Origin of the sequence: Nocardia brasiliensis, from assembly GCF_011801125.1 — a bacterium.
Classification (GTDB): Bacteria; Actinomycetota; Actinomycetes; order Mycobacteriales; family Mycobacteriaceae; genus Nocardia; species Nocardia brasiliensis_C.
Genome location: NZ_CP046171.1, coordinates 5,616,686 through 5,730,469 on the forward strand (window position 1 = coordinate 5,616,686; position 113,784 = coordinate 5,730,469).

Genomic DNA, 113,784 nt, shown 5'->3' on the forward strand with positions numbered 1-113,784 from the left:
GGAGCAGACGACCAGGATCATGAAGGTCAGCACCCGCAGGTTGCCGTCCTCCTCGAGCAGCAGCAGGGTGGCGAACGAGGCGAGCAGCGGGATCCAGGCCAGCGTGAAGATCGTGATAGCGGTGTCGCGCAAGAAGTTTCGCGGCGCGGTCTGCAGGCCGTGATCGAACAGTCGCCACACCATGCAGGTCAGCGTGGTCGCGGCGAAGGCGCCCGCGACGCCGCTCGCCCCGTACGGCCAGCCCAGCCAGAACACCGCCTGCCCGCCGACGATGAGCGGGATGCGCGGCACCAGCACGTCGGCCTCGCGGAGCCGTTTGGCGACCTCCCAGGTGGCGACGCCGACCGCGACGCCGACCACGCCGATGAACACCTTCGGCACGAACAGCAGGATCGCGATGAGCGAGAGACCGAGCCCGAAGCCGACCGCCAGCGCGGCGGGCAGATTGCGACCCGCCCGGGAACCGGACGCGGGCGCGGCGACGACGTCCTGCGGGCCGGGCGTCTCGGGATCGTGCGCGTCGCCGGGAACCGCGGCGGCCACGGACGGTTCCGTCCTGGGGACGGCCGAGCCGACCGACGCGTCGGCTAGAGCCTCGTGGTCAGATGCTCCCGCATCGCGCACGTGCTCCTGCCTCGCTTCAGCTGTGCCGTCCACCGGCGTCGGCTCCTCGGCCGCACCGGTCGCGGCGGCGTTCTCGGCCACGATTGTCCCGTCGCTCAACTCGTCGTTCCGTTCGTCCTCCGCCCGAGCGGGCCTTCGACTGCGTTCGAACCCCGCGGCGCCTGCCTCGGTACGCACGCCGTGGCGTCAGACCTCGAGCAGTTCCGTTTCCTTGTGCTTGACCAGGTCGTCGATCTGGCCCACGTACTTGGCGGTGGTCTTGTCGAGATCCTTCTCCGCGCGCCCGACCTCGTCCTCGCCCGCCTCGCCATCCTTCTGGATGCGCGAGAGTTCGTCCATGGCTTTGCGGCGGACATTGCGGATAGACACCTTCGCGTCCTCGCCCTTGCCCTTGGCCTGCTTGACCAGCTCGCGGCGACGTTCCTCGGTCAGCTGCGGCACCGAAATCCGAATGATGTCACCGTTGTTCGTGGGGTTGACGCCGAGATCCGAGTTGCGGATTGCGGTTTCGATCGCGCCGAGCTGAGCCTGCTCGTACGGCTTGATCACGACCATGCGCGGCTCGGGCACGGTGATGCTGGATATCTGGGTGATAGGCGTCGGAGAACCGTAGTAGTCGACCACGATCCGGGAGAACATGCCCGGATTGGCCCGTCCGGTGCGAATGGATCCGAGATCGTCCTTCGCCACCGTGACGGCCTTTTCCATCTTCTCCTCGGCGTCGAAGAGCGCTTCTTCAATCACGACCGTTCCCTCCACAGCGTCGTCATCGTCATGATCCGCGGGTCGCGGGGTCAGGACCGAACCAATGTGCCGATCTTCTCACCGGCGACCGCTCGGGCGATATTGCCCTTGGTCAACAAATTGAACACCAGCATCGGCATCTGGTTGTCCATACAGAGGCTGAAGGCCGTCGCGTCGGCCACCTTGAGACCTTGCTCGATGACCTCTTTGTGGGTGATCTCGGAGAACATGGTGGCGTTCTCGTCCACCTTGGGGTCGGCGGTGAAAACCCCGTCGACCGCCTTCGCCATCAGCACCACCTCGGCGCCGATCTCCAGCGCGCGCTGGGCGGCGGTGGTGTCGGTGGAGAAGTACGGCATGCCCATGCCGGCACCGAAGATCACCACGCGCCCCTTCTCCAGGTGCCGCTTGGCGCGCAACGGGAGGTAGGGCTCGGCGACCTGACCCATGGTGATCGCGGTCTGCACCCGGGTCTCGATCCCCTGCTTCTGCAGAAAGTCTTGCAGCGCAAGGCTGTTCATCACGGTACCGAGCATGCCCATGTAGTCCGAGCGGGCCCGCTCCATGCCACGCTCCTCGAGCTCGGCGCCGCGGAAGAAGTTGCCGCCGCCGATCACCACGGCCACCTGCACGCCGGTCGCGACGACCTCGGCGATCTGCTCGGCGACCGCCTCCACGACGTCCGGGTCCAGTCCGACCCGGCCACCGCCGAACATCTCGCCACCCAATTTCAGAAGCACCCGGCGATATCCTGGGCGGTCGTTCCCCGGGTCCGTCATGGGTGTTGTTCTCCTTCGGCGGTCAACGTTGTTCTCGGCAGGGCAAGTGCGTCAAAGAATTCGGCAGCTCGGAAAGGCTCCTCGACAAGGAGCGGTTCCTATCCTGCCTCATGCGGGTTCGGCGGCATGAGAAGACCCCCCGTCAACCGGCGAAACGGTCGACGAGGGGTCTGCTCGATGTAGCCAGATGGCGGTTGTCAGACCAGGTCGGGCTGACCGTGCGAGGCACGATCAGTTGGCGCCGACCTCGAAGCGGGCGAAGCGGGTCACGGTGACACCGGCCTCGTCCAGCAGGGCCTTGACGGTCTTCTTCGAATCGGTGACCGACGACTGCTCGAGCAGCACGACGTCCTTGAAGAAGCCGTTGACGCGGCCTTCGGTGATCTTCGGGAGGGCGGCCTCGGGCTTGCCCTCTTCGCGCGCGGTCTGCTCGGCGATGCGACGCTCGTTCTCCACGACGTCGGCCGGAACCTCGTCGCGGGTCACGTACTTCGCCTTGAGCGCGGCGACCTGCATGGCGGCGGCACGGGCGGCCTCGGCCGCGGCGTCACCCTCGCCCTGGTACTCGATCAGCACGCCGACGGCCGGCGGCAGATCGGAGGCACGCTTGTGCAGGTAGGTGGCGACCGGACCGTCCAGCGAGATCACGCGACGCAGCTCGAGCTTCTCACCGATCTTCGCGGCGAGCGCCTGCACGGCCTCGTCGGCGGTCTTGCCACCGAGGTCGAGGGCCTTCAGCGCGTCCAGGTCGGCGGGCTTGGCGGCCGCGGCGGCGGCCACGATCTGCTCGGCCAGCTCCTGGAACTCCGCGTTCTTGGCGACGAAGTCGGTCTCGGAGTTGAGCTCGACCATCACGCCGCCCTTGGCGGCGACCAGGCCTTCGGCGGTGGTCCGCTCGGCACGCTTGCCGACGTCCTTCGCGCCCTTGATGCGCAGGATCTCGACGGCCTTGTCGAAGTCGCCGTCGGTCTCGGCCAGCGCGTTCTTACAATCCATCATTCCGGAGCCGGTGAGCTCGCGGAGCCGCTTCACATCGGCAGCGGTGTAGTTCGCCATCGGGGGCGAGCCTCCTTCGGAGAAAGTTCTTCGAGTACTGGGCAGCGGTGATCACCATCGCACGCGTCGGTGATCACCGCTGGAACAGCGAGTTACGAGACTCAGGCCTCGGCCGGGGTCTCCACGGCGGCAGCCTCGGCCGGAGCTTCGGCAGGGGCCTCGGCGGCCGGTGCGGCCGACGCGAGCAGCTCCTGCTCCCACTCGGCGAGCGGCTCGCCCGCGCCGGCTTCCGGCTTGTCGTCACCGGAGGACAGACCGGCCCGCGCCTGCACGCCCTCGGCCACCGCGGAGGCGACGACCTTGGTCAGCAGCGCGGCCGAACGGATCGCGTCGTCGTTACCCGGGATCGGGTAGTCGACCAGGTCGGGGTCGCAGTTGGTGTCCAGGATCGCGATGACCGGGATGTTCAGCTTGCGCGCCTCGCCGACGGCGATGTGCTCCTTGTTGGTGTCGACGACCCAGATGGCCGAGGGCACCTTGGCCATGTCGCGGATACCGCCGAGGGTGCGCTCCAGCTTGTTCATCTCACGCGTGAGCATGAGGATTTCCTTCTTGGTGCGACCCTCGAAACCACCGGTCTGCTCCATCGCCTCGAGCTCCTTGAGGCGCTGCAGACGCTTGTGCACGGTGGAGAAGTTGGTGAGCATGCCACCCAGCCAGCGCTGGTTGACGTAGGGCATCCCGACGCGAGTCGCCTCGGCCGCGATCGACTCCTGGGCCTGCTTCTTCGTGCCGACGAAGAGGACGGTGCCACCGTGGGCGACGGTCTCCTTGACGAACTCGTAGGCCTTGTCGATGTAGGTCAGCGTCTGCTGCAGGTCGATGATGTAGATGCCGTTGCGGTCGGTGAAGATGAACCGCTTCATCTTCGGGTTCCAGCGCCGAGTCTGGTGCCCGAAGTGCGCGCCGCTGTCGAGCAGCTGCTTCATTGTTACGACAGCCATGGCTCTCGTATCTCTCTTTCGTTGCCGGTTGACGCAGCGAATCGGTGATTCGTTGCCCTGGCGCCTCCGAATCGTCGGACCCGACCGCGAGGGCGGGACCAGCCGACGATTCCCTGCTCCGCACAGGAGCTGCCGCGAACCCGAGGATGTGACTGGTTCGAACAGCGCCGTTGCGAACAAGCACGGGGTGGCGCGCGAAGTCGGTCCATGCAGGCACAGACCGCACGACCAGTCTATCGGGTCCGCCGCCAGCCACTAAATCGCCCTGTCAACGGGCTGAATCGCGGGTGCACATGGTGCACCGATCTTGCGACTCGAACGTCGTGCGCGCTGCCGCCAATTGGCAGCTGGCGACTGCACGAGAATTTTGTAGCCCGATACAACCTTGCGAACCCCGCCCTCTATACGCCTTTGCACTACTGCTGTCCGACCACGGCCCGCTGTACCTCCGACCTGAGCCGCCGAAAACTCCGAAAGGCGTGGTGTCCACAAGTCGGAAAGTTGTGCACATTCGCGGGAGTGGGGGTACCGGGGAGCGGGTCGAACGATGAGGCTTTTCCTATGCCTCCGTATCCGATCTCGACGCTGACGACGCTGGTCATTCCGCTGTTTTTCGTGCTCGGGCTGGTGAGCGCGCCGCCCGGGGTGGCCGGGCCGCTCCGGGCGAACACCGCGGCGATCGCACCCGCCGATATGGACCGGCCGCCCGATCGGATTGGGGCGTGTTCGGGGTCGGCGTGTGCGTTGCGGCGGGTGGCGCCGCGCGTGGTGGACGAGGGGTTTGCCGGGAGCCTGCCCGCGGGGCGAGGGGGTGTGGATCTGGCGGATCCGTGTGCGCCGGTGGGCATCCGCACGGTGATTCCGGCGGGTTGCGGTGGGGTGTTCGAGCGCACGCCGTTGGATCTTGAGCATTGCGAATATGTCGGTCCCGCACCGTTTTTCATGTCGCCGAGCGATTCCGAGTTCTGCGGGCTGGTGACTCCTGCGCCGTTGTCGTTGCCGCCCGTAGGCGCAGGAGAATGACGTGGCCGCGTGTGTCTCGGTTCGTGCCCGCGGCGGGGATGATCGTTGCGCTGGTCGTCGGAGCCGAATCGCTCGCGGCCGCGGCACCCGCCGGACCGTTCGGCTGGCCGCTGCAACCGCCGCCCGCCGTGCTCCGGAAGTTCGACAAACCCGCGCGGGATTGGTTGCCCGGACACCGCGGCGTCGATCTGTCGGGTGCGGCCGGGCAACCGGTCCTGGCCGCGGGCGACGGGATCGTGGTGTTCGCGGGCACCGTCGCCGACAAACCCGTGGTGTCGATCGATCATCCCGGCGGGCTGCGCACCACGTACGAGCCGGTCCGCGCCGAGGTTCCGGTGGGCCGGCGCGTGACGCGCGGTATGCCGATCGGCACCCTCGAACCCGGACACGAAGGCTGCGGAACCTGCCTGCACTGGGGTCTGCGCAGCGAGGGCGGCGGCAGGCGCACCCGCGAATACCTCGACCCCCTCGGTCTCCTCCACCTCACGCCGCTCCGCCTGAAGCCCAGCTCTAGGACGGAGCACGCCGCCCGTACAACGAGTTGAGTGCTCCCCCGCGCTTGGCACGCACCTCGCGGACCCGCACCCGACGAATCAGCCCCTCGGTCGGCGAACCCTACCGGCGACCCGCTGCCGCCCACTTCTGCAGCATCCGCCGCTCGGCGAGTCCGACCTGACGTCTGTCACGGCGCGTCCGGGGCGCGGCATCGTCGGATTCTGGGGATCAGGATTCGCGGGCGGGCGAGGCGCGGCAGACGAGGCGGGTTGGAACGGTTCCGAGATCAGGGACGCCAAGTGGGTGAGGTGTGGTCGAGGAGACGGGGCGGAATGGTTCCGGGATCGGGGTCGGCGGGTGAAGATCAGAGTATGGAGAATGTGCCGGGCGGTCCTTCGTTCACCTATCCGGAGGTCGGTGCCACCGGCGGTGAACTGCCGCAGGGGTATCACCATTTCCAGTTGCGGCGGCGGATCGGGCAAGGGCGGGCACTGTTCGAGCGCGCGGGGGCAGAGATCCTCGAGTATCGAATGCAGAAGGGGACGCACGTCTTTCACTCCGCGTCCACGCCGACCGCCGAGCCGGGCACCCGGATCACGGTGCGACTCGGGGTCGGACCGCTGAGCATCATCGCCCCGTGCCGGGTGGTGTACGTGCTGTCCGCACCGAACCAGCGCGGCTTCGCCTACGGCACCCTGCCCGGGCACCCCGAGATCGGCGAGGAACTGTTCGCCGTGGAATACGACCCCGCCGACGACGGCGTCTACGGGGTGGTCACCGCATTCTCCCGCCCCGGCGCCTGGTACACCCGCCTCGGCGGTCCATTGGTACGCGGCATCCAAAAGTTCGTTGCGGGACAGTACATCCGAGCCCTCTCCACCACCGCGTGAGGACGCCTCGCCTGAATCGCGATAGCGCCCAACGGCCACAGGACAGCATCGCGAAACACACTGCGATGGCCGGATGACCACCGCCGCACGCACCGGACCAAACGGAGGCTCCCGCACCCCTAGAGATGAGCCTCCAGCGCCTCGGCTTGGGCTCGCAGGTCGGCGGCCTGCTCGGGGCGACCGTGGCCCTCGTATTGCGTTGCGACCGTGTGGCGTTCGGTGATCTCGGCACGGACGATCTGTTCGATGTCGGATTCGGTGAGGTCGCGGCGCGCGACCTCGGCGACGCCTAGGCCGACCGGGGAGTTCTCCACGGAGCCGGCGCGGCGGGCGCCGATGTCGACGGCTTCCGCGTTGTCGATGGCGGCGAGGGTGGCGCGCAGGGCGGAGATCGCCTGCCGGTCACGGGCCTTCATCGCCACGGACAGGGCGTCGCGCAGGCGCGCGCGCAGTGGAGAGCGCTCAGTTGACATATGCACCACCGTAAGGAGACGGGTTGTGGACGTCGAACGGTTTACGCGGTGCGGGCTGGGCGCTGTCTCACGAGTCCGACCGGATGCCTCCGCGATTCGGCTCGTCGCCCGGTAAGGCGGAGCAGGAGCCGATACCGGGATTCGTCTCGGTGACGACGACAACACGGCCGAGCGAGTTGGACTGTGGAGGCGCCGGATGGGACGTATGAGACGAGCCCTAGACGGTGCCCCGCGGGGTGACGATGGCGAAGTCCGGGTCGGGCGCGTCGAACACGCCGACGAGTTCGGCCAGCTTGGTGACGTCACCCTCGATCAGAATGTCGCCCGCGGCGGCCGCGACGCCGAAGTCCTCCCCTAGCAAAAGAACGCGGACGAGGGTCGCCTTCGTCAACGTGAAGGTCGCGTCGGGCTCGGGCAAGCCCACGCCGTCCGGGCGCTCGTAGTGGGTCAGGCGCCCGTTGCGCAGCTCGAGCCGGTGCGTCCGCTTCTCGTCACTGAATTCCCAATCCGTGACGACCCGCTGACTCCAGGCCTTCGGCCCGTCGACCCGCACCGCCATCGCGTCGAATATCTGCCCGACGGTCATCGCGGCGAGCATCGTGGGCGAGCCGGGTTTGGTCGGCGTCCCGAAGCAGCCGTAGCGCAGCTCGTAGGCGCCGCTGAGATAGAAGTTGCGCCAGGTGGCGTTCTCCGCGCCGTAGCCGAGCTGTTCGAAGGTACTGGCCTGCAACGCTTTAGCGGCGTCGTTGGCCGGATCGGCGTAGATCACGTAGTTGACCACCTGGGCGACCCACCGATAGTCCCCCGCCTCGTAGGACTTACGCGCCTTGCGCAGGACTTCGTCGGCCCCGCCCATGAATTCCACGTGCCGCCTGGCGGATTCGACCGGTGGATGCTCCCATAGGTGGGCCGGGTTGCCGTCGAACCACCCCAGATACCGCTGATAGATGGCTTTGACGTTGTGGCTGACCGAACCGTAGTACCCGCGGGTGTGCCAGGCGTTCTCGATCGCCGGTGGCAGCGTGAGCATTTCGGCGATCTCGGTGCCGACGTAGCCCTGGTTCAGCAACCGTAAGGTCTGGTCGTTGAGATATCCGTATAGATCCCGTTGCAGGGCCAGGTATTCCACGATCCGCTCGGTGCCCCAGGTGGGCCAGTGGTGCGAGGCGAACACGACATCCGACTCACGCGCGAACAGGTTGATCGCCTCGGTCAGGTATTTCGCCCAGACGTACGGGTCGCGGACCAGCGCCCCGCGCAGCGTGAGCAGATTGTGCAGTGTGTGCGTGGCGTTTTCGGCCATGCACAGCGCGCGCCGGTCCGGGAAGTAGAAGTTCATCTCCGCGGGCGCCTCGGTGCCGGGCGTGATCTGGAAGACGATCCGGATTCCGTCGACGGTCTCCTCCTGGCCGGTCGCGGTGATGTCGCGGGTCGGCGGGAGCAGGGTGACGGTGCCGACCGAGGTGGTCTGGCCGAGCCCGGCCCCGACGGCGCCGAGCGGTCCGCGCGGCAGCACCGCACCGTACATATAGCCGGCTCGGCGAGCCATTGCCGTTCCGGCATAAACGTTCTCGGCCACCGCGTGTTCCATGAACCCCGCGGGCGCGAGTACCGGGCAACGTCCCGCCGCGACCGCTTCCGCGGTGGTCACCCCGAGCGCACCGCCGAAGTGGTCGACATGCGAATGGGTGTAGATCAGTCCGGTCACCGGCCGGTCACCGCGCTGTGAGCGATACAGCGCGAGTCCGGCGGCCGCGGTTTCCGCGGAGATCAGCGGATCGATCACGAGCACCCCGGTCTCGCCCTCGACCAGCGTCATGTTGGACAGGTCGAGTCCCCGAATCTGATAGATCCCGGCAGCGACCTCGAACAATCCCTGCTTCGTCACCAGCCCGGACTGCCGCCACAGACTCGGATTCACCGAGGCAGGGCACGGTTCGCGCAGAAACTCGTAGGAGTCGTTGTCCCACAGCACGGTCCCGTCGGCCGCGGTCACCACGCCGGGTTCCAGTGCCACGAGGAAGCCGCGGTCGGCGTCGGCGAGGTCGGCGGTGTCGGCGAACGGCATCGCGGCGGCCGCTCGCTGCTGCTCGGCGACGATGAAGTCGCTCGGCTCGGTCGCTGTGCTCATGTCATCCTCCTGGAATTCGGTGCCGAAAGATGCTGGGCTCGTGGCTGTCACGGCCACGGGTCGGTGATCGCGACGACCGCGGCGAGCACCGCGACGGCGACCACCACCGTGGTCGCCACGGCGACAACGGATCCGCCGCGGCCGACCCGACCGAGGCGCAGGCTGCGGTTGCGGAAATAGCAGGTGCCCGCCAGCACCACCATGGCGAGCGCGGCGCCGATCGGCGCCACCACCGCGGGACGCCACTGGTTGGCGACGGCGTGATTCAGAAACAACGCGCCGGTGATCATGGCGGCCACGGCGGTGCGCCGCCAGGCGAGGGCGGTCCGTTCCGCGGCGAGCCCGGCGCGGCTCATCGCAGCAACACCGCGACGGCCGCCAGCACCGAAACCAGGGCGATGCCGGCCGAAAGGACCGGCACCAGCACGGTTTCGGGCAGCGGCCGCCCCTGCCGCATCGCCACACCGACCCGCCGCCAGTGCGCGTAGGCGCCCACCGCGACGGACACCGCGAGCACCAGACAGCTCAGTGCCAGGGCACGCCGCGCCCCGCCCAACCGGATCGGCTGCACCAGGGTATGCACCGCGACGCCCCCGGCGAGCAGGCCGAGCGCGGTGCGCATCCACGCCAGAAAGGTGCGTTCGTTGGCGAGGGTGAATCGGTAGTCGAGGTACTCCTCGCCGTCCTCGGATTCGGCGTCAGGGGTAGGTAGCGTCATACCTTCACCCTTACCCGGCCACCGCGCGAAGTCCCCGGAATATCGCCGACGCCCACCCGTTCCCCGACCGCGCGGCGCGTGTCTCCCGTGACGCAGGCAGGGTGTCGAACACCCCGTGCTGGTCGTCGGAATCCACTGGGCACCTTCCCACGCAGGCAAACGCTCGGCTACGTCACCCTAACCGGGCACGCGTAGGGACGCTACGAACCGCGCGACGCCGTGACCATGCGGTTATTCGTGATTCAGACGGGGACGGCGTCCTCGAAGGTCATGGCCAGTCTGGCGATGGTCGAGGTCGTGATCGCGCGACGAGGTAGATCCAGTGCGCGCAGTTCCGCTGCGATGGGGTGCTCGCCGAGGGTCAGCGTGGCGCCGCCGGGCCTGGCGCGCATGCCGGACGGCGCCATCCGCCAAGGCGTGCACCGGGTTACGCCGTCGAGGTGGGAGTAGGCGTCGAACGAGGTGGCCGCGCCGGTGCGGCGCGGCATGGCGAGGCCCTGTCGCACAGTCAGATCGACGATGAGATCACCGTCGCGATGGAGGGTGCCGTGCCGCGGCGAGGCATCGTGATGCACGTCGAAGTCGGCCAGTTGCTTGGGAAATCCCCAGATACCGCGCCCGGCCGCCAGGGTGAAGTCGCCGTCGACCGGCAGTTGGTGGATGAACACACCGGCCTGGTTCGTCGCGAGCGCGCGCAGGTCGGCGCGGCCGCGATCGGCGCGATGATGGCGCACCATGAACGACACGCCGAACTCGTTGTAGGGACCGAGATCACCGTCGACGTATTCGACGAACACGAGCGAGCACATCGCTCGAGCCGCGGGCAACCGCAGCACGCGCAGACCCGAATAGTCGATGAGTCGTTGCGCGGCGTCGGCAGGCACCAGATAGGTCGCCATGAACGCGTGCGCCAGCCGAATCCGCACGGGCATGCGAACTTCCCGGCCGAGAACCGTATGGGTGCTCACTCGAATGCCTTCCCGCAATGCCCGAAGGACGCGCCAATACTAGAACGCGTTCTAATTTACCAACCTGGAACGCCACGGAGAAGGAGTAATCAACATGGGAACAGGTATCAACGCTCCCTGGGCGCGTCCGATTGCGGCAATAGTGGAGCAAACACGATCCGCGGCGTATCCCGACCGCCGCCGCTGCCGAAGGGTTGCCCGAACCATGCCGACGCGCTCGCTGTCCGCACTCCTCGCCCTCATCACCGCGCTCACCATCGGCGCGAGCGCGACAGCGCACGCGGCCGAGCCGAGCCGCGTCGTCTTGATCGTGCCCGGCCAGTACATCGGCGCGCTCCCCTACGGACCGATGGCCGACTCGCTGCGCACCGACGGCACCGAGGTGCAGGTCTTGGACCTGAACGGCTTCGACCTCACCGCCGACGCCGCCGCCATCGACCGCACCGTCGCCGAGACCCGCGCCCGGCGACCGGACGCGAAGATCGATCTGGTGACCCACAGCATCGGCGCGCTCAGCGCCCGGCTCTATCTGAAGTCGCTCGGCGGCGCGCGCGAGATCGGCACGTACGTCTCGATCGGCGCGGCGCAATACGGATCGCCGGGCGCGTGCGGGCAGCCCGCCGCCCCCGAAGCCTGTCCCGGGACCGACTTCATGACCGCGCTGAACGCGGGCGACGACACTCCCGGACCGACGAAGTACTACTCGATCCGCAGCGCACGCGAGTGGGCCGACGGCAGACTCGACGGCGGCCAGTGCCGGATGACCCCGTTCCCCTCGCTGGGCAACGGCGGGCTGGACCACGCCCTCGAACCGGCCAACCCGGCCGTCTGGCAACAGGTTGGGCAGGCCCTGACCGGCGACTGCGACGGCGATTACGTCGACGAGCCGGACGGCGCGATCACCGTCGAGGCCGGCCTCTACCCGGGCGGGGTGTAGCTCTGCTCGAATTCCCGGTCGCTGCGCAGCCGCGCTTCGAGGCCGTCGAGGACGCAGAGCAGACCGAAGTCGAACGCCATCGCACGAGCGAACTCGGGGTTGTCCGGGGTGGTCTTGCGGAAGTCGGCCCGCAGCTCGGGGTAGTCGCGGGCGGCGTGTTCCATCATCTCCACCACGGACGCGCGGTCGAGTTCATGGCTGCCGTAGGAATTTCGCCAGGCGATTTCGGGTAGCACCACGCCGAGCACATACGACATCACCGCCCCGCTGGCAAGGTAGACGTCCGTGCCGCGGAATCCGGCACCGGTGTACCCGCGGCGCAGGCGATCGGTGACCCGCAGCGCCTTCGGTCCCATACTCGGCAACCGACCGATCAGCGCCGCACCCCAGGGGTGCGCGCGCAGCAGCGACCGGAAGTTGTAGGCGAAGGTCGACAGCAGCTCTCGCCACGGCACCTCGTCCGGTTCCGGCGTCTCGACCATCCCCCAGAACTCGTCCAGCGCCAGCTCCAGCAGTTCGTTCTTGTTGGCGACATACCAGTACAGGCTGGTCGCGCCCGCACCGAGTTTCGCGCCGAGCTTGCGCATACTCAACGCCTCTAGGCCCTCGGCGTCGAGGAGTTCCACCGCGGCGGCGACGATCTGCTCGCGCTGCAGGCCCGACGCCTTGGGGCGGCGTGGCTCGCGGAGCCACACCGAATCGAACTGCTTGGTCACGTAGTCGATCTTATATTGACTCGCACACTGTTCGAGTTAATCGTACGCTGTGCGAGTGGAATCGAACGTTGTACGAGATCCTCGCCGTTGGTGGATTCTGGGGGTCCTTTGTCTGTCCTTGCTGGTGCTGATGCTCGACGGCACTGTGCTCAATCTCGCTATCCCGTCACTGATTCGGGAACTGAATGCCACGCCCGCGGACATCCAGTGGATCCTGGACGCCTACGTCCTGGTCTTCGCCGGGCTCCTGCTCACCGCGGGCAGCCTGTCCGACCGGTTCGGCCGACGGCGGATGCTGATCGTCGGTTTGGCCGTCTTCGGGGTCGCGTCGCTGGCCGCGGTGCTCGCGACCGAACCGTGGCAGGTCGTCGGCGCGCGCGTGGCCATGGGCATCGGCGGCTCGCTGTTGATGCCGTCGACCCTGTCCATCCTGATGACCACGTTCGCCGAGGACGAACGGCGCAAGGCGATGGCGGCGTGGTCGACCGTCTCGATGGTCGGCATCGTGGCCGGGCCCACGCTGGGCGGCTTTCTGCTGCAGCACTATTGGTGGGGCTCGGTGTTCCTGCTCAACATCCCGGTCGCGGTGCTTGCGATCGGCGCCGCGGTGGTGCTGATGCCCGAAACCACCGGTGAGCAGCGGCCGGTCGACCTCGTCGGGGTGCTGCTGTCGATCGTCGCGCTCGTCTCGACGGTCTACGTGATCATCGAGCGGGAGTGGAACATCGCGATAATCGCGCTCGCCGTGCTCGCCGCGGTCGGATTCGTGGTGTGGGAGAGCCGATCCGAGCACCCGATGCTGCCGCTGGCGGTGTTTCGCAAACGCGACTTCACCGGCACCTGCCTCACCCTGCTGCTGATGGTGTTCGGAATGGGCGCGGTCATGCTGATGCTGACCCAGTACCTCCAGTTCGTGCTCGGGTACGGGCCGATGAAAGCCGGGCTGGCACTACTGCCCTACGCGGTGGCCGCGGCCGTGTGCAACGGACTCGGTGCGACACTGGGCAAGTCGCTCAGCAACAAGACGCTGATCGTTTCCGGGCTGCTGGTGATGAGCGGTGCGTTCACGATCCTCGCGCTCGGCGAGGGCTATCTATGGGTGCTGGTCAGCATGCTGGTCATGGGCGTCGGCGGCGGCCTGGCCGGACCCGCCGCCTATGCCGCGATCATGAGCGCCATCCCGCTCGAACACGCGGGCGTCGGCTCGGCCATGAACGACACACTGCAGCAGGTCGGCATGGCGATCAGCATCGCCATGCTGGGTAGCGTGCTGGCGGGCGTGTTCACCGAGCACATGCCCGCGGACGCACCCGAGGCAGCGCGCGAATCCATCGGCGCCGCTTTCCAACTCGGCCTCGCCGAACCGGCGAAGGCGGCGTTCACCGCCGCGATGTCCACCGGGGCCTGGATCAGCGCGGGCTTCAGTCTCGCGGCCGCACTGCTCGGCCTGGTGCTGCTGCGCAAGCCGAGCAAGCCGGTCGAACAGCCGCAGACCGATCCGGTCGACGTCGGCTAGGACTGCGACACAGGGCCGGTCAGCGACAGCCGCGCGCCCGGACCCACCTCGTTGTGGGTCCGGGCGTGCGGCTCACCTGACGGGCGGCTCACCAGTAGTAATGCCACCAGCTCCAGGTCCAGCCATCGTCGGCCCAGTCGTCGCCGGACCAGTCGTCGTCCGACCATTCGTCGTCGGTTTGGTCCTGCTGGTCGTCGGTCTGGTCCGGCGGATCGCCGGACTGGTCCTGCTCGCCGTCCGTGCCCGGTTCCGGTCCGGGGCGGGCGGGTGGCGCGGGCGCGTCGCAGGCGGGGGCGACGGGGCCGTTGCTGCCGGTGTAGAGGAAGCCGTCGCTGATCCACTGGCCGGTGTCGAGCTTGTTCCACAGATCGGTCGGGCCCCATTTGCCGGACAGCCGGTCACCGCGAGCGGTGCAGACGATCGTCACGGAGTCACCGTCACGGACCGTGCCGACGATCCCGTTGCGGGTGCCGGGGCCGGAGCGCAGGTTGACCTTTCGATTGCGGTCCGGGTAGGGGCGCACGATGCCGTTGGCCAGGCTGGGATCGGGCGCGGGGGCAGGCTGTTTGGGTGTCGTGGGCGCCGGTGTCGGCGGCTTCGGCGTGGTCGGCTCCCGCGGTTCGGGAGTGGTCGGCGGAGCCGGGTTCGAATTGTCACCGCCGCCGTAGTTCATCAAGCGCCCACCGGCGCGGACCTGCTTGCCCTCGCGTTCGGCGTAGCCGCCGTAAGCATCCGGACCTTCCCGAAATGTCCAGCCGCCCATGGTCGTACCGTTCAAGGCGATCGGCTGGTTGCCGCGGTAGAGCGACATGTGCACGTGCGGACCACTGGCGAAACCGCCGCACGGCAATTGGGTTCCGATGCGCCCCAAGTAGGTGCCTGCCGCGATCTCGGCCCCGTTCGCGGCGTCGATCACGTTGGTCATGTGGTAGTACGTGGTGGTCAAGCCGTTGTTGTGCACGATTTTCACCTCGGCACTGCCATTGCGCACACACGTCTTGTAAACCCGCCCGGACGCGGGAGCCAGCACTCGTCCATCGCCGCCGTTGAAATCCACGGAATTGTAGGGACGACTCGAACCGGAAACTCCGTGCGGACCGCCGCCCATATACCAAGCCTGTCCCTGCGGCCACGGCAGCGAAAGCGCGGTGTTCGCCGAACGCGGTTGCGGCGCGGTCAATGCCGCCTTCTCGCCGTGACTCACCACCGATTCCGGTGCCGAACTCACCAGATGACCGAACTCCGGGGTTCCTTCCAGCGCGACGGTCCAATCATCGTCATCGTCGAGTTTCGCGACATATAGCGTCGATTTCGGCGCGTCCTCGCTGTCGCTGTCCTGCGGAACGGTCGCGGCGCCGAACACCCACTCACCGTCGCTGCGCATGCGATCGATCACCGGTTCCTTTTCGGTGGCCTCCGGAACCTGTTCGCGCACAAGGGTATCGCTGATCGCGTCGTCGAGTCCGTCGGGGGTGGGCTCGGCGCCGACCGGACCGGCCGCCACCGCCAAGACGATGATGGTGATGCTGACCACTATTGTGATGGCACTCGATATTATCCATCCGCTGGAGTGCCGCGGATCGGTCGATCTCAAGATTAGACAACTTCCTACGTCGGTCAGTGATTTATCGGCGCGCAATACCGTTGCGCGAGTTCTCTTTTCCCGACAGCGAGCGTAGAACGACAGACCGCGTAAGCCCAGCAGAGCTGGTGATTCTATAGGAAGGATTAAGCCCGTCTAATCACGATTGGATCACGTTCGGCGAATGCCCGGTCCGCGCGACGGGTATCGAGGTCAGGCGCGCGGATGCGCCTGGTCGTGCACCTTCTTGAGGCGCTCGATGGACACGTGTGTGTAGAGCTGAGTGGTCGCCATACTGGCGTGCCCGAGCAATTCCTGGACGACGCGCAGGTCGGCGCCGCCCTCCAGCAGATGGGTGGCGGCGGTGTGCCGCAGTCCGTGCGGGCCCATGTCCGGTGCGCCGGGTATGGCCGAAACCACATCGTGCACAACGGTTCTGGCTTGCCGCTGATCGAGACGCTTGCCCCGGCGGCCGAGCAGCAGGGCGCGGCCGGACTCGGCGGTCGCGAAGTCCGGGCGACCGTGCCGGAGCCAGGCGCCGATCGCCTCGTCGGCCGGCACCCCGAACGGCACCGAGCGTTCCTTGTTGCCCTTACCGAGCACGCGCACCACGCGGCGCTCCCGATCTACGTCCTCGATGTCGAGGCCGCACAGCTCGCTCACTCGAATTCCGGTGGAGTACAACAACTCTACTATCAGCCGGTCGCGCAGGGACATCGGATCATGCTGGGCGGCACCCGATTCCGCCGCATCCATGGCGCCGACCGCCTGCTGGCGGCCGAGCACGGCGGGCAGCACGCGGTGCGCTTTGGGCGAACCGAGCCGCAGTCCCGGATCGACGCTCAGGCGTCCGGTCTGGGTGAGCCATGCGGTGAACGTGCGCGCCGAGGAGGCGCGCCGGGCCATCGTTGTCCGGGCCACGCCCGCCGCGGCCTGCTGCGCGAGCCAGGAGCGAAGCAGCGCCAGATCGAGTTCGCGCACCGCGGAATCCGCGGACCGGGCGTACAGGTGCCCCAGCAGTGCGCGCGCGTCACCGAGGTAGGCGCGCACCGTGTGCGCCGAACGATTGCGCCCGAGACTCAGATGCCTGCCGTACTCCGTCAGCAGCGCTTCCAGGTCTTCGGGTAGTTCCTCCATCCCACCACAGTCCTCACCGGCTCGCGGATTGGCAAGCCACCGCGCCGCTTCGGGCGGTGGCGATGCGGCTCGTCCATCACAGATCTTCCGGCAGGATGCGGAAGGCCTCGGCGCCGGTCAACGGTCGAATAGCCCGGAAGTCTCGATGGTCGAGGGTCAGGATCACGTCGGTCTCGAATTCGGCGGCCAGTACGACGTTCACGGCGTCGGTGAGGTCCAGTCGCAGGTCGGCGTACCGGTTCTGCACCGCCCGCGCCTTGCGCAGATAGTCGCTGTGCAGGGCGGGCACGGCGACGCGGCCGGTCGGCTCGTGTTCGAGCAGCCAGTCATTGATCACGCCCGCCGTCGAGGTGTCGAAGTCCCGTTTCACGAGGTATTCGAGCTCCAGGAACACCAGCGGGCAGACCACCGTCAGCGCCGCGGCGGCCAAGGCGGCGCGCGCCCGGTCGTGCTCGGGGGTGGCCGCGTCGAACGCGGCGAACAGCCCCGAGGTGTCGGCGATGACGATCACGTGTTCCGCCGGATGATCTCCTCCTGCACTATTTGCTTGAGATCGTCGTGGGTCCAGCTGCGGCCGGAACGCAGCGTGGGAATGTCCCAGTCTTCGCTCCATCGCTTCGTGCGCAGTGCGGCGATGTGGAATGCCTCGCGGAAAATCTCCGATTCCGGCCGGCCCTCCCGCGCCGCGGCCGCCTTGATCAGGGCCAGGTCCTCCTCGTCGACCATGACCGTCGTCTTCTTCAACATGGTGGTTATGGTACCAGTGCCATACATGGTGACCTGCCTCTTTTAGTGGTGTCGTGTACATGTCGATCAGGCTTTCTCTGTGGTCGGGCGGTCGCTGGTGCGGAACCAGCCGCCCTGATCGGTGCCGACGAGCCCGGCGAGTTCCAGGGCGGGCAGCGCGGCCCGCACCACGGCCAGGGACAAACCCGAGGCATCGGCGATCTCGCGCGGCAGCCGGGCGCCGCCGGGCGGCAGCGCGGCGAAGACGACGGCCTCGTCGCCGGACAGGATTTCGGCGGTGGTCGAGTTCGCCGCCGCGGTCGGCGACAGCCGCAGCGGGCCCGCCTCGTCGATCACCTCTTCGGCACGGGTGACGAGCCGCGCCTCGCCGTCGCGGATCATGCGGTGACAGCCGAGAGAGGCGGCCGAGGTGACCGGGCCGGGGACCGCCAACGCCGGACGCCCCAGGCGCCGAGCCCATTTCGCCGTGTTGCGGGCACCGCTGCGCGCACCCGCCTCGACCACCAGCACGCCGTCCGCCAGGGCGGCGATCACCCGGTTCCTGGCCAAGAATCGATGTTTGTGCGCGGGGGTGCCTGGCGGGTATTCACTGACCACCACACCGGTTTCGGCGATCTCGGCCAGCAAACGATCATGCTGGGCCGGATACGGACGATCGACGCCGCAGGCGAGTACCGCGATGGTGACACCGCCGACCGCCAGGGCCGCCCGGTGCGCCATCGCGTCTATCCCGAAGGCGGCGCCGGACACGATCGTCCATCCTTGCGTCGCAAGCTCACCCGCGATCTCACCGGTGACGTGGTTGCCATATCCAGTACTGCATCGAGCGCCGACCACCGCGACGGCCCGCTCGCTCGCCTGCTGCAACGAGCGGGGGCCACGCACCCAGAGCACCAGCGGCACCGCGCTGTCCCGGTCCCGCGCGGCATCGAGTTGCGCGAGGCCGAGCAGCCGCCAGGACGGCCACTCCGCGTCGTCGGGCGTGACGACCCGGCCACCGATCCGCGCCATCCACTCCAGATCCCTTGCCGCCGAGTCGATTCCGCGCCGCTGCTCGGTCGGCCCGCGCAGCGACTCCGGCAGCGCGCACTCACGCACCGCCCGCGCCGCCTCCACCACGCCCACCGACTCGATCAGCGCCGACAGCGCCGCACACGGCCCGCCGACCACCCGCGACAGATACACCCAAGCCAACCGTCGCGCGTCATCCGCATCCGTCGATCCCACGGCCCGTTCCTCCGCTACCGCTCCCCCGGTCACGGCGCGCCTCGCTGGCGGAAATTCAGGGCTGCCAGGACATCTTGGGCGGTGGGGAGATCGGCGGCACGGAGGTCGGCGATGGTCCAGGCGACCCGGATGGCTCGATCCGCGCCGCGGGCGGACATGCGGCCGAGGCGGAGCGCGGCTTCGACCGGGGCGATCGACTCGGGCGGCAGGTGGAAGCGTTGGCGCAGGATATGGCCTGGCACTTCGGCATTCGTGAGCCAGCCGTATTCGCGCCAGCGGTGGGCGGCGGCCTGCCGGGCGGCCGCGACCCGCTCACGCACCACCGCACTGCTCTCGGACCGGTCCGTGCTGAACGCGGCCCCGGACTGACCGCGCATCTGCACCCAGATGTCGATCCGGTCCATCAGCGGGCCCGAGAGCTTGCCGAGATACCGGCGGCGGGCCAGCGGCGCACAGATGCAGTCGATATCGCGGGCGGGTGCGCACGGGCAGGGATTCGCCGCCAGCACCAGTTGGAAGCGCGCCGGATAGCGGGCGACGCCGTCACGGCGGGCGATACGAACCTCGCCCTCCTCCAACGGCGTTCGCATCGCCTCCAGCACCTTGGTACCGATCTCGGCGCACTCGTCGAGAAAGAGCACGCCACGGTGTGCCCGGCTCACCGCGCCGGGGCGCGCGGTGCCCGATCCACCGCCGATCATCGCGGTCACCGAGGTGGAGTGGTGTGGCGCGACGAACGGGGCCGTGGTGACCAGCGGATGGTCGCCGGACAGCACGCCTGCCATCGAATGGATGGCGGTCACCTCCAGCGACTCGGCTTCCGAGAGCGGCGGCAGCAACCCGGGAAGCCGTTGCGCGAGCATGGTTTTGCCGATGCCGGGCGGTCCGGTGAGCAGCAGGTGGTGCCCGCCTGCCGCGGCCACCTCCAGCGCCCACCGTGCCTCGTCCTGCCCGACCACTTCGCTCAGGTCGCCGCCCGGACGCCGCGGGGCGGGCACGGCACCGTCCGGCTCAGGCAGCGTGTTCTCCCCGCGCAACCAGGCGACCACCGCGCGCAAGCTCGCCGCACCCAAAACCGTTATACCGTCGACGAGTCCGGCCTCGGCCAGCGCGGACTCCGGCACCACGACCGCGGGCCATCCGGCGTTGCGCGCGGCGATCACCGCGGGCAGGATGCCGCGCACCCGACGCACCCGGCCGTCCAATGCGAGTTCGCCGAGCAGCACCGTCTTCGCGAGCGGCTCCGAGGGCACCGCGCCGGCCGCGTCCAGCACCGAGACGGCGAGGGCGAGGTCGTAGACGCTGCCGATCTTCGGCAACGTCGCGGGCGAGAGCGCCAGGATGACCCGGCCGTCGGGCCACTTCTCCCCCGAATTCGCCACCGCGGAGCGCACCCGGTTGCGTGACTCCTGCAGTGCGGTATCGGGCAACCCGACCAGATGTACCGACGGCAATCCCTGCCCGATATCCGCCTCGATCTCGACCAGCAGTCCGTCGACCCCGGTGACGGCGACCGAATGGGCGCGGCCGAGCGCCATCAGAACACCGCCTCGAGGTGGTCGATCACCGGTCTGTGGCCGCGGGTCAGCAGCACCGAGACGACGTCGAAGCGGATCCGCCGCCACGGACCCTGTTGTTCGGCCAGCCACAGCAGCGCGAGGCGCCGGATGCGTTGCCGTTTGGCGAAGGTGACCGATTCGGCGGGTACCCCGAAGCCGAGCCCGGAGCGGGTCTTCACCTCGACGAACGCGGTGACCTCGGCGTCCTGCGCGATCAGGTCGAGTTCGCCGTAGCGGCAACGCCAATTCCTGGCGACGATCTCCATGCCCGCCGTGCGCAGGAATTGCGCGGCCAGTTCTTCTCCGTGCGCACCGAGTGTCTGTTTGTCTGTCACCAGGTCAGCGTGCTCGGTGCCGCACGGCGCCCCTGGGCGCTGACCTGGGGAAATAACGCGGCTGTGGATAACCGGCGCCCTGTGCACAACTCGCCGGGCACCGGCGGGCGACTACTCCGGCAGGCGCAGGTCCGGCTTCTCGAGCTCTTCGATGTTCACGTCCTTGAAGGTGATCACACGGACGTGCTTGACGAAGCGGGCGGGACGGTACATGTCCCAGACCCAGGCATCGCTCATCCGAACCTCGAAATACACTTCACCGTCGGCGTTCTGCGGGCGCAACTCCACGGAGTTGGCCAGGTAGAAGCGGCGTTCGGTCTCCACCACGTACGAGAACTGACCGACGATGTCCTTGTACTCGCGATACAGCGAGAGCTCCATCTCGGTTTCGTACTTCTCGAGGTCCTCGGCACTCATCGGGTGGGACGTCCTCCTTCTCGCCGCGTTGCGTCAGTTGCTGACATCATCGCGCATGGGTCGCGCCGGTAGCCACTCGGCTATCCGTACGCACGGCTTCTGAATCATCGGACAGCATGGTGTCGACCTCGCCGGCGAGCACCTGGTCGGCCGCGTCGGCCACCGTGGCGACCGGCCGCAGACCGGCCATCTCACGGACATTGCGCCATGAGCGCCGGTGCTCATCGCTCGGGCCGAGGGTGCGCAGTGCGGCGATATGCTCGGGCGTGTTGTAGCCCTTGTGCGCCGCGAACCCGTAGCCGGGAAATTGCTCGTCCAGCTCGACCATCATCCGATCTCGGGTGACCTTGGCCAGAATGCTGGCGGCGGCGATGCAGGCCGCGGCGGCGTCACCGCCGATCACCGGCAGCGACGGCACCGGAATGCCGGGCACCCGGAATCCGTCGGTCAGCACGTAGCCGGGCCGCTGTCCGAGCCCGGCCACCGCACGGCGCATACCTTCGATATTGGCGACGTGGATGCCGATCGAATCGATCTCCCAGGCCGGGATGACCACCACGTTCCAGGCCAGCGACAGCCGCAGGATCACCGGGTAGAGCTCCTCGCGGACCGCCTCGGTCAGCTTCTTGGAGTCGTCCAGCCCGGACAGCTTGTCGTACGCCTTCGGCGCGAGCAGGCACGCCGCCACCACGAGCGGACCAGCACACGGCCCGCGGCCCGCCTCGTCGACACCCGCGACGGGACCTAGGCCGCTGCGGATCAGCGCTGCTTCGAGCGTGCGCAATCCACCGGCCCTGCGCATCACCACGCGCGGCGGCCACCCACTGCTGTGTACCACTCGGCTTTGCCCCACCGTCCAATTATGCTGCGGCCGCTGATGATCAGTTCGTCTGGGCGTTCTGCGAGCGCACCGGACCGATCCGGTTCGGCGGCCAGATCTTGAACACCGCCTTGCCTCGGACATTGTCCACCGGAACGGTGCCCTGCAGTTCGTCGCTGATGTGCGCGCGCGAATCGGCGGACTCGTTGCGGTTGTCGCCCATCACCCACAGGTGCCCCTCCGGCACCTTCACCGGCTTGAACTCCCGGCCGCCGCCCGGGCCGTACGGCTGGCCGGGAACGTACGGGAAGATGTAGCGCGCGTACGGCTCGTCCAGCGGCTTGCCGTCCACCTTGACCCGGCCCTGCGCGTCACAGCATTCGACGGTCTGACCACCGACCGCGATGACCCGCTTCACCAGATCGTTCTCGTCCGGCGGCACCAGGCCGAAGAACGAGAAGAAGTTCTGCACACCGCGCACCGCGGCGTTGTCCGAGCGGATCGACTGGTAGTGCGTGTTCCACGACGGCGGGCCGACGAAGACGACCACGTCGCCGGGTTGCGGGTCGCCCCAGTAATAGCTCAGCTTCTGCACGTAGATCCGGTCGCCCGTGCAGCCCGCACAACCGTGCAGCGTGGTCTCCATCGACTGCGACGGAATGACGTACGGCCGCCCGACAAAGGTGACCATCAGCGCGGCGATCACCGCGGCGATCACGATGAGGATGGGCAGCTCCTGCCAGAACGGTCGCTGCTTCTTCTCCCGTCGCCGCTTGCCGCGACGGCGCGAGACCCCTTCGTCGCCCGAATCGGACACCGACACCGACCCACTTTCGTCTGCCACGCCGAACAGATTAGCCCGGCATGCTGTGACGCGTCCGACGCCGGGCTACGACCCCACCCCACTTGTCTGCGGATTCCGCGCCCCCACCACTCCGATCCGCCCCGGCGGCCAGATCTTGAACCCCGCCTTACCCACGTACTTCGCGGCGGCGGACCCTCCTCGACCGCCGCAAACAAATAGCCCGGCCTCGGAACGGGGTTCCGGGGCCGGGCTACGAAAAGCTTGGGTGCTGCTTCAGGAGCTCAGCGCTTTTCCTTGATCTTGGCGGCCTTGCCGCGCAGATCGCGCAGGTAGTAGAGCTTGGCACGACGGACGTCACCGCGGGTGACGACCTCGATGTGGTCGATGTTGGGGGTGTGCACCGGGAAGGTGCGCTCCACGCCGACACCGAACGACACCTTGCGGACCGTGAAGGTCTCGCGGATGCCACCGCCCTGGCGCCGGATGACGACGCCCTTGAAGACCTGGATGCGCTCCTTCGAGCCTTCGATGACCTTCACGTGCACATTGAGGGTGTCGCCCGGCCGGAAGTCGGGGACGTCGCTGCGCAGCGACTTCTCGTCGACGAAGTCAAGGGTGTTCATTTCCATCCTTCTGGGTTCGCGCGAACAGAGGACCCTGGCGGCACTGGACGTGCTCGACCGGTTCATGCTCCGATTAAGGGGGTGCGCCGGGCCGATACTCACCCAGGGCAACCTGAGCATTGTGCCAGATCGGCAGGTCGGGAGAAAAATCGCCCCCGCCCGAGGGGCTCCGCGTGGCCCAGATCCCCATCGCGGGGGCCGGTGGCGAACGCACCGTTCTCGCCCGGCCCGCCGCAGGGCATGGGCTTGCCGGTGTCACCGCCGGTCGGACCGCGGGTGGGCGCAACCGTCGAGCGGCCGCGGCGGTATGGCCGCAGCCGTTCTGCCGAGGCGCGCCGCACCGCCACCGTGTTCGCGGGAACCAACGGATCCCGGCGCGGCAACCCACGCACGAAATCGCAAGGCGCGCAGGAAAAAGTCGCACTGCACGACCAACCGTGCGCGATACACCCCAACTCGCGCGGCACGTGATTTCGCACGCGAGGGTCAGGGCTCGGGGGTGGCGGGTTCCGGGTCGGGCTCGTGGTCGTGGGAGAAGAGGGAGAGGTGGTGGCGGTGGGGGGCGGGTGGAGCGGGGACGACAGTTCTGCTCAGTTCGGCTTCGGCGGCGGTGCGGACGTGCTCGACGTCCGGTTTGCCGGCGACCAGGTCTTGGACGAAGATCTTGGCGCGGATCACCGGGCGCCGATAGCGCCGTTCGCGCACGATCGCGCGATACATCAGCCTGCGGCGCTCGCCGTAGCGCCAGCGCGCCCACGGCGCACCGGGCCTGCTCAACCGCAACGCGCCGACGACGAGCAGCGGTAGAAAGAACATGCCGAACAGGCCGGTCCAGATCTTGCCCTTCGCGATCACGATGGCCGCGAGCCCGAGGTTCACCACGGCGAAGGCGACGACGAAGACGCGGACCTCGATGTCGGGGTCGCTGCGAAAGTCGTTGATGTCCAGCATCCACAGCGGATGGAAGCCGAGCAGCAGCAAGCCGGTGACCGCGAGCGCGACGAACACCGCGTCCACCGAGGTGCGGCCCTGCTCCTCCCAGTACACGTCGCGCAGGTAGTAGATCAGCGCGAACTCGTCGAGCACCAGGGCCGCACCGACGCCGAAGGCGGCGGCCAGCGCGGACGCCGTTGCCGTGTCGGCACTTTGGTAGAGGGTGACCATGCCGATGCCGGAGGCCAGCACCAGGATCACCCCGAACACCATGTGGTGGATGTGCACGCCGCCGGAGCGCAGGTTGCCCGGCCACCACCGCACCTGTTTGCGGATCAGCCGGACGCTGAGCCGGATGAGCAGGAAGCCGACGATGAACCCGAGCAGGAAGCACAGCAGCGGGAGCCTGCCCTGCGCGATCACATCATCGTCGAGCCACCGTCGCATGGCTTCCCGCATCCTCCATCCGCGATAAGCGTCCTACTGCCCGAAACCGGCCCGCCGCAACGCGTCGGCCATCGCACCGCTGGGCGCGGGCGCGTTGCGGCGTTGATTGCCGCCGCCGCGCGACTGACCCTGGCCTTGGTTGCGACCCTGGCCCTGGTTGCGACCCTGCTGGCTCCTACCCTGACCATTCTGCCGCTCCGGGCCGCCCCTGCGGTCGCCACCCTGACCGCGCTGCCGGTTCTCGCCCTTGGCCGGGGCGCCCGGCTCGTCGTCCAGGCGCAGCGACAGCCCGATGCGCTGCCGGGCGACGTCGACCTCGAGCACCTTCACCTTGACCACGTCGCCGGATTTCACGACCTCGCGCGGATCCTTGACGAAGTTGTGCGACATCGCCGAGACGTGCACGAGGCCGTCCTGGTGCACGCCGATATCGACGAACGCGCCGAACGCGGCGACGTTGGTGACCACTCCCTCGAGCACCATGCCGGGCTCCAGGTCGGCCACTTTCTCTACGCCCGCGGCGAATTCGGCGGTCTTGAACTCCGGGCGCGGGTCGCGGCCCGGCTTCTCGAGTTCGGTGATGATGTCGGTGACGGTCGGCACACCGAAGCGTTCGTCGGTGAAATCGTCGGCGCGCAGGGCGCGCAGCACGGTGGTGTTGCCGATGACCTCGGTGATGTCGCGGCCGGTCGACTCCATGATGCGGCGCACCACGGGGTATGCCTCCGGGTGCACCGCGGAGGTGTCGAGCGGGTCGTCACCGCCGCGGATGCGCAGGAAGCCCGCGCACTGCTCGAACGCCTTCGGGCCGAGGCGGGGGACGTCGAGCAGCGCGGTCCGGCTGCGGAACGGCCCGTGCTGATCCCGGTGCGCGACAATGCTTTCCGCGACCGACCCGGCGATGCCCGAGACCCGCGACAGCAGCGGCACCGAGGCCGTGTTCACGTCGACGCCGACCGCGTTCACCGCGTCCTCGACCACCGCGCCCAGCGAGCGGGCGAGCAGCGTCTCGGACACGTCGTGCTGATACTGGCCGACACCGATCGACTTCGGATCGATCTTCACCAGCTCGGCGAGCGGATCCTGCAGCCTGCGCGCGATGGACACCGCGCCGCGCAGCGACACGTCCATGTCGGGCAGTTCCTGGGTGGCGTAGGCCGATGCGGAGTACACCGAGGCGCCCGCCTCGGACACCACGATCTTGGTCGGCTTGTTCTCCGGGATCCGCGAGATCAGCTCGGCGGCAAGGGCATCGGTCTCGCGCGAGGCGGTGCCGTTGCCGATGGCGATGAGCTCGACACCGAACCGGGCGACCAGCGCGCCGAGCACGGCGAGCGACTTCTCGGTCTGTCCCTGCGGCTTGTGCGGGTAGATCACCTCGGTGGCGACCACCTTGCCGGTGGCATCGACGACGGCCACCTTCACGCCGGTGCGGTAGCCCGGGTCCAGGCCCATGGTGGTGCGGGTGCCCGCGGGCGCGGCGAGCAGCAGGTCGCGCAGGTTCGCCGCGAACACGTCCACCGCGTCCTTCTCGGCGGCCTGACGCAGCCGCATGCGGGTGTCAATACCAAGGCTCACTTGCAGTTTGGTCCGCCAGGCCCAGCGCACGGTGTCCAGCAGCCAGGAGTCGGCGGGCCTGCCCTTGTCGGCGATGCCGAACTTCACGGCGATGCGGCCCTCGTAGATGGTCCGCTCGCCGGGTTCCCCGTGCGCGGAGCGACCAGACGAGTCCGCGTCGGTATCGGGCTCGAGGTGCAGGGTCAGCACCTCTTCCTTCTCGCCGCGCAGCAGCGCAAGGATGCGGTGGGAGGGCAGCTTGGTGAACGGCTCGCTGAACTCGAAGTAGTCGGCGAACTTGGCGCCCGCCTCTTCCTTGCCCGCGCGCACCGTCGAGGTGATCTGGCCGCGGTTCCACATCAGCTCGCGCAGCTCGCCGACCAGGTCCGCGTCCTCGGCGAAGCGCTCGACCAGGATCGCACGCGCGCCGTCGAGCTGCTCGGCGCTGTACTGCGCGGGATCGGTGGTCGGATCGCAGATCAGCGCGTCGGCGACGGGCTCGTGTCCCGCCTCGCGGGCGATCTGCGCCTTGGTGCGCCGCTTCGGCTTGTACGGCAGGTAGATGTCCTCGAGCCGGGCCTTGGTCTCGGCGAGCATGATCTGCTGGTGCAGGGCGTCGTCGAGTTTGCCCTGGCCACGAATCGATTCGAGGATCGCGCCGCGGCGCTCGTCGAGTTCGCGCAGGTAGTGCAGACGCTCGTCCAACTGCCGCAGCTGCGCGTCGTCGAGACCGCCGGTGATCTCCTTGCGGTACCGCGCGATGAACGGCACGGTCGAGCCCGCGTCGAGCAGCTCGACGGCGGCACGCACCTGGGTCTCGCGCACCGCGAGTTCGTCGGCGATGCGGCGATTCACGCTGGCCTGACTCACGATCGTCGCGGGGGCGGACACGGGCTGGGACTCTGCACTGGTGGTCTCGGGCGCTGTCGTCACGCCGGAGACACTACCTCCGTCGGCCGACACGGGGTCCACACCCAGGGGCACCGGCCTGCCCGATACACCCCGGCGCAAGCGCCCTGCCTGCACTCGGACGCCCCGAACCCGGTCGGGGATACCGAGCCGGGTTCGGCGATTTCCGTGCGGACACGCGAATCGTCTACTCCAGGACCAGTTCCGGACTGTAGATCCGGGCGATGCCCTTACCGTCCAACGTCACCTCGGTGAAGCTGACATAGTGATGCCCCGGCTTCGACAGCGCCGCGTCGACGGTCAACGGGGGCGAGGGATACCGGCCGTCCAGGCAGGGGAACGTGCCGCTGGTCGCGACCTGTTCGTTGCTGCCGTCGAGATAGGCGTCCTTGTCGACGACGGTGACGACCATCGTGCAGTTGTCGCGGGTGATGGGCCCGCCCTTGGTGATGTCCAGCCCGCCGAAGGCCCGCGGTACTCCGTTCTCCGGATAGATGCACGACTCGACGTGGGCGGAACCGTCGTTGGACAGGAACTGCCCGGAACACAGATACGGGCTTCCCGGCTGCGCCGCGGCCGCCGGAGCGAACAGCAGCAGCGGTGCGGCGGCGGCGACAACGCCGGGCAGGACACGAGACAGCGAACCGATGGACATGTGAGACCTCTCGATGTCGGATGTAGTCAGGTCCCCCCGACCGACGAACTCATCCCACCTTATGGGTGCCGCCCCGAGGCCACATGACCGTAGTAATCGGGGCGCTCGCGCTCAGGCCTGGTCCGCCGCACCGAGCAGTGCCCGCGACAATTCCCGCATTTCGGCCTTGCGGATCTTGCCGGTGACGGTCATCGGGAACTCCTCGACCACGTGCACGTAGCGCGGAATCTTGAAGTGCGCCAGCTTGCCGGTGCAGAACTCGCGGACCGCCGTCGCGTCCAGGGGCGCCACACCCTCGCGCATCCGGATCCAGGCCATGAGCTCCTCGCCGTACTTCGGGTCGGGCACGCCGATGACCTGCGCGTCCAGGATGTCGGGGTGGGTGTAGAGGAACTCCTCGATCTCACGCGGATAGACGTTCTCGCCGCCGCGGATCACCATGTCCTTGATCCGGCCGGTGATGGCCAGATAGCCGTCGTCGTCCATCACGCCGATGTCGCCGGTGTGCATCCAGCGGGCGGCGTCGATGGCCTCGGCGGTCTTGTCCGGCTCGCCCCAGTAGCCGAGCATCACCGAGTAACCGCGGGTGCACAGTTCGCCGGGCTCGCCGCGCGGCACCGTGAGACCCGTTGCGGGATCGACGATCTTGACCTCGAGGTGCGGGCCGACCCGGCCGACGGTGGCGGTGCGCCGGTCGATGCCGTCGTCGCGGCGGGTCTGGGTGGAGACCGGCGAGGTCTCGGTCATGCCGTAGCAGATGCACACCTCGTGCATGCCCATGCGATCGATCACCCGCTTCATCACCTCCACTGGGCACGGCGAACCCGCCATGATGCCGGTGCGCAGGCTGGACAGATCCGGTGTGGCGGAATCGAGTTCGGTGAGCATCGCGATGAACATGGTCGGCACGCCGTACAGCGAGGTACAGCGTTCGGACTCGACCGCGGCCAGCGTCGCCACCGGATCGAACGCGGGCGCCGGAATCACCACCGCCGCAGCGTGACTGGTGCTCGCAAGGTTCCCCATGACCATGCCGAAGCAGTGGTAGAACGGCACCGGAACACAGATCCGATCCTGTTCGGTGTAACCGCACAGTTCGCCCACGAAGTAGCCGTTGTTCAGGATGTTGTGATGGCTCAAGGTCGCCCCCTTGGGGAAACCCGTTGTGCCCGAGGTGTACTGGATGTTGATCGGGTCGTCGATGGACAGCTGGGCGGCACACGCCGCCAGCCGATCCTGATCGATCGCGGTCCGCGCCAGCTCGTCCCACTCCGGCGTGCCGAGAATCAGCACCTGCTCGAGGTCAGGACAGCTCGGCCGCACCTGTTCGATCATCGCGACGTAGTCCGAGGTCTTGAACTGCGCGGCCGCGATCAGCACCCGCACGCCCGCCTGCCGCAGCACGTATTCCAGCTCGCTGGTGCGGTAGGCCGGGTTGATGTTCACCAGGATCGCGCCGATCTTCGCCGTCGCATACTGCGCGAAGAACCATTCCGCGCAGTTGGGCGCCCAGACACCGACCCGGTCGCCCTTCTCGATACCGCGCGCGGCCAGTCCGGTGGCCAGTGCGTCGATCGCCGCGCCCAGTTCGCGATAGCTCCAGCGCCGATCGGAAGGCTTGTCCACCAACGCTTCCCGATCCGGATGCGCCGCGATGGCACGGTCGAGGTTGGCGCCGATGGTGTCGCCGAGCAGCGGGGTCTGCGAGATCCCCGACGCGTAACTCAGCCGCGACATCACTTGTTCCCCTTCTGCCGCAGCACGAATCGCTGTACCTTGCCGCTGGGCGTCTTGGGCAGCTCCGCGACGAAATGCACAGCGCGCGGGTAGGCGTGCGCGGCGAACTTCTTCTTCACCAGATCCTGCAACTGCGCCACGAGCTCCTCGCTGCCCGCGACACCCTCGCGCAACACCACGAAGGCCTCGAGCACCTCGCCGCGCAGTTCGTCGGGCATGCCGACCACGGCGGCCTCGGCGACCTGATCGTGCAGCACCAGCACGCTTTCCACCTCGAACGGGCCGATCCGGTAGCCGGCCATGATGATCACGTCGTCGTCGCGGGCGGAGAAGCGGAAGCAGCCGTTCTCGTCCTGCGAGCCCGCGTCTCCGGTGATGTACCAGCGACCGTCCGGCGTGAACCGCTGCGCCGTGCGCTCGGGTGCGTCGAGATAGCCGAGGAACCACAGCAGCGGACTGTTCGCCGTGTCGATCGCGACGCGGCCCAGCTCGCCGACGGGTGCCACGGTGTCGGCGTTGTCGGCCAGCACCGCACAGCTCCAGCCCGGCAGCGTGCGTCCCATCGAACCGGCCGGGACCTCCGCGTCGAGCGCCTCGTGCCAGGCGTTGCAGATGAGCATGCCGTGCTCGGTCTGACCGTAGTGATCGCGCACCGCGACGCCCAGATGCTCGAGCGACCAGGCGACCACCTCCGGCGTGAGCGGTTCGCCCGCCGAGGACGCGCGGCGCAGCCGGATCCGCGGCGGGGTGCCGCCCGCTGCCCGCAGCGCGCGGTAGACGGTCGGGGCCGCGGTGAAATTCGTGACGCCGAACTGTTCGAGCACCTGCCAGGTGAGCGGCGCGGAGAAGCCCGCGTGCAGCAGCAGGCTGCGGATGCCGCTGGACAGCGGCGACAGGATCGCCCAGTACAGGCCGTAGGCCCAGCCGGGATCGGCGGCGTTCCAGTAGACGTCGTCGGCGCGGACGTCGAGTGCGAACTCCTGATACGCCTGGAAGGAAGCCAAGGCACGCAACGGAATCGGCACCCCTTTGGGCGTGCCGGTGGTGCCGCTGGTGAACAGCTGGATCAGCAGTCCGTCCCCGCCGACCGCGACCGCGGCGGCGTTCGGATCGGTCGCGGACTGGGCCGCGAGCAGCTCCGCCATGCTCGCCGTGCCCGCCGGCGCCGCACCGCTGACGATCACCCGCCACGGCGGGTCGGCGGGCATGTCCGGCCCCGGCGCGAGCTTGCCCGCCTGGTCGGCGTCGGCGACGACGATCGTGGTGCCGCTCGCCTCTAGCCGGAACGCGATGGCGGGCGGCGCGAACGCGGTGAACAGCGGGACGTGCACCGCCCCGCGCCGCCAGATGGCCAATAGGGCGACCACCAGATCCGCGGACTTCGACATCAGCGTCGCGACCCGATCGCCCGGCCCGATCCCGAGGTCGGCCAGCGCCGCGGCGAAGCGGGACGAGCGTTCGCGCAGTTCGCCGTAGGTGAGGTCGGTGGCGGAGAGGTCGCTCTCGACGATGGTGAACGCGATCCCGTTCGCGGGGTGCCGATCGCACAGCAGCTCGGCGGCCGAGGCGTCCGGCCGGTCGTACATGTCCAGCAACTCCCGCACCCGCGGATTCAGGTCGATACTCATCTCGTCACTCCTCGAACTGTCCGGGTCACCCGCCTGGCGCGTCCCCGCCTCGCGCCAGGCATGACCCGAACCCGCACTCCGTCCCGTTGGTCCTAATAGGATGTGGGTCACACCCAGTTCGCCACTACCCCCGAAAAGGGGTGAGTCCCATGACCCACACCGCGCTGCTGCGCCCGCGCGACTCCGACGCGTTGCGTGCCGAAATCCGCTGGGTAGCGGGTACGGCAGGGGTTCCGGTGGCCTTCGGCGGCGAGGTACACGGCGATGCGCTACTGCTATCGGAATTCGTCGGAACCCTGACCAACGGACTGCGCGGTCTGTCGGTGTTGCGCACCTCGGGCCTGGGCGGGCGGGTGATGGACTCCGGTCGTCCCGCCTCGGTCACCGACTACGTGAACACCTCGACGATCACCCATCACTACGACGGCCCGGTCTCCGGCGAGGGGTTGCGATCGATCGTGGCCGTGCCGGTGGTGGTCGGCCAGTGTGCGCGAGCCGTGCTCTACGCCGCCACCCGCGGCGGCAGTCCGCTCGGCGATCGCACCGCGGATCTAGTCGTGCAGGCGGGACGCAGGCTGGCCACCGAGATCAGCATCCGGGACGAAGTGGACCGCAGGCTGCGCCTGCTGGAGATGACCAGGCCCGCACCCGACGCCGCGCCCGCCATCGCCGAGGAACTGCGCGATATCCATGCCGAGCTGCGCGGCATGGCCCGTTCGGCCGGCGACGACGACGTGCGCGGCAGGCTGCACGCGCTGTGCGAACGGCTCACCCGCGCCATGGTGGGAGCCCCCGGCACCGACGCGCCGCAGCTGTCGAGGCGGGAGCTGGACGTGCTGTCGCAGGTCGCCCTGGGGTGCACGAATCAAGAAGCGGCACAACGGCTCTCGCTCGCACCGGAGACGGTCAAGAGTTATCTGCGCAACGCGATGACGAAGCTGGACGCGCACTCACGGCACGAGGCGGTCGTCGCGGCGCGGCGACACGGGCTGCTGCCCTAGTGCCGGGGCACTAACCCGCTCGTCCGCGCCCCGACGCACGCCCGGGGTCAGGGCAACAGATCCGGGCGACGCGCACGGGTGCGCGCGAGCGACTGCTCGTGCCGCCAGGCCGCCACCTTGGCGTGGTCACCGGAGAGCAGAATCGGCGGCACCTCGAGCTCGCGCCAGGTGACGGGGCGGGTATAGCTCGGTCCCTCGAGCAGGCCGTCGGAGAACGAATCCTCTTGATGGGATTGCTGATTGCCGAGCACACCGGGAATCAGGCGCACCACCGCCTCGGTCATCACGAGCACGGCGGCCTCGCCGCCGATCAGCACATAGTCGCCGATGCTCACCTCTTCAACGCGCACGCGGCGGGCCGCGTCGTCGAAGACACGCTGGTCGATGCCCTCGTACCGACCGCAGGCGAATACCAGGTGCCGCTCCTCGGCCCAGCGCTGCGCGGTCGCCTGGGTGAACGGGACGCCGGCGGGCGTCGGCACCACCAGCAACGCGTCGTCGGGGCAGACCGCGTCGAGCGCGTCACCCCACACGGTCGGCTTCATGACCATGCCGGGTCCGCCGCCGTACGGGGCATCGTCGACGGACTTGTGCACGTCGCGCGTCCAGTCGCGCAGATCGTGCACGTCCAGCGAGATCAGGCCCTTGTCGATGGCCTTGCCGAGCAGCGCGGTCCGCAGCGGCGCGAGATACTCCGGGAAGATCGTGACGACGTCGAGTTTCATGCGCTCATCCCCTATTCCGGATCGAGCAGTCCCTCGGGCGGATCGATGACGATCAGCCGATCCGCCAGCGAGACCGTGGGCACGATCGCGGTGACGAACGGGATCAGGATCTCCCGGCCGTCCGCGGCGGCGCGCACCGAAAGCAGTTCTCCCGCAGCCGAATGCAGCACCTCGCGCACGGTGCCGACCACGGTGTCGTCGGTGAGCCGGACGGTCAGCCCCTCGAGCTCATGGTCGTAGTACTCGTCCGGATCGGCCGAGGGCGGCAGGTCCGCGCTGTCCACCACGAACAGCATGCCGCGCAACGCGTCGGCCGCCTCGCGCCCGGTGACACCGGCGAGAAACACCAGAAGCCGGCCCGAGTGCTCTCGGGCCGACTCCACGGTGAACTCACGGATGTCCTTGGACCGTGCCAGCCGTCCGCGCAGCGTGCTGCCCGGCGCGAACCTGGCCTCCGGCTCGTCGGTGCGAATCTCGACGACCAACTCGCCACGCACGCCGTGCGACTTGGCGACCCGTCCTACGACAAGTTCCATCTACTGGTCGGTGTCGACCACGTCGACCCGGATGCCCCGGCCGCCGATGCCGGCGACGAGGGTGCGCAGCGCGGTCGCGGTACGACCGCCACGACCGATCACCTTGCCCAGATCCTCGGGGTGAACATGAACCTCGACGGTGCGCCCGCGGCGGCCGGTGATCAACTCGACCCGGACATCATCGGGATTGGCGACGATGCCGCGAACCAGATGTTCCACGGCGTCGGCGACGACAGCACTCACGACTGCACCTCGCTGCGCTCGGTCACGATTACTCGGCAGCCTCGGTCTCGGCCTCGGCGGCCTCGTCCTTCTTGGCGGCCTTCTTCTTCGGGGTGACGGCCTCGGTGGTCGGGGCGTTGTCGGCGGCGGCCAGCGCGGCGTTGAACAGGTCCAGCTTGGACGGCTTGGCGGCCTTGACCTTCAGCGTGCCCTCGGCGCCCGGCAGGCCCTTGAACTTCTGCCAGTCACCGGTGATCTCCAGCAGGCGCTGGACGGGCTCGGTCGGCTGCGCGCCGACACCCAGCCAGTACTGAGCGCGCTCGGAATCGATCTCGATGAGCGACGGCTCTTCCTTCGGGTGGTACTTGCCGATGGACTCGATGGCCCGGCCGTCCCGGCGGGTGCGGGCATCCGCGACGATGATGCGGTACTGCGGGTTGCGGATCTTGCCCATACGGGTGAGCTTGATGCGAACAGCCATGCTTGTTCTGCCTCTTTCAATAGGTTGGTCACGGCGCAATTCAGCGACCCGCACGGTCTGCGAGCCCGGTTTAGCGCTTGGAGTGTGTGACCGCCGCGCGGTACGTAACCGGAGACGGGCTGACACTTGTCCGGAAGGACGGTGGTTCATTGTGCCAGATGGACCGCGAGCACCTGAAATCGCCTGCGCCTGCCACACCGGCCCGGTTCAGGCGGCGGTGGGCGGTGCGGTGGCACTGAGCGTGCGGGTCGGCAGCCACGGACCACCCCACCAGACCTGCCAGCCGAGGGTCTGGGCCCGCAGGGCCTGGGCGCCGTTGGCCACCAGGGTGGTCTCGTATTCGCCGGTCCGGCCGATGTCGACGAGGACGAGGTGCCCGCCCGGCCGCAGCACGCGCAGTGCCTCGCGCACGGCGGCGGCGCGGCCCGCCGCGGATTTGATGTTGTGGATGACCAGGCTGGACACCACGACATCGAACTCGCCGGTCCGGAACGGCAGCGAGGTGATGTCGCCGGTGTGCAGCTCGACCCGGTCGGCGACCTGCTCGGCCACCGCATTCTGCTCGGTGGTCGCCGAACTGTTGCCCGACTGGTCGACCGAGCGCCACAGATCGATGCCGACGGCCTTGCCCTCCGGCAGCCGCTTGGCCGCGGCGAGCAGCACCGCACCGCGCCCGCAGCCGAGGTCGAGCAGGCGTTCGTCACCACGCAACCGCAGCTCGTCGAGCAGCCCGTCCCAGGCACGGAACTTGCCCCGCCGGGTGGCGTGCAGGAACAGGCCGAACTGCGCGGCCATCGCCAATCCGATCAGCACCAGCACACCGGCCGCCGCGAGGTCGCCGACCAGCGCGTCGGCCACCGCGCCTGCCAGGAAGCCGAGCGCGAGCCCGCCTAACAGGACCATGACCGGTGGTGCGTCGAATCCGTAGGAACCCCGCCGCTGCGATGTGGGCGCTGTCACGCCGCCGATTCTAACGACCGCAAAAGCTCGCGTACTACCAACGGTTTTCGGAGCACGGTCGATCAACGCACCAGCGGCGCAATGGCACGTCCGGCCAGCTCGACCGCTCCTGGTTCGTGGCCGTTGGTGAGCAGGTTGACCACGAGGCCCCGCACACCGTGGTCGAGTACGCGCCGTTGCAATTGCTCGGCGACCTCGTCGGGGTCACCGGCGAACTGCCGATCCGCGATGGACTGCGCCAGCTCTGCTTCGGACATCCCGGACAGATCGATACCGTTGCCCCGCAGGAACTCTCGCTGCTGCGCGCGGGCCCGGTCGCCGTCCTCGTCGAGGAACAGGACGGCCAGATAGCTGACGTCCAGAGTGGCCGGGTCACGGTCGATCTCGGCGCAGCGCTTGTGCAGGGCCGCGAGCTTGCGCGGCAATTCCGAAGCGTTGCACACGATGTTGAGATGGTCGGCGTAGCGCGCGGCCAGCGCGAAGGTCTTCTTCTCCCCCGAACCGCCGAGCATGATCGGCAGGTCGTCGCGCAGCCGCGGCTCGTTCATGGCGTTGTCGGCGCGATACCACTTACCATCGAAGGTGGCGTACTCGCCGCGCAGCATCGGCCGGATGATCCGCAGCGCCTCGTCGAGCCGCTCGAAACGCTCGGTGAACGTGCCGAATTCGAAACCGTAGGAACGGTGTTCGAGTTCGTACCAGCCCGCGCCGATACCGAGCACCGCGCGGCCACCGCTGACCAGGTCGAGCGTGGTGACGGTCTTGGCGAGCAACGCGGGATTGCGGTAGGTGTTGCCGGTTACCAACGCCGACAACTGGATTCGCTCGGTCGAGGCGGCGAGTCCGGCGAGCGCGGTGTAGGACTCCAGCATGGGATCGTCCGGCGCGCCGAGTCCAGGCAGCTGATAGAAGTGGTCCATCACGAACGCGGTGTCGAAACCGGCCAGCTCGGCGGCCCTGGCCTGGGCGACCACCGTCGCGAACAGCTCACGCACCGGGCGACCGTAGGTGAAGTTGGGCATTTGATAGCCGAGGCGAATGCGCATGATCGTCGACCCTATGCGCGCCCGGCGAACACCGGCGCGGGCGAACCGGCGGCAGCGCACCACCGGTCCGCATACGCGCTCAGTCGGCCGCGCGCCCGAAGCGGATGGCCAGCGCGGAGCCGCCCTCGGCGTCGGGACGCTCGATCTGCCGCTGCGCGAGGTCGACCGCCCAGGCGTAGCGCGGGTCCGGGCACAACGCGTGCTCGCGCAGACAGGCCTCGGTGAACTTGATGACGTGCTCGTCGCCGTGGTCGACGGCACGCCCGACCAACTCGTCCCAGGCGGGCACCTCGGCCTGTTGCGCCCGAGCCAGCGCGGTGTCCTCCCCGTCGCGATCGGTGGTGACCATCATCAGCAACGTCACCTGCGCCTGCCACAGCGCGGCCAGGGTCGGCTCGTGCAGTTCCCGCGGCAACTGCGGCAGCACGAGCCGGGCCGCGGCGGGTGCGGTGACGCCGTGCAGCAGCGGGACCGGAAACCCCGCGCCGGAGTGCGCGACGCACACCCCCGCATAGTTCGCGGTCATCTCAGAGATCATCCGGTCGGTGTGGTCGGCCGCGAGCACTTCGAGCGCGTCGGTGTAACCCGGCATCGAGTGCGGGGCACGCATCCGCGCCAAACCGTCCTGCGGGCCGCGCACGGGCTCGGACAGGCGCGGCACCGCGGCCAGTGCGGCGGGCACCGGCAAGCGGCCGATCAACCGGGCGGGCCGTGCGGCATCCACGAACCGGGCGGCCCAGTAGCCCAGCCCGCGGGACAGCTCACGCAGCTGCACCGGGGTGGGTTGCGCGGCGGCCGCCAAGCCGCGCACGGCATGCGCGGTGCGGATCAACCCGTGCGTCAGCCCGGTCATCGGGCCCGGCAGCAGCCGCGGCCACCAGCGGACCAGCACCGCCCGCCAGCCCTCGTCGGCGATCTCGCGCAGGAACAGTTCCTCGAAATCGCCCGCGCGACCGATATCGCCGAGCGCGGCCCGCCAATCCGCCTCGTCGGTGCCGTCGATCCGCTGGTACGGCACCGGCGGTTCGTGGTGCGGCGCGGCCTTGCGATAGGTGGCGACCCAGGCAGGGACCGCGTCGCCGTGCCCGAGCACCGCCAGCGCCTCCGCGCCCATCGGACCGTGATTGGCGAGATCGCCGCCGCCGATACTGCGTTCGTAGCCGAGGTCGTCGAGGCGCTCGAGTGCGTCGACGATCGCGTCCTGATAGATGGACACCCCAACCCCCAATGGTTTGGATATACGAATAGTTCGTGAATCCGAATATATATGCTGTACCCATGCCCGACAAGCCAAGCGCTCCCCGGCTGCCGAACCGCGCGGAGATCACCGAGATGATCGGTTACCTGCCGCTGATCGCGAACTTCTTCGACAAGGCGCGCGCCGATATGCCTGCCGCATACCAGGATTCGTTCGCCACACACGGGCTCACCGCACGCCACGGCGCGGTCTGCGTGCAGCTGGTACCCGAGCAGGCGCTGAGCGTCAGCGAGCTTGCCGGACGAATGGGGCTGGCCCTGTCGACGGTCAGCGAACTGGTCGGCGACCTCGACCGGGCGGGCTGGGTGAGCAGGCAACCCGATCCGGCCAACCGCCGCCGCACCCTCGTCGCGCTGCTGCCGCAGTGGCGCGAGCACATGGAGACCTTCGTCGCCCGCCGCGCCGAACCGCTACTGGCCGCGATCGCGACCCTCACCGCCGAGCAGCGCGCGGGTTTCGCGGCGGGCCTTCAGGCGTGGGCGCACGAGATCCGCCACTGGCGGGCGTGATTCATGATCAAGGGGAACTCCTGGCGGCGAATCGCGAGAGGCCGCCGCCGCCAGTTCCCCCTGATCTTGGTCAGCGATGACCCGTGACCGGGTCGCGACGGCCGTACACGCGGCCGCGGAGTACGACCGCGTACGGCGCGGTGAGGGTTTCCGGGTGCGTGCGCGGGTCTTCCTGGTAGACAACGAAATCCGCGGGTGCCCCTGGCTCGACGCTCGGCCGGCCGAGCCAGGTCCTTGCGTTCCAGGACGCCGCGCCCAGTGCGTCGTGCGCGGACAGGCCCGCACCGCCGAGCGCGGCGATCTCGTCGGCGATGCGGCCGTGCCGGATCGAGCCGCCCGCGTCGGTGCCCGCGAAGATCGGCACGCCCGCGTCGTGCGCGTTGGCGACGGTGTCGCGCACCCGACGGTGCAGCTCGCGCATGTGCGCGGCGTAGACAGGGAATTTGCCCGCGCTGTCGGCGATTTCGGGGAAGGTGTCGATATTGACCAGGGTCGGCACCAGCGCGGTGCCGTGCGCCACCATCAGCTCGATGGTATCGTCGGTGAGGCCGGTGCCGTGTTCGAGGCAGTCGATGCCGGCGTTGATCAGGCCGGGCAGCGCGTCCTCGCCGAACACGTGCGCGGTCACCCTGGCCCCGTTGGCGTGTGCCGCGTCGATCGCCTCCTTCAAGATCGCGTCGCTCCACAGCGGACGCAGATCCCCCACCGAACGATCGATCCAATCACCGACGATCTTCACCCAGCCGTCGCCGAAACGCGCCTGCTCGGCCACGATCTCCGGCAGGTCCCGCTCGTCGTCGAGCTCGAGGCCGAGCTCGCGGATGTAGCGGCGCGGCCGCGCGATATGCCGACCGGCCCGGATGATCTTCGGCAGTTCTTCGTGGTCGTCGATGAACCGTGTGTCGATCGGTGAACCGGCGTCGCGCAGCAGCAGCGCGCCCGCCTCCCGCTCGGTCTCGGCCTGGGCGATCGCGCCCGCCCGATCCTCGTCACCGCCGCCGTAGCGAATTCCGACATGGCAGTGCGCGTCCACCAGTCCCGGCACGATCCACCCTGCGCGACACAGCGTTTCGGCGCCGGGTACCGGCTCGAACGACACCACGCCGTCGCGCACCCACAGGTCGCGGACCTCGTCACCGGGCAGAACCACACCACGCAGATGCACAGCAACCTCCTGAGACGTCGTCGGCTGCCTCCAACCTACTGGCAGCGTCGCGCCGCAGCGACCGATCGCGCCCCGCGCACGACAACGCCCCGCACCGAGGATCGGGGCGGGGCGTCGGGCAGCCGCTAGTTCTTCGGGAACTTCAGCTTCGAGAGGTCGAAACCTTCCAGGCCGGGGGGCAGCTGATCCAGGCCGGGCGGCATATTGGACAGGTCAGGCATGCCCGGCATTCCGGCGGGCATGCCGGGGAAGCCGCCGCGCGCCTTCGGCGGCGTCGGCCCGCGACCGCCCTTCTTACCCTTCTTGCCCTTCTTGTTGTTGCCGCGACGGCCACCGGGCATCCCCATCTGCCTGCCCATCATCGCCATCATCTTCTTGGCCTCGAAGAAGCGGTCGACGAGCTGGTTGACGTCGGAGACCTGCACACCGGAGCCGTTGGCGATGCGCAGCCTGCGGGAGGCGTTGATGATCTTCGGGTTCTCCCGTTCGGCGGGGGTCATGCCGCGGATGATCGCCTGCACCCGGTCGAGCTGCTTGTCGTCGACGGCGGCCAGCGCGTCCTTCATCTGGCCCGCGCCGGGCAGCATACCGAGCAGGTTGCCGATGGGACCCATCTTGCGGATCGCCAGCATCTGCTCGAGGAAGTCCTCCAGCGTGAGCTCACCGCTGCCGATCTTGCGGGCGGCCTCCTCGGCCTGCTCCGCGTCGTAGATCTGCTCGGCCTGCTCGATCAGGCTGAGCACATCGCCCATGCCGAGGATGCGGCTGGCCATCCGGTCGGGATGGAAGACGTCGAAGTCCTCGAGCTTCTCACCGGTGGACGCGAACATGATCGGCGCGCCCGTCACGTTGCGCACCGACAGCGCGGCACCACCGCGGGCATCGCCGTCGAGCTTGGTCAGCACCACGCCGGTGAACCCGACGCCGTCGCGGAACGCCTCGGCGGTGTTGACCGCGTCCTGACCGATCATGGCGTCGAGCACGAACAGGGTCTCGTCCGGCTGCACCGCGTCGCGGATGCCTGCGGCCTGCCGCATCAGCTCCTCGTCGATGCCGAGGCGACCCGCGGTGTCGACGATGACCACGTCGTACTGCTTGGCCTTGGCCTCGGCGATGCCGCCGCGGGCCACCTCGACCGGGTCGGCGGCCGAGACGCCGAGCGCGTTCTCGCCACCGCCGGTGGAGGTGCCGGGATGCGGCGCGAAGACGGGCACGCCTGCCCGCTCGCCGACCACCTGCAGCTGCGTGACGGCGCCGGGGCGCTGCAGGTCGCAGGCGACCAGCAGGGGCTGATGCCCCTGACCCTTCAGCCATTTCGCGAGCTTGCCCGCGAGCGTGGTCTTACCGGCACCCTGCAGACCGGCCAGCATGACCACGGTCGGCGGGTTCTTCGCCAGGGTGAGCCGACGGGTCTCGCCGCCGAGGATCGCCACAAGTTCCTCGTTGACGATCTTGACGACCTGCTGCGCGGGATTCAGCGCGGCGGAGACCTCGGCGCCCTTGGCGCGCTCCTTGATTCGGGCAATGAAGCCGCGCACCACCGGCAACGCGACGTCTGCTTCGAGCAGGGCCAACCTGATCTCACGACAGGTGGCGTCGATGTCGGCCGGTGACAGACGCCCCTTACCGCGCAGATCCTTGAGGGCACCGGTAAGCCGGTCGGACAGGGATTCGAACACCGATCGCGCTCCTGATCTCGGGGGACGTCAATTGCCTCCCAGGGTAATGGGATAGCCGACCCACCCGCGCAGGCGGTGCGTCCTTCGAGGTCGGAACGGGTCGATCAGTCCAGCGAGCGGCGACGCGGTTTGGTGGTCTTGCGGTAGTCGTGGTTCTCCTTGGCGACCATGAAGACCGCCTCACGGGCGGTCAATCCCAGCTCCAGGGCCAGATCGTCGAGAATGGCCCATTCCGTCGTGGTGGGAATCCGCGAATCGGCCACCGTCGAGGCGATGGTCATCGCGGTCACGGCCTGTTGTCCGGTCAATGTGCGACCGGGAAGCCAGGACACAACCCAGCGGTCCCCGCCGACGCACCGCGCCATATGCGTGGTCTCGTCGCTCGTCATCATCGATGCCGAAACAACTTCAATTGCCAACGACGTGCTCCCCTCATGCAGCGATAGCCGAATGCTCTGATCCTAAGACGAGCGGAGGCGCCGACATATGGGTTACAGCAAATGATGTGCAACGGATTGGTTACTTCGTGGCGTGTCAGGTCCCGCTGATCTCCGCACCGGGCGTACCCGCCTGCGGCTTCGCGGGCGCGGGCCGCGGGACGACCGCCAGCAACGCCTGCTCGATCTCGGCTCTGCGCTGCGGACCGTCCGCGCTGCCGAGGTCGAGGCAGAAGGTGTCGACCACGGCCGAACCCATGGTCACCACCTTGGCCCAGCGCACGTCCGCGCCGCAGGCCTCCAGCGCGGCGGCGAGCCTGCTGAGCACCCCGACCCGATCCTCGGCCCGCAATTCGAGCACCACCTGGCCCGGCACCGAGGTATCGGACCACAGCACGCGCGGCTGGGCCTGCGCGTACTCGTTCGGCTTGATGCCGCCAGCCTCTCGCTCCCGCTTGGCGAGCACGGCGGCGACGTCGAGGTCGCCGCCGATGGCCCGGATCAACTCCTGGCGCAACAGTCCGGCATCCGGCGGATCGCCGAACTTGGGCGAGACCACGAAGGTGTCGATGGCCGACTCGCCTTCGCTGCCGAGCGCGGCCGAGAGCACCCGCAACGAATGCAACGCGAGCACTCCCGCGGCATCGGAGAGCAACCCGGCGCCGTCCGGCGCGATCACCGTCACCACGTAGGTGTATTTGCTCTCCCCCGGTTTCAGCTCGACGTGCACGCCGCCCGCCTTGGCCTTCGCGATCAGCTCCGGTGCGATCGGTTCCGGTTGCGGCAGTTCGCCTCCCGCCATGACCAGCCGGCAGCGGCGGACGAGATCGCCGATGAGCGAGGCCTTCCAGTCGCCCCACACGCCGGGCCCGGTGGCCAGCGAGTCCGCCTCGGCCAGGGTGTGCAGCAGCTCCAGCAGTTCCGGATCGCCGCCGAGCGCATCGACCACGTGCCGCACCGTGGCGGGGTCGGCCAAATCGCGGCGCGTCGCGGTGTCGGGCAGCAACAGGTGGTGGCGCACGACCGCGCTGAGGGTGCGCACGTCTGAGGGCCACAACCCGAGGCGGCGGCCGATGTGGGTGGCCAGCTCCGCACCGACCACGCTGTGATCACCCGCGCGGCCCTTGCCGATGTCGTGCAGCAGCGCGCCGAGCGCCAGCAGATCGGGGCGGGCCACCCTGGTGCTCATCGCGCTCGCGTAGGACACCGTCTCCATCAGGTGCCGATCAACCGTCCAGGTGTGCAGCGCGTCGCGGGGCGGCAGGTCTCGCACGGCGCCCCACTCCGGAAGCAGCCTGCCCCACAAGCCCGTTCGGTCGAGCGCCTCGATCGCGTCGATCACGCCGCGGCCCGCGCCGAGCAGCACGAGCAGGTCGTTGAGCGCGTCCTTGGGCCAGGGCTCCCGCAATTCGGGCGCGTCCTCGGAGAGCCGATTGAGCGTGGTCGCCGACATCGGCAGCCCGGTCTGCGCCGACGCGGCGGCCACCCGCAGGATCAGGCCCGGATCGCGTTGCGGCCGTGCGTCTCTGGCCAGCACGACCTCACCGCCGTGTTCGACCACCCCCTCATCGAGTGGTCGGCGCACCGGCATGCGCCGCAGCCGGGCCAGCCCGCGTCGCGGCAAAGCGTTTGCCGCGGTACGCAATCCGACGTCGACGGAGTAGCTCACGGTGCGCGCGGAGTCGCTCAGCGTGCGTGCCAGATCGAAGCGGTCGCCGATGCGCAGTGCCGCGCCGATCTCGTCGGCGTCCTGGGCCCGCAACTGATCTCGGGCCCGGCCAGCCACCCGATGCAGTTCGGTGCGCACGTCCAGCAGTCGTCGATGGGCGTGCTTGAGCCCGCCGCCGGGCACCTCCGGACCGAGCCCCGGCATGGCGTCGGTCAATTGGGCGACGGCGAGCGCGTCGAGCAGTTGGATATCGCGCAGGCCGCCGCGCCCGTTCTTCAGATCCGGCTCGGCCCGGTGCGCGATCTCGCCGCTGCGCTCCCATCGGGCCTGCGCCTGTGCGATCAATTCGTCGAAGCGGGAACGGATTCCGTTGCGCCATTCCCGGCGCACGCCGCCGATCAGGAGATTGCTCAGCTCTTGATCACCGACGATGTGCCTGGCCTCCAGCATGCCGAGCGCGGCGATGAGATCGTCGGAGGCCACGCGCAGCGCCTGCGGGACGGTCCGCACGCTGTGATCGAGCTTGATGTGGGCGTCCCACAGCGGATACCAGAGCTGGTCGGCCACCTCGGCGACCCGGGCCGGGTCGACATCGTCGTGCAGCAGGACCAGGTCGAGATCGGAATACGGCAGCATCTCGCCGCGGCCGAGCCCGCCGACCGCGACCACGGCGAGACCACTGTCACGGGTGATGCCGAGCTCGGCGCCCTTGCTGGTCAGCCACAACTCGAACAGGTCGACCAGGGCCTGCCGCAGGGACTCGGCGTCGAGGCGGGGATTGCGCGGCACCCCGCCGTCGAGCAGTTGGCCGCGCGCACGGACCAGATCCGCCGCCCCGTTGGACACCTTGCCGTCTTGTTCGTGCTGACCTGCCACAACCACCACCCGTCCCTAACAGTCGCGGCCCCGCCCCGACCGGAGCTCCGGTGGGAGCGGGGCCGCCGCTCAGCTCAGATATTCGCGATCTACAGCGCGTCGGTACCGCGTTCGCCGGTACGGACTCGGATGATCGTCTCCACCGGCGTCACCCAGACCTTGCCGTCGCCGATCTTGCCGGTGCGCGAGGCCTCGACGATCACCTCGACGACCTTGTCCACGGACGCGTCGTCGACGACCACCTCGACCCGGACCTTCGGCACGAAATCCACGGAGTACTCGGCACCTCGATAGACCTCGGTGTGCCCCTTCTGGCGCCCATATCCCTGCACCTCGCTGACAGTCATGCCGAGCACACCCGCCTGCTCGAGACCGGTCTTGACGTCCTCGAGGGTGAACGGTTTGACGATTGCGGTGATCAGTTTCATGTTCGTCATGCCTCCTTGACGGCCGAACGTGCCGTGCTGCCCACGGCGGCGAAGTCGTAAGCGGATTCGGCATGCTCGGACTCGTCCAAGCCGACCGCCTCCCCTTCTTCGCTCGCGCGCAGCCCAATGGTGAACTTCACGATATAGGCAATGATCAGGCTGGCGACGAAGGAGAAGGCAAGTACCACAGCGGCACCCACCGTCTGACGCCACAGTTGATCGATGCCGCCGCCGTAGAACAGGCCCGCCTTCGCGGCACCCATCTCGGGCGCGGCGACGAAACCGACCATCAGGGTGCCGACGATGCCGCCGACCAGATGCACGCCGACCACGTCGAGCGAGTCGTCGAAGCCGAACTTGAACTTCAGGCCGACCGCGAGTGCGCACAGGGCACCAGCGACCGCGCCGACCGCCAGCGCGCCGAGCACGTTCACCGACGAGCAGGACGGGGTGATCGCGACCAGACCGGCCACGATGCCCGACGCCGCGCCGAGCGAGGTGGCGTGTCCGTCACGCAGCTTCTCCACCAGCAGCCAGGCCAGCATGGCGGCGGCCGTGGCCACGGCGGTGGTCACGAAGGTGGTGCCCGCGAGCCCACCGGAGCTCAGTGCGGAACCGGCGTTGAAGCCGAACCAGCCGAACCACAGCAGGCCGGCGCCGAGCATGACGAAGGGCAGGTTGTGCGGGCGGAACGCGGTCGCGGGCCAGCCCTTGCGCTTGCCGAGCACCAGCACCAGGGCGAGCGCGGCCGCACCGGCGTTGATGTGCACCGCGGTGCCGCCGGCGAAGTCGACCGCGAGCAGCTTGTTGGCGATCCAGCCGCCCTCGTGCACGAGGTTGCCCTCGGCGTCCTTGACATCGAAGTCGAACACCCAGTGCGCGACCGGGAAGTAGACGACCGTGACCCAGATGCCGGCGAAGAGGAGCCAGGCACCGAACTTCATGCGGTCGGCAACCGCGCCCGAGATGAGGGCAACCGTGATGATGGCGAACATCAGCTGGAATCCGACGAACACGCTCATCGGGATCGTGCCCGCGAGCGGAATGTCGGTGGCGGCGGTGGTGACGGCACCGGTGGCGTCCTTCACCTCGGCCACCGCGTTACCACCGAGCAGCCCCTTCAGCCCGAAGAACTGAGACGGGTCGCCGATCAGTCCGAATGTGTTGTCACCGAAGGCGGTCGAGAAACCGTAGAGCGACCAGAGCACGCCGACGAGGCCCATGGCGCTGATGCTCATCATGATCATGTTCAGCACGTTCTTCGAACGGACCATGCCGCCGTAGAAGAACGCCAGACCGGGCGTCATCAACAACACGAGCGCGGCGCTCGCGAGCATCCATGCGGTGTCACCGGTATCCGGTGCTCCGGTAAGGGGAAAAGCCACCTTAATGTCCTCCTCATCTCGGGCCCTGCCGACTCCGGCAAATGGACCTGACCAGAAGGGTGCTCACTCGGTGTTTCATCTAACGAGCTGCGGTGTTTCACCTGCGTGAACGGATGAGCCAGTTGTGTTGCGACCACGTTTCGTGGTTTACACCGGGAGTTTTCGGGCTGCGGTGAGACGCGGACTCGATTCGGCGGGGGCCGGGACATCGACCCGCTAGAAGCAGCAAACGTTCGGTTTTCGGCGTGTTTCGTCGCAAACACTGCCGTGCCGGTCGCTGTCGTACGTCAAGTTGTCGGGGCGAGCCGGACAATTCGGTCAGTGGCGGGGTTTGCCGAGACGATGCTGGTTTGAGCGGACGTCGGGGGCTCTTACCCCCTATGAGCCCGCCCGTCAGTCGGGTCGTGCGTCAATTTGAGCGGTCCCGCGGACAGCCCCGGAGAACACCGGCCGAGCAGCGCGTCAGCGGAGCGCGGCCCGTCAGCCGACCAGTACGCCAGCCGAGCGCGGCCCGTCAGCCGAGCAGTACGCCAGCCGAGCGCGGCCCGACAGCCGAGCAGTACACCAGCCGAGCACGGCCCCCTCAGCCGAGCAGTGCGTCCACGAAGGCGGCCGGTTCGAACGGAGCCAGATCGTCGGCCCCTTCGCCGAGACCGACCAGCTTCACCGGCACACCCAGTTCGTGCTGCACCTGGAAGACGATGCCACCCTTGGCCGTGCCGTCCAGCTTGGTCAGCACCACGCCGCTGATATCGACCACCTCGGCGAACACGCGGGCCTGCATCAGTCCGTTCTGGCCGACCGTGGCGTCGAGCACCAGCAGGACCTCGTCGACCGCGGCCTTTTTCTCTACGACGCGCTTGACCTTGCCGAGTTCGTCCATCAGACCGGTCTTGGTGTGCAGCCGGCCCGCGGTATCGATCAGCACCACGTCGACGCCGCGATCGATACCGGCGCTCACCGCGTCGAACGCGACGGCGGCCGGGTCGGCGGCCTCCTTGCCGCGCACGGTGTCCGCGCCGACCCGCTCGCCCCACGTCTGCAACTGATCGGCGGCGGCGGCACGGAAGGTGTCGGCCGCGCCGAGTAACACGCGGCGGCCGTCCGCGACCAGCACGCGCGCGAGTTTGCCGGTGGTGGTGGTCTTTCCGGTGCCGTTGACGCCGACGACCAGCAGGATCGACGGATGGTCGGCGTGCGGCAGCGCGCGGATCGAGCGGTCGAGTTCGGGGCGCAGCGCCTCGATCAGCACGTCACGCAGGACGGCGCGGGCCGCGTCGGTGGTCCGGACGCTGCGCGCGGCCATCTCCTCGCGCAGCCGGGCCACCACCGCCGTGGTGCTCGCGGTGCCCAGGTCGGCGAGCACCAGGGTGTCCTCGACCTCTTCCCACGAGTCGTCGTCCAGGTCGCCGCCGCCGAGCAGGCCGAGCAGGCTCTTGCCGACCGCGTTCTGCGAACGGGACAGGCGACCGCGCAGGCGGACCAGGCGGCCCGCGGTGGGATCGATCTCCTCGAGCGGGGCGGGGGCTTCGGCGCCCGCCGCGGTGTCGGGGAGGGTGCTGGGCTCGGGCGCGGAGGTTTCGGCTTCGGTGGGGGCCGCGGCGGTTTCCGGGGCTGTCGCGTCAGCGGCGTCGGTGGCTTCCCGCGCGGTCGCGCCTGTCACGTCCGGCGCGGTCGTGCCAGCGACCTCCGGCGCGGTGGTGTCGATGGCCTTCGGCGCGGTCGTACCGGCGGCCCCTGGCGCGGTGTCGACGGCTTCCGGCGCGGTGGAGTCAGTGACTTCCGGTGCGCTCGTGTCGACGTCGCTCGACACGGCGGTGTCGGCTGCGGCGACATCGCCCTCGGGCAGCTGGACGTTGGTGATGCCGCGCTTCGGCGCGTCCCTCGGGATGGCCGCGTCGTCGCCGACGTGCGGCTGGCCGTCGGTATCGGTCCGCTCGACCAGCTGCGGCTCGGGCGCGGTCGCCGTGCCGCCTTGACTGAAACTGAATCCGCCGGACGCGGTGTAACCGCCGGACCGGTCGGTCAGTTGCTTGTCCTCGGGCTGCGTCAATGACACCCGAGAGCGCTTGTACCGGACAAAACCGACAACAAGCACCACCAGCAGCAGAGCAGCGGCAACGGCGACAATGATCCAGGCTTCGGAACTCACGCGCCCCATCCTTGCAGAACGAACCGGCCCGCTTTACCACGCCGCCCCGGTGCCGACACACAACCCCCGAGATTTCTTGTCCTGCGGAACTTCTCGCGACGTGCCAATAGGATCGGCGACGTGACCGATCGAAACGTGCTTGGGGGGCCGCTGGAAGAGTGCGGCGCCGATCCTCTCACCGGCTTCTACCGGGACGGCTGCTGCAGCACCGGGCCGGAGGATCTCGGTAGCCACACCGTGTGCACCGTCGTCACGGCCGAGTTCCTGGAGCATCAGGCCTCCATCGGCAACGATCTGAGTACGCCGCGGCCGGAGAACAACTTCCCCGGATTACAGCCGGGCGACCGGTGGTGTGTGGTGGCGGTGCGCTGGCTACACGCGCACGAGGACGGCGTCGCCGCACCCGTGGTGCTGGCCGCCACCCACGAGAACGCGCTGGAAGTGATCTCGATGGACATCCTGCGCAAATACGCCGTCGACGTGCCCGACGACGTCAGCGACCTGCTCTGATCCGCATGCCGCACACGGCAGCCCGGCTCGGTGCCGGCTGCCGTCGGGCCGCGCCCGCCCGGTTCGACCGTGACCACGGTTCGACAGGTGTCTCCTATGCGCCACGGATTCGCGTCCTCGCGGTGCGGCGGCGGTGTGCACCGGCACATGTTCCCATCGACCGACCGATGAAGGTCATCGCGGTCGCCGAGATCGCCACCCTTGCCTTCGCCGACCCCGACCGATTCCACGGCCGCACCCTCGAATTGGCCGACAACGACCGCACTCCGCCCGAATACGCCGCAGCCACCGACCATCCCGTCCGCTACCAAGAACCCGACGAGACCTACGCGGCATCCCTCGGCGAATCGATCGCATACACCTGGCGTCTCACGCGCGAAACCGGCGGGCGCGCCGACGTCGAAACCACCCGCCGCATCCACCCCACCCGCCGCACCTTCGACACCTGACTCACCGAATCCCACACCCCCAACTCCACCTCCTCCTCGGCAATGCCGAAGCCACCCCGCTGACACCCGAGAACCAACAACGGCTTTCGTCACCACGCCGAAGTCTCGGATCTACCCGGACACGCGGACCTCGACCGCAGGCGCACCGTTGTCGTGGAACCATTCCCGCAGCTCCAGGCCGTCCACCAGTTCTGACGTGTCGATCCCGACGTCGACCGGTCCGGTAACCCGCCCGGACGCTCCGGCCACCCGGCAGCCACCCATTCGAGCTCGCGACAGTCTGGTCCGTTCGAGAACGGCATCGCCGAGGTCTGCCTCACGAAGGTCGGCTCCGGAAAACGTGACTCGATGCAGTCGCGTGCTGCGAAGGACCGCACCGCGGAAATCCGCCTGGGCGAAATCTGCTCGCTGCAGGTCGGCACCGGAGAGGTCGGCCTTTCGCGCTCGGCAGCCACGACCTTGGACCTTCCGCAGATCCGCACCGCTGAGATCCGCACCGTCCAAACAGGCTTCGCTGAGCGAGGCGGTGTACAGATCCGCACCGGCGAGCACCACCCGACTCAGATTCGCACCCCCCAACTCCGCCCCGAGCAGATCCAACCCGGCCAAATCCGCTCCCGTGAAATCCAATCCCCACCCATTGAGCACTGACCTCACCGTCCGCTCCGCGGTGGGGTCGGCGGGGAGTGCCCTCAGATACTCGACCAACGCTCGGTGTGCGCCCGAATCCGTAGGCCACCGACCAACACTGCTCGAGCTAGGCCCCTCACCCGTGGTCATCTCTACCAAAGCACCTTTCCTTGCCACTCGGGATGACTCTCAACCAGCTGCTTCAGACGCGCTATCCGTGCAGGGGTCATACCACTCTGGTCGATCATGACACCCTCACCGTCCGCAATCGAATCCTCGATCATTTCAGTGAATTCTTGATCGGTTTGCGGATTGGGTATCGGTTTGCCCGCCACTTCAGCCGGCCTGTAGTCCGGAATGACATCTGGCGAGCTTTTCACGTCCCAACGCTTCCCCGAGGCGTCTATGAACTCCCCCTGGTCCTCACCGTTGGCGCCCAACGGCGCCCGGGTCAGCGGCCCCTCCACCGCGCCGGAGTTCTCCAGGCCCAGGCCCACCTCGGCCTCGCGCCTCGACTGGGGGTTCACCTTGCCGTTCTTCGACGGGTCTTGCGCAAGTTCCTCGACCCGCTTCTGGTACTCAGTGGTTCCTGGCGTATTGGAGGCGTTCGAGGAACCAGGCCGCGCCTCGTCTACGCCGTCGATGAACACACGCATGCCGATTATCGCCGTCAGTTTCGCGCTGAGGTCGAGGAGTGCTTCGCTGGGCACCTTGTCGAAGTGTGTGAGAACGACCGCGGCCGTTGCAGTGGCAGCTGTCAGGCCGACGATTCGATAAAGCCTACTTGCGGTATAGGCCGTGCGGATGGCGTTGATAGTGTTGGCAACGAGCCCGACGACGGCGCCACCGCTGACCGCTAGGCTGCCCCCAAAGCTGAATGCGGCTGCCACAACTCCTAGAGCGACTGCGATTCCGGCCCCGATAACGAGGGTGTTGATCTCGGCCTCGAAGGTTTTGCGAGCGTCCACAGTGCCGGTATGGAATTCGGCCACCGAAGTTGCTAAATTCTGCGCGGCCAGCGCAACTTGCCCCGCGCTATCGCGGAGCGTCGTGAGATTCCCGAGGACCAGCTCCAGGTTCTTCTTGTCTACAACATCGTCGAACAGGCCGATGATACTGGTGAGTTGGCCTGCGGCACCGGTGATGGTGGCATGGTCGGCGAATGTACGCCACGCGGTGGATGCTTTGCTGAGCTTGTCCGTATCACCGTTGGGAAGTTTGCCGAACTCCTCCCCGATCTTATCGACCAGCTTGTCGTAGAACTCTTTTATGCCCGCGCCGTCCTTCTCGTGCACACCGGGCCCGTTATCCCCGACCGACGAAGGGATAGCGACTTTGTACTCCGGCAACGGGTTGACGGTTGGACGTTCCGGCATCGGATTACTGTTGTTCGCGACGGCGTAGTTGTAGCCCATCGCGGAGAGGACGTAGCCGTAGTTGGTAAGCGCGTCAGCAAGATTGGTGCAGGTTTGCATGGTCTGCTGGGCTACCTGGTTGTATTTGGTGCCCCACTGCCTGCAACCGTTGGCGTCCCCAGCCATGCCCGCGCAGTCGTTTTTGATGACACCGTGCAGCGGCTTGTCGGCAGCGCGCAGATTGTTCGCCAACTCATGGCATTTTGCGGCGGCTTCGTAGTATAACTGCCAATCCATCTTCAGGTCGTCGCCCACCGCGTCAGCCCCCGGACAACATTTTGTGGTTCAGGTCGACCGCGCGGGTATAGCGACTGTGGGCGTCGCGCGCGGCGCGGCCCATATCAGCGACACCCTCCGCGAACTCACGCGCGCCCCGAGCCCATTGGGTGTGCGCGTCGTTGTATGCCTGCGCGGCAGCGCTTTCCCAGCCGGTACCGACGAGCCCGGCCACCTTCTCGTCGAGGCCGTCGAGATTTTCGTGGATGAACCCGGACAACCCCGTCAACCGAGCCACGAGTTGATCAAGACGCTCCAGATCGACCGAGAAATGCGAACTCACGGCAGATCCAGACTCGAGCCGCCCATGGCCGACGCAGTGGACTGGTCCTGGGACGTGTATGTCTCCGCGGTGACGCCGAGTCTCTCGGCCATCGCCGTGAGCGCCCGCATGATCGTCATGCCACCGTCTCGGACATCGGTCCAGCCCTCGGCGAACTCAGCCGCTGAGCTACCGGTCCAACCATCGGTCAGCACCGCGTCCACGTCAACACCAGCCGACTCCAATGCCGACCTCAACGCTTCTGCCAGCTCGTACACATGGTTTCCGACCGCACGTACTTGCTCCGGGACGACAGCGAGACCCTGGGCGTTTGGTGCCGATCCCCCACCCTCGACCATGCGTGGCAGCTTAACGAGAACCGCGATCGACTGTCGATCCCGATTCGATGATTACGAGGCGCCGGCGGGGGTGAGGTTTTCGCCGCGGAGGCGTTGGGAGATCACCTGGGTTATGCCGTCGCCGCGCATGCTGACGCCGTAGAGGGCGTCGGCTATTTCCATGGTGGGTTTCTGGTGGGTGATGACGATGAGCTGGCTCTTTTCGCGCAGTTGCTCGAAGAGGCCGATGAGGCGGCGCAGGTTGGTGTCGTCCAGGGCGGCCTCGACCTCGTCCATCACGTAGAACGGGGACGGGCGGGCGCGGAAGATGGCGACCAGCAGCGCGACGGCGGTGAGCGACTTCTCGCCGCCGGAGAGCAGCGAGAGCCGCTTCACCTTCTTGCCGGGCGGGCGCGCCTCCACCTCGATACCGGTGGTGAGCATGTCGGACGGGTCGGTGAGCAGCAGCCTGCCCTCGCCGCCGGGGAACAGTTTCGCGAACACGCCGACGAACTCGCGTTCCACGTCCTCCCACGCCTCGGTGAACACCTGCAGGATGCGGGCATCCACCTCGGCGACCACGTCGAGCAGGTCCTTGCGCGCGCTCTTGACGTCCTCGAGCTGGGTGGCGAGGAAGTTGTAGCGTTCCTCGAGCGCGGCGAACTCTTCCAGCGCAAGGGGATTCACCTTGCCGAGGGTGGTGAGGTCCTTTTCGGCGCGTTTGGCGCGCCGCTCCTGGGTCTGCCGGTCGTACGGCATCGGCGCGGGCGCGGTGACCTGTTCGCCGCGCTCCTTGGCCTGCTCGTATTCCTGCCATTCCAGGTCGGTCGGCGGCAGCGGCACGTCGGGTCCGTACTCGGCGATCAAGTCGTTGAGCGCGATGCCGAACTGTTCGGAGATGGTCGCCTCGAGCTGTTCGATGCGCAGCGCCGCTTGGGCTTTCGCGACTTCGTCGCGGTGCACCGCGTCGGTGAGCTGGGCCAGCTGGGTGGACAGCGCGCGCACCCGCTCCTTGACCTGCTCGACCTGGGCGGCGACCTCACCGCGGCGCCGGACCAGTTCGTCGCGCCGGGCGCCTGCCTCGGCCACCACCTTCTCCAGTTCGGCGGCGACCCTGGCCCCCGATTCGGCGACCGCGGCCGCGACCTCGGCGGCCTTCTTCCTGGAGGCCTGGGCGCGTTCGGCCCTGGCTCGGGTCTCGCGTTCGGCGCGGGCCGCGCGGCGCAGCGAATCCGCCTTGCCGCGTACCGATTCCGCGCGTTCCTCGGCGGTGCGCACCGCCAGGCGCGCCTCCACCTCCATGGACCTGGCCTCGGCCAGCGCGGCGGCGGCTTCCTCGCGTTCCCGGCCCGCGGTCTCGGTGCCCGCCGCGGTGCCGTCGGAGTCGATCTCGGTCTGTTCCAGTTCGGCGTTGCGCAACCGGTCTTCGAGCTCGGCGAGCGCGGTGAGCGATTCCTCCCTGCTCGCTTCGGTTTCCGCGCGCTGGGCGAGCAGCCGGTCGTTGTCGGCCTGAGCCGTGCGGGCCGCGTGGCCGAGCCTGCCGAGCCGGTCGTAGATGGCGACCAGCGACTGATCGGATTCGTGCAATGCCAGCAGCGCCTGGTCGACGGCGTCCTTGCGGTCGGCCTGCTCGGCCAGCGCGCCGGAAAGCGCCGCCTCCAGTTCCTCGGCCCGGCGCTGCGCGGCGACCAGGTCGGCTTTGGCGGTGTCGATATCGGCCTGGATCTCCAGTTGGCTCGGCGCCCGATCGGATCCGCCGAGCAGCCAGCCGGTTCCGGTGAGGTCGCCGTCGCGGGTGACCACGCGCACGTCGGGCCGGGCCGCGACCACCGCGCGGGCGGCGGCCAGATCGTCGGCGACGGCGATGCCCGCGGTGAGCGCCATGATCGCCGCGCGCACGCTGTCGGGGCACTCGACCACGTCGGCGAGCCAGCGGACCCCGCCGGGCAGTGGGCCGGGGTGCGGGCGCTGTCCGGCGTCGGCACTGAAGACCAGCGCGGCCCGGCCACCGTCGGCCTCTTTCAGCGCGCGAATGGCGGCGTGCGCGGATTCCCCGGTGTCGGCGGCGACCGCGTCGGCGAGCGGGCCGAGCGCGGTGGCGACCGCGGCCTCGAAACCGCCGTGCACCCGCAGCAGCCCGGACAGCGGGCCGAGCAGGCCCTGGGAGCGATGCTCAACCAGCCAGGCGGCTCCGTCGCGACGGGCCAGGTTCATGCCGAGCGCCTCGATCCGCGCGGAGAGTGACGCGACCCGCTTGCTCGCCTCGCGGTCCTGTTCGCGCAGTTCGGTCACCCGCTGATCGGCCAGGGCGAGCGCCTGCACCGCGTGTTCGTGCTGCGCGTCCAGACCGGCCTCGCCTGCGTCCAGTTCGGTGAGTTCGGCCTGCACCGTGTCGAATTCGGCCTGCGCGGCCTCGCCGCGGTGCCGGGCGTCGGCGATCGCGGTGGTCAGGCGAGCGATCTCGGCGTCCACCGATTGCGCCCTGGTGCGCAGTGTGTCGACCTTGCCCGCGAGCCGGGCGACGCCCTCGCGCCGGTCCGCGATCGCGCGCACGGCCGCCAGGTGTGCCTGCTCGGCGGCCTTGGCGGAGTGCTCGCGTTCGGCGAGCGCGTCCCTGGCCGCCTCGAGCGTCTCGGTCGCGATCTCGACCGCCTCGCGCAGTTCGGCCTCTTCGGCCTCCACGCGTTCGGCTTCGGCTTCCAACTGTTCGGGATCGCGTCCCGTGCCGACCGGCGCCTCGGTGTCGAGGTGGCGGGCCCGGTCCTGCGCGATGCGGATGGTCGCGTTGACCCGCTCGGCCAGCGCCGAGAGCTGGAACCAGGTCTGCGCGGCGGCTTCCGCGCTCGGGGTCAGCCGCGAGAGCTGGAACTCCTGTTGCGCGAGCGCGGCATTGGCGGCGTCGAGCTCGCTCTGCACGTTGATGTGCTGTTCGCGGGCGTAGGCTTCCTTGCTCTGCTGGCTCTCCAGTTCGCGGCGCCGGGTCACCAGGTCGTCGGCGGCCAGGCGCATCCGGGCGTCGCGCAGGTCGGCCTGCACGGTCTGGGCGCGGCGCGCCACCTCGGCCTGTCTGCCGAGCGGTTTGAGTTGACGGCGCAACTCGGTGGTGAGGTCGGTGAGCCGGGCCAGGTTGGCCTGCATCGCCTCGAGCTTGCGGACCGCCTTCTCTTTCCGCTTGCGGTGCTTGAGCACACCGGCGGCCTCTTCGATGAACGCGCGCCGATCCTCCGGGCGCGATTCCAGGATGGCCGAGAGCTGGCCCTGCCCGACGATGACGTGCATTTCCCGGCCGATGCCGGAGTCACTGAGCAGCTCCTGCACGTCCATCAGCCGGCAGGTGCTGCCGTTGATCTCGTACTCGCCCGCGCCGTCGCGGAACATCCGCCGGGTGATGGAGACCTCGGCGTAGTCGATCGGCAGCGCGCCGTCGGAATTGTCGATGGTGAGGGTCACCTCGGCGCGCCCCAGCGGTGCCCGGCCCGCGGTGCCCGCGAAGATCACGTCCTGCATCTTGCCGCCGCGTAGCGCCTTGGCTCCCTGCTCACCCATCACCCAGGTGAGCGCGTCGACCACGTTGGACTTGCCGGATCCGTTCGGACCGACCACACACGTGATGCCGGGTTCCAGGCGCAACGTCGTCGCGGACGCGAAGGATTTGAAGCCCTTCAGCGTCAGGCTCTTCAGATGCAAGTCCGACGACCTTTCGTTATTCGTTGCCGGTGTGCACGCCGCCGAGTTCGGCCTGCTCATCGGAGGCAGGCGACCCGTCATGGTATCCGCCGGGTGCCCGGTACCGCGGACGCGGGACAGGCCGCGTCGCCGGACGGCGGCTCGGCGGTACCCGTAGGTTATCGAGTAGGGCCACGATATCCCGTATTTCGATGCGCTCGGAGTTAGCCGGATGTCGTGTTCGGTGGTGCATTCGCCCGCCGCGGCGCACCGGCGACCCGCACCTGGCACGAGCGTTCGGGCGCGCGACGGAGTATCCACGGTAGGTGACGAATACGGGTCCGTCGATCGACCACGGCGCGACCTTTACACCAAAAGACGAACCGACTTGTCCGACGCTCTGCCACGCGGCGACGCCGCCGCATACGATCCAGTCGATCCGCCAGCGGGAATATTTGGAGCACCACGCCGATGCCAGCTCGAACCGGGACCCCGACGGTGTTCCGGCTTGTCCGAATCGCGGCTCTGGTGCTCGGCAGCCTGCTGTTTCTCTACGCGTGCGAGTACAGCAGGAGCGCGGTGCTCGCCGATCGGTGGATCGAGGTCGCCTGCGCGGGCCTGCTGATGGCCGCCGGACTCGGCGCGGCGTGGTTCGAGATCAAACTGACGAATTTCCGCGAGTTCGCCGACGACGAAACCGGCATTCCCGCCGAAACGGTCAGCGCGCGCGGCCCGGTTCGCCACAGCGCCAGCGGGATTCGCCGGAAGTATGCCGAAGACCGCGCGCCGCGATCGGCAACGCACATGGGGCGCCGGGGAACTCGGCACGACGACCGTGCCGACGACGTCGAATCACCTACGGTCGCCGCCCGGATGCGCACGGCGGGGTACCGCGGCGCGGGCACCGAGTCCGAGAAGTGGTGGAAGCCGGGCAGATCCGGCGCCGAGCAGGACCAGCCGCGGACCGCACGCGCCGAAACCAAGGAGTTCCTGGTCGAATCCGGAGGCTGGTCGATGCGCGCCAAGATCGGGCGTTCCGGCGATCTCCTCTTCCACGGGCACGACCGCGGCGGGACCTATCCAGCCTACGAGTGGATGTGGATCTTCCACCCTGACACCTTCCCGGCGATCCGCGACGCGCTCGGCGACCCCGAGGGCGACATTCTCGAACTACTCGAAGAGGTTGTGCCGCAGCTGGATCGGCACGGCCGCCACGACCCCGGCGCCTGGCTGCGCGCGCACAGCATCCCGGCGGCCTACCGCGAGAAGGGCGTCAGCGCCACCCAGGACACCAGGGAGATCCCGCTGCTCGTCCCGGGGCTCCCCCGCCTCGTTCCGCCCGAGCGGCACCACGACCCCGCACCGCACTGGCCGCAACGCGACCCGCGGGATTTCACCGAGCCCCACCAACCCCCGCCCCGCCCCGAAGTGCCACGGCGTGAGCCGATTTCGGGGCGACGACCGCCACCCGGCGCAGACGCGCTCGGCCGCGGGCCCGCACCGATATGGCAGGAGCGCCCGGTTCGGCAGCGCGAGACGGCAGCCGAGCCGTGGTCCGAGCGGCCCGCGCCGGAATACCGCCCCGCCTCGCGCCGCCGCCGCTACGCCGCGCCCCCGAATTCGACCGAGGCGCCGCGTCGCGGTTCCACCTACGGCGCGACACCGCCGCGGCCATAACCCCTTTCACGCACAACGGGGCTGTCCGTGCGACATGCGCGGACAGCCCCGAGGCGGCCGACTAGCTGGTATGCCGGGAGTACTTGTACTTGCCGGACTCGAAGCCGGTGAGCATGCGGAAGACGAGCACCGCACCCCACGGGCCGATCACCCAGATCGGCCAGGGGTAGGTGAACTCGCCGACGCTCAGCGAGATCGCGGCCCAGATGAACAGCACGAGCACGCTCACCCCGAGCCAGCTCGCGCCCTCGATCCTCTGCCAGATCGGGATGCGGGCGGCGGCGTTCCCCGCCGGCTCTTTCGCGAGCTTGGGCAGGTCCGACAGCACGAGCTGCAGATCGTCCCTGGTGGTCGTGGCGTACACCTGGGCGGTGCGCTGGTCGTATTCGGCCAGGTCGATCCGCCCGTCTTCCAGATGCCTGGCGAGCAGCCGGACCACCTTGTCACGTTCGGCGTTCGAGGCGCGCGTTCCGGTCGAGATGTCCATGAGAAGTCCTTGTCGGCGGTTCCACCCTCCATAGTGGAATATTCCTCGAATCATGCTCCTTCCATAGTGGAATGTCAACCCCTTCGGCTCCGCCGCTGGTGTCCGTATCGCGAGCGCGGCAGTATGGACGGCAAGGTCAACTCGCGGCCGCAGCGGTCCGCGTCCACGAAATCGCCAAGGAGGCATAGGTGTCCGAAACCGTGCGCGGTGTCATCGCCCGTAGCAAGGGCGCGCCGGTCGAGCTCGTGGACGTGGTGATTCCGAACCCCGGACCGCACGACGTGGTCGTGCGCGTGCAGGCCTGCGGCGTCTGCCACACCGACCTGCACTACCGCGAGGGCGGCATCAACGACGAGTTCCCGTTCCTGCTCGGCCACGAGGCCGCCGGCATCGTGGAGACCGTCGGCGACCAGGTCACCCACGTGACGCCGGGCGACTTCGTGGTCCTGAACTGGCGCGCCGTCTGCGGCGAATGCCGGGCATGTCGCCGCGGCAGGCCCTGGTACTGCTTCGCCAGCAGCAACGCGAGCAAGAAGATGACCCTCACCGACGGCACCGAACTGAGCCCGGCCCTCGGCATCGGCGCCTTCGTCGACAAGACGCTCGTGCACGAACGTCAGTGCACCAAGGTCGATCCCGCCGCCGACCCGGCGGTGGCCGGGCTGCTCGGCTGCGGCGTGATGGCGGGCATCGGCGCGGCGATGAACACCGGCAACATCTCGCGCGGTGACACCGTCGCGGTGCTCGGCTGCGGCGGCGTCGGCGACGCGGCCATCGCCGGGGCCAGGCTGGCCGGCGCGAAGACCATCATCGCGGTGGACCGCGACCCGCGAAAGCTCACCTGGGCCAAAGACTTCGGCGCCACCCACACCATCGATGCGAGCTCCGAGGACGTGGTCGCGAAGATCCAGGAGTACACCGACGAATTCGGCGCCGACGTCGTCATCGAGGCGGTCGGCAGGCCGGAAACCTGGAAGCAGGCCTTCTACGCCCGCGATCTGGCGGGCACCGTGGTCCTCGTCGGCGTCCCCACCCCGGAGATGACCATCGAGATGCCGCTGATCGATCTGTTCTCCCGGGGCGGTGCGCTCAAGTCCTCCTGGTACGGCGACTGCCTGCCCGAGCGGGACTTCCCGATGCTGGTCGACCTGCACCTGCAGGGTCGCCTGCCACTGGAACGCTTTGTCACCGAAAGGATCTCGCTCGGCCAGGTGGAAGCGGCGTTCACCGCGATGCACGCAGGCGACGTGCTGCGCTCGGTGGTGGTCCAGTGATCGAGCGCGTCGTCACCTCCGGCACCTTCTCCCTCGACGGCGGCACCTGGGACGTCGACAACAACGTCTGGCTCATCGGCGACGACCGAGACGTGCTCGTCGTCGACGCCGCGCACGACGCGGACGCGATCGCCGCGGCGGTCGGCGGACGCAACGTCGTCGCCGTCCTCTGCACGCACGGCCACAACGACCACGTCACTGTCGCACCGGAATTGAGCGCCCGCCTCGACGCACCGATCCTGCTGCACCCCGGCGACGACCCGCTGTGGCGGATGACCCACCCCGACGTCGACTACCGTTCGCTGGCCGACACACCGCGAATCACGGTGGCGGGCATCGACATCGACATCCTGCACACCCCCGGCCACTCCCCCGGCTCGGTGTCCCTGCATCTGCCCGCCGCGGCCGCCCTCTGCACCGGCGACACCCTCTTCTCCGGCGGCCCCGGCGCTACCGGCCGCTCCTACTCCGATTTCGACACCATCATCGATTCCATCCGCGACCGCCTGCTCACCCTCCCCGAAGAAACCACCGTCCACACCGGCCACGGCGACACCACCACCATAGGCACCGAAAAACCCGCCCTGGCCGACTGGATCGCCCGCGGACATTAGACCCTCGGCCCTCAACCCACCCGCAGTTGCTCGTCACCGAAATCGGCGACGAGCGTCAATACCTGTGCATGGAGGTCCTGCATCAGCTCGATTTCGCCTACTCCGACCTCGAGCCGGTCTACGAGGAGTGCCTGCGCGACATCACCGGGATTCTCGGCCTCGCACCCGCCGACGAGCCGACCGGGAGAGGAACACCCGGCGGGTCAGAGGATGGCGAAGGCGACGACCAAGCCGAGGGCGAAGTGGGCGGCGGCGACCACGAGGACCTCGGTGGTGTAGGTGTCCGAGTGCAGCGCCGCGCCGATGTCGATGCCGATCGCCTTCTCGATCACGCGCACCGAAACGACCTGCGCGACAATGCCGACCAGGCCGAAGACCAGCGAGGCGATCAGACCCTCGGACAGCTTGCCGCCGCCGCCGACCGCGAGGATGGCGAGCACCACGATGAACGCCATGCTGATCATGCCCGCGGCGGTGACGATGATCGCGTTCGGCTTACCCGCGACGACCAGCTCGCGCAGCCTGCCCGGCGTGGTCAGGTCGATGGCGTAGAAGCCGACGAGCATCAGCGCCAGACCGATGAGGGCGTAGAGGATGATCGCTCCGACACCCTCGCCGAGCGCGCTCCAGTACCCCGATTCGAGGGCGACAGCGGTCATCATGATCCTTCCGAGTGTGTTGACTACCGGGTGTATTCGGTTACGAGCCGACGATGCGGTGCGGGACGAAGGCGGAGCCGTCGTCGGTGATCAGTCCGGCGGTCTCCCTGATGCCGAGGCCCGCCGCGGTGTCGCCGACGATCCAGGCGCCGAGCACCGGGCGCATGTCGTCGAATTCCGGTAGCGGATCGAGCAATTGGTAGACGAAGCCTTCTTCGCCGTAGACACCGCCGGTGGCGGTCTGCAATCCGGCGCCGACGATGGTCATGTTGGCGCCTTCTCGACCGAGCTTCGGTTTGCGAATGTACTCGGTGAGTTCGTTGGGCTGATCGAGGTAGGCGGGCAACAGGTTCGGGTGGCCCGGGTACATCTCCCACAGCACCGCGAGGATCGCCTTGTTGCTCAGCAACGTCTTCCACAGCGGCTCGATCCACATCGTCTGCGGCAGACTGTCGACCACACGCTTTCCGAAGTCGTCGTCGAGCGCCCACTCCCACGGGTACAGCTTGAAGATCGCCTCGATCGGCGCCTCGGCCAGATCGACGAAACGCTCCAGCTCAGTGTCGAATCCGAGCTCCTCGATGGGCAGCGCGATGGTGTCGAACCCGGCCTCGGCCGCGGTCTCCTGCATGTAGGCGGTGGTGACGTTGTCCTCGCCGGTGGCGTCGGCACCGGACCAGCTGAAGTGCAGCTGCGCCGTCGGCAGCGTGTCACGCAGTTCGGCCCAGCGCTCGACGAGCTTCTCGTGCAACGAGTTCCACTGATCGCCGTCGGGATACAACGCGGTCAGCCAGTGCCACTGCACGATCGCCGCCTCCAGCAGCGAGGTCGGCGTATCGGCGTTGTATTCGAGCAGTTTCGCGGGACGGCGCGCGTCGTAGCGCAGGTCGAAGCGGCCGTACACGTGCGGGTCGCCGCGCCGCCAGGATTCGGCGATCGGCCCCCAGCTCCATTCGGGCAGGCCGAAATCCTTGAATCGTTCGGTGAGCACGATGTGCTCCACCGCGTTCAGGCACATCGAGTGCAGCAGTTCGACATCGGCCTCCAACGCGAGGATTTCCGACATCTCGAATTCGTAGTGCACCGACTCGTCCCAGTACGGCCGCGGCTGACCGCTGGCATCGCGGCCCGGCGAACCATAGACCAGCCCTTGGCCTTCGGTGATCTGCTGCCACCCCGGCCGGGGTGTACCGCGCACGCGCCGCATCAGGACCCGCTGCCTGTGCTCTTGCTGCCGAGCCCGCCACGCTGAATGGTGGTGCCGCTCTTGGTCTTTATCTCGGCGCTGCGCGGCTTGACCGTGGTACCGCCGGTCGGCGGCTTGCCGATGGTCGGCGTGCCGCCGTAGTAGTAGCGGTACTGCGGCCCGCCACCGAGCACGATCAGGCCAGGCCCGGCATGGGGTCCGCCGTCGCCGACGAAACCTGGCCGCCCCTCGCCGCAGTAGCGGTCCTCGACCACGATCTCCTGGCCGTTCTCGATCTTCACGCAGGACGCGGTGACCTTGTCCGGGGCGGCGACGGCGCGATAGGCGAGATACCCGCCGCCGACCAGCGCGGCGACGCCGACGATCGCGGCGCCACCGATCATCACCCGTTTGCGGCCGCGCTTCTTGGCCTCTTCCGCGGCGGCCGCGGCTCGCTGGGCCGCTTGGGCTTGTTTGCGCGCCTTGTCCCTGGCGCGGGCTTCGGCCACGGTCGGCGGTCGCGGCTGGGTGACGCCGGGCTCCTGCCGTTGCACGCTGCCCTGCCGCGGCGGCTGCGCCGCGGCACCGGCGCTGGACTCGGACGACGACTCGGGCTGTGCCGACGACTCGGGCTGCCCGGACGGGTCGGCGCTCGATGGCGGCTGCGCGCCTGGCTGAGCGGGGTTCGACGGCTGCTGCGCCGAGCCGACGGGCTCGTTCGGCCCGGTGCCAGAACCGTCCGCACCCGGATTCTGTGTGCTCACTGTCGAGTCCCCGTCCTAGCCCGAGCTACCACTAACGCTCCTCGAATCCGGTCAAATCGCCCCGCGCGGGCTCCCAGCTTTCCACAACCAGTGTCACCCGACCAGGAGTATCGCCGGAGCGAAGCAGTTCGAGCAACCGGGCGCAGTCCGCGCGCGGGCCCTGCGCCACCACGTGCACCCGCCCGTCGCGGGCGTTGGTCGCGTGCCCGACCAGCCCGAGTTCCAGCGCCCGCGACCGCGTCCACCAGCGAAATCCCACGCCCTGGACGCGGCCGTGCACCCACGCGCTCAACCGGACGGACTCGACCGCCTCCCCCATCAGGCCTCGATGTCGAAGGACAGGGTCACCTTCGTCCCGGCCTGCAGCGTCCGGCCCACCGTGCACGCCTTGTCGATGGCGCGTTGCACGGTCACCAGCAACCGCTCGCGTTCCTGCTCGTCCAGCTCGCTGAGGTCGAGCTCGAACGACTCGTCCAGCTGGGGATACACCTCGTTCTCCCGGTCGGCGTCGCCCGAGACGCGGATGGTCGCGTCGAAGGAGTCACCGAGCTTGCGCGCGAGCGAGAAGTCCGCGCTCAGCCCGGAGCAGCCGGCGAGCGCGATCTTCAGCAGCTCGCCCGGGGTGAAGGCGCCGGGCACGCCCTGCGAGGCGATCAGCACCTCGGCGCCGCGGGAGCTGCGGCCGGTGTACGCCCGCGTTCCCGTGCGCTCGACCCAGAGTTCGGTGGGTTGGACAGCGGTGCTCGCGGTTGCGGCGGTTGGTTCAGCCATGGGTCCGATCCTGCCATTCTCGTCGGAATCAACTCACGCCTGGCAACGCCACCTGGTCGGTCGCCCATTCCACGCCGTGCTCGAGCTCTCGTCCGGCTACTCCTGGAAGCGGTAGCCCATGCCCGCCTCGGTGAGCAGATGCTTGGGATGGGACGGATCGTCCTCGAGCTTGCGCCGCAGCTGAGCCAGATACACCCGCAGGTAATGGGTTTCGGTCGCGTACGACGGCCCCCACACCTCGCGGAGCAGTTCCTTGCGCCCGACCAGCTTGCCCCGGTTGCGGACCAGCATCTCGAGCATGCCCCACTCGGTCGGCGTCAGGTGCACCGTCTGGTCGTTCTTGGTGACCTTCTTGGCCGCGAGGTCGACGGTGAACGACGAGGTCACCACCACCGGATCGGCGGCGTCGGCGTCGCCGGCGCCGCGGCGGACCGCGGCGCGCAGCCGGGCGAGCAGCTCGTCCATGCCGAACGGCTTGGTGACGTAGTCGTCGGCGCCCGCGTCGAGCGCCTCGACCTTGTCCGCGGAGTCGGTCCGCGCGGAGAGCACGATCACCGGCGCGGTGGTCCAGCCGCGCAACCCGGCGAGCACCTCGATGCCGTCGATATCGGGCAGCCCGAGATCGAGGATCACCACATCGGGGTGCTTGTCGGCGGCCGCGCGCAACGCGGCGCCGCCGGTGCCCGCCGTGATCACCTCGTAGCCGCGGACCGACAGGTTGATCCGCAACGCCCGCACGATCTGCGGCTCGTCGTCGACCACCAGCACCTTGACCGCCGGGGCGTCCTGCTTCTTCTCGGTCATCGCGACTTCCTGTGTGGTCGTTGACTCCACTGTGGTCATGCGCTGCTCGCTCCGTTCTCGGCGGCGGGCAGATCGACGATCATGGTCAATCCGCCGCCCGGTGTCGGTTCGGCGTGCACGGTGCCGCCCATCGCCTCGACGAAACCGCGCACCACCGAAAGGCCGAGCCCGACCCCGGTGGTGTTGTCCCGGTCGCCGAGCCGCTGGAACGGTTCGAACAGTTGCTCCTCGGTACCCGGCGGGACGCCGGGCCCGGTGTCCACCACCGCGATGAACACCCGATCACCCTCGCGTTCGGCGGTAACGCGTACCGGCGGGGGATGGTAGTCGCCGGAACCGGCGGGTGGGGTGAAGGCCATGTCGCGGGTGGCGTGCCGCAGCGCGTTGTCGATCAGGTTGGCCAGCACGCGTTCGAGCAACCCGCTGTCCGCGCGCACCGAGACGTCGCCGACCTCGACCTTCACCAGGTCCATCGCCGCGCGCCGCACGCCGCGCGCGCCCATGCCGACGCTCAGCAGCGCCCGGTGCACCACCTCGTCCATATACACCTGCCGCAGTTGCGGTTTCACCACGCCGACCGCGAGCCGGGACGAGTCGAGCAGGTTACCGACCAGCGCGGTCAGCTGATCCACCGATTCCTCGATCGTCTCCAGCAGCTCGCCGGTGTCCTCGGCGGAGAACTCGATGTCATCGCTGCGCAGACTGGACACGGCCGCCTTCGCCCCCGCCAGCGGGGTGCGCAGATCGTGACTCACCGCCGACAGCAGCGCCCTGCGCAATCGGTCCGCCTCCAGCAGCGCCGCCGCCGCGCTCGCCTCCTCCGCGAGCCTGGCCTGCCGCACCAGCCCGGCCGCCTGATTGGCCACGGCGTTGAGCACCGGCCGATCGCCCGCGGCCAGCGGCCGCCCGGCGAGCAACAGCAGGCTCGTCGCGTCGCCCGCCTGAATGGTGGTGTCGGCGTCGGCGGCGCGCCGCGGCGGGTCTGTGCCCACCTCGGCGACCACCTGTTCGCCGCACAGCATGCTCACCGCGCGCTGCCCGTAGGTCTCGCGCACCTGCTCGAGCAGTTTGGGCAGATCGGCGCCGTGCAGCACGGCACCGGCGAACATCGTCAGCAGCTCCGCCTCCTGGGAGGCACGGCGGGCCTGCAACGTCTGTTTCGCGGCCACGTCCACCAACGCCGCCACCGCCACCGCGACGAACAGCAGCACCACCACGGTGACGAAATTGTCCGGCTCGGAAATGGTCAGGCTGTAGCGCGGGTCGGCGAAGAACCAGTTCAGCAGCATGCCCGACAGCAGTGCCGAAAACGCCGCGGGCACAACACCGCCCAGCAGCGCGACCGCGACGACGCCGATGAAGAACACCGCGCTCAGGCCACCGAGCTGCAGGAAACCGTCCAGGAACACGACGCCGATCCCGCACACCGCCGAGGGCACGAGCACCGCGGCCAACCAGGCCCGGATCGGCTGGCGCGGCATGAGCGAGGACCGGCGCAGGCCGCGATGGGCTTCCTCGTGCGTCACCATGTGCACATCGATCTTTCCCGACCGCTGCACCACCGTGGCGCCGATGCCCTCGTCGAACATCCGCGCCCACCGGGAGCGGCGCGAGGTGCCGAGCACCAACTGCGTCGCGTTCGCCTCGCGCGCGAACTCCAGCAGCGCACTTGGCACGTCGTCACCGGTCACCGTGTGCAACGAGGCGTCCAGACTCGCGGCGAGCTCACGCAGCCTGGCCAGTCGAGCGGTGGAGACCCCGGCCAGCCCGTCGCCCCGAACCACATGCACCAGAACGAGTTCCGCGCTGGCCTTGCTCGCGATGCGGCTCGCCCGGCGCACCACGGTCTCCGACTCCGGGCCGCCGGTCACCGCGACGACCACCCGCTCGCGCGCCTCCCACGGTTCGGTGATCCGGTGGTCGGCCCGGTAGGCGGCCAGTGCGGCGTCGACCTGATCGGCCAGCCACAGCAGCGCCAATTCCCGCAGCGCGGTGAGGTTTCCGGGACGGAAGTAGTTGCGCAGCGCGGCGTCCACCTTGTCGGCGGAGTACACGTTGCCGTGGGAGAGCCTGCGCCGCAACGCCTCCGGTGTGAGATCGACCAGCTCGACCTGGTCGGCGCCGCGCACCACCGCGTCCGGCACGGTTTCCTGCTGCCGGACCCCGGTGATCCGCTCGACCACGTCGTTGAGGCTCTCCAGGTGCTGCACGTTGACCGTCGAGATCACGTCGATGCCCGCGTCCAGCAGTTCTTCGACGTCCTGCCAACGCTTTTCGTGCTTGCTGCCCGGCGCGTTGGTGTGCGCGAGCTCGTCGACCAGCGCGACCGCGGGATGACGCCGCAGCACCGCGTCGAGATCGAGCTCCGGCAGCTGCGCGCCGCGATAGCCCACCATGCGCGGTGGTATCCGCTCGATGCCGTTTAGCAGAGTCGCTGTCTTGGCCCGGCCATGCGTTTCCACTACCGCCGCCACCACGTCGCGGCCGCGCTCGAGCCGCCGGTGGGCCTCGCCGAGCATGGCGTAGGTCTTACCGACTCCCGGCGCTGCGCCGAGGTAGATCCGCAGTCGGCCGCGTTTCACCGGTCCATCATCGCGCGCCGCGATCCCGGAACCGAGTACCCCTCGGACCTATCGGCGTGCTGCGCCCGATCCTCACGCATCCAGCGGCCCGGCCTGCGCGCCTTGCAGGCTCCGCACCCGGTCGCGCTCCGCGGCGTGGCCCGGTTCCGCCTCGTCGCCCTGGCTGCGCAGCGCACGGATGAGCAGCGCACAGCACACGAACCCGACGAGCAGGGCCACGGTGACAGCCGACATGACAACATTTCCTTTCTCCGACCGATCGAAACAACCGGTCGCGCTGGAGAGATCCGCCTGGCCGGCCCTCAACTACTACCCGCCTCCACGCGGTTGAGCGGGATCTTTACGGCATGTTGACGGGATCGCCGCCGCTCTTGACGTTCTGCTTGCGACGCGCGGAAGCCGAGATGTAAACGAAGCGCAAAGGCGGCGCCCGCACCCGCAAAGGAGTCGTAAGGAACCTCGGATGCGCCTGTGACGACGACTTGACTCCCCTGGTGCGCTCGACATCACGAGCGCTGATGGAGGTTGGTCGAACATGTCTGTCGTGGTGTTCACGGTGCTGACCGTGGCGATCTTCGCCCTGTTGGGCCTGATCCAGCGGGGGGTGGAAAAGCTGTGACCGCGAACCTGATCGGTGTGCTGTTCGCCATCGCGGTCGCGATCTATCTGGTCGCCGCGCTGCTTTTCCCCGAGAGGTTCTAGGTGAACACGACTACAGCGGGGATCGCGTTCGTCGCCTCCCTGATCATCGCGCTCGCCCTGGTACACGTCCCGCTCGGCGACTACATGTACCGGGTCTACAACGGCCGAAAGCATTATCGCGCGGAGCGGGTCGTCTATCGGGCCATCGGCGTGCAACCGGAGGTGGAGCAGACCTGGGGCGTCTATGCCCGCAGCGTGCTTGCCTTCGCCGCGGTCGGGATCATCTTCCTCTTCTTCTTCCAGTTGCTGCAGGGCAAGCTGCCGCTGCGCCTGAACGACCCGGCGACCGAGATGACGCCCGCGCTGGCCTGGAACACCGCGGTCAGCTTCGTGACGAACACGAACTGGCAGAACTACTCCGGGGAGTCGACCCAGAGCCACCTGGTGCAGATGGCCGGGCTCGCGGTGCAGAACTTCGTCTCCGCCGCCGTCGGCATGGCCGTCGCGGTCGCGTTGGTGCGCGGCTTCGCGCGCAGGCACACCGGCGAACTCGGCAACTTCTGGGTGGACCTGATCCGCGGCACCCTGCGCATCCTGCTGCCGATCGCGTTCGTGTTCGCGATCGTGCTGGTCGCCGGCGGTGCGGTGCAGAACTTCCACCTGCACGATCAGCTCGCTCAGGCGCTCAACGGCACCGAGCAGACCATTCCCGGTGGTCCGGTGGCCAGCCAGGAGGTCATCAAGGAACTCGGCACCAACGGCGGCGGCTTCTACAACGCCAACTCCGCGCACCCGTTCGAGAACCCGACCGCCTGGACCAACTGGCTGGAGATCTTCCTCATCCTGATGATCAGCTTCTCGTTGCCGCGCACCTTCGGCCGGATGGTCGGCAGCACGAAGCAGGGCTACGCCATCGTCGCCGTGATGGGCATCATCGCGTTGCTCAGCACCGTGCTGCAGAACGCCTTCCAGCTCGCCCACCACGGCACGGTGCCGACCGCCGTCGGCGCGTCCCTCGAGGGCGTCGAAACCCGTTTCGGGGTAGCCGATTCCGCGACCTTCGCGACCGCGACGACGCTCACCTCGACCGGCGCGGTCGACTCGTTCCACGACTCCTACACCAGCCTCGGCGGCCTGATGACGATGTTCAACATGCAGCTCGGCGAAGTAGCGCCCGGCGGAACGGGTTCCGGACTCTACGGCATGCTCGTCCTCGCGGTGCTCACCGTGTTCGTCGCCGGCCTGATGGTCGGCCGGACTCCGGAGTATCTCGGCAAGAAGATCACGCCGCGCGAGATCAAGCTCGCCGCTTCGTATTTCCTGGTCAGCCCGTTGCTCGCATTGGTGGGCACCGCGCTGGCGATGGCCATGCCGGGCCAGCGCGCGAGCATGCTGAACTCCGGCCCGCACGGTCTCTCGGAAGTGTTGTACGCCTTCACTTCCGCGACCAACAACAACGGCTCGGCGTTCGCGGGATTGTCCGGCAACACCGAGTGGTACAACACCGCGCTCGGCCTGGCGATGGTGTTCGGCCGGTTCCTGCCGATCATCTTCGTGCTCGCGCTGGCAGGCGCTTTGGCCGAACAGGGCAGCACCCCCGAGTCGATCGGCACGCTGCCGACGCACCGGCCGCAGTTCGTCGGGATGGTCGTCGGCGTGACGGTGATCCTGGTCGCGCTCACATTTCTGCCCGCACTCGCGCTCGGGCCGCTCGCTGAAGGAATCCACCCATGACCACTGCCCCGAGAATGCTGCTGAGCTCGCTGCCCGATGCGGTGCGCAAGCTCGACCCGCGCACCATGTGGCGCAATCCGGTGATGTTCATCGTCGAGCTCGGCGCCGCATGGGCCACCGTGCTTGCGAGCGCCGAGCCCGGCTTCTTCGCCTGGACGATTGTCGGATGGCTCTGGCTCACCGTTATTTTCGCCAATCTCGCCGAAGCGGTCGCCGAGGGCCGCGGTAAGGCGCAGGCGGACACGCTGCGAAAAGCCAAGACCGACACCGTGGCTCGGCGGCTGATCGACTGGAGCCCGGGTGGGCAGATCGTCGAGGAGGCCGTCGCGGCTCCCGAGCTGCGGCGCGGCGACCACGTCGTGGTCGAGGCCGGTCAGTTGGTCCCCGGCGACGGCGATGTCGTGGAAGGCATTGCCTCGGTGGACGAATCGGCGATCACCGGTGAATCCGCACCGGTGATCCGGGAATCCGGCGGCGACCGTTCGGCGGTCACCGGCGGCACCACCGTGCTGTCGGATCGGATCGTCGTCCGGATCACCCAGGAACCCGGCAAGAGCTTCATCGACAAGATGATCGCCCTGGTCGAGGGCGCGAGCAGGCAGAAGACACCGAACGAGATCGCGCTGAACATCCTGCTCGCCTCGCTGACCGTCATCTTCGTGTTCGCGGTGGTCACCCTGCAGCCGCTGGCGATCTACTCGAAGGCGAACAACCCGGGCGTGCCCGACACGGCCGCGCTGAACGGCAACGGGATCACCGGTATCGTGCTGGTCTCGCTGCTGGTGTGTCTCATTCCGACCACCATCGGCGCGCTGCTGTCGGCCATCGGCATCGCGGGCATGGACCGCCTCGTGCAGCGCAATGTGCTTGCCATGTCCGGTCGTGCGGTCGAAGCCGCGGGCGATGTGAACACCCTGCTGCTCGACAAGACCGGCACCATCACCCTCGGCAACCGCCAGGCCACGGATTTCGTTCCGCTGCCCGATATCTCGGCCGACGAGCTCGCCGACGCGGCGCAGCTGTCCAGCCTCGCCGACGAAACCCCCGAGGGCCGTTCCATTGTCGTGTACGCGAAACAGGCGTTCGGCAAGCGCGAGCGCACGCCGGGCGAGCTGGCGGGCGCCATCTGGGTGGAATTCACCGCCCAGACCCGCATGTCGGGCGTCGACCTCGCCGATGGACATCGGCTGCGCAAGGGTGCCGCGAGCGCGGTCGTCGAATGGGTGCGCGCCCAAGGCGGCGCGGTGCCCGCCGAGGTCGGCGTGACCGTGGACGGTGTGTCCGCCGCCGGCGGCACGCCGCTGGTGGTCGGCGAATCGAAAGCCGGCGCGGCCCGGCTGCTCGGCGTCATCTACCTCAAGGACGTCGTCAAGCATGGCATGCGTGAGCGGTTCGACGAGATGCGCAGGATGGGCATCCGCACCGTCATGATCACCGGCGACAATCCGTTGACCGCCAAGGCGATTGCCGACGAGGCCGGTGTCGACGACTTCCTCGCCGAGGCGACGCCCGAGGACAAGCTGGCGCTGATCAAACAGGAACAGGCGGGCGGCAGGCTGGTCGCGATGACCGGCGACGGCACCAACGACGCGCCCGCGCTCGCGCAGGCCGACGTCGGCGTCGCGATGAACACCGGCACCTCGGCCGCCAAAGAGGCGGGCAACATGGTCGATCTGGACTCCGACCCGACCAAGCTGATCGAGATCGTGGAGATCGGCAAGCAATTGCTCATCACCCGCGGCGCGCTGACCACCTTCTCGATCGCCAACGACATCGCCAAGTACTTCGCGATCCTGCCCGCGCTGTTCATCGCGCTGTTCCCCGGCCTGGACAGGCTCAACATCATGCGATTGGCCAGCCCGCAGTCGGCGATCCTGGCCGCGGTGATCTTCAACGCGATCGTCATCGTCGCGCTGATCCCACTGTCGCTGCGCGGCGTGCGCTACACGCCGACCAATGCCTCGAAGTTGTTGAGCCGCAACCTGACCATCTACGGACTTGGCGGCATCATCGCGCCGTTCCTCGGCATCAAACTCATCGACCTCGTCGTCCAACTCCTCCCCGGGATGTCCTGACATGCGTACCTCGACCTGGATGCGGCAGCACCTCGCCGCGCTGCGCGCGCTGCTCGTGCTCACCGCGATCACCGGAATCGCCTATCCGCTGGCGGTTTTCGCGGTGGCTCACCTGCCCGGCCTGCATGACAGGGCCGACGGTTCGCTGCTGCGATCCGGCGGCACCGTCGTCGGCTCCCGCCTGATCGGCCAGTCCTTCACCGATTCCGACGGCAACGCGCTGGCGTGGTACTTCCAGAGCAGACCCGCCGCCGCCCGGACCGACGGCTACGACCCGATGGCCACCGCCGCGTCCAATCTCGGCCCGGAGAGCATCGTGGACATCCGCACCGCCGATCCGGCCGAGACGAAGCCGAGCCTGCTGTCGACGGTGTGCGCACGGAGCAAGACGATCGGCGACCGCGAGGGGGTCGACGGCGCACGGCCGTTCTGCACGAAAACGGGTGTCGGCGCGGTCCTCTCGGTGCTCGGGCCGCGCGATGGGCGCGGCGAGGTCACCCACCCGGTTCGGGTGGTGAGCGTCAACGAGGCCTGCCCGGCCGCGCCGTTCCTGTCGGTGTACCGCGGCGTTCGGGTCGAATGCGCCGAGCCCGGCGCCGACTACTCGGCGGGCCGGATCGTGCCGATCTTCGGCGACGCCCCGATCGACACCCCGGTGCCCGCCGACGCCGTCACCGCAGGCGGCAGCGGCCTCGACCCGCACATCTCCCCGCGGTACGCCGAGCTCCAGATCACCCGGGTAGCCAAGGCGCGCAACGTCGCCGCGGACCAGATCCGGCAGCTGGTGGCCGCGCACACCGACGGCCGCACGCTCGGCTTCCTCGGCGAACCCCGGGTCAACGTGGTCGAGTTGAATCTCGACCTCGACCAGCGGTATCCGGTGCGCGGCTGAGCCGCGCCGTCGCCCATCCGCTCGTGTCCGAAGCTGCCCCGGTGATCAGCGGTACTCGGGGTTCTCGAAGTCGAAGCGGCAACCGGCGTCCCATTCCGAGCGCTGGTTGCCGTGGGCCGGAATCCCGTTGGCGTCCTTGAGCATCCGGGCCAGGTGCAGCAGATTCCAGGTCATGAACGTGGTATTGCGGTTGGTGAAGTCGTTGTCCGGACCGCCCGAGCCCGGATCGAGGTAGGAGGGCCCGGGGCCCGCTTCGCCGATCCACCCCGCGTCGGCCTGCGGCGGGATGGTGTAGCCGAGGTGCTGAAGGCTGTAGAGGATGTTCATGGCGCAGTGTTTGACACCGTCCTCGTTGCCGGTGATGAGGCACCCGCCCACCCGACCGTAGTAGGCGTACTGGCCGTGCTGGTTGAGGATCGACGAGTTGGCGTAGAGCCGCTCGATCACCTGCTTGGTGACAGAGCTGTTGTCGCCCAACCAGATCGGGCCGGCTAGCACCAGGATGTCGGCGTCCATCACCTGCCGCTGCAGTGCGGGCCACTCGTCGGTGGGCCAGCCGTGCTCGGTCATATCCGGCCAGACCCCGAAGGCGATGTCGTGGTCGACCGCCCTGATGTGGGAGACCCGCACGCCGTTCTTGGCCATGATGCGGGCGCTGATGTCGATCAGCCCGCCGGTGTTGCTCACTTCCGGCGAACGCTTGAGGGTGCAGTTGATGAACAGGGCCCGCAGGTCGTCGTACGTGGTCACGAGGTCCTCCTTGGTGTCGTGAGTTCCGGCCTGCGCGTTTTACGCCGGTCGGCGCGTCTTGCCGCCACCGCGACACCCACCAGCGCCCAGACCACGACCACCGCGGCCGCGAGGCCTAGCGGATAGTTCCGGTCCAGCACGGTGGGGTTGTCGGGCATGGCGTGGCCGCGGTCGAGCACGGGCGCGGCGATCGAGAGCAGCGCCACGGTGCAGGCCGCACCGCAGGCTGCCGGGCCCCACCAGATGCCGGGCAGGAACCGGCGAGCGGTGACGCCGACCGCGGCGCACAGCGGCGCGAAAAGCGCGTCGTGTACCAGGATTCCGCCGACGAACCACAGCGCGATGGACATCAGATCCGCCCGCGGCACCTCGAGCAGCAGGCTGATCCCGTACCAGCCGAGCCCGCCGCCCGCCAGCAGCAAGAGCACCCGAACGGCGGTCATGACCGGGCCTCGATCGTCGAGAGCCATTTCGTTTGCAGCACTCCTGGGCGATTGGGCGCGATCAGACGGCACGGATAGCCGTGGTCGAGCTCGAGCGGCGCACCGTTCAGCGACAGCGCGACCAGGGTGTCCGTGTCGACGACATGGCGTTGCGGCAGTGTCGAGTTCGCGTAGATGCCATTGGTCTCCAACGAGCGGAAGTGCACGTCACCGCCAGGATAGGCGCCCACTGCGGCAAGGAGATCGCGCAACCGCACCCCGGACCAGTCCGCCGTGGCACTCCAGCCCTCCACGCAGGCGATCGGCAACCTGGCGTGCGTCTGCGGCATGGCGAGTAGCTCGTTCCTGGTGAAACCGCGCTCCCGGTCGCCGACCCGCACGGCCAGCCGATAGTCGGCGGCCCGTGCGAGCGCCGCGACACCCGCCGCGGCGGCGGAGCGGTTGACCGGAAGGCCTTGCGGCCCTTCGCCGCTCCGTGGCGCGAGCACCGACGCCCAGCGGAGGAACGGCACCGTCTGACCGGCGACGGCCAAGGTGGCCGCCCCGGTGGCGACCCACGCCGCGGTCAATACCGTCCGTCGCGAGACATGGCGCGCCTCGACCGGCTCGCCGCCGCCGTGCGACTCCGCCGGACGGCTCAGCGCCTCCCGGATCACCGGCAGCTTCACCGCGAGATGCACGGCCAGCGCGCCGACCGCGACGTAGGCGATCGCGTAATGCGCGGTGGGAAAGAAGAACTTCCAGGGGTAGTACTGCGCGATGTTCAACAGTCCCGTCGACAGTTCGAATACGATCGCCCCGACCAGCAGCGCGATCGATCCGCGTTCCAGCACCCGCAGCGGCGAGCCGAAAAGGGGGCGCTGGAACAACTTCGGGTACACCGCCCACAGCTTCACCAGCAGCAGCGGAATCGCCGCGACACCGGTAACGACATGCAGCCCCTGGGTGAACCGGTACAGCCACACCGGGTGCGCGGGCCACCAGAACCAGCTGGGCGGATGCTGGATCCAATGGCTCAGCAGCCCGGTCACGAAGCAGGTCAGGATCGCCGCCCCGAGCGCGCTGCCCACCCGGCTGGCCACTTCGGGCCCCCGCGCGCCGGACACCCGATACCGCCGGTCGCCCGATGTGCCGGTGCGCTCGACGGATTCGTGCACTGTCATCGCACACCACCGAGACGGCGCGCCGAGATTCCAGCGTGCCCATACGATCCGGCGTGCTCCCGGTTCCTCACGAGAACTCTCCTGTCCTCGGGCGTTCCGCTCGCGCGGTCGCCGCGGCGAGATACCCGCGAGCCACCCGGTGGCGGCGCAACCACGCGATGTGCCTGCCGTTCACTTCCGCGGTGTCGAGCACCTGGAATCCGGTGCCGCAGGCCAGATCCGCAGCATGATCAATGCTCACCGTCGACCAAGGGAACCAGGAACCCACGCGCGTGCGTGACTCCACCCTGATCTGCCGAGTGACCGAACCCGTACCGGGACGGCCGAACTCGACGACGGCGACGCCGTTCGGCGCGAGCAGCGCCGCGGTGCGCGCGAGCAGGCGCCGCGGGTCACCGCCGATCCCGATATTGCCGTCGGCGAGCAGTGCGTAGTCCCAGCGCCCCATACCGGGCAGCGGACCGAACAGATCACGCCGCAGCGCGGGCGCACCACGAAACCTGGTGATGGCCACGGCCGTCGGAGAGATATCCACCCCGAGCGCCAGCACGCCCCGCCGCAGCAGCGCCGCCACCAACCGGCCGGGACCGCAACCGAGATCTACCGTCGGGCCGTCACAGCAGCTGGTCAGCGCGATATCGGCACGGCGGTCCGCGCCGGAGAGGCCGAGCCACCGCGCCATCGGCAGCCGCCGCCGACTGCCGTCCGCGGCACGCACCCAGCACTTCTCGCCCGCCAGCGCGCGATCGAACACGTCGAGTTCGGCGCCGTTCACAACGGCACCAACCCGCGCTCGCGCGCCCGGCGGATCGCCGCGGCGAACCGACCGTGCGATGCCGAGGCGGCGACCCGCTGCGCGTCGGCAAAGGTATCGACGTCGCTGAACAGCGACAAGGAGTTCACCCGGTATCCGCACTGCTGCAACGCTTTACGCGTCAGCTCGCCGGTCTGATCGGTGGACATCGGGACGTGCTGGAGCACCCGGGCAGGCTGCGGCGACGGCAGCCCGAGGCCCCACCAACCACCGTCCTCGGCGGGTCCGAGCAGCGCGCTGTCGCCCGCGACGAGCTCGCGAGCGGCCCCGGTCAGAACGTCCGGGCCGATCTGCGGGGTGTCCATGCCGATCTGGAACACCGGCAGGCCGAAGCGCGCGGCATCGGCGTGCGCGTTCGCCAGGCGGGCGCCGAAACCGTCACCGCGCTGCGGTATCACCTCGAACCGGCTTAGTACTCTTGATAATTCGTCGCTGCACTCGGCCGCCGCCAGCTCGCCGGTGAACGCGACGACGCGCCGCGCGACCGCGCTGCGCAGCACCGCGTCGAGGGTGTCGAGCAGCGCCGCGGCGGCCACCGTGGCCGCCGCACGCGGCGTGAGCGGCGGTGTGAGCCTGGTCTTGGCGAAGCCGGCGATCGGCGCCTTCGCGATCACCAACAGCGTTGCCGGACAACAGCTCATCGCAGCACCGCCAGGAAATCCTTGGTGGCACGCAGCGTGCCGAGCCACGAGCCCGATACCTTCGACACACCACCGGCACGCGGCCGATAGGCGATGTCGCGTTCGACCACCCGCCAGCCCGCGCGCGCCGCACCGACCAGCAGCTCGAGCGGATATCCGGACCGCTGGTGCAGCGGGCCGAGCGCGAGCATCCCGGCCCGCCGCGCCACCCGCATCGCGCCGATATCGTGTACCGGCAGCCCGTATTTGCGCCGCAACCTGCGCGCGATCAGCAGATTGCCGAGCCTGGCGTGCCACGGCCAGACGCCGGCGTGCGTCGGCCGTCGCCGACCGACCGCGAGATCGGCTCCGCCACACACCAATTCGACAAGGCCGGGCAGCTCGGCCGGATCCATCGATCCGTCACCGTCGAGCACCGCGACCAGCTCGGTGCGGGCCGCCGCGATACCCGCCTGCACGGCCGCGCCGTAGCCCGCCCTGGCCTCGTGCACCACCGTGGCGCCGTGGCCGAGCGCGACGGCGCCGGTGCCGTCGGTGGAGCCGTTGTCGACCACGAGGGCGTGGTATCCGGCGGGCAACGCGGCGAGCACCTCGGGCAACGCGTCAGCTTCGTCCCGGCACGGAATCACCACGGTCACTCCGGCGGGATCAACCTGGTTTCGAGTCACGCTGCCGACGCTAGGCCGTCGCGGGCCCGAATCGGCTCGAAAACCTGTGACGAAACAGTGACATCATCGCAAAAACGGCCGGGATCAGCGCAGACGCCCCGCTCACCGCCCTATCGTGATAGCCGTGCCCGAGACCTCTGTCCTCGAATCCGCGCCGCGTACCCGCCCGCGTGGCGAACTGGTCGGCGCGGGTATCGCCGCCGCGCTCGTCGCTGCGGCCTTCCTCGTCCCGCGAATCGCCAGCGAACACTGGCGCAGCAGGTTGTACGCGGGCGCGGCGCCGATCTTCGGCAACTGGCTGCCGCACATCGGGTGGGGCACCGTGCCCGCCGTCGCGCTCGCGACTCTCGTTGTGGCACAGGGCCCGACGCTGGCGCGCCGGCTGTCCTGGCGACCGTTGCTCGCCGCGTCCTGGGCCGGCGCGCTCGCGTGGGCGTTCGCCCTGGCCATGGTGGACGGCTGGCAGCGCGGCTTCGCCGATCGGCTCACCGACCCCAACGAGTATCTGCACGAGGTCGGCGGGGTCACCGACATCGGCGCGATGCTGCGCGGATTCGCCGGCCGCATCCTCGATTTCGAGCCGGACTCGTGGACCACCCACGTCTCGGGGCATCCGCCGGGGGCGTTGCTGTTCTTCGTGCTGCTCGACCGCGTCGGCCTCGGCGGCGGTGCGTGGGCGGGGGTGGCCTGCCTGTTGATCGGCACCAGCGCGGTGCTCGCCGTCGCGGTCGCGCTGCGGGCGCTCGGCGCCGAGGATCGGGCCCGCGCGGCGCTGCCGTTTCTGGTGCTCGCCCCCGCCGCGCTCTGGATCGCGGTCTCCGCGGACGCGATGTTCGCCGGTGTCACGGCCTGGGCCGTGGCGCTGCTGGCGCTGGCCACCCGCCCCGGTGCCAAGGCCGGTATCGCGATCGCGGCGGGCGTGCTCTTCGCGCTCGGCATCTACCTGAGCTACGGCTTGGTCCTGATGGCGTTTCCCGCCGTGGCGGTGCTGATCGCGGCGAAGACCGCCCGCCCGCTGCTCCCGGCGCTGGCCGGCGCGCTGCTGGTCGTCGCGGCGTTCACCGTGGCCGGATTCTGGTGGCTGGACGGCTATCACCTGGTGGTGCAGCGGTACTACCAGGGCATCGCCAGTGAGCGGTCCTACGCGTACTGGTGGTGGGGCAATCTGGCCGCGACGGTCTGTGCGGTCGGCCTCGCGACGGCCGCGGCCCTGTCCCGCGCGCTCGCGCCACGCACGCTGCGCGCCCTCGATCCGACGGCGCTGCTGGTCGCCGCGGCCCTGTGCGCGATACTCGCCGCGGACCTCAGCGGGCTGAGCAAGGCGGAGACCGAACGGATCTGGTTGCCGTTCGATCTGTGGCTGCTCGCCGCGACCGCCTTCCTGCCGCGCACCGCCGCCCGGTGGTGGCTGGCGGTGCAGGCCGCCGCGACGCTGCTGCTGGTCCACACGATCCTGACGAACTGGTGAGGGTATGACGATTCTGATCGCCGACGACGACCCCGTCGTGCGCGACGTGGTCCGCCGCTATCTCGAGCGCGACGGCCACGCGGTACGCGAAACCTCCGACGGCACAACCACACTGGCGGCGCTGGCGAACCAGGACGAGGTCATCGAGCTGGCCGTGCTCGACGTGATGATGCCCGCGCCCGACGGCATCGAGATCTGCCGCAGCATCCGCTCTGGGCCGCGACCGGACCTGCCCGTCATCCTGCTCACCGCGCTCGGCGACGAGGACGACCGGGTGCTCGGCCTGGAGGCGGGCGCCGACGACTACGTCACCAAGCCGTTCAGCCCGCGCGAGCTCGCACTGCGGGTGGCCTCGGTGCTGCGCCGTACGCAGGTGGTGCGCGACGCCGACGCGCCGGTGCTGTGCGACGGCGCCGTCGAGGTGCGTCCGGCCCTGCGGCTCGCCTACGTCGACGGCAGGCCGGTGGAACTCACCCCGCGCGAATTCGACCTGCTCGTCTTCCTGCTGCAACACCCGCAGCAGGTCTACAGCCGCGAGGCGCTGCTCGCCAAGGTGTGGGGCTGGGACTTCGGCGACCTGTCCACGGTCACCGTGCACATCAAACGGTTGCGCGCCAAACTCGGCGACGGCCACCGCATCGAAACCGTGTGGGGCCGCGGGTACGCGTGGGCACGCACCGGGAACGGAGCCGTCGATGCCTGAGGACACCACCCAGCTCATCGTCTATTCGCTGGCCTGCTCGCTGCCGGTCGTGCTGATCGGCGCGATCATCCTGCGCGCCACCAGGAATCGCTCGGTGACCACGAGCATGGCCGTGCTGGTGCTGATTCCGACGCTGGCCACCCTCGCGGGCGTGATCGGCGTCAGCGGATTGATGTTCACGCAGGAATTGCGGCGCACCGCCGTGGTACTCGGCATCGTCGCGGCGGTGACCGTGCCCGCCGCGATCGTGCTCGGCCGCGAGCAGGCGCGAAAGATGGTCTGGGAGAAGCAGGTCCTCGAGCAGGAACGCGCCGCGGAGCAGTCGCGGCGCGAGCTGGTCGCCTGGGTGAGCCATGATCTGCGGACACCGCTGGCGGGGATTCGCGCGATGGCCGAGGCGCTCTCCGACGGGGTCGTCACCGGCAAGGCCGATGTCGCCTCCTATGCCGAGCAGATCGGGCTGGAGACCAACCGGCTCTCCCGCATGGTCGACGACCTGTTCGAGATGTCGAAGATCAACGCGGGCGCGCTGCGCCTGGAGCTGGAGCCGGTGGATCTGCGCGAGCTGATCGACGAGGTGCTCGCGGCGAACCGGCCGACCGCCGCCCGCGCGCAGGTCGAACTCCGTGCGGAGCAACCGGATTCGCGCATCGTCGTCATAGCGAACGATCAGGCGCTCGGCCGTGTGCTGACCAATCTGGTGTCCAACGCCATCGCGCACACCCCGCCCGGCGGCGAGGTGGCCATCTCGGCTGGCGCGTCCGATGGTCAGGCGTGGGCCCGGGTCGACGACACCGGACCCGGCATCGCCGAGGCGGACCTGCCCCGCATCTTCGAGGTCGCCTATCGCGGTACCGCCGCCCGCTCCCCGGTCGCCGCCGACGGCGTCCCCACCGGCAGCGGCATGGGTTTGGCGATCGCCGCCGGTCTGGTCGAGGCGCATCAGGGCCGCATCACCGCCGAGAACCGGCCGACCGGAAGCCGTTTCGAGGTTCGGTTGCCGCTGTCGGACAACTGAGCGCCCTCACAGGGTCGGCGCACACACTCCCGTGCTGTCGCGTAACGGCGCGAACGCGAACTCAGTGAGCCCGGCCACCGGATCCACCTGAGCGACGAAACCCAGGACGCGCCTGGCCTGTTCGGGATCGGCGACGATATGCCGCACGTCCCCCGGGCGGTACCGTCCGGTCACCACCGGATCCGGGCCGCCGCGCGCCGCGGCCAGCGTCGAGGCCACCTCCACGATGGTGATCGGGCGGCCGGAGGAGACGTTGATCGGAACGAACCCGGGCAGCGGCTGCTCGACGGCCGCGAGGTTCGCCGCGGCGATATCGGTGACGTGCACGAAATCCCTTGCCTGCCCGCCGTCCTCGAACACCTGCGGCGGCTGTCCCGCCTCCAGCGCCGAACGGAAGATCGCGGCCACCCCGGAATAGGGTGTGTCCCTTGGCATATCGCTGCCGTAGACATTGTGATAGCGCAGCGCGGTCACCGCGGACCCGGTTACAGCCGCCCACGCGGCGGCGTAATTCTCCTGCGCCAGTTTGCTTGCCGCGTACAGGCTGCGCGGCCGTAACGGCGCGTCCTCGCGGACCGAGGTCCAGCCGAGCACCTCCCCCGTCTCCGGACAGCGGTGTTCGAACATCCCGGCGTCGAGATCGGCGCGCCGGCGCAGGCCGACCCGCACCGGACCGCAGCGCTCGCCGCGGTAGTGCCCCTCGCCGTACACCACCATCGACGACGCGAGCACCAGCCTGCGGCAGCCTGCCCGATCCATCGCCGCCAGCAGCACCGCCGTGCCGAAGTCGTTGTGGCTGGCATAGGCGGGCGCGTCCTGTGCGCTCACGCCCGCGCCGACCACCGCGGCCTGATGGCAGACGACATCGACGCCGCGCAGCAGCGCGTCGAGCGCGTCCGCGTCCCGCACGTCCACCCGCCGGATACCGTCGGGCACCGGGGCGGCGGGCCCGTGCGCCGCGGAAATCATCAGGTCGATCCCGATCACCTCGTGCCCCGCGGCGACCAGCGCCCGGCCGATATGGGCGCCGATGAACCCGGCGGCACCGGTCAACAGCACCCGCGACATTCGTGTCATGAATCCGATCGTGCCTGGTCGGTGCGGCGCGGACACCGCCACACGCCGCACCGTCAGACTTTCGTCACGCCTCGCTCGACCCGAAACAGTGTCGGCGGGTGTTGATACCGTGCCGCTGTCCGAGGAGCGCACGAGTGCACGGGAGGCCATGATGGCGGAGCAGACACCGGCGACGGAGTTTCCGACGCGGATCGGCAAGGTCGCCACGCGCGAGCTGATCGCGCACGGGTACACCCGCTACGACCACCTCGCCGAGGTGAGCGCGAAGGAGCTGCTGCGCATCCATGGCGTCGGCCCGAAGGCGATCCGCATCCTCGAAGCGGAGCTGGCGCTGCGCGGCAAGTGCTTCGCCGATCAGGCCACGTCCGAGTAGTCGCGCCCCGCACGGCCGGACTCGACCGGCTCGGATCAGCCCTCGATGATGATCTTCCCGTCCTGCCCGGAGGCGACGAACCCGAGCAGCCGTTCGGCCTCGCCGCGCAGTGCGGACTCGTCGGCCGCGCTGAGCGGATGCCACGGCGTGACGCGAATGGTGCTGTCCTCCAACGCCCATCGGCCGTGCACGAAACCGTCGACCAGATACATCGGCACCCCGCCCGAGGCCTCCTTGGCGATCCGCTGCCGATCCTCCTCGCTGATGATCCGGCGGCGATCCTTGTGCCCGAGCAGCGCGTTGTCGAAGGCGGGCAGGAAGCGCACCGGCACCACCAGATTCGGGTCGGCCAGCGGCGCGTCCGGCAGATCGAACAGCACCCGGTGCTGGTCGTCGGTGAAAACCCGCAGCTCCGAACGCATGTCGTCGACCACCTCGGCGAGCTTGGCCACCCCGGCCCACGCCTGCATGTCGGCGACGGTGGCGGGACCGAACGCCGCCAAGTAACGCAGGATCAGGGTCCGTGCGTCCGGCTCGGTCCGCATCGGCACGCCGAGCCATTCGTCGGCGAGCGCGACCGTCACCGACCGGTTACCCCATTTGCCCCACGCCCCGGTCACCGGGCTGTGCGCCATCGGCACCAGCAGTTCGGCCGCCTCGGCGAGTCTGCGCGCGTGCCGATCCGGGAAACGCTCGGCGAGCAACCGGCCCAGCTCGGTGCGCGTCAGGATCTGGCCGGACAGCAATTCCCTTCCCGCGGCGGCGAGTTCGACCGGGTCGATGCCCTCGATCTCGTCGCGGTAGTAGGCCGCCTGCAACGCGGCGTGCACGATCGGGCGCACCGTCGGGCGCAGCCAGCGGAAATCGTCCACGTCGGCCAGGTGCACGGTGCGGCGGATCATGGTGGAGCGCACCAGTTTTCGCTCCCGCAGCAGGGCGGCCAGGTCGTCGTGGCGGAAATCGGTGAGCCGCGACCAGAGGCCGACATAGGGCCAATTGGGTTCCTGCCCCTGCACCGCGACCAGATGCCGAACAAGCTCCAACGGAGTCATCGCGGCCCGCCGTGCCAGCATCTGACGCACCAGCAGGGTTCGGTTCAGCTCACGCAGCGATAGTTCCGTCATACCTGCCATCTTCGCCGAAGGCACCGACACATCGGGCGGATTCCGCGGCGCATACGTATACGTACAATGTGTTCATGCGGGAGGGGGTGCGCTGCCCGTGCCGACGCTACACCGGCCCGCTGCCGGTCGAGGATTACTTCGCGCGACCGCTGCTGCCGCCGCGGGAATAGACCGCGCGACGGCACCGGCGCGACCCGATGCCGTCCCCGCGCGCCTCAGCCCTCGGGCTGCATCCGCAGCGGCACCCCGATCCGATTCCACAGGTTGATCATCGCGGTGACCGCGACCAGTCCGGCCCGCGCGCCCTCGTCGAAGTGCTTTTCCACCTCGGCCCAGATCTCGTCGCTCACACCGTGTTCGCCGAGTTTCGTGACCGCCTCGGCGTAGGCGAGCGCGGCCCGCTCGGTGTCGTCGAAGAGCGCGGACTCGCGCCAGGCGTCGAGCTGGTAGATCCGCTTCTCGGTCTCCCCTGCCAGGCGCGCGTCGGTGGTGTGCAGGTCGATGCAGAACACGCAGCCGTTGATCTGGGACGCGCGAATCTTCACCAGCTCACGCACCACCGGGTTCAGCGGGCCGCGCCGAATCGCCTTCTCCACCTCGAACCACGCCTTGTAGTACTCGGGGGCGACCTCTGCGAGCTTCATGCGTGCCACGGTGACATCCTTTCCTCGGTCTGCTCGTACAACAGTTAGACGAGACAGCGGCGGCAAGTGTGACGCGACCGTGCGCATTTTCCGGTGGACCGGCCGCCCTCACGCTCCGGCGGTCTCGGTCCACGCCAGCAACTCGGCCAGCGGCCAGGTGTTGACGACGCGTTCGGCCGGAACGCCGTTGGCCACGGCACGCTCGCAGCCGTAGCCCTGCCAGTCCAGTTGACCGGGCGCGTGCGCGTCGGTGTCGATCGAGAACAGGCAGTCCATCTCGAGCGCCAAGCGCAGCAATCGCGACGGCGGGTCGCGTCGTTCGGGTCTGCTGTTGATCTCGACGGCGGTGCCGAACTTGCGGCACGCCTCGAACACCACCTCGGCATCGAAGCTCGACTCGGGCCGGGTGCCGCGACCGCCGGTGACCAACCGGCCGGTGCAGTGGCCGAGCACATCCACGTTGGGGTTGGCGACGGCGTAGACCATTCGCTTGGTCATCGTCGCGCTGTCGGCGCGCAGATGCGAGTGCACGCTGGCCACGACGATATCGAGTTCGGCGAGCAGATCGGCCTGCTGATCCAGGGTGCCGTCGTCGAGGATGTCGACCTCGATGCCGGTCAGGATGCGGAACGGCGCCATCCGCTCGTTCAGCTCGGCGACGACGTCCAGCTGCTTGCGCAACCGGCTCGCGGACAGCCCGTTCGCCACGGTCAGCCGCGGCGAATGATCGGTCAGCGCACAGTATTCGTGGCCGAGCGCGGCGGCGACGCCCATCATCTCGGCGATCGGGCTGCCGCCGTCGGACCAATCCGAGTGGGTGTGCAGGTCGCCGCGCAGCCGCGTGCGCAGCGCCTTGCCCGGCGCGCCGATCGGCTTGGCGGCATTGCGCTGATCGATCAGGTACTGCGGCAGCACGCCGGCCGACGCCTGCTCGATCACCGCGGCGGTCTTCGGCCCGATCCCCGCGATCTCGCGCCAGCTGCGCGCCGCCTGATGCGCGGCGCGTTCCTCCGGGGTGAGCCCGGCGACGATATCGGCGGCCCTGCGGTAGGCCTTCACCCGGTAGGTCTCGGCCCGCGCGCGTTCGAGCCAGAACCCGATCTCGCGCAGCACCTCGACCGGGCCCGGCGTCGCCGCCGGGCTGGTCGGGCTCGAATCGTCTCGCGTCACCGCGATTAACGAATCCTGCTGTACTTCATGAAGGCCACTCCGTCCTCGAAGACGCGGCTGGTGATCACCCGGAACCTGGCCGCGTCGGGCAGCCGCGGGCCCGTGCCGAACAACGAGCGGCCGTGACCGAGCAGCACCGGGTACAGCTTGAGGAAGATCTGATCGATCTCGGGCAACAGCACCTGCGCGAGTTCACCGCCGCCGCACAGCCAGATGCCCAGTCCCGCTTCGCGTTTGAGTTCGCGCACCTTCGCGAGCGGGTCCGTCGCGATCAACTCGACGCCGGGATCGGGGTCCTCCGGCAGCGTCGTCGAGACCACATACTGCTTCAGATGCGCGTACGGGCTCGACGTACCGGTCCGCACGCCGAAGTCGTGGGTCTTGCGGCCCATCAGCACGGTGTCGAAGTAGCGGTTGCGCTTGTCGATGCCGAGCGACTCGCGCACCTTGGTCGGCAGCGTCTCGGGGTACTGCGCGGTGATCGCAGGGCCGTGGTCGCCGCCGACCGGAAAGAAGTCGACCGACCCGTCGTCGGTGGCGATGAATCCGTCGATGGTCGACGCTACGTAGTACGTGAGCTTGCGCATATGTCCTTCCTCCACGGTCCCGACACCCGGACCGCCTACAAGAAAGGTAGCTCGGACTCCCTAACGAGGGCGAGGCTTCACCTGGCACCGCGGGCAAGAATAGGAGGAACGATTCATGAACTTCTCCCGCCGGATCGCGGCCCCGCAGCGGCGGCACGGCTCGTCCTCGCGGCCGTACACGGCCAGTGAGCGTTCGAAGTAGCCGGACTGACCGTTGACGTTCACATACAGCGCGTCGAACGAGGTGCCGCCCGCGGCGAGCGCCTCACCCATCACCGCGCCCACATCGGCGAGCAGGCCGCGCAGCACCGGACGGGACAGGCCCGACGCCACCCGAGCGCCGTGCAGCTTTGCCCGCCACAGGGATTCGTCGGCGTAGATGTTGCCGATACCGGAGATCACGCTCTGATCGAGCAGCACGCGTTTGATCTCGGTCTGCTTGGCACGGATCGCGGACACCACGGATTCGACGTCGAAGCGCGGGTCAAGCGGGTCGCGGGCGATGTGCGCCACCGGTTCCGGCACCGCGGTGCCGTCCACCTCGACCAGCGGCGCGAGCGCCCAGCCGCCGAAGGTGCGCTGATCGACGAAACGCAACTGGGTGCCGTCGCTCAGATCGGCACGGATGTGCGCGTGCTTCTCCACCGGCGCGTCGGCGGGCTGCACCAGCATCTGCCCGCTCATGCCGAGATGCACGACCAGGGAGAGCTCCGGCTCGTCGAAGGTGAGCCAGAGGAATTTGCCCCGCCGCTCGGCGGACTGGACCTTCAGTCCGGCCAGCCGCGCGGCTAGATCGGCGGCGCCCTCGAGATGACGGCGCACCGAGCGGGGATGGGTGATCGCGACCGCGTCGATGACGCGACCGACCACGTGTTCGGCGATACCGCGCCGGACGACCTCGACCTCGGGAAGTTCGGGCACGATCAGGCGTCGGCGGTCAGCGCCTGGTAGGCGGTGCCCGCGGCCTTCTGCTCGGCTTCCTTCTTCGATCGGCCGACGCCCTGGCCGTAGGCCTGGCCGCCGATCATCGTGGTCGCGGTGAATTCCTTGTCGTGATCAGGACCCGTCGAGGTGATCTCGTAACTGGGCACGCCGAGACCGCGCTCCGCGGTGAGCTCCTGCAGGCTCGTCTTCCAGTCGAGTCCGGCCCCCATCCGGGGTCCGCGCTCGAGCAGGTCGGCGAACAACCGCAGCACCACCGCGCGCGCGACATCGATGCCGTGTTCCAGGTGCACCGCGCCGAGCAGCGATTCCATGCCGTCGGCGAGGATGCTCGGCTTGTCCCGGCCACCGGTGAGCTCCTCGCCCCTGCCGAGCAGCAGGTGCGCGCCGAGACCGCCCTCGCCGAGCTGGCGGGCCACCTCGGCGAGCGCGTGCATGTTCACCACGCTCGCGCGCAGCTTCGCCAGCTCGCCCTCGGACTTGTCCGGGTGCTCGCGGTACAGCCGCTCGGTGATGCTGAGTCCGAGGACGGAATCGCCGAGGAACTCCAGTCGCTCGTTGGTCGGCAGCCCGCCGTTCTCGTATGCGTACGACCGGTGCGTCAGCGCCAGGCGCAGCAGTTCCGGCCGCACCTCGACACCGAGCGCCGCGAGCAGGCTCGCGTGTGCACCGGCCGAATCGGGTCGCTCAGTCACGTCGATACGACAGGTCGAACTGTCAGACAGCGGCGGTGACCTGACGGCCCTTGTAGGTGCCGCAGGACGGGCACGCGATGTGCGGCAGGGTCTTCTCACCGCAGGCGCGGTTCGGGCAGGTGATCAGGGTCGGCGCGGTGGCCTTCCACTGGCTGCGCCGCGACCTGGTGTTGGAACGGGACATCCGGCGCTTGGGAACGGCCACGACTACTTCTCCTCTGTCCTATTGCTTGCCATATCGGCTGAGTGGTCTGTTGCTGTGGCCGCACCCGGTTCGGGGCTGCCGTTACCGGGCGATTCGGTGGCGAACTTCGCCAGCCCGGCCCAGCGAGGGTCAAGTATCTCATGCGAGTGCTCCGAACCCGCAATCGCCATCCGCACGCCGCATTCCGCGCACAGTCCGGCGCAGTCCGGGGTGCACAGCGGCTGCAGCGGCAACTCCAGCCCGATCGCGTCGATGACCACCGGCTCGAGGTCGATGGTGTCGTCCACCATGCGGTAGACCTCATCGTCCTCGGTGGTCTGTTCGGTGGTGCTGTCCGGGTAGGCGAACAGCTCGGTGAGACGCAGATCGACGTGATCGGTGAACGGCTCGAGGCAGCGCGAGCACTCGCCCTCGATGGGCGCACGCACCGTCCCGGTGACCAGCACACCCTCGGACACGGCCTGCAACTGCAGGTCGAACTCCACCTGCGCGCCCACCGGGACACCGACGAGATCGAGGCCGATCCGGGTCTGGGTATCGAAGCTGCGCTGCAGTTCGCGCATCGTCCCCGGCCTGCGGCCGAGGCTGCGCACGTCCAGCACGAAAGCCGCGTCCGGCTCCCGGCGCGAGGCCGAGCGCGGACGCGAGGCAGAACCGGAACCGGCGGGCATCACGAACTCACTTCACAATCGGGGGGAATGGGCAACCACTCCACGATACGCGAGCGGCCGCGTCCACCCAAATTGCGCTTGCGCCGCGGCACGCGAACCCGTGCGCGCGATCGCGCCGGTCAGCGGCGGTATTCGGCGGCGTAGTCGGGCGCGCCCGCGCCCGTGCGCAGCTGATGCCTGCCCCGCCCGACCGTGCGCAGCGTGTTCGACAGGGTCTCCTCGAAGTCGGCGAGTTTGGCGTCGACGTAGTGGTCGCACTCCTCGCGCATCGCGTCGGCGTCGGCGTGCGCGGCGTCGATCACCCGCGCGGATTCGGCGTGCGCGGCGCGCACCACCTCGGTCTGGGAGACCAGGCGGTCCCGCTCGGCCTCGCCGTCGGCGACCGAGCGATCGTAGGAAGCCTTGCCCGCCTCGATCATTCGCTCCGACTCCAGCCGGGCCCGCTTGGTGACGGCCTCGAATTCCGCGTTGCCGTCGGCCACCACCCGGTCCGCCTCGGCCTGCGCGGTGGTGACCAGATGGTCGGCGTGCGCGCTGGCCTCGGCGACCATTCGGTCGGCGTGCGCCTTGGCGTCGGCCAGGATGCGGTCGGCTTCCTCGCGGGCCGCGCCGATGGTATTCGCGGCCTGCTCGTTGGCGCTGGTCACCGTTACGTCGGCGGCCGCGCGGGCGTCGGCGACGATCTTGTCTCTGATGTCGAGCACGTCCTGCGCGTCGTCGAGTTCGCCGGGCAGCGCGTCGCGCACGTCGTCGAGCAACTCGAGCACGTCACCGCGCGGCACGATGCAGCTGCGGGTCGGCGGGATGCCACGCGCCTCCTCGACGATGGCGACCAGCTCGTCGAGTGCTTCGAATACGCGGTACATGCTGACTACCCCACTCTCCTACGACTCACGGCGAACTCTCCGCCGAGCCCCAGTGTGCCCCTCGTCACGGCTTGTGCCGAGTCACCCTCCGGTGTGTCGTGCCAGTGTCTCGTACGCCACACAAATCAAGTGGAGGGTTAGCCTCCACTTCGTGTTACATTCAGTGGGAAGATCGAAAAGGTCTTCGGCTTAGCGCGCAGTCCCCACCGGGACCTGCGGGATTGAGGTAGCCAGAGAGAAAGGGCCACACCGGTCCGCCCGTTGTTGCCAGGTTTCGTGCCGAAACTTGCCAAGAGCCCGGCGGGAAGGAAGCGATCACCGTCGCTGTTGTCCCCCTCGAAGGCTCTTGTTCGATCGGAAAGACCATGACTGTTCTGGATCTGGAGCGACCGGCGGGAGTAAGCGCGACCAGCTTCTTCCTGCCGTGGGTCGGCCCGTACCCGGTGCTACCCGCAGCACCCGTCGCGGCGCGGTTCGAGCAGCTGATGACCTACCTGCGCGGTGACCGCGGCTTCGCCCAGCTGATCCGTTTCGCCCTGGTCGGCGGCTCCAGCAACGTCGCCTATGTACTGCTGTTCTTCGCGATGCACGGCATCGGTCCGCTGATCGCCAACGTGGTCGGCTCGATCGTGAGCACCATCATCGCCAACGAGCTGCACCGCCAGCTCACCTTTCACGCCAGCGGCCGCGTCGGCTGGTTCACCGCCCAGTGGGAGGGCGGCGGCCTGGCCCTGGTCGGCCTCGCCATCACCACCGCGAGCCTGGCCGCCCTCGACATCTGGGCCCCCACCATCGGCGGCCCCGCCGAGGCCACCGCCATCCTCGCCATCACCGCCGCCGTAGGCGGCATGCGCTTCCTGGCCCTGCGCGGCCTGGTCTTCTAACCCATCACCGCAGCCCGAATCAGCCCCGAGCCCCAGCCCGGGGCTGATTCCTTTTCAGCACTGAAGGGTTCGGGTCAGTTCTTGCGTTCGGCTAGGCGGGTGAGGAGGCGTTTGTGGACTGAGGGGGGGAGCATGTCTACTACGTCGCCGCCGAAGGCGGCGACCTCTTTGACCAGGGAGCTGGACAGGAAGCCGAAGGTGGGGTTGGTGGCGATGAAGAAGGTCTCTACACCGGAGAGCTTCTTGTTCATCTGCGCCATCTGCAGCTCGTAACCGAAGTCGGTGGCGTCACGCAGGCCCTTCACGATGGCGGTGACGTTCTGCTGCTTCGCGAAATCGACGAGCAGCCCGTACCAGGACTCCACCCGGACGTTGGGCAGGTGCGCGGTCGACTCGCGCAGCATCTCCATGCGCTCCTCGACGCTGAACATGCCCTGCTTGTTCTTGTTGATCATGACGGTGACAACGACCTCGTCGAACTGGGCCGCGGCCCGGGTGAAGACGTCGATGTGTCCGTTGGTCACGGGGTCGAAGGACCCGGGGCATAATGCTCCAGCCATGGTCAGACGCTATCGTGTCGCCCTGCCCCACACCACAACCGGGTGCGCGGGGCCACACCGGCCCTATTCGAACGTCGCCAGCTCGATCCGCGTTTCCCCGTATTTGCGCGGCTTCAACGCGGAAAAGCCTGCGGGCCAGTCGATCTCCGGCGATCGGATGGATCGCTCCACCACCACCAGGGCGCCAGGACGCAGCCACCCGTCGGTCAGCGCGCGCAGGTCCGCGAGCACCGCGTCGGTCTCGACCGCGTACGGCGGATCGGAGAGCACCAGGTCGAATTCGCCCGCACCGCCCGCGGCCAGCACCGACGCCACGGTGCCGGGGCGCAGCTGCGCACCGGGCAGCCCGAGCTCGGCGATGTTGGCGCGCACGACGGCCGCGGCCTTGCGATCGGATTCGACCAGCAGCGCGTGCGCGGCACCACGCGAAAGTGCCTCCAACCCGAGCGCGCCCGACCCCGCGTAGAGGTCGAGCACCCGGGCGCCGTCGAAATCGATCCTGGCGTCGAGCGCGCTGAACAACGCCTCACGCACCCGGTCGGAGGTCGGCCGGGTGCCGGCGGGCGGCACCCGCAGGCGCCGTCCACCCGCCGTGCCCGCGACGATCCGGGTCATTCAGACTGATCGTTTCGCACGGACCGCAGCTGATCACCCGCGCCGGACTCGCCCATGGTCAGCTCTATCAGCAGATCACCGCCCTCGACCTGCTGCACCTGTCCGATCGCGACCCGGCCGACGGTCCCCGCGCGCGGCGCGGTGATCGCGGCCTCCATCTTCATCGCCTCGATGGTGCCGATGGTGTCACCTGCCGCGACCGCGTCGCCCTCGGACACAGCCAAGGTCACGACACCGGCGAACGGCGCGGCGATGTGGCCCGCGTTGCCCTTGTCCGCCTTCTCCGCGGCCGGGACGTCGCTGGCGATGGACCGGTCCCGGACCGCGACCGGACGCAGCTGCCCGTTGAGGATGCACATGACCGTGCGCATGCCGCGCTCGTCGGGCTCGGCGATGGCCTCGAGGCCGATCAGCAGCGTGACACCCTTCTCCAGCTGCACGCGATGTTCCTCGCCGTGGCGCAACCCGTAGAAGAACTGGTTCGCCGAGAGCCCCATGGTGTCGCCGTATTTCTCGCGGTGCGCGAGGAACTCGGACGTTGGCCCGGGGAACAGCAGCCGGTTCAGCGTGGTGCGGCGCTGTTCGGAGCTGCCCGCAAGCCCCGCCTCGTCGGCCGGGGTGAGCGGGGTCTCCGGCTTGGCCGGGCCGCGGCCCGCCAGCGCGCGGCTGCGGAACGGTTCGGGCCAGCCGCCCGCCGGGGTGCCGAGTTCGCCACGCAGGAAACCGATCACCGAGTCGGGGATGTCGAAGCGGCCCGGGTCGGCGGCGAAGTCCTCGATGTCGACACCGGTGCCGACCAGGGCAAGCGCGAGGTCGCCGACCACCTTCGAGGACGGGGTCACCTTCACCAATCGGCCGAGCAACCGGTCGGCCGCCGCGTATTTGGCTTCCACCTCTTCGAACCGATCGCCGAGACCGAGCGCGATGGCCTGCTGGCGCAGGTTCGACAGCTGACCGCCGGGGATCTCATGGGTGTACACCCGCCCGGTCGGGGCGGGCAGCCCGGACTCGAAGGGCGCGTACACCTTTCGCAGCGCCTCCCAGTACGGCTCGAGATCGCACACGTTCTGCAGGTTCAGCCCGGTGTCGTGCTCGCTGTGCGCCGCGGCCGCGACGATCGCGGAAAGCGCGGGCTGGCTGGTGGTTCCGGCCATCGCGGCGCTGGCGCCGTCGACCGCGTCGGCGCCGGCCTGCCAGGCGGCGAGGTAGGTGGCCAGCTGACCGCCCGGGGTGTCGTGGGTGTGCACGTGCACCGGCAGATCGAAGTTGCTGCGCAGCGCCTTGACCAAAGTCGCTGCGGCAGGGGCACGTAACAGTCCGGCCATGTCCTTGATCGCGAGCACGTGCGCGCCCGCGTCCACGATCTGCTCGGCCAGCTTCAGGTAATAGTCCAGGGTGTACAGGGTTTCGTCCGGGTTGGACAGATCACCGGTGTAGCTCATCGCGACTTCGGCGATGGCCGTACCGGTTTCGCGCACCGCGTCGATCGCCGGACGCATCTGGTCGACGTTGTTGAGCGCGTCGAAGATGCGGAAGATATCGATGCCGGTGGCGGTCGCCTCGGAGACGAACGCGCGGGTCACCTGTTCCGGGTAGGGCGTGTAGCCGACGGTGTTGCGGCCGCGCAGCAGCATCTGCAGGCAGATGTTGGGCACCGCCTCGCGCAGCAGGGCCAGCCGCTCCCACGGGTCTTCGTACAGGAACCGCAGCGCCACATCGTAAGTCGCACCGCCCCACGCCTCGATGGACAGCAGTTCGGGGGTCAGCCGCGCGACGTGCCCCGCGACACCGAGCAGACCGTTGGTGCGCACCCGAGTGGCCAGCAGGGACTGGTGCGCGTCGCGGAAGGTGGTGTCGGTGACGCCGACCGCCTTCTGCGCGCGCAGATCCCGCGCGAAACCTTCGGGGCCCAAACGCAACAGCCGCTGACGCGAGCCGTCCGGCGGGGGCACGGTCAGGTCGATCGGGGGCAGCTTGTCGTGCGGGTAGACCGTGGTCGGCCGTTCACCGTGCGGCTTGTTCACGGTGATGTCGGCCAGATAATTGAGGATCTTGGTGCCGCGGTCGGCCGAACCGCGCAGGGTCAGCAGCTGCGGGCGCTCGTCGATGAACGAGGTGGTGACCCGGCCGGTCTTGAAGTCCGGATCGTCGAGCACCGCCTGCAGGAACGGAATGTTGGTGGTGACACCGCGAATTCGGAACTCGGCCAGTGCCCGCCCGGCCCGCGCCACCGCGGCGGGGAAGTCGCGGCCGCGGCAGGTGAGCTTCACCAGCATGGAGTCGAAGTAGGCCCCGATCTCCGCGCCGAGGTTGGCGCCGCCGTCGAGCCGGATGCCCGCACCGCCCGGCGTGCGGTAGGCGGTGATCCGCCCGGTGTCCGGGCGGAATCCGTTGGCCGGGTCCTCGGTGGTGATCCGGCACTGCAGCGCGGCGCCGCGAATGGTGATCTTGTCCTGGCTGAGGCCGAGCTGCTCGAGGGTCTCCCCCGCCGCGATGCGCAGCTGCGACTGCACCAGGTCGACATCGGTGATCTCCTCGGTCACCGTGTGCTCGACCTGGATGCGCGGGTTCATCTCGATGAAGACGTGGTTGCCCCGCTCGTCGAGCAGGAACTCCACGGTGCCCGCGCAGCTGTAGCCGATCTGCTTGGCGAAGGCCACCGCGTCGGCGCAAATGCGGTCGCGCAGCGCGAGATCCAGGTTCGGCGCGGGCGCGAGCTCGATCACCTTCTGATGCCTGCGCTGCACCGAGCAGTCCCGCTCGAACAGGTGCATCACGTTGCCGTGCTGGTCGGCCAGGATCTGCACCTCGATGTGACGCGGGTTCACCACGGCCTGCTCGAGGAACACCGTCGGATCGCCGAAGGCCGACTCGGCCTCGCGCGAGGCCGCCTCGATCGACTCGCGCAGCTGTGCCGGCTCGGCGACCCGGCGCATGCCGCGACCACCGCCGCCGGCGACCGCCTTGACGAAGATCGGGTATTCCAGCTCCTGCGCGGCCGCGAGCAGCTCGTCCACGTCCGCGGTCGGCACGCTCGAGCGCAGCACCGGCAGTCCCGCGGCCTTGGCGGCGGCGATGGCGCGCGCCTTGTTGCCCGCGAGCTCGAGCACCTCGGCGGACGGGCCGATGAAGGTGATGCCCTCGCGGGCGCAGGCCGCGGCGAGGTCCGGGTTCTCAGACAGGAAGCCGTAACCGGGGTACACCGCGTCGGCGCCCGCCGACTTCGCCGCGTCGATGATCGCGTCGATCGACAGATAGGCCCGGACCGGATGGCCTTGCTCACCGATCTGATAGGACTCGGCCGCCTTCAACCGATGGACCGAGTTGCGGTCCTCGTACGGGAAGACGGCGACCGTCCCCACGCCGAGTTCGTAGGCCGCGCGGAAGGCCCTGATGGCGATCTCGCCGCGGTTGGCGACCAAGACTTTCGTGAACATTGGCCTAAGGTACCCGGCTGCGCCCATCTCACCGACACTGATGCGGCCTTCGCAGGGATCTTCACAACGGCGGGTAGCAACGCTGCGAAGTTGCGTTCATCGGCCCGTCACAGGCGCGCCGCGCGGGCGACGCCGGCCGGCTACGCCCAGCGCAGGGTCCGGTAGCGCAGCCCACCGCGGAACTGACCGACCGCGAGGCCGAACATCAGGCCGCGTTCCTCGGCGACCAGGCCCCTGGTGAACGGCACCCGCACGATCTGCGACAACACCGGTCGCAACCGGATCTCCGGCAGGCCGTTGTTCGGGTATTCGCCATGCACCCGCGCCAGCCCGATACCGCGGCTGCGGCCCTGCCGATATCCGGGCCGAAACCCCTTGCGATAACGGTAGGCAACCAGCGCCTCGGCGAGATAGCCGAGCCGATATCCCTCCCGATGGGCTCGCCAGCCGAATTCGAGGTCCTCGTTGGCGGCGTAGCTGCTGTCCTGGCCGCCCAGTTTCCGATAGACCGCGGCGCGGCACGCCATGCTGGTGCCGATGATCACCGGTGCGTAGACACCGGGCGGCTGGAACTCCTCCGGCGCCGGAATGCGCGCGAACTCCCGCGGATTGTCGGTATTGAGCGAATCGCCTTCCACCGCGGAACAAGTCAGGTCGTAACCGGTGTCCAGGAATTCGACCATGCGGCGCACCCAATTCGGATACACCCGGTCGTCGTGATCACAGAACAGCAGGATCTCCCCGGTGGCGTGCGCGGCACCGACATTGCGGGCATGCGCGGCACCCGAGGAGCCGGACGCGTCCACATAGACCAGCCGCAGCCGATCCCGCAACGGATGGCGCTCGATATGGTCCGCGACCGGCACGGGTGAGCCGTTATCCGCGATCACCACCTCGAAATCGCCGGAAAAGTCCTGCCGCAATAGCGCATCGAGCTGCACATCCAGCAGATCTCGGCTCGCGACGGTGCGAATATGGGTTGGTATGACGATCGAAATCGACCACTCGGTCACCACAGTTCTCCTGCAATAGCTGCTACGCGGAGCCCCCTGCGTCGCACAACCTTAGGCAGGTCGCCTGAAGTGGGGAACACCCGAGTTCCGTGGGCCTTCTCACCTGATCAAAACGATCAAAAATTGATCGCGACATAATGCGCGACGCACCCGCCCACCCCACCGCGGGCACGCCGCCTATGCTGGAGCACGCAGCTGGTTCACCGATGCGCGCGAGATGGAGCCCCGACGTCGCGCACCGGAGTCGAGTACGGTCCCCCGGCAACGGGCGGCCGGACGAGAGGGAACCCGGTGAGAATCCGGGACTGTCCCGCAGCGGTAAGCAGGAACGAACGCCGTCACACGCACTGGACCACACCGGCCCGGGAAGCGACGGTCAGTAGGTCGGCCGATACGGCCGGTGCCCGTGAGTCCGAAGACCTGCCAGCCGTGCCGGATACGCCGTATCCGGCGACCACCGCCTCGTGGATTTGGGCGTGCGGTTGCACCAGTGCTGAAGTGTCGGGCTCCCATCGCGGTTCGCCGACCCCTCGGCCGGTGGCCGCATCGCCCGTATGGCGATGGTCCACGACTCAGCACTGGAGAGACATCGTGACTGTTGTACATCAGACACCGTTCACCGCAACGGTTCTCGGGCTACCACGGGTGGGGCCGCGCCGTGAACTCAAGCGGGCCACCGAGTCCTACTGGGCGGGCAAGATCGACGCCGATCAGCTGCACGCCGTCGCGCGCGAGCTGCGCCACGCCCAACTCACCGAACTGCAAGCGGCGGGCCTGGATTCGATCCCGGTCGGCACCTTCTCGTACTACGACCAGGTGCTCGATACGGCCGTGCTGCTCGGCGCGCTGCCGCCGCGCGTCGCGGGCATCGCCGACCCGCTGGATCGGTATTTCGCGGCCGCGCGCGGCAACGAGACGGTCGAGCCGCTGGAGATGACCAAATGGTTCGACACCAACTACCACTATCTGGTGCCGGAAATCGGCACGGACACCGTGTTCTCGCTGCATCCGGACAAGCTGCTGGACGAGGTGCGCGAGGCGCTCGACCTCGGTGTGCCTGCCCGGCCGGTGGTCATCGGCCCGATCACCTTCCTGAAGCTGGCCAAGGCGAGCGGCGGCGCGGCGCTCGACCGGCTCGCCGAGCTCGTGCCGCTCTACCGCGACCTGCTCGCGCGGCTCGCCGCGACGGGCGTCGGCTGGGTCCAGCTCGACGAGCCGATCCTGGTCACCGACCTCACCGCGGACGAAATCGCGCTGGTGCGTAGCACTTACACCGAGCTCACCGCGGCCGCCGAACGGCCGGCGATCCTGGTGGCGACCTATTTCGGGCATCCGGACGCGGCACTGTCCGCGCTCGCGAGCACCGAGGTCGAGGGCGTCGCGCTCGACTTCACCTCGGGCACCGATGTTTCCGATGTCGCGGCGGTACCCGCCCTGGCGAGCAAGCTGCTGGTGGCCGGTGTGGTCGACGGGCGCAACGTGTGGCGCGCCGACCTCGACAAGTCGCTGGCCACCCTGGGCACCCTGCTCGGTTCGGCTGCGGCGGTGGCGGTTTCGACCTCGAGCTCGCTGCTGCACGTGCCCTACACCCTGGCCGTGGAGACCGACCTCGACGCGGCGCTGCGGTCCTGGCTGGCATTCGGCAGCGAGAAGGTCACCGAGGTGCGGCTGCTGGCCACCGGACTGGCCGAGGGGCCCGCGGCGATCAGCGCGGAACTGGACGAGGTGCGCGCCGCGCTCGCGTCCCGGCACGCCGATCCGCGGCTGAACGACCGGCAGGTGCGGGCCCGTCTGGCCGCGCTCGGACCGGACGCGCTCACCCGTGCGCCCGCCGAGCAACGCCGTGTGCTGCAACAGGATCGGCTGCAGTTGCCGCCGCTGCCGACCACCACGATCGGCTCCTACCCGCAGACCTCGGCGATTCGGGTGGCGCGCGCTGAGCTGCGCAAGGGGGCGATCGATCAGGCCGAGTACGTCCGCCGGATGCGGGCCGAGGTCGCCGACGTCATCGCGTTGCAAGAGGAACTCGGCCTGGACGTGCTGGTGCACGGTGAGCCGGAACGCAACGACATGGTCCAGTACTTCGCCGAGCAGCTCGATGGTTTCGCGGCCACCGAACTGGGCTGGGTGCAGTCCTACGGCACCCGCTGCGTGCGGCCGCCGATCCTGTTCGGCGACGTCGCGCGGCGCACGCCGATGACCGTCGACTGGATCAGCTACGCGCAGTCGCTCACCGACAAGCCGGTCAAGGGCATGCTCACCGGTCCGGTGACCATCCTGGCCTGGTCGTTCGTCCGCGACGACCAGCCGCTCGGCGATTCGGCACGGCAGGTGGCGCTGGCGATTCGGGACGAGACGGTGGACCTGCAGAGCGCGGGCATCCGGATCATCCAGGTCGACGAGCCCGCGCTGCGCGAACTGCTGCCGCTGCGCGAGGCCGAGCAACAGGGCTATCTCGACTGGTCGGTGCGGTCGTTCCGGCTGGCCACCTCGGGAGTCTCCGACGCCACCCAGGTACACACGCACCTGTGCTATTCGGAGTTCGGCGAGGTGATCGACGCGATCGCCGGGCTGGATGCCGACGTGACCTCGATCGAGGCGGCGCGTTCCCGGATGGAGGTGCTCGACGACCTCAACGCGGCAGGCTTCGATCTCGGCGTCGGTCCGGGCGTCTACGACATCCACTCGCCCCGGGTGCCCAGCGTCGAGGAGATCACCACCTCATTGCGGGCGGCACTGAAAGCCGTTCCCGCCGAGCGGCTCTGGGTCAACCCGGACTGCGGCCTGAAGACCAGGGGCCAGGCCGAGGTGGCGGCGTCACTGCGCAATATGGTCACCGCCGCGGCCGCGGTGCGCTGAGCGACGGTACCGAGTAACACAGCGCCTCCTCCTCTCCCAGGGGGAGGCGCTGTGCCTCGTAGGGGCGCGATGGACGGAATCGCCAATTCCCGTCCCTCGCAGCCCCATACACCTCACTCGGTATCCGGCTCCGGCCGCGCGCCGGGAGGGGTACCGATCGCACAGCCGGTCATTCCACCGCGCCGGCGCATCCCGCCACCTGGCGCCCATCCCACGCCGCCAAGCCCTCCGACACCCCGGACACCGTTCCCACACGCCCCCTCCTCCGCTATCGCCGGACCCCGCCGACGCTCCCCCATCGACTCTTCATCTACTTACCTTCGACGCGCCCGCCGCCCCACCGGTTCCGTCGATTCCCGACCTTCCGGAGACCGCGACGTCAGGGACCGAAGGCCTGGTTGATGACACCCATGTCGAAGTAGTCGCGCCAAGCGGTGATGGCACCGTCGTTCACCTCGAAGACGCCGGTCACCGGCAGCGCGATGGCGCGGTCGGCGGTGCGCAGGGTGTCGGTGCGCTCGTTCATGACCAGGTTGCCCGCGCTGATCTGCTGGTGGATCTCGAAGTCGATGCCGTGGAAGGTGGTCAGGAATCCAGCGATGAACTCGCGGATCGCGGTGCGCCCGTGCACCGGCTCGGTCGGAATGTTGTGGTACACGGCGTCTTCGGCGAAGAAGGCCGCGATGCGGTCCGGATCGGGGTCCGACCAGCTGCGGCACATCGCGCGGACGAGTTCGTCAGGGCTCGGCATCGGCTTTGCTCACTTTCGTTCGAGGACAGCACGCGGTGCGCGCTCACCGATTCAACCAAGCAAATGCTCGGTCCGGAACCCCGCGCTCACTGGCCGGACCACGGCTCCCGTTGTCCCACACCGGGATCTGCCGCCGCGAACCTGTCACCGACGCCGCCTAGGCTGACCGGATGACCGATCAACCCCTGCGCTACCGCTTGATCACCGGAGTCGACGACGCCACGTTCTGCGCACGCGTCAGCGCCCTGCTCGACCAGGGCTACCGGCTGCACGGCTCGCCCGCAGTGACCTTCAACGGCACCGACGTGATCGCGGCACAGGCCGTGGTCCTCGATGGCGACTGGTCGCCCTCTTCGCACGCTACGCAGGTGACATCTCGGACATAACACCTCGCAGCGACATATTTTCGCAAAGAACAGTGACGGATATGCGATGATTGCGAAGACGTAGGGCTACCATCTTGCAGGTGCGGAAGATGTACGCAGGTGCGCGGCTCCGGCGGTTGCGCGAGGAGCGCAGGCTCACCCAGGCAGCGCTCGCGAAATCGCTGGATCTCTCGCCCAGCTATCTCAACCAGCTCGAGCGCGATCAGCGCCCGCTCACCATCCCGGTGCTGCTCAAACTCAACTCCACCTTCGACCTGGATGTGCAGTTCTTCGCCGCGGATTCCGACGCCAGGCTCGTCTCGGATCTGCACGAGGTGCTCATCGATGCCGCGGGCGGGCACACCGCGCCGCTCACCGAGGTGGAGGAACTGGCGACCAGACAGCCCGACGTCGCGCGCATCGTCGTCGCGATGCACCGCAGGCTACGCGCCGCCACCGACCAGCTCGATCTGCTCTCCGCCCGGGTCGACGCGCCCACCGGGACACCGGGCGTGCCGATGCCCTACGAGGATGTGCGGGACTTCTTCTACGACCATCACAACCACATCCCGCAGTTGGACATCGCCGCCGAGCAGCTCTTCGAACAATCCGGGCTGACCATCGGCTCGCTGGATCGCCAGCTGGCCAGGGTCGCCGAGGAGCGGGCCGGGGTGACGGTGCTGGTGCGCGGCGACGGCGCGGACCCGACCATCCCGAAACGCCACTACGACCCCGAGACCCGCACGCTGACCCTGGCCCGGCGCCTGCGGCCCGGCCAGCGCGCCTTCCAGATCGCGACCACCCTCGCCCTGCTGCTGTACGGCACCGAACTGGACGGCGTGCTCGCCGAAACCCCTTCGCTCACCGGCGAATCCCGCGTGCTCGCGCGCATCGGACTGGCCAACTACTTCGCCGGCGCACTCGTGCTGCCGTATGGGCGCTTCCTGCGTTCTGCCGAGGAACTGCACTACGACATCGACCTGCTCGGCCTGCGCTTCGAGGTCGGCTTCGAGACGATCTGTCACCGATTGAGCACCCTGCAACGGCAGGGCCAGCGCGGGGTGCCGTTCTTCTTCGTCCGCACCGACCGCGCGGGCAATATCTCGAAACGCCAGTCCGCCACCGCCTTTCACTTCTCCCGGGTCGGCGGCAGTTGTCCGCTGTGGGTGGTGCACGAGGCGTTCGCCTATCCGGGGCGCATCCTCACCCAGATCGCGGAGATGCCCGACGGCAGGCGCTATCTGTGGATCGCACGCACCGCGATGACCGCACCGCAGGGATTCGGCACCGCGACAAAGAATTTCGCGATCGGTCTCGGCTGCGACATCGAATACGCCGACCGGCTGGTGTATTCGTCCGGCCTGCAACTCGACGACCCAGCGACGGCGGTCCCGATCGGCGCGGGCTGCAAGGTGTGCGAACGCCCCGCCTGCGCCCAGCGCGCCTTTCCGAACATCGGCAGCCCGCTGGCGGTCGACGAGAACACCAGCACCGACCTCCCGTACCCGCGCGTCAGACAGTGACCCCGGATGACTTCGTCCGAACTCCCCGGAGCCGCGCGCTCGGTCACCGCAGGCGATGGTCCAGCGGCGGCCGCGGTCAGGACTTGGCCAGGTACTCCAGGCGTTCGGAGTCGACGGCGGCGTGCATCATGCTCGCCAGGCCCGGGTGGCGACGCAGGCCGGGGTCGGCCTCGACCACCTCGCGCGCGAGTTCCTGTGCGGCGGTGATGACTTCGAGATCGTCGAGCAGCGAGAGCAGCTTCAGCGAGCGGGCGGTGCCGGACTGGGCGGCGCCGAGCACATCGCCTTCGCGCCGGGTGCGCAGGTCGAGCACCGAGAGTTCGAAACCGTCGGTGGTGCTCGCGACCGCGTCCAGCCGGGCCATGGCCGAGCCGCCCGGCGCTGCGTCGGTGATCAACAGGCACAGCCCCGGGTGCTTGCCGCGCCCGATCCGACCGCGCAGCTGATGGAGCTGACTGACGCCGAAGCGGTCCGCGTCGACGATCACCATCACGGTCGCGTTCGGCACGTCGACGCCGACCTCGACGACCGTGGTGCACACGAGCACATCCACCGAGCCCTCGTTGAACGCGCGCATCACCTGGTCTTTTTCGTCCGCGGGCAGCCTGCCGTGCAGCAGGCCGACACGGACGCGCGCCAGCGGGCCCGCCCGCAACTGATCGAACACGTCGAGCGCGGCCGCCGTGCTGGGACCTTCCTTCTCGGCGTCCTTGGCCTTGCCGTTCTTCGGCTTGCCGGTGCCTTCCTCGTCGTCGCCGATGCGCGAGCACACCACGTACGCCTGCCGCCCGGCGTCGACCTCCTCCAGTATCCGCTCCCACGCGCGATCGACCCAGTTCGGATGTTGCCTGCGGGGCACAACTTTGGACGTGATCGGCGAGCGTCCGCGCGGCAGCTCGGTCAGCGTCGAGGTCTCGAGATCGCCGAGGGTGGTCATCGCGATGGTGCGCGGAATCGGCGTCGCCGTCATCACCAGCAGGTGCGGGCTGGCGCCGGCTTTGGCCTTCGCCCGCAACGCGTCGCGCTGTTCGACGCCGAAGCGGTGCTGCTCGTCGACCACCACCATGCCGAGATCGAAGAATTCGACGTTGTCCTGGATGAGCGCGTGCGTGCCGATCACGATGCCCGCCTCGCCGGTCACCGCCTCGAGCAGCGCCGCCTTCTTCGCCGAGGCCGACATCGAGCCGGTGACCAGCACGACCTTGGTGGCGTGCTCGGCAGCGCCGAGTTCACCGCCGCTGCCCAGATCACCGAGCATCCCGCGCATCGATCGATAGTGCTGGGCGGCAAGGACTTCCGTCGGCGCGAGCAGCGCGCACTGCTGCCCCGCGTCGACCACCTGCAACATCGCGTTCAACGCGACGATGGTCTTGCCGGAACCCACCTCGCCCTGCAGCAGCCGGTGCATCGGCTGACTGCGGGACATGTCCGCGGCGATCTCCGAGATCACCTGCTGCTGACCGGCGGTCAGCTCGAAGGGCAGCCGGGTCTGGAACTCGGCGGCGATGCCGTCCGGCCGCGGCGGGCACGGGCGCGCGGCACGACCGGAGACCTCGTGCCTGCGCTCGGCGAGCACCAGCTGCAACGCCAGCGCCTCGTCGAAACGTAAACGCTCCCTTGCCTGGTCGATATCGGTCTTGCGCTCCGGTAGGTGGATCAGGCGCAGCGCGTCGGAGATCTTCATCAGCGAGCGGTCGGCCCTGATGTCGTCAGGCACCGGGTCGTCGATCGGGTCCAGCTGGTCGAGCACCTGGCGGATACAGGCGAGCACGTCCCAGCTCTGCACCTTCGCGGTCGCCGGATAGACCGGGATGAACTCGCGCTCCATGAACGAGGTGTCCACGCCCTCGGCGCCTTTCGCGCTCTGGGCCAGCCCGCGCAGGCTGCCGCCGCCGCGCACGGTGGTCAGCGAACCGACCTTCTCCTCGTCGTCGGCCTCGGGCAGGATGAGATAGCCGGGGTGGCTCAGGTTCCACTGACCGGGCCGCCAGTAGGTGACGGTGCCCGACATCATCGCCCGAAGGCCTTCTTTGACAACATATTTCACCTTGTCACCGTTGAAGAAGGTGACATCGACCCCGCGTCCGGTGCCGGAGCCGGTGTCGAGCACCACCTTCAGCAGCGAGCCGCGCCGGTTGCGCATCGGCCGCAGCTCGGCCTTGGTGATCCGGCCGATCACCGTGATGTGCGCGCCCTCCTCTGGCGCCTCCTCGGTGAGCGGTTGCCCCTGCGTGGCGTAGCGCAGCGGGTAGTGCCGCAGCAGGTCCTCCACCGTGTGCATGTCGAAGGCGTCGACCAGGGAACCGGCCGCCTTAACGCCGAGAATGTGGTCGAGCCGATCGCCAAGGGTCGCCATCTACTCCACTCCGATCTGCACCAGATCCCCGTGCTGCCCACCGGGATACACGATGACCTCCACGCCGGGGAAGGTGTCGCCGATATGCCCGGCCAACGCCTCGGCGAGGCCGTCCGGCGCCGCGGCGCCCATGAGCAACGTGACCAGCTCGCCGCCGAAGGCGAGCATCCGGTCGAGCAGCGTCAGTCCGGCCGCCCGCACGTCGTGATCGATCACCACGACATCGTGGCCGACCAGGCCGAGCCCGTCGCCCGCCGCGCAGGTGCCGACCATCGTGAGCGCGCGCTCCGGCGCGACCCGCAACGCGCCCCATCGCGTGGTCGCCGCCGCCTCCGACATGGCGAAGGCGTCGTCGACGGCGATCCGGCCGCGATCGTGCACCGCCAGTGCCGCGAGGCCCTGCACCATCGACGCGCTCGGCAGCAACAGCACGTCGCGATGCGCGTCACGGGCGGCGACACCGACCGCGACCAAATCGTGCGCGGGCAGTGCGCCGTTGGGCAGCACCAGGACTTCGCGATTCGGCATCGCCCGGATCGCGTCGAGCAACGCGGCCGCGCTCACCGGGCCGTCGCCGCCGAGCACCACCGCGCCCCCGGCCTCGAACAGCGCGGCCGCGCCGTCGCCGGCCGCCACCGCGAGCACGCCGCGGTCGGCAGGCCCCTCGGCGCCGGGACACGCGTCGCCGGTGACGAGCTGTTCGGCCGTGTCGTGCCACGGCTCGTGGCCGGCCGTGGCGAAGCTTTCGATCCGGATATCGCGGAGCCGCCCGGCCGCGAGGCCCGCCTCGACGGCCGCACCGGCGTCGGCGCAGTGCACGTGCGCGGACCAGGCGCCCTGTCCGTCGCCGACGACCACCACCGAGTCGCCCAGCTCCGTGAGCCGGGCGCGCAGCGCGCTCAGCCGCGTCTCGTCGGTGTCGGCCAGCAGGTACATCACTTCGTATTGCGGTGCGGGCGCGGCCGTTTCGACCGATTCCGGCGCGGGGCGGGCGGCGACGGCCCGCGGTGTGTACGCCGGCCGGGACGGGACCTCACCGAGGGTGACCGCGACCAGGCCGTCCAGCAGCACCACCAGGCCGCGCGCGCCCGCGTCGACCACCCCGGCGTCGCGCAGCACCCCGAGCTGGGAGGGCGTTTCGCCGAGTGCCTTGGCCGCACCGTCGGCCGCCGCCAGCGCGACATCGGCGAGCGTGTGCTCCTGGCAGGCGTCCGCACTGGCCGCCGCGCAGTCGAGCACGGTGAGGATGGTGCCCTCGATCGGCACGCTCAACGCCGCGCGGACCAGCGCGGCCGCGCGCCGCAACGCCACCCGCAGCGTCGCGCCGGTCAGCGGTCCCTCGTGCACGGCCTCGGCGATCCCGCGCAGCACCTGGGACAGGATGATGCCGGAATTGCCGCGGGCCCCGATCGTCGCGCCGCGCGCCATGGCGGCGGCGACCTCGTGCGCGCTGGCCTCGTGCGTGCTGGACGGCGCGGCCGTCGCCTCGGCGGCAGTCATCGCCGCGCGCATCGTCGCGAGCAGGTTCGTGCCGGTATCGGCGTCCGGTATCGGGAAGACATTGAGCGCGTTGATCTCCTCGCGCCGATGCGCCAGGCCGTCGAGGCAGGCCCGGCCCCAGCGCAGCAACGCCGTGCCGTCCATCACATCCCGCACTCCGGGCACCGCCACCTCTCTCCCTCCGCCACTGTGTCCGAGTGCGGCACGCCGCCCGTGTCCGAGTACGGCACGCCGCCTGGGTCCGAGTACGGCACACCGTCCGGGCCCACCTGCGGCACACCGCCTGGTCGCGCTCGCGTCACGACCGCCGCTCGCCAGGTTAGCGGGCGATACCGACACCTGGCCGACGGTATGGGCGGCGGTGTCCGGCCGGGTGCGCACGACTACACTCGAGCTGCCCCACAGCCGTCGTCGGCCGCATCGACCGGCGGCCGGTTTGGTGGATCGGTGCCCGTCCCGTTACCCTTGCAGGGTTGCCTCGCGTGGCCGTCGCCGGTTTGCGCTGGCCGACATCAGTCGGCAGGGGTACGTCGATACATTGTTTCCGGACATGCTGCCCGCGGGCGGTGGTCCCCACCATGACATGAAGGAGTTCGCGACTATGGCTGCCGTCTGCGACGTCTGCGCCAAGGGCCCCGGCTTCGGGAAGTCGGTCTCGCACTCGCACCGGCGCACCAACCGTCGCTGGAACCCGAACATCCAGACCGTTCGCGCCCAGGTTGCGCCGGGTAACACCCGCCGCATGAACGTGTGCACCTCCTGCCTGAAGGCGGGCAAGGTCGTCCGCGGCTGACCCGCCACGGCTGATCGGTACGAGACCGACCTACGCCCCGGCACCCTCACGGGTGGCCGGGGCGTAGTCATCCTCGGGTCCGTTCGGCGACCATGGGCATATGACCGAGTCGAGGTGGCGCATCCAGCCGCTCGCCGCCGAACACACCTATCGTCTCGCCGAATGCCATATCGCGTGCTGGCGTGAGGCCTACGCCGATCTGGTGCCCGCGCATGTGCTCGCCGCCTTCGATGTGCGCCGCCGAGCCGCGCAGTGGGAACGCGACCGGCTGCGCTACCCGGGACGCACGCACGTCGCGGTGCTCGGCGGCGCGGTGATCGGCTTCGCGAGCACCGGCGAGTCCACCGACGACAACCCGGTCACTCCATTGGAGTTGACCGCGCTGTACGTCCGGTCGGCCTGGTACGGCACCGGCCTCGCCGACGAGCTGGTGCACACCGTGCTCGACCCGCGAACGCCCTACTCGCTGTGGGTGTTCGAGGACAATCCGCGCGCGCGTGCGTTCTACCGCCGACACGGCTTCCGGCCGGACGGCGCGCGCAAGATCGAACCGTTCACCGCCGTGCTCGAGCTGCGCATGGTGCGCCGAGCACGGGAAAACGAGCCGGGCACAAGGCCGTCCGGCCCGGACATCGCCACCGGTTAGACCCGGCCTAAAGTGCAGACCATGACCTCCACCGCGCAGACCGAGTACGTGAAAACCGTCGACGGCGTCCTGCAGATCACCATCGCCACCGCCGCCAACGGCACGTCCATGGACTTCGGCGGCATCGTCGCGGGTACCGCGGCGCTGCGCGCGCTCGGCGCCGAGGTCGGCGCGGTGCTGCTGACGAGCACCGGAGCGAACTTCTGCGCCGGCGGCAACGTGCGCGGCTTCGCGGCCGCCGAGGACCGCGCCGCCCACATCTACGCCCTGGCCACCGACCTGCACCACTTCGTCCGCGCGCTCGACGCGACGACGGTGCCGGTCGTCGCGGGCGTGCACGGCTGGGCGGCCGGGGCGGGCATGAGCCTGGTCTGCGCCGCCGACATCGCGCTCGGCGGACCGAGCACCAAGCTGCGCCCCGCCTACCCCGGCATCGGACTCAGCCCCGACGGCGGCATGTCCTGGACGCTGCCGCGCATCGTCGGCCTGGGCCGGGCCCGCGAAATCCTGCTCACCGACGCCGTGCTGGACGCCGACGAGGCGGTCCGGCTCGGGCTGCTCAGCAGGCTGGTCGCCGACGACGAGGTGCGCGACGCGGCACTCGAGCTGGCCCGAAACCTCGCCGCCGGACCGCGTTCCACCCACACCGGCATCAAAACGCTGCTGGCCCAGTCGGGTTCGTCGACGCTGAGCGACCAGCTCGACCGCGAACGCGAGGCGATCGCGGCCGCGGCCGACGGCCCGACCGGCCGCGAGGGCGTCGACGCGTTCGTGGCGAAGCGGAAGCCGCGGTACCGGTAGCGCTAGCGCTCGTTGCGCAGCACGAACTCGGCGACCGCGTCGGTGAACGCATCGTTGTTGTCACCGGCCGCGGTATGCGCGGCACCGCCGATCTCGACCAGCTGCGCGTGCGGCACCAATTCCTGGAAGGCCGCGGCCCCCTCGGCGCTCACCACGTCCGATCGCAGGCCGCGCACCAGCAGCACGGGAATCCGCAGCCCCCGCGCGGCCGCCTCCATCTGCTCGACCATCGCCGAGGCGTCCTCGACCCGGCCGGAAAGCATGTCCGGATCCCAGTGCCAGTACCAGCGGCCGTCGCGCTGCCGCAGATTGCGCCGCAGACCGTCGGTGTTGTCCGGACGCGGCCGGTGCGGCAGATATTCGGCGACCGCGTCGGCGACCTGCTCGAGCGAATCGAAACCGTCGCGATGTTTGCCGAGAAACTCGATCACCCGCGCCACACCGGCCTGCTCGGGCCTGGTCACGATGTCGACGAGCACCAGCGACTTGATCGGCGCGCCGGGCACCGCGGTGGCGAGCAGCCCGGTGATCCCGCCCATACTGGCCCCCACCACGACGGCGGGCGCACCGAGCTGCTCCAATACCAGCAAAAGGTCTCGAACCATGGTGTCGCGGCGGTAGTCGCCGTCGGCGGACCAGGCGCTGTCGCCGTGGCCGCGCGCGTCCAGGGTGACCACCCGTAGGCCGGAGGCGGCCAGCTTGACGCCGGTCTGCTTCCACGAGTGCCTGGTCTGCCCGCCGCCGTGCAGGAAGACCACGAGCGGGCCGTCCGTCGGCCCGAACTGGTCGGCGACTAGCTCGAGACCACCCGAACCACGCAGCCGCAGCGGCGCGGGCTCGAGCAGATTGTTCGCATTACTCACTAACCGAGGATCGCATAGAACCCGTTATAGTTCTCCGGCGAGCCTCCCGAACGGGTTTCCGCTCAGCAATTCCACTTGCCGGACGCGCTGAAGGTGTTCTGCAGCAGGCAGGTCACCTTGGCGTTGACCGACGACGAGATGGTCGAGGAGCCGCTGGAGGTGAATTCCTCACCAATCGGCGCCGTCGCGGTACCGGCCGGGGCCGAGGTGGTGTCCGTGGCCCGCTCCAGCGGCAGACCCTGCGCACTCGCGGTAGCGGCGCCACCGGCGAGTGCGGCGCAGAGGGCGAGAGTCGCGGTGGTGCCGCGCAGTGCGCCACGAACGGTGGTGTTGGGCATGGGTAGAGCTCCTCACTCGATTCGAACTCGGTCGATCACACACAGACGCCCGCTCACGGCAGGCGCCAGTCAACGGGTTCGGCGCCCAGCTCGTCGAGCAGTTCGTTCACTCGGGAGAACGGGCGGGAACCGAAGAAACCGCGCGACGCCGACAGCGGCGACGGATGCGCGGACTCGATATAGGGCACCTCGGCCTCGACCAGGGTCGGTTTCAGCGTCGATGCGTCACGACCCCACAGGATCGCGACCAACGGCTCATCACGCGCGACCAGCGCGCGAATCGCCTGTTCGGTCACCGCTTCCCAGCCCTTGCCGCGATGCGAGGCGGGCTGTCCCGGTGTCACCGTCAACACCCTGTTCAGCATCAGCACGCCCTGATCCGACCACGGGCTCAGGTCGCCGCAGGACGGGGTCGGGTGGCCGAGATCTTTGGTGTATTCGGCGAAGATATTGGCCAGGCTGCGCGGCACCGGCGAAACATTCGGGGCGACAGAGAAACTCAGGCCCATCGCGTGGCCCGGGGTCGGATACGGGTCCTGGCCGACGACCAGCACGCGGACCGCGTCGAACGGACGCTGGAACGCGCGCAGCACATTCTCACCGGCCGGTAGATAACCGCGACCCGCCGCGTTCTCGGCGCGCAGGAACTCGCCCATGGCCGAAATTCGGTCCGCCACCGACTCGAGTGCCTTCGCCCATCCCGGATCCATGATTTCCGACAGTGGTTTCGCGCCCATGACCGCACAACTTAGCGTGGTTCGCGTGCCGGTGCCGAGTCCGCCCCACCGAACGATTCCCAGCCAGCGCTGCCGCGGCGGGTCGTTCCGTCGACTGTGACGCCGTGACCGGCGCACACGCGCCCGATCGGCACCCAGCCCGCGGGCAGCGGGCAGCCGGGCGGCCACGTCGCGGCGAAGGCGTGGTCCTCGCCGCCGGTCAGAATCCATTGCGTCGCATCGGCATCCAGCGCGGCGGCGATCTGTTCGAGCGCCGGGTCGCGCAGCGCGGCCGAGTCCAGCTCGATGGCGACCGCCGAGGCCGCCGCGATATGTCCGAGATCGGCGAGCAACCCGTCGGAGACGTCGGTCAGCGCGTTCGGGCCCGAGGTCGCCACCGCCGCGGCGCCGGACTCCGCGCATTGTGCCGCAGCGTCTTCGGCGGCGCCGGCCGTCAGGACGCCCAGGACCGCCGCGTACGGAGGCTGCGGCACCCGGTGCGCGGCAAGCACTTCGGCGAATCGGTCGGACCGGACCCCGGCGGTCAGCACCGCCAGTCCCGCCGCGGACCAGCCGAGCCGCCCCGCCACCGCGACCGTGTCCCCCACGCGCGCACCGGATCTCGGCACCGGGGTGCGGCCCGCCAGATCACCGAAGGCGGTCACCGAGATGACGATCTCGCGGCTGCGCACCAGATCCCCTCCGGCGATCGAGGCGCCCGCGCGACCCGCCTCAGCCCACATCCCCTCCGCCAGGCCGTCGACCACCGCGACGGGCGTCTCGGCCGGAAGACCGAGCGCGACCACGAACGCGCTGGGTGTCGCGCCCATCGCGACCACGTCGGCGGCGTTCTGCGCGATCGCCTTCCGGCCGATGTCGACCGGGCTGGACCAGTCCAGCCGAAAGTGGCGGTCCTGCACGAGCATGTCGGTGGTCACCACGAATCGCCCGTCCGGCGCGGCGACCAGCGCGGCGTCGTCACCCGGTCCGAGCAGCACGCCCGGCGCCTGCACGCGCCGCCGGTTGATCCGCTCGATCAGCGCGAACTCCCCCAGCTCACGCACCGTCATCGAGCCCGTGTCCTCAGTCACGGTCGACCCCGCAAGCGCCGCCGTAACGCATGACACAGGGCCCAGGCCCTGTGTCGAAGTCCGGCCGGATGCCGCCGCGGTTCAGCTCGTCGCCTGGCAAGGCGGAGGAGGAGCCGATACCGGGGTTGTATCGGGGACGACGACAACGCGGCCAGGCGGCGAGCTGGACCGTGGCGGCGCCGGATGGGACTTCGACACAGGGCCTGGTGCTCTCGCTGATGACCGGGGTCCTTTCCGACACGCTGCTGGCTGGAATCGACCCGAAGGTACCCTTTCCAGGGCAATCGAGTACGACCGGGCCGGTCACGGCAACCGCGGCGGCGATCGCGACGCGGCCGGTCATCCAGCGCAGGAAAGGGTCGGTGAGCATGGCGGCGGAATCGTCGGACCACGATTCGTCGAAAGACACGGGCGCGGCGACATCGGCGGCAAGCGGTACGGACGCGACGCCCACGCCGGACAACGCCGACGCCACGGCCGCGGGCACTGCGACCGAGCCCGCGAGCACCACCGAATCCGACGGCGGCGTGCGGCACCCCGCCGACGTGTCCGCCCGCCAGTACTCGCCCGCGCTCATCGCCACCGCCGTCGCCCTTCCGGTCGTGCTCGTCGTCGGCCTGCTGGTCGCGGCCGTGCTGGCCCGGCGCGCGCCGGTCGAACGGGAACCACTCGTCCTCGGGCCGGTCCCGGCGCCCGCCGCGGGCGGCACGGCGTGCGTCACCCTGCTGCCCGCCTTGCCGACCACACTGGGCGAGTTCACCAAATCCACGCTCGTCGAACCGTCCCCGCCCGGCACCAGGGCCTGGCAGCGGCCCGACGGCGGCGACGCGATCGTGCTGCGCTGCGGCCTGGATCGCCCGCTCGAATTCAACCGCGCATCGGCCCTGCAGCTGGTGAACAACGTCCAGTGGTTCGAAGCCCGCGACCCGGCCGCCAAGGCGAGCACCTGGTTCGCGGTCGACCGCGAGACCTACATCGCGCTCACCGTGCCCGACGGCTCCGGACCCACCCCGCTGCAAAGCATCTCCGACGCGATCACCGCGAACCTGCCCGCCAAGGACCTCGATCCGGGTCCGCTGCCCAACTGAGCTCGACGGCGTCAGTCCGGCGGAACCAAGGTCACGGTGCCCTTGGCCAGGTCGACATCCACGCCGCCGGGCGCGCCGTCACCCGGGTTCTCCCGGTACATCAGCGTCGACTGCACCTGCTCGAACTCGTGCTGCTTACCGGCCGCGAACACGGCGTCGAACTGCTCGAAGCCCACCGCTGCCACCGGCCTGCCGCTCTCGCGCATCCACGGCACCAACGTCTTGCCGGTCACCTTCCGCCACACCACCTCGGCAAAGGCCAGGGCGATCAGCAGCAACGCCAGCCCCGGAATCGTCATCGCCACGAGCATGCTTCGACACTACGCAAAAATCGGCGGTGCTAATCGAGCGCGCGCAGGCAGATCTGCTCGCACAGTTCGGCGAACTCGAGGCCCGCGGCGGCCGCGGACTGCGGCAGCAGGCTGGTCGCGGTCAGGCCGGGCAGGGTGTTGGCCTCGAGACACCAGATCTCCCCTGCGGCGTCGACCCGGAAATCGATCCGGCTGTAGGCGCCTAGCTTGAGTGCCCGATGCGCCAGCACCGCGTGCGTGCGCATCCGCTGCGCCAGCGCGTCCGGGATCTCGGCCGGGAAGATCTCCACCGCGCCGCCGACCTGATATTTGCTGCGATAGTCGAAGATCTCGCTGCCCCGCGGAATGATCTCGCCGACCGCGAGCGGCTCGTCACCGAGCACACCGACCACGAATTCGCGTCCAGGCACGAACCTTTCGACCATCACCTCGTCGTCGTGCGCGCGGGCCGCCCGCACCGCCGCCGCGTACTGCGCGCGCTCGTCGACCACCGTCAGTCCGACCGTCGAGCCCTGCTTGTTCGGCTTGACGATCACCGGCCAGCCGAGCCGGTCGTCGCGCTCGTCCGATGCCGCTGCCATCCGCCAGTCCGGTGTCGGCACCCCGGCGAGCCGGAACAGCCGCTTGGACACGTCCTTGTCCATCGCCACCGCGCTGGCCAGCACGCCGCTGCCGGTGTAGGGCACGCCCGCCAGATCGAGCAGGCCCTGGATGGTGCCGTTCTCTCCGGTGCCACCGTGCAAGGCCAGGAAAACGACGTCGACGTCGCGTAAGCCGTCCTGCTCGCAGAGCAATCGCATGGTCCGGTCCGCCACGGAAGCGCTGACCCGCGGTGGCTCCGCGGGGACCGTCGCGGCCACGAGCCGATCCTCGTCGCCGGGTGTCAGGCGGCCCACCGTGGTGTCGTAGGCCGACACCTCGTGTCCGCGGGTACGCAACGCGCGAAAAACCTGACCCGCCGTGGCAATCGAGACATCCCGCTCGGCGTTCGTCCCGCCGAACAGCACCGCAACCCGCATCTGACCCGCTTTCGTCCGCACTCGGCGCCGCCGGTATCGACCGTGACTAGCGCAGTCCGGTACCGCGCGCGACAGCGGTGTCGATCAGGGTGGAGATCAAGGACCGATAGTCGATCCCGGTGGCATCCCACATTTTCGGATACATCGAGATCGGGGTGAAGCCGGGCATGGTGTTGATCTCGTTGATCACCGGGCCGTCGGCGGTGACGAAGAAATCGACGCGGGCCAGGCCCTGACAGTCCAGCGCACGGAACGCCCTGACCGCGAGTTCCCGGACGCTGTCGGCGATTTCGTCGTCCAGCTTCGCCGGGATGTCGAATTCGCAGACGTCGTCGAGGTATTTGGTCTCGAAGTCGTAGAACTCCGGCTGCGCCGCGGCGTCCTCGTCGGGCATCCGGATCTCGGCGAGCACGCTCGCCTGCACCCGTCCGTCCGGGAACTCCAGCACGCCGCATTCGACCTCGCGGCCGACGATGCCCGCCTCCACAATGACTTTCGGGTCGTGCGCCCGCGCCACCGAGATCGCCGCGTCCAGCTCGGACCAGCTGGTGACCTTGGTGATGCCGATCGAGGAACCGCCGCGCGCGGGCTTGACGAACACCGGCAAACCGAGCGACTCCCGATCCGCCGCGTCGACGGTCGCGGTGCCCGGCCGCAGCACCACCTGCCTGCCGACCGGCAGCCCTTCGGCCGCAAGGAGTTTCTTGGTGAACTCCTTGTCCATGCCCGCGGCGCTGGCCAGCACGCCGGGACCGACATAGGGCACACCGACGAGTTCCAGCAGGCCCTGCAAGGTGCCGTCCTCACCGAACGGCCCGTGCAGGATGGGGAATACGACATCGACCGCGCCGAAGGCCACGTTGGGATCGTCGAGGGCGAGCAGCGCACCGGACCCGTTGCGGCCCGTCGCCAGCGTCAACGCGGTGCCGGTGCCGTCGACCGCGGGCAGCGCGCGATCGCGGAAACCGAGCGCGGCGACCTCCGAATCGGCCAGTACCCAGGTGCCTTCGGTGCTGATCCCGATCGGGACCACGTCGTACTTCGCCGGGTCCAGGTTGCGCAGCACACTGCCGGCCGACACGCAGGACACGGAGTGCTCATTGCTCCGTCCGCCGAAAACCACAGCCACCCGGATCCGGTTCGTCATGCCCCGAACCGTACCCGGCACCCCGGGGTGGACCCACCGCTACCCGGTGCTGCCATCCCCCGCCCACCCCCGCGTTTCACCCCGCACGCTGCGCAAAGGCAACCGATGTTGGCAGTCCGGGTCAGTTGACAAACCGACCGGTCCGCGCCAGGGTGATCGCGACCGCCGCGGCGGCCGACTCGAACTGGGGGTTGCTGGTGATTGTCCATAATGTGGCACGGTCTGCGGTGCAGGCTGGTGGCCTTGGTGGGGTGAAGTGATGGCCGGTGGGTTCTACAACCACTACGACGATCCTGACGAATTCTGGGACGAGGAGCCGCTGCGACCGGCCGCGCCCGCGGCGCCACCGCCTCGGTACGACGCTGCCTCGGGTCGACCGCCTGCCGCTGCGGCGCCGTCCGCCTCGCTCAGTAGCCCGGATTCCGCCGCCCGCGCGACGGCGAGCACGGCGATGGCAAGGCTCGGCCTGCCCACGCCACCGAAATCGTCGCTGGTCTCGGTGGACGTCGGGCCCGACCGCCTGCCCGTGCGCATCAAGCTGGGTCGCGACTGGAAGTTCGCGTTCGCGCCCGCGCAGTACGGGCAGTCGATCCTCGAGGCCTATCGCTACGGTATGTACGAGTGGGCCGCGCACACCGTCGAGTCCGGCGAGCTGCCGCCCGCGACCGTCCCGACGCTGCGCGCCGCCGCCCCCTTACTGCTGCGGACCCGCTCCATCGACGAGTACCGCGACCTGTACGACCAGCTGTTCCTCGAAACTCCCCGCGAGGTCTACGGACCGGGACGCGACGCGTTCGGTCAGCCGGCGCTGCGGGTGCGGGCCACGTGGTCCAAGCTGATCTCGATCACGATCGACCCGGGTTGGGCGGCGGGCACCGAGACCGATTTCATCGCCCACGACATCCTCGACTGCTGCCAGCAGATACGCGCGAAGAAGCCGCGCCCGGTCAGCGATGTCCAGCTCGAGCGCGCCTCGGACGAAGAGGTGGCCGCACAGGTGCTCGAGCACGAACAGTATCTGCTGACCTACAGCTAGAACGGAATTCGGAGCCATGGTCGAGTTATCCGAGAAGACCCTTGCCCAGGTGCGAGACGATTTCGCGCGCAAGGTCGAGGAGGTCGAGAAGACACCGGACCTGATCAACGACGCGGTCGACAAACTGAAGTACGTCGCTCCCCTGGTGTACTTCAAGGTGAGCGAGGTCAGAGACGACATCCAGGACGCCCTGGCGTCCTTGTTCGAGAATCTGAAACAAGCCGTCGAGGGCATGTTCGCGCCCTGGCTGTTCCTGGACTACGCCGCGAAATGGCAATGGATCGGGGCCGAGGTGCGCGGCTGCATCGGCATGCAGGGGCGCCGTGAGTTGAACATGGAGGGCCGCTGGGACGGCAGCGCCTACAAGTCGTTCAAGACGACGAAGGAAAGCCAGCAGGCGGCGATGACCACCATCGACACGATGTGCACCACAATGCACGACCGGCTCATCACCGTCGCCGAAGAGGGCCAGAATCTCTACTACAACCTGACCGGCAAATTGGCGACGATCGTCGCCAACGTCGCGACCTTCGCCGAGGAGACGGCGGCCACCGCCGGCGTCGCCGCGATCTGGACCATCAACAATTTGAACTCCGCCATCGTCACCGCGGTGGAGCTCGTCGCTCAATTGCTCACCGACTTCGTCAAGGTGCAGAGCAAGGTCTACGTCGCGAGCAACGAC

General features: G+C 68.9%; 114 protein-coding genes, 2 pseudogenes and 1 riboswitch (2 of these 117 only partly in view). Of the genes and pseudogenes, 30 read left to right on the top strand and 86 right to left on the bottom strand.

The features are described 5' to 3' along the window. The 5 genes from F5X71_RS25440 to rpsB form a co-directional block, all read right to left on the bottom strand. Window positions 1-543: the 5' portion of a phosphatidate cytidylyltransferase gene (locus F5X71_RS25440; protein ID WP_428981502.1), read on the bottom strand. Its footprint begins 354 nt before the window's first position; the window shows 543 of its 897 coding nt (coding positions 1-543); the start codon lies at window positions 541-543; its stop codon lies off the left edge, out of view. 267 nt (window positions 544-810) lie between these two features. Next, entirely contained in the window at window positions 811-1,368 is a 558-nt protein-coding gene (frr, locus tag F5X71_RS25445) for a ribosome recycling factor (RefSeq protein WP_167464293.1), read from the bottom strand. 50 nt (window positions 1,369-1,418) lie between these two features. Further along, window positions 1,419-2,147 (bottom strand): UMP kinase, encoded by a 729-nt coding sequence (pyrH, locus tag F5X71_RS25450; RefSeq protein ID WP_014987009.1) that lies wholly within the window; start codon window positions 2,145-2,147, stop codon window positions 1,419-1,421. A gap of 231 nt (window positions 2,148-2,378) precedes the next feature. After that, window positions 2,379-3,203, bottom strand: coding sequence for a translation elongation factor Ts (gene tsf, locus F5X71_RS25455; RefSeq protein WP_167464294.1), 825 nt, complete (start codon window positions 3,201-3,203; stop codon window positions 2,379-2,381). 101 nt (window positions 3,204-3,304) lie between these two features. Further along, window positions 3,305-4,147 carry a 30S ribosomal protein S2 gene (gene rpsB, locus F5X71_RS25460; protein WP_029893085.1) on the bottom strand — a complete coding sequence of 281 codons (843 nt, stop codon included), beginning with the start codon at window positions 4,145-4,147 and terminating at the stop codon, window positions 3,305-3,307. Between the two features lie 561 nt (window positions 4,148-4,708). Between rpsB and F5X71_RS25465 the strand changes: the two genes are divergently transcribed. From F5X71_RS25465 to F5X71_RS25475, 3 genes are all read left to right on the top strand, one after another. Beyond that, entirely contained in the window at window positions 4,709-5,170 is a 462-nt protein-coding gene (locus F5X71_RS25465; RefSeq protein WP_167464295.1) for a hypothetical protein, read from the top strand. A 38-nt stretch (window positions 5,171-5,208) separates the two neighbouring features. Next, on the top strand, window positions 5,209-5,715 hold the full coding sequence (locus tag F5X71_RS25470) for a M23 family metallopeptidase (RefSeq protein WP_167466729.1): 507 nt from the start codon (window positions 5,209-5,211) through the stop codon (window positions 5,713-5,715). Window positions 5,716-6,036: 321 nt separating this feature from the next. Next, on the top strand, window positions 6,037-6,555 hold the full coding sequence (locus tag F5X71_RS25475) for a DUF1990 family protein (protein WP_167464296.1): 519 nt from the start codon (window positions 6,037-6,039) through the stop codon (window positions 6,553-6,555). 119 nt (window positions 6,556-6,674) lie between these two features. Here the strand turns inward: F5X71_RS25475 and F5X71_RS25480 are convergent, their stop codons facing one another. The 5 genes from F5X71_RS25480 to F5X71_RS25500 form a co-directional block, all read right to left on the bottom strand. Continuing rightward, window positions 6,675-7,028, bottom strand: a complete 354-nt coding sequence (locus F5X71_RS25480; RefSeq protein ID WP_167464297.1) for a hypothetical protein — start codon at window positions 7,026-7,028, stop codon at window positions 6,675-6,677. 217 nt (window positions 7,029-7,245) lie between these two features. Next, window positions 7,246-9,159 carry an alkyl/aryl-sulfatase gene (locus F5X71_RS25485; RefSeq protein ID WP_167464298.1) on the bottom strand — a complete coding sequence of 638 codons (1,914 nt, stop codon included), beginning with the start codon at window positions 9,157-9,159 and terminating at the stop codon, window positions 7,246-7,248. Window positions 9,160-9,206: 47 nt separating this feature from the next. Beyond that, entirely contained in the window at window positions 9,207-9,515 is a 309-nt protein-coding gene (locus F5X71_RS25490) for a DUF202 domain-containing protein (RefSeq protein ID WP_167464299.1), read from the bottom strand. Continuing rightward, window positions 9,512-9,877: a YidH family protein gene (locus F5X71_RS25495; protein WP_167464300.1), complete on the bottom strand. Its 366-nt coding sequence runs from the start codon at window positions 9,875-9,877 to the stop codon at window positions 9,512-9,514. The genes F5X71_RS25490 and F5X71_RS25495 overlap by 4 nt, the downstream gene beginning before the upstream one ends. A 242-nt stretch (window positions 9,878-10,119) precedes the next feature. Beyond that, window positions 10,120-10,845: an acetoacetate decarboxylase family protein gene (locus tag F5X71_RS25500; protein ID WP_194250728.1), complete on the bottom strand. Its 726-nt coding sequence runs from the start codon at window positions 10,843-10,845 to the stop codon at window positions 10,120-10,122. Window positions 10,846-11,050: 205 nt separating this feature from the next. Here F5X71_RS25500 and F5X71_RS25505 point away from each other — a divergent pair, with 205 nt between their 5' ends. Beyond that, entirely contained in the window at window positions 11,051-11,782 is a 732-nt protein-coding gene (locus F5X71_RS25505; RefSeq protein ID WP_167464302.1) for a lipase family alpha/beta hydrolase, read from the top strand. Here F5X71_RS25505 and F5X71_RS25510 read toward each other — a convergent pair. Continuing rightward, entirely contained in the window at window positions 11,764-12,498 is a 735-nt protein-coding gene (locus F5X71_RS25510) for a TetR/AcrR family transcriptional regulator C-terminal domain-containing protein (RefSeq protein ID WP_167464303.1), read from the bottom strand. The two genes, F5X71_RS25505 and F5X71_RS25510, sit on opposite strands and share 19 nt — an antisense overlap. A 55-nt stretch (window positions 12,499-12,553) precedes the next feature. Here F5X71_RS25510 and F5X71_RS25515 point away from each other — a divergent pair, with 55 nt between their 5' ends. Then, window positions 12,554-14,014, top strand: a complete 1,461-nt coding sequence (locus tag F5X71_RS25515; RefSeq protein ID WP_238815466.1) for an MFS transporter — start codon at window positions 12,554-12,556, stop codon at window positions 14,012-14,014. An 88-nt stretch (window positions 14,015-14,102) separates the two neighbouring features. On the opposite strand, the gene F5X71_RS25520 is transcribed toward F5X71_RS25515, so the two are convergent. From F5X71_RS25520 to F5X71_RS25595, 16 genes are all read right to left on the bottom strand, one after another. After that, window positions 14,103-15,608 (bottom strand): M23 family metallopeptidase, encoded by a 1,506-nt coding sequence (locus tag F5X71_RS25520; RefSeq protein ID WP_167464304.1) that lies wholly within the window; start codon window positions 15,606-15,608, stop codon window positions 14,103-14,105. A gap of 201 nt (window positions 15,609-15,809) precedes the next feature. Further along, a complete protein-coding gene (locus F5X71_RS25525; RefSeq protein ID WP_167464305.1) occupies window positions 15,810-16,733 on the bottom strand; it encodes a tyrosine recombinase XerC in 924 nt (307 codons plus the stop codon). 76 nt (window positions 16,734-16,809) lie between these two features. Then, window positions 16,810-17,244, bottom strand: coding sequence for a PIN domain-containing protein (locus tag F5X71_RS25530; protein ID WP_167464306.1), 435 nt, complete (start codon window positions 17,242-17,244; stop codon window positions 16,810-16,812). Continuing rightward, entirely contained in the window at window positions 17,241-17,480 is a 240-nt protein-coding gene (locus F5X71_RS25535; RefSeq protein ID WP_167464307.1) for a ribbon-helix-helix protein, CopG family, read from the bottom strand. The genes F5X71_RS25530 and F5X71_RS25535 overlap by 4 nt, the downstream gene beginning before the upstream one ends. Before the next feature lie 66 nt (window positions 17,481-17,546). Next, complete coding sequence (gene dprA / locus F5X71_RS25540; RefSeq protein ID WP_167464308.1) at window positions 17,547-18,707, bottom strand: DNA-processing protein DprA; 1,161 nt, start codon at window positions 18,705-18,707, stop codon at window positions 17,547-17,549. A 29-nt stretch (window positions 18,708-18,736) separates the two neighbouring features. After that, window positions 18,737-20,245 (bottom strand): YifB family Mg chelatase-like AAA ATPase, encoded by a 1,509-nt coding sequence (locus F5X71_RS25545; RefSeq protein WP_167464309.1) that lies wholly within the window; start codon window positions 20,243-20,245, stop codon window positions 18,737-18,739. After that, a complete protein-coding gene (locus F5X71_RS25550; protein WP_167464310.1) occupies window positions 20,245-20,601 on the bottom strand; it encodes a YraN family protein in 357 nt (118 codons plus the stop codon). Before F5X71_RS25550 ends, F5X71_RS25545 begins: the two co-directional genes overlap by 1 nt. Before the next feature lie 111 nt (window positions 20,602-20,712). Further along, the gene (locus F5X71_RS25555; protein ID WP_011210678.1) at window positions 20,713-21,018 is read right to left on the bottom strand and encodes a DUF2469 domain-containing protein; all 306 of its coding nucleotides are present in this window, start codon (window positions 21,016-21,018) and stop codon (window positions 20,713-20,715) included. 46 nt (window positions 21,019-21,064) lie between these two features. After that, window positions 21,065-21,871: a ribonuclease HII gene (locus F5X71_RS25560; RefSeq protein ID WP_428981395.1), complete on the bottom strand. Its 807-nt coding sequence runs from the start codon at window positions 21,869-21,871 to the stop codon at window positions 21,065-21,067. Between the two features lie 28 nt (window positions 21,872-21,899). Next, window positions 21,900-22,682: a signal peptidase I gene (lepB, locus tag F5X71_RS25565; RefSeq protein ID WP_167464311.1), complete on the bottom strand. Its 783-nt coding sequence runs from the start codon at window positions 22,680-22,682 to the stop codon at window positions 21,900-21,902. Window positions 22,683-22,924: 242 nt separating this feature from the next. Then, the gene (rplS, locus tag F5X71_RS25570; protein ID WP_029893064.1) at window positions 22,925-23,266 is read right to left on the bottom strand and encodes a 50S ribosomal protein L19; all 342 of its coding nucleotides are present in this window, start codon (window positions 23,264-23,266) and stop codon (window positions 22,925-22,927) included. A 486-nt stretch (window positions 23,267-23,752) separates the two neighbouring features. After that, window positions 23,753-24,646: a hypothetical protein gene (locus tag F5X71_RS25575; RefSeq protein ID WP_167464312.1), complete on the bottom strand. Its 894-nt coding sequence runs from the start codon at window positions 24,644-24,646 to the stop codon at window positions 23,753-23,755. 33 nt (window positions 24,647-24,679) lie between these two features. Then, on the bottom strand, window positions 24,680-27,136 hold the full coding sequence (locus tag F5X71_RS25580; protein WP_428981396.1) for a Tex family protein: 2,457 nt from the start codon (window positions 27,134-27,136) through the stop codon (window positions 24,680-24,682). A gap of 163 nt (window positions 27,137-27,299) precedes the next feature. Beyond that, on the bottom strand, window positions 27,300-27,767 hold the full coding sequence (locus F5X71_RS25585) for a hypothetical protein (protein WP_167464313.1): 468 nt from the start codon (window positions 27,765-27,767) through the stop codon (window positions 27,300-27,302). Between the two features lie 111 nt (window positions 27,768-27,878). Then, window positions 27,879-29,504, bottom strand: coding sequence for an AMP-binding protein (locus F5X71_RS25590; RefSeq protein WP_167464314.1), 1,626 nt, complete (start codon window positions 29,502-29,504; stop codon window positions 27,879-27,881). Then, window positions 29,504-31,132: an AMP-binding protein gene (locus F5X71_RS25595; protein WP_167464315.1), complete on the bottom strand. Its 1,629-nt coding sequence runs from the start codon at window positions 31,130-31,132 to the stop codon at window positions 29,504-29,506. Before F5X71_RS25595 ends, F5X71_RS25590 begins: the two co-directional genes overlap by 1 nt. A 149-nt stretch (window positions 31,133-31,281) precedes the next feature. Here F5X71_RS25595 and F5X71_RS25600 point away from each other — a divergent pair, with 149 nt between their 5' ends. Next, on the top strand, window positions 31,282-32,133 hold the full coding sequence (locus F5X71_RS25600; protein ID WP_167464316.1) for a LuxR C-terminal-related transcriptional regulator: 852 nt from the start codon (window positions 31,282-31,284) through the stop codon (window positions 32,131-32,133). Between the two features lie 47 nt (window positions 32,134-32,180). Here F5X71_RS25600 and trmD read toward each other — a convergent pair whose 3' ends face one another. The 7 genes from trmD to F5X71_RS25635 form a co-directional block, all read right to left on the bottom strand. Beyond that, window positions 32,181-32,858 carry a tRNA (guanosine(37)-N1)-methyltransferase TrmD gene (gene trmD, locus F5X71_RS25605; protein WP_167464317.1) on the bottom strand — a complete coding sequence of 226 codons (678 nt, stop codon included), beginning with the start codon at window positions 32,856-32,858 and terminating at the stop codon, window positions 32,181-32,183. An 11-nt stretch (window positions 32,859-32,869) separates the two neighbouring features. Further along, window positions 32,870-33,394 carry a ribosome maturation factor RimM gene (gene rimM, locus F5X71_RS25610; protein WP_167464318.1) on the bottom strand — a complete coding sequence of 175 codons (525 nt, stop codon included), beginning with the start codon at window positions 33,392-33,394 and terminating at the stop codon, window positions 32,870-32,872. Then, window positions 33,395-33,637 (bottom strand): RNA-binding protein, encoded by a 243-nt coding sequence (locus F5X71_RS25615; RefSeq protein WP_067782143.1) that lies wholly within the window; start codon window positions 33,635-33,637, stop codon window positions 33,395-33,397. A 28-nt stretch (window positions 33,638-33,665) separates the two neighbouring features. Then, entirely contained in the window at window positions 33,666-34,097 is a 432-nt protein-coding gene (gene rpsP / locus F5X71_RS25620) for a 30S ribosomal protein S16 (RefSeq protein WP_167464319.1), read from the bottom strand. 207 nt (window positions 34,098-34,304) lie between these two features. After that, window positions 34,305-35,057, bottom strand: coding sequence for a class I SAM-dependent methyltransferase (locus F5X71_RS25625; protein WP_167464320.1), 753 nt, complete (start codon window positions 35,055-35,057; stop codon window positions 34,305-34,307). A gap of 62 nt (window positions 35,058-35,119) precedes the next feature. Next, complete coding sequence (locus F5X71_RS25630) at window positions 35,120-36,103, bottom strand: LLM class F420-dependent oxidoreductase (RefSeq protein WP_167464321.1); 984 nt, start codon at window positions 36,101-36,103, stop codon at window positions 35,120-35,122. 79 nt (window positions 36,104-36,182) lie between these two features. Next, the gene (locus F5X71_RS25635) at window positions 36,183-37,319 is read right to left on the bottom strand and encodes a questin oxidase family protein (RefSeq protein WP_167464322.1); all 1,137 of its coding nucleotides are present in this window, start codon (window positions 37,317-37,319) and stop codon (window positions 36,183-36,185) included. A gap of 62 nt (window positions 37,320-37,381) precedes the next feature. Here F5X71_RS25635 and F5X71_RS25640 point away from each other — a divergent pair, with 62 nt between their 5' ends. Next, complete coding sequence (locus tag F5X71_RS25640) at window positions 37,382-37,870, top strand: MarR family winged helix-turn-helix transcriptional regulator (protein WP_167464323.1); 489 nt, start codon at window positions 37,382-37,384, stop codon at window positions 37,868-37,870. Between the two features lie 70 nt (window positions 37,871-37,940). Here F5X71_RS25640 and F5X71_RS25645 read toward each other — a convergent pair whose 3' ends face one another. The 7 genes from F5X71_RS25645 to ftsY all read right to left on the bottom strand — a co-directional run bounded on the left by F5X71_RS25645 (window position 37,941) and on the right by ftsY (window position 47,661). After that, a complete protein-coding gene (locus F5X71_RS25645; protein ID WP_167464324.1) occupies window positions 37,941-39,035 on the bottom strand; it encodes an amidohydrolase family protein in 1,095 nt (364 codons plus the stop codon). Between the two features lie 125 nt (window positions 39,036-39,160). Then, the gene (gene ffh, locus F5X71_RS25650; RefSeq protein WP_167464325.1) at window positions 39,161-40,714 is read right to left on the bottom strand and encodes a signal recognition particle protein; all 1,554 of its coding nucleotides are present in this window, start codon (window positions 40,712-40,714) and stop codon (window positions 39,161-39,163) included. A gap of 104 nt (window positions 40,715-40,818) precedes the next feature. Further along, window positions 40,819-41,133 carry a hypothetical protein gene (locus tag F5X71_RS25655; protein ID WP_238815467.1) on the bottom strand — a complete coding sequence of 105 codons (315 nt, stop codon included), beginning with the start codon at window positions 41,131-41,133 and terminating at the stop codon, window positions 40,819-40,821. Between the two features lie 115 nt (window positions 41,134-41,248). Continuing rightward, entirely contained in the window at window positions 41,249-43,696 is a 2,448-nt protein-coding gene (locus F5X71_RS25660; RefSeq protein ID WP_167464326.1) for a [protein-PII] uridylyltransferase, read from the bottom strand. A gap of 89 nt (window positions 43,697-43,785) precedes the next feature. Then, entirely contained in the window at window positions 43,786-44,124 is a 339-nt protein-coding gene (locus F5X71_RS25665) for a P-II family nitrogen regulator (RefSeq protein ID WP_014352094.1), read from the bottom strand. Between the two features lie 5 nt (window positions 44,125-44,129). Further along, window positions 44,130-45,509 carry an ammonium transporter gene (locus F5X71_RS25670; RefSeq protein WP_167464327.1) on the bottom strand — a complete coding sequence of 460 codons (1,380 nt, stop codon included), beginning with the start codon at window positions 45,507-45,509 and terminating at the stop codon, window positions 44,130-44,132. 583 nt (window positions 45,510-46,092) lie between these two features. Beyond that, window positions 46,093-47,661 (bottom strand): signal recognition particle-docking protein FtsY, encoded by a 1,569-nt coding sequence (gene ftsY / locus F5X71_RS25675; protein ID WP_167464328.1) that lies wholly within the window; start codon window positions 47,659-47,661, stop codon window positions 46,093-46,095. Between the two features lie 120 nt (window positions 47,662-47,781). On the opposite strand from ftsY, the gene F5X71_RS25680 reads away from it, so the two are divergent. Together F5X71_RS25680 and F5X71_RS25685 are read left to right on the top strand one after the other, a co-directional pair. Further along, window positions 47,782-48,171 (top strand): DUF2237 family protein, encoded by a 390-nt coding sequence (locus F5X71_RS25680; RefSeq protein WP_014987060.1) that lies wholly within the window; start codon window positions 47,782-47,784, stop codon window positions 48,169-48,171. A 167-nt stretch (window positions 48,172-48,338) separates the two neighbouring features. Continuing rightward, window positions 48,339-48,620, top strand: coding sequence for a hypothetical protein (locus F5X71_RS25685; protein WP_174817134.1), 282 nt, complete (start codon window positions 48,339-48,341; stop codon window positions 48,618-48,620). A gap of 111 nt (window positions 48,621-48,731) precedes the next feature. Here F5X71_RS25685 and F5X71_RS37165 read toward each other — a convergent pair whose 3' ends face one another. The 6 genes and pseudogenes from F5X71_RS37165 to smc form a co-directional block, all read right to left on the bottom strand. Continuing rightward, on the bottom strand, window positions 48,732-48,869 hold the full coding sequence (locus F5X71_RS37165) for a hypothetical protein (RefSeq protein ID WP_238815468.1): 138 nt from the start codon (window positions 48,867-48,869) through the stop codon (window positions 48,732-48,734). After that, a pseudogene (locus F5X71_RS37790) lies at window positions 48,870-49,400 on the bottom strand (pentapeptide repeat-containing protein); the annotation flags it as partial. Window positions 49,401-49,402: 2 nt separating this feature from the next. Next, window positions 49,403-50,920, bottom strand: a complete 1,518-nt coding sequence (locus F5X71_RS25695) for a hypothetical protein (RefSeq protein ID WP_167464330.1) — start codon at window positions 50,918-50,920, stop codon at window positions 49,403-49,405. A 4-nt stretch (window positions 50,921-50,924) separates the two neighbouring features. Beyond that, window positions 50,925-51,224 (bottom strand): WXG100 family type VII secretion target, encoded by a 300-nt coding sequence (locus F5X71_RS25700; RefSeq protein WP_167464331.1) that lies wholly within the window; start codon window positions 51,222-51,224, stop codon window positions 50,925-50,927. Beyond that, on the bottom strand, window positions 51,221-51,562 hold the full coding sequence (locus F5X71_RS25705; RefSeq protein WP_167464332.1) for a WXG100 family type VII secretion target: 342 nt from the start codon (window positions 51,560-51,562) through the stop codon (window positions 51,221-51,223). Before F5X71_RS25705 ends, F5X71_RS25700 begins: the two co-directional genes overlap by 4 nt. 51 nt (window positions 51,563-51,613) lie before the next feature. Continuing rightward, on the bottom strand, window positions 51,614-55,228 hold the full coding sequence (smc, locus tag F5X71_RS25710; RefSeq protein WP_167464333.1) for a chromosome segregation protein SMC: 3,615 nt from the start codon (window positions 55,226-55,228) through the stop codon (window positions 51,614-51,616). Between the two features lie 450 nt (window positions 55,229-55,678). Here smc and F5X71_RS25715 point away from each other — a divergent pair, with 450 nt between their 5' ends. Next, entirely contained in the window at window positions 55,679-56,884 is a 1,206-nt protein-coding gene (locus tag F5X71_RS25715) for a hypothetical protein (protein WP_167464334.1), read from the top strand. Between the two features lie 61 nt (window positions 56,885-56,945). Here F5X71_RS25715 and F5X71_RS25720 read toward each other — a convergent pair whose 3' ends face one another. Then, window positions 56,946-57,371, bottom strand: coding sequence for a DUF1707 SHOCT-like domain-containing protein (locus F5X71_RS25720; RefSeq protein ID WP_167464335.1), 426 nt, complete (start codon window positions 57,369-57,371; stop codon window positions 56,946-56,948). 188 nt (window positions 57,372-57,559) lie between these two features. On the opposite strand from F5X71_RS25720, the gene F5X71_RS25725 reads away from it, so the two are divergent. After that, window positions 57,560-58,645, top strand: coding sequence for an S-(hydroxymethyl)mycothiol dehydrogenase (locus F5X71_RS25725; protein WP_167464336.1), 1,086 nt, complete (start codon window positions 57,560-57,562; stop codon window positions 58,643-58,645). Then, window positions 58,642-59,259, top strand: a complete 618-nt coding sequence (locus F5X71_RS25730) for an MBL fold metallo-hydrolase (RefSeq protein WP_167464337.1) — start codon at window positions 58,642-58,644, stop codon at window positions 59,257-59,259. Before F5X71_RS25725 ends, F5X71_RS25730 begins: the two co-directional genes overlap by 4 nt. A 203-nt stretch (window positions 59,260-59,462) precedes the next feature. Here F5X71_RS25730 and F5X71_RS25735 read toward each other — a convergent pair whose 3' ends face one another. The 8 genes from F5X71_RS25735 to F5X71_RS25770 all read right to left on the bottom strand — a co-directional run bounded on the left by F5X71_RS25735 (window position 59,463) and on the right by F5X71_RS25770 (window position 66,259). Further along, entirely contained in the window at window positions 59,463-59,918 is a 456-nt protein-coding gene (locus tag F5X71_RS25735; RefSeq protein ID WP_167464338.1) for a DUF350 domain-containing protein, read from the bottom strand. 40 nt (window positions 59,919-59,958) lie between these two features. Beyond that, the gene (locus F5X71_RS25740) at window positions 59,959-61,125 is read right to left on the bottom strand and encodes a glutathionylspermidine synthase family protein (protein ID WP_167464339.1); all 1,167 of its coding nucleotides are present in this window, start codon (window positions 61,123-61,125) and stop codon (window positions 59,959-59,961) included. Next, window positions 61,125-61,868 (bottom strand): hypothetical protein, encoded by a 744-nt coding sequence (locus F5X71_RS25745; protein ID WP_238815471.1) that lies wholly within the window; start codon window positions 61,866-61,868, stop codon window positions 61,125-61,127. The genes F5X71_RS25740 and F5X71_RS25745 overlap by 1 nt, the downstream gene beginning before the upstream one ends. A gap of 31 nt (window positions 61,869-61,899) precedes the next feature. Beyond that, window positions 61,900-62,187, bottom strand: a complete 288-nt coding sequence (locus F5X71_RS25750; RefSeq protein WP_167464340.1) for an acylphosphatase — start codon at window positions 62,185-62,187, stop codon at window positions 61,900-61,902. Then, entirely contained in the window at window positions 62,187-62,639 is a 453-nt protein-coding gene (locus F5X71_RS25755; RefSeq protein WP_167464341.1) for an OsmC family protein, read from the bottom strand. The genes F5X71_RS25750 and F5X71_RS25755 overlap by 1 nt, the downstream gene beginning before the upstream one ends. Before the next feature lie 96 nt (window positions 62,640-62,735). Then, complete coding sequence (locus F5X71_RS25760; protein ID WP_167464342.1) at window positions 62,736-63,443, bottom strand: response regulator; 708 nt, start codon at window positions 63,441-63,443, stop codon at window positions 62,736-62,738. 35 nt (window positions 63,444-63,478) lie between these two features. Continuing rightward, entirely contained in the window at window positions 63,479-66,025 is a 2,547-nt protein-coding gene (locus tag F5X71_RS25765) for a sensor histidine kinase (protein ID WP_167464343.1), read from the bottom strand. Window positions 66,026-66,097: 72 nt separating this feature from the next. Beyond that, complete coding sequence (locus F5X71_RS25770) at window positions 66,098-66,259, bottom strand: hypothetical protein (RefSeq protein ID WP_167464344.1); 162 nt, start codon at window positions 66,257-66,259, stop codon at window positions 66,098-66,100. Between the two features lie 402 nt (window positions 66,260-66,661). Between F5X71_RS25770 and F5X71_RS37795 the strand changes: the two genes are divergently transcribed. From F5X71_RS37795 to F5X71_RS25790, 4 genes and pseudogenes are all read left to right on the top strand, one after another. Further along, window positions 66,662-66,727 carry a potassium-transporting ATPase subunit F gene (locus F5X71_RS37795; protein WP_428981503.1) on the top strand — a complete coding sequence of 22 codons (66 nt, stop codon included), beginning with the start codon at window positions 66,662-66,664 and terminating at the stop codon, window positions 66,725-66,727. Next, entirely contained in the window at window positions 66,728-68,401 is a 1,674-nt protein-coding gene (kdpA, locus tag F5X71_RS25780; RefSeq protein ID WP_167464345.1) for a potassium-transporting ATPase subunit KdpA, read from the top strand. A gap of 8 nt (window positions 68,402-68,409) precedes the next feature. Beyond that, window positions 68,410-70,476, top strand: a pseudogene (gene kdpB / locus F5X71_RS25785) (potassium-transporting ATPase subunit KdpB); the annotation flags it as partial. 1 nt (window position 70,477) lies between these two features. Beyond that, window positions 70,478-71,368 carry a potassium-transporting ATPase subunit C gene (locus tag F5X71_RS25790; protein ID WP_167464346.1) on the top strand — a complete coding sequence of 297 codons (891 nt, stop codon included), beginning with the start codon at window positions 70,478-70,480 and terminating at the stop codon, window positions 71,366-71,368. Window positions 71,369-71,413: 45 nt separating this feature from the next. Here the strand turns inward: F5X71_RS25790 and F5X71_RS25795 are convergent, their stop codons facing one another. From F5X71_RS25795 to F5X71_RS25820, 6 genes are all read right to left on the bottom strand, one after another. Continuing rightward, the gene (locus F5X71_RS25795) at window positions 71,414-72,118 is read right to left on the bottom strand and encodes a flavodoxin family protein (RefSeq protein ID WP_167464347.1); all 705 of its coding nucleotides are present in this window, start codon (window positions 72,116-72,118) and stop codon (window positions 71,414-71,416) included. Next, window positions 72,115-72,561 (bottom strand): hypothetical protein, encoded by a 447-nt coding sequence (locus F5X71_RS25800; RefSeq protein WP_238815473.1) that lies wholly within the window; start codon window positions 72,559-72,561, stop codon window positions 72,115-72,117. The genes F5X71_RS25795 and F5X71_RS25800 overlap by 4 nt, the downstream gene beginning before the upstream one ends. Further along, window positions 72,558-73,724, bottom strand: coding sequence for a molybdopterin-dependent oxidoreductase (locus F5X71_RS25805; RefSeq protein ID WP_167464349.1), 1,167 nt, complete (start codon window positions 73,722-73,724; stop codon window positions 72,558-72,560). Before F5X71_RS25805 ends, F5X71_RS25800 begins: the two co-directional genes overlap by 4 nt. Window positions 73,725-73,791: 67 nt before the next feature. Next, complete coding sequence (locus F5X71_RS25810; protein WP_167464350.1) at window positions 73,792-74,499, bottom strand: class I SAM-dependent methyltransferase; 708 nt, start codon at window positions 74,497-74,499, stop codon at window positions 73,792-73,794. Next, a complete protein-coding gene (locus F5X71_RS25815) occupies window positions 74,496-75,179 on the bottom strand; it encodes a TIGR04282 family arsenosugar biosynthesis glycosyltransferase (RefSeq protein WP_167464351.1) in 684 nt (227 codons plus the stop codon). Before F5X71_RS25815 ends, F5X71_RS25810 begins: the two co-directional genes overlap by 4 nt. Continuing rightward, window positions 75,176-75,847 (bottom strand): glycosyltransferase family 2 protein, encoded by a 672-nt coding sequence (locus F5X71_RS25820; protein ID WP_167464352.1) that lies wholly within the window; start codon window positions 75,845-75,847, stop codon window positions 75,176-75,178. The genes F5X71_RS25815 and F5X71_RS25820 overlap by 4 nt, the downstream gene beginning before the upstream one ends. Window positions 75,848-75,971: 124 nt before the next feature. Between F5X71_RS25820 and F5X71_RS25825 the strand changes: the two genes are divergently transcribed. From F5X71_RS25825 to F5X71_RS25835, 3 genes are read left to right on the top strand one after another with little or no spacing between them, the layout of a single operon-like run. Next, complete coding sequence (locus F5X71_RS25825; protein ID WP_167464353.1) at window positions 75,972-77,315, top strand: hypothetical protein; 1,344 nt, start codon at window positions 75,972-75,974, stop codon at window positions 77,313-77,315. Between the two features lie 4 nt (window positions 77,316-77,319). After that, window positions 77,320-78,018: a response regulator transcription factor gene (locus tag F5X71_RS25830; protein WP_167464354.1), complete on the top strand. Its 699-nt coding sequence runs from the start codon at window positions 77,320-77,322 to the stop codon at window positions 78,016-78,018. Next, window positions 78,011-79,036, top strand: coding sequence for a sensor histidine kinase (locus tag F5X71_RS25835; RefSeq protein ID WP_167464355.1), 1,026 nt, complete (start codon window positions 78,011-78,013; stop codon window positions 79,034-79,036). Before F5X71_RS25830 ends, F5X71_RS25835 begins: the two co-directional genes overlap by 8 nt. A 6-nt stretch (window positions 79,037-79,042) precedes the next feature. Here the strand turns inward: F5X71_RS25835 and F5X71_RS25840 are convergent, their stop codons facing one another. Further along, window positions 79,043-80,113 (bottom strand): NAD-dependent epimerase/dehydratase family protein, encoded by a 1,071-nt coding sequence (locus tag F5X71_RS25840; protein WP_167464356.1) that lies wholly within the window; start codon window positions 80,111-80,113, stop codon window positions 79,043-79,045. Window positions 80,114-80,261: 148 nt separating this feature from the next. Between F5X71_RS25840 and F5X71_RS25845 the strand changes: the two genes are divergently transcribed. After that, entirely contained in the window at window positions 80,262-80,486 is a 225-nt protein-coding gene (locus F5X71_RS25845) for a hypothetical protein (RefSeq protein WP_167466736.1), read from the top strand. Window positions 80,487-80,521: 35 nt separating this feature from the next. Here F5X71_RS25845 and F5X71_RS25850 read toward each other — a convergent pair whose 3' ends face one another. The 9 genes from F5X71_RS25850 to F5X71_RS25890 all read right to left on the bottom strand — a co-directional run bounded on the left by F5X71_RS25850 (window position 80,522) and on the right by F5X71_RS25890 (window position 87,390). Next, window positions 80,522-81,610, bottom strand: a complete 1,089-nt coding sequence (locus F5X71_RS25850) for a winged helix DNA-binding domain-containing protein (protein WP_167464357.1) — start codon at window positions 81,608-81,610, stop codon at window positions 80,522-80,524. Between the two features lie 215 nt (window positions 81,611-81,825). After that, complete coding sequence (locus F5X71_RS25855; RefSeq protein ID WP_167464358.1) at window positions 81,826-82,254, bottom strand: carboxymuconolactone decarboxylase family protein; 429 nt, start codon at window positions 82,252-82,254, stop codon at window positions 81,826-81,828. 108 nt (window positions 82,255-82,362) lie between these two features. After that, the gene (locus tag F5X71_RS25860; RefSeq protein ID WP_167464359.1) at window positions 82,363-83,424 is read right to left on the bottom strand and encodes a PHP domain-containing protein; all 1,062 of its coding nucleotides are present in this window, start codon (window positions 83,422-83,424) and stop codon (window positions 82,363-82,365) included. A 5-nt stretch (window positions 83,425-83,429) separates the two neighbouring features. Beyond that, window positions 83,430-84,011: a dihydrofolate reductase family protein gene (locus F5X71_RS25865; protein ID WP_167464360.1), complete on the bottom strand. Its 582-nt coding sequence runs from the start codon at window positions 84,009-84,011 to the stop codon at window positions 83,430-83,432. A 60-nt stretch (window positions 84,012-84,071) separates the two neighbouring features. Next, on the bottom strand, window positions 84,072-84,932 hold the full coding sequence (gene mutM / locus F5X71_RS25870) for a bifunctional DNA-formamidopyrimidine glycosylase/DNA-(apurinic or apyrimidinic site) lyase (RefSeq protein ID WP_167464361.1): 861 nt from the start codon (window positions 84,930-84,932) through the stop codon (window positions 84,072-84,074). Between the two features lie 2 nt (window positions 84,933-84,934). Then, on the bottom strand, window positions 84,935-85,648 hold the full coding sequence (gene rnc, locus F5X71_RS25875; protein WP_174817135.1) for a ribonuclease III: 714 nt from the start codon (window positions 85,646-85,648) through the stop codon (window positions 84,935-84,937). A 22-nt stretch (window positions 85,649-85,670) separates the two neighbouring features. Beyond that, window positions 85,671-85,853 carry a 50S ribosomal protein L32 gene (rpmF, locus tag F5X71_RS25880; protein ID WP_014987105.1) on the bottom strand — a complete coding sequence of 61 codons (183 nt, stop codon included), beginning with the start codon at window positions 85,851-85,853 and terminating at the stop codon, window positions 85,671-85,673. Window positions 85,854-85,855: 2 nt separating this feature from the next. Next, window positions 85,856-86,524: a YceD family protein gene (locus F5X71_RS25885; protein WP_167464362.1), complete on the bottom strand. Its 669-nt coding sequence runs from the start codon at window positions 86,522-86,524 to the stop codon at window positions 85,856-85,858. Window positions 86,525-86,643: 119 nt separating this feature from the next. Then, window positions 86,644-87,390 (bottom strand): DivIVA domain-containing protein, encoded by a 747-nt coding sequence (locus F5X71_RS25890; protein ID WP_167464363.1) that lies wholly within the window; start codon window positions 87,388-87,390, stop codon window positions 86,644-86,646. Between the two features lie 365 nt (window positions 87,391-87,755). On the opposite strand from F5X71_RS25890, the gene F5X71_RS25895 reads away from it, so the two are divergent. Continuing rightward, window positions 87,756-88,274, top strand: coding sequence for a GtrA family protein (locus tag F5X71_RS25895; protein WP_174817136.1), 519 nt, complete (start codon window positions 87,756-87,758; stop codon window positions 88,272-88,274). Window positions 88,275-88,348: 74 nt separating this feature from the next. Here the strand turns inward: F5X71_RS25895 and coaD are convergent, their stop codons facing one another. The 4 genes from coaD to F5X71_RS25915 form a co-directional block, all read right to left on the bottom strand. Then, window positions 88,349-88,834, bottom strand: coding sequence for a pantetheine-phosphate adenylyltransferase (gene coaD, locus F5X71_RS25900; RefSeq protein WP_167464364.1), 486 nt, complete (start codon window positions 88,832-88,834; stop codon window positions 88,349-88,351). 63 nt (window positions 88,835-88,897) lie between these two features. Further along, a complete protein-coding gene (rsmD, locus tag F5X71_RS25905) occupies window positions 88,898-89,449 on the bottom strand; it encodes a 16S rRNA (guanine(966)-N(2))-methyltransferase RsmD (protein ID WP_167464365.1) in 552 nt (183 codons plus the stop codon). Continuing rightward, window positions 89,446-92,886 carry a pyruvate carboxylase gene (locus F5X71_RS25910; protein ID WP_167464366.1) on the bottom strand — a complete coding sequence of 1,147 codons (3,441 nt, stop codon included), beginning with the start codon at window positions 92,884-92,886 and terminating at the stop codon, window positions 89,446-89,448. Before F5X71_RS25910 ends, rsmD begins: the two co-directional genes overlap by 4 nt. A gap of 140 nt (window positions 92,887-93,026) precedes the next feature. Further along, on the bottom strand, window positions 93,027-93,899 hold the full coding sequence (locus F5X71_RS25915) for a glycosyltransferase family 2 protein (RefSeq protein WP_167464367.1): 873 nt from the start codon (window positions 93,897-93,899) through the stop codon (window positions 93,027-93,029). Between the two features lie 234 nt (window positions 93,900-94,133). Further along, window positions 94,134-94,341: riboswitch (cobalamin riboswitch) on the top strand. A 146-nt stretch (window positions 94,342-94,487) separates the two neighbouring features. Between F5X71_RS25915 and metE the strand changes: the two genes are divergently transcribed. Then, complete coding sequence (metE, locus tag F5X71_RS25920) at window positions 94,488-96,758, top strand: 5-methyltetrahydropteroyltriglutamate--homocysteine S-methyltransferase (protein ID WP_167466739.1); 2,271 nt, start codon at window positions 94,488-94,490, stop codon at window positions 96,756-96,758. Between the two features lie 379 nt (window positions 96,759-97,137). On the opposite strand, the gene F5X71_RS25925 is transcribed toward metE, so the two are convergent. Further along, window positions 97,138-97,509, bottom strand: a complete 372-nt coding sequence (locus F5X71_RS25925; protein ID WP_167464368.1) for an SgcJ/EcaC family oxidoreductase — start codon at window positions 97,507-97,509, stop codon at window positions 97,138-97,140. A 170-nt stretch (window positions 97,510-97,679) separates the two neighbouring features. Here F5X71_RS25925 and F5X71_RS25930 point away from each other — a divergent pair, with 170 nt between their 5' ends. Both F5X71_RS25930 and F5X71_RS25935 read left to right on the top strand, forming a co-directional pair. Further along, window positions 97,680-97,895, top strand: a complete 216-nt coding sequence (locus F5X71_RS25930; RefSeq protein WP_167464369.1) for a DUF1737 domain-containing protein — start codon at window positions 97,680-97,682, stop codon at window positions 97,893-97,895. An 80-nt stretch (window positions 97,896-97,975) separates the two neighbouring features. Next, on the top strand, window positions 97,976-99,397 hold the full coding sequence (locus F5X71_RS25935; RefSeq protein WP_174817137.1) for a short-chain fatty acyl-CoA regulator family protein: 1,422 nt from the start codon (window positions 97,976-97,978) through the stop codon (window positions 99,395-99,397). Window positions 99,398-99,473: 76 nt separating this feature from the next. Here the strand turns inward: F5X71_RS25935 and recG are convergent, their stop codons facing one another. Together recG and F5X71_RS25945 are read right to left on the bottom strand one after the other, a co-directional pair. After that, the gene (gene recG / locus F5X71_RS25940) at window positions 99,474-101,753 is read right to left on the bottom strand and encodes an ATP-dependent DNA helicase RecG (protein WP_167464370.1); all 2,280 of its coding nucleotides are present in this window, start codon (window positions 101,751-101,753) and stop codon (window positions 99,474-99,476) included. Beyond that, the gene (locus F5X71_RS25945; protein WP_167466741.1) at window positions 101,754-103,397 is read right to left on the bottom strand and encodes a DAK2 domain-containing protein; all 1,644 of its coding nucleotides are present in this window, start codon (window positions 103,395-103,397) and stop codon (window positions 101,754-101,756) included. A gap of 457 nt (window positions 103,398-103,854) precedes the next feature. On the opposite strand from F5X71_RS25945, the gene rpmB reads away from it, so the two are divergent. The 3 genes from rpmB (at window position 103,855) to F5X71_RS25960 (ending at window position 105,493) form a co-directional block, all read left to right on the top strand. Further along, a complete protein-coding gene (rpmB, locus tag F5X71_RS25950; protein WP_011210730.1) occupies window positions 103,855-104,046 on the top strand; it encodes a 50S ribosomal protein L28 in 192 nt (63 codons plus the stop codon). Window positions 104,047-104,146: 100 nt separating this feature from the next. Continuing rightward, complete coding sequence (locus F5X71_RS25955; protein WP_167464371.1) at window positions 104,147-104,692, top strand: GNAT family N-acetyltransferase; 546 nt, start codon at window positions 104,147-104,149, stop codon at window positions 104,690-104,692. 21 nt (window positions 104,693-104,713) lie between these two features. Then, window positions 104,714-105,493: an enoyl-CoA hydratase/isomerase family protein gene (locus F5X71_RS25960; protein ID WP_167464372.1), complete on the top strand. Its 780-nt coding sequence runs from the start codon at window positions 104,714-104,716 to the stop codon at window positions 105,491-105,493. Window positions 105,494-105,495: 2 nt separating this feature from the next. Here F5X71_RS25960 and F5X71_RS25965 read toward each other — a convergent pair whose 3' ends face one another. The 4 genes from F5X71_RS25965 to thiL all read right to left on the bottom strand — a co-directional run bounded on the left by F5X71_RS25965 (window position 105,496) and on the right by thiL (window position 108,480). Beyond that, window positions 105,496-106,356, bottom strand: a complete 861-nt coding sequence (locus F5X71_RS25965; RefSeq protein WP_167464373.1) for an alpha/beta fold hydrolase — start codon at window positions 106,354-106,356, stop codon at window positions 105,496-105,498. A gap of 62 nt (window positions 106,357-106,418) precedes the next feature. Next, window positions 106,419-106,694 (bottom strand): hypothetical protein, encoded by a 276-nt coding sequence (locus tag F5X71_RS25970; RefSeq protein WP_167464374.1) that lies wholly within the window; start codon window positions 106,692-106,694, stop codon window positions 106,419-106,421. A 53-nt stretch (window positions 106,695-106,747) separates the two neighbouring features. Beyond that, window positions 106,748-107,431, bottom strand: a complete 684-nt coding sequence (locus F5X71_RS25975) for a uracil-DNA glycosylase (protein ID WP_167464375.1) — start codon at window positions 107,429-107,431, stop codon at window positions 106,748-106,750. Window positions 107,432-107,442: 11 nt separating this feature from the next. Beyond that, on the bottom strand, window positions 107,443-108,480 hold the full coding sequence (gene thiL, locus F5X71_RS25980; RefSeq protein ID WP_167466742.1) for a thiamine-phosphate kinase: 1,038 nt from the start codon (window positions 108,478-108,480) through the stop codon (window positions 107,443-107,445). A gap of 389 nt (window positions 108,481-108,869) precedes the next feature. On the opposite strand from thiL, the gene F5X71_RS25985 reads away from it, so the two are divergent. Further along, window positions 108,870-109,589 (top strand): DUF3515 domain-containing protein, encoded by a 720-nt coding sequence (locus F5X71_RS25985; RefSeq protein ID WP_167466743.1) that lies wholly within the window; start codon window positions 108,870-108,872, stop codon window positions 109,587-109,589. 11 nt (window positions 109,590-109,600) lie between these two features. On the opposite strand, the gene F5X71_RS25990 is transcribed toward F5X71_RS25985, so the two are convergent. From F5X71_RS25990 to F5X71_RS26000, 3 genes are read right to left on the bottom strand one after another with little or no spacing between them, the layout of a single operon-like run. Next, on the bottom strand, window positions 109,601-109,888 hold the full coding sequence (locus tag F5X71_RS25990) for a DUF6191 domain-containing protein (RefSeq protein ID WP_238815474.1): 288 nt from the start codon (window positions 109,886-109,888) through the stop codon (window positions 109,601-109,603). Window positions 109,889-109,929: 41 nt separating this feature from the next. Then, entirely contained in the window at window positions 109,930-110,919 is a 990-nt protein-coding gene (locus F5X71_RS25995) for a D-alanine--D-alanine ligase family protein (protein ID WP_167464377.1), read from the bottom strand. 46 nt (window positions 110,920-110,965) lie between these two features. Next, window positions 110,966-112,066, bottom strand: a complete 1,101-nt coding sequence (locus F5X71_RS26000) for a D-alanine--D-alanine ligase family protein (RefSeq protein ID WP_167464378.1) — start codon at window positions 112,064-112,066, stop codon at window positions 110,966-110,968. A gap of 259 nt (window positions 112,067-112,325) precedes the next feature. Between F5X71_RS26000 and F5X71_RS26005 the strand changes: the two genes are divergently transcribed. Beyond that, window positions 112,326-113,102: a hypothetical protein gene (locus F5X71_RS26005; RefSeq protein ID WP_167464379.1), complete on the top strand. Its 777-nt coding sequence runs from the start codon at window positions 112,326-112,328 to the stop codon at window positions 113,100-113,102. 16 nt (window positions 113,103-113,118) lie between these two features. After that, on the top strand, window positions 113,119-113,784 hold the 5' portion of the coding sequence (locus tag F5X71_RS26010; RefSeq protein WP_167464380.1) for a hypothetical protein. Its footprint extends 132 nt past the window's final position; 666 of the gene's 798 nt are visible here — the first part of the coding sequence; its start codon is at window positions 113,119-113,121; the stop codon falls past the right edge of the window.

Coding starts and splice junctions, on each gene's coding strand:
- pyrH (WP_014987009.1), bottom strand. CDS start 2,147: ATGACGGACCCGGGGAACGACCGCCCAGGATATCGCCGGGTGCTTCTG.
- tsf (WP_167464294.1), bottom strand. CDS start 3,203: ATGGCGAACTACACCGCTGCCGATGTGAAGCGGCTCCGCGAGCTCACC.
- rpsB (WP_029893085.1), bottom strand. CDS start 4,147: ATGGCTGTCGTAACAATGAAGCAGCTGCTCGACAGCGGCGCGCACTTC.
- F5X71_RS25465 (WP_167464295.1), top strand. CDS start 4,709: ATGCCTCCGTATCCGATCTCGACGCTGACGACGCTGGTCATTCCGCTG.
- F5X71_RS25470 (WP_167466729.1), top strand. CDS start 5,209: ATGATCGTTGCGCTGGTCGTCGGAGCCGAATCGCTCGCGGCCGCGGCA.
- F5X71_RS25475 (WP_167464296.1), top strand. CDS start 6,037: ATGGAGAATGTGCCGGGCGGTCCTTCGTTCACCTATCCGGAGGTCGGT.
- F5X71_RS25480 (WP_167464297.1), bottom strand. CDS start 7,028: ATGTCAACTGAGCGCTCTCCACTGCGCGCGCGCCTGCGCGACGCCCTG.
- F5X71_RS25485 (WP_167464298.1), bottom strand. CDS start 9,159: ATGAGCACAGCGACCGAGCCGAGCGACTTCATCGTCGCCGAGCAGCAG.
- F5X71_RS25490 (WP_167464299.1), bottom strand. CDS start 9,515: ATGAGCCGCGCCGGGCTCGCCGCGGAACGGACCGCCCTCGCCTGGCGG.
- F5X71_RS25495 (WP_167464300.1), bottom strand. CDS start 9,877: ATGACGCTACCTACCCCTGACGCCGAATCCGAGGACGGCGAGGAGTAC.
- F5X71_RS25505 (WP_167464302.1), top strand. CDS start 11,051: ATGCCGACGCGCTCGCTGTCCGCACTCCTCGCCCTCATCACCGCGCTC.
- F5X71_RS25525 (WP_167464305.1), bottom strand. CDS start 16,733: ATGGAGGAACTACCCGAAGACCTGGAAGCGCTGCTGACGGAGTACGGC.
- F5X71_RS25535 (WP_167464307.1), bottom strand. CDS start 17,480: ATGTTGAAGAAGACGACGGTCATGGTCGACGAGGAGGACCTGGCCCTG.
- F5X71_RS25545 (WP_167464309.1), bottom strand. CDS start 20,245: ATGGCGCTCGGCCGCGCCCATTCGGTCGCCGTCACCGGGGTCGACGGA.
- F5X71_RS25555 (WP_011210678.1), bottom strand. CDS start 21,018: ATGAGTGCCGAGGACCTCGAGAAGTACGAAACCGAGATGGAGCTCTCG.
- rplS (WP_029893064.1), bottom strand. CDS start 23,266: ATGAACACCCTTGACTTCGTCGACGAGAAGTCGCTGCGCAGCGACGTC.
- F5X71_RS25575 (WP_167464312.1), bottom strand. CDS start 24,646: ATGCGACGGTGGCTCGACGATGATGTGATCGCGCAGGGCAGGCTCCCG.
- F5X71_RS25585 (WP_167464313.1), bottom strand. CDS start 27,767: ATGTCCATCGGTTCGCTGTCTCGTGTCCTGCCCGGCGTTGTCGCCGCC.
- F5X71_RS25590 (WP_167464314.1), bottom strand. CDS start 29,504: ATGTCGCGGCTGAGTTACGCGTCGGGGATCTCGCAGACCCCGCTGCTC.
- F5X71_RS25595 (WP_167464315.1), bottom strand. CDS start 31,132: ATGAGTATCGACCTGAATCCGCGGGTGCGGGAGTTGCTGGACATGTAC.
- F5X71_RS25600 (WP_167464316.1), top strand. CDS start 31,282: ATGACCCACACCGCGCTGCTGCGCCCGCGCGACTCCGACGCGTTGCGT.
- trmD (WP_167464317.1), bottom strand. CDS start 32,858: ATGAAACTCGACGTCGTCACGATCTTCCCGGAGTATCTCGCGCCGCTG.
- rimM (WP_167464318.1), bottom strand. CDS start 33,394: ATGGAACTTGTCGTAGGACGGGTCGCCAAGTCGCACGGCGTGCGTGGC.
- rpsP (WP_167464319.1), bottom strand. CDS start 34,097: ATGGCTGTTCGCATCAAGCTCACCCGTATGGGCAAGATCCGCAACCCG.
- F5X71_RS25630 (WP_167464321.1), bottom strand. CDS start 36,103: ATGCGCATTCGCCTCGGCTATCAAATGCCCAACTTCACCTACGGTCGC.
- F5X71_RS25640 (WP_167464323.1), top strand. CDS start 37,382: ATGCCCGACAAGCCAAGCGCTCCCCGGCTGCCGAACCGCGCGGAGATC.
- F5X71_RS25665 (WP_014352094.1), bottom strand. CDS start 44,124: ATGAAACTGATCACCGCAATCGTCAAACCGTTCACCCTCGAGGACGTC.
- F5X71_RS25685 (WP_174817134.1), top strand. CDS start 48,339: ATGAAGGTCATCGCGGTCGCCGAGATCGCCACCCTTGCCTTCGCCGAC.
- F5X71_RS25705 (WP_167464332.1), bottom strand. CDS start 51,562: ATGGTCGAGGGTGGGGGATCGGCACCAAACGCCCAGGGTCTCGCTGTC.
- F5X71_RS25715 (WP_167464334.1), top strand. CDS start 55,679: ATGCCAGCTCGAACCGGGACCCCGACGGTGTTCCGGCTTGTCCGAATC.
- F5X71_RS25720 (WP_167464335.1), bottom strand. CDS start 57,371: ATGGACATCTCGACCGGAACGCGCGCCTCGAACGCCGAACGTGACAAG.
- F5X71_RS25735 (WP_167464338.1), bottom strand. CDS start 59,918: ATGACCGCTGTCGCCCTCGAATCGGGGTACTGGAGCGCGCTCGGCGAG.
- F5X71_RS25740 (WP_167464339.1), bottom strand. CDS start 61,125: ATGCGGCGCGTGCGCGGTACACCCCGGCCGGGGTGGCAGCAGATCACC.
- F5X71_RS25750 (WP_167464340.1), bottom strand. CDS start 62,187: ATGGGGGAGGCGGTCGAGTCCGTCCGGTTGAGCGCGTGGGTGCACGGC.
- F5X71_RS25755 (WP_167464341.1), bottom strand. CDS start 62,639: ATGGCTGAACCAACCGCCGCAACCGCGAGCACCGCTGTCCAACCCACC.
- F5X71_RS25760 (WP_167464342.1), bottom strand. CDS start 63,443: ATGACCGAGAAGAAGCAGGACGCCCCGGCGGTCAAGGTGCTGGTGGTC.
- F5X71_RS25770 (WP_167464344.1), bottom strand. CDS start 66,259: ATGTCGGCTGTCACCGTGGCCCTGCTCGTCGGGTTCGTGTGCTGTGCG.
- F5X71_RS25790 (WP_167464346.1), top strand. CDS start 70,478: ATGCGTACCTCGACCTGGATGCGGCAGCACCTCGCCGCGCTGCGCGCG.
- F5X71_RS25800 (WP_238815473.1), bottom strand. CDS start 72,561: ATGACCGCCGTTCGGGTGCTCTTGCTGCTGGCGGGCGGCGGGCTCGGC.
- F5X71_RS25805 (WP_167464349.1), bottom strand. CDS start 73,724: ATGACAGTGCACGAATCCGTCGAGCGCACCGGCACATCGGGCGACCGG.
- F5X71_RS25815 (WP_167464351.1), bottom strand. CDS start 75,179: ATGAGCTGTTGTCCGGCAACGCTGTTGGTGATCGCGAAGGCGCCGATC.
- F5X71_RS25830 (WP_167464354.1), top strand. CDS start 77,320: ATGACGATTCTGATCGCCGACGACGACCCCGTCGTGCGCGACGTGGTC.
- F5X71_RS25835 (WP_167464355.1), top strand. CDS start 78,011: ATGCCTGAGGACACCACCCAGCTCATCGTCTATTCGCTGGCCTGCTCG.
- F5X71_RS25840 (WP_167464356.1), bottom strand. CDS start 80,113: ATGACACGAATGTCGCGGGTGCTGTTGACCGGTGCCGCCGGGTTCATC.
- F5X71_RS25845 (WP_167466736.1), top strand. CDS start 80,262: ATGATGGCGGAGCAGACACCGGCGACGGAGTTTCCGACGCGGATCGGC.
- F5X71_RS25850 (WP_167464357.1), bottom strand. CDS start 81,610: ATGACGGAACTATCGCTGCGTGAGCTGAACCGAACCCTGCTGGTGCGT.
- F5X71_RS25855 (WP_167464358.1), bottom strand. CDS start 82,254: ATGAAGCTCGCAGAGGTCGCCCCCGAGTACTACAAGGCGTGGTTCGAG.
- F5X71_RS25865 (WP_167464360.1), bottom strand. CDS start 84,011: ATGCGCAAGCTCACGTACTACGTAGCGTCGACCATCGACGGATTCATC.
- F5X71_RS25885 (WP_167464362.1), bottom strand. CDS start 86,524: ATGCCCGCCGGTTCCGGTTCTGCCTCGCGTCCGCGCTCGGCCTCGCGC.
- F5X71_RS25890 (WP_167464363.1), bottom strand. CDS start 87,390: ATGTACCGCGTATTCGAAGCACTCGACGAGCTGGTCGCCATCGTCGAG.
- F5X71_RS25895 (WP_174817136.1), top strand. CDS start 87,756: ATGACTGTTCTGGATCTGGAGCGACCGGCGGGAGTAAGCGCGACCAGC.
- coaD (WP_167464364.1), bottom strand. CDS start 88,834: ATGGCTGGAGCATTATGCCCCGGGTCCTTCGACCCCGTGACCAACGGA.
- rsmD (WP_167464365.1), bottom strand. CDS start 89,449: ATGACCCGGATCGTCGCGGGCACGGCGGGTGGACGGCGCCTGCGGGTG.
- F5X71_RS25910 (WP_167464366.1), bottom strand. CDS start 92,886: ATGTTCACGAAAGTCTTGGTCGCCAACCGCGGCGAGATCGCCATCAGG.
- F5X71_RS25925 (WP_167464368.1), bottom strand. CDS start 97,509: ATGCCGAGCCCTGACGAACTCGTCCGCGCGATGTGCCGCAGCTGGTCG.
- F5X71_RS25930 (WP_167464369.1), top strand. CDS start 97,680: ATGACCGATCAACCCCTGCGCTACCGCTTGATCACCGGAGTCGACGAC.
- recG (WP_167464370.1), bottom strand. CDS start 101,753: ATGGCGACCCTTGGCGATCGGCTCGACCACATTCTCGGCGTTAAGGCG.
- F5X71_RS25945 (WP_167466741.1), bottom strand. CDS start 103,397: ATGGACGGCACGGCGTTGCTGCGCTGGGGCCGGGCCTGCCTCGACGGC.
- rpmB (WP_011210730.1), top strand. CDS start 103,855: ATGGCTGCCGTCTGCGACGTCTGCGCCAAGGGCCCCGGCTTCGGGAAG.
- F5X71_RS25955 (WP_167464371.1), top strand. CDS start 104,147: ATGACCGAGTCGAGGTGGCGCATCCAGCCGCTCGCCGCCGAACACACC.
- F5X71_RS25960 (WP_167464372.1), top strand. CDS start 104,714: ATGACCTCCACCGCGCAGACCGAGTACGTGAAAACCGTCGACGGCGTC.
- F5X71_RS25970 (WP_167464374.1), bottom strand. CDS start 106,694: ATGCCCAACACCACCGTTCGTGGCGCACTGCGCGGCACCACCGCGACT.
- F5X71_RS25975 (WP_167464375.1), bottom strand. CDS start 107,431: ATGGGCGCGAAACCACTGTCGGAAATCATGGATCCGGGATGGGCGAAG.
- thiL (WP_167466742.1), bottom strand. CDS start 108,480: ATGACGGTGCGTGAGCTGGGGGAGTTCGCGCTGATCGAGCGGATCAAC.
- F5X71_RS25985 (WP_167466743.1), top strand. CDS start 108,870: ATGGCGGCGGAATCGTCGGACCACGATTCGTCGAAAGACACGGGCGCG.
- F5X71_RS25990 (WP_238815474.1), bottom strand. CDS start 109,888: ATGACGATTCCGGGGCTGGCGTTGCTGCTGATCGCCCTGGCCTTTGCC.
- F5X71_RS25995 (WP_167464377.1), bottom strand. CDS start 110,919: ATGCGGGTTGCGGTGCTGTTCGGCGGGACGAACGCCGAGCGGGATGTC.
- F5X71_RS26000 (WP_167464378.1), bottom strand. CDS start 112,066: ATGACGAACCGGATCCGGGTGGCTGTGGTTTTCGGCGGACGGAGCAAT.
- F5X71_RS26005 (WP_167464379.1), top strand. CDS start 112,326: ATGGCCGGTGGGTTCTACAACCACTACGACGATCCTGACGAATTCTGG.